This is a genomic window from Rhodococcus artemisiae, assembly GCF_036327795.1.
Taxonomy (GTDB): domain Bacteria; phylum Actinomycetota; class Actinomycetes; order Mycobacteriales; family Mycobacteriaceae; genus Rhodococcus; species Rhodococcus artemisiae.
On the sequence record NZ_JAUTXY010000008.1, the window covers coordinates 1 to 110,942 of the forward strand.

The 110,942-nt window shown below is 65.6% G+C and carries 124 protein-coding genes and 2 pseudogenes (1 of these 126 running past the window's edge); 70 read left to right on the plus strand and 56 right to left on the minus strand.

Going from position 1 to position 110,942, the window contains the following annotated elements:
• The first annotated feature begins 136 nt into the window (after positions 1-136).
• Positions 137-1,117, plus strand: coding sequence for an NAD(P)-dependent alcohol dehydrogenase (locus Q7514_RS17345; protein WP_330134743.1), 981 nt, complete (start codon positions 137-139; stop codon positions 1,115-1,117).
• 26 nt (positions 1,118-1,143) lie between these two features.
• Here Q7514_RS17345 and Q7514_RS17350 read toward each other — a convergent pair whose 3' ends face one another.
• Positions 1,144-1,926 carry a SigB/SigF/SigG family RNA polymerase sigma factor gene (locus Q7514_RS17350; RefSeq protein ID WP_330134536.1) on the minus strand — a complete coding sequence of 261 codons (783 nt, stop codon included), beginning with the start codon at positions 1,924-1,926 and terminating at the stop codon, positions 1,144-1,146.
• Positions 1,923-2,357, minus strand: coding sequence for an ATP-binding protein (locus Q7514_RS17355; protein ID WP_330134537.1), 435 nt, complete (start codon positions 2,355-2,357; stop codon positions 1,923-1,925). The genes Q7514_RS17350 and Q7514_RS17355 overlap by 4 nt, the downstream gene beginning before the upstream one ends.
• A 328-nt stretch (positions 2,358-2,685) precedes the next feature.
• Here Q7514_RS17355 and Q7514_RS17360 point away from each other — a divergent pair, with 328 nt between their 5' ends.
• Positions 2,686-3,111, plus strand: a complete 426-nt coding sequence (locus Q7514_RS17360) for an STAS domain-containing protein (protein WP_330134538.1) — start codon at positions 2,686-2,688, stop codon at positions 3,109-3,111.
• Positions 3,112-3,256: 145 nt separating this feature from the next.
• On the opposite strand, the gene Q7514_RS17365 is transcribed toward Q7514_RS17360, so the two are convergent.
• The 3 genes from Q7514_RS17365 to Q7514_RS17375 are packed head-to-tail and all read right to left on the minus strand — an operon-like array spanning position 3,257 to position 5,148.
• On the minus strand, positions 3,257-4,495 hold the full coding sequence (locus Q7514_RS17365) for a glycosyltransferase (RefSeq protein WP_330134539.1): 1,239 nt from the start codon (positions 4,493-4,495) through the stop codon (positions 3,257-3,259).
• Positions 4,496-4,542: 47 nt separating this feature from the next.
• A complete protein-coding gene (locus Q7514_RS17370; protein ID WP_330134540.1) occupies positions 4,543-4,899 on the minus strand; it encodes a hypothetical protein in 357 nt (118 codons plus the stop codon).
• Between the two features lie 9 nt (positions 4,900-4,908).
• Positions 4,909-5,148, minus strand: a complete 240-nt coding sequence (locus Q7514_RS17375) for a hypothetical protein (protein ID WP_330134541.1) — start codon at positions 5,146-5,148, stop codon at positions 4,909-4,911.
• Positions 5,149-5,419: 271 nt separating this feature from the next.
• On the opposite strand from Q7514_RS17375, the gene Q7514_RS17380 reads away from it, so the two are divergent.
• Positions 5,420-5,665 (plus strand): DUF6480 family protein, encoded by a 246-nt coding sequence (locus tag Q7514_RS17380; protein ID WP_330134542.1) that lies wholly within the window; start codon positions 5,420-5,422, stop codon positions 5,663-5,665.
• Between the two features lie 84 nt (positions 5,666-5,749).
• Complete coding sequence (gene mbp1, locus Q7514_RS17385; protein WP_330134543.1) at positions 5,750-5,986, plus strand: microaggregate-binding protein 1; 237 nt, start codon at positions 5,750-5,752, stop codon at positions 5,984-5,986.
• A 36-nt stretch (positions 5,987-6,022) separates the two neighbouring features.
• On the opposite strand, the gene Q7514_RS17390 is transcribed toward mbp1, so the two are convergent.
• The 3 genes from Q7514_RS17390 to Q7514_RS17400 form a co-directional block, all read right to left on the minus strand.
• Positions 6,023-6,700, minus strand: coding sequence for a PAS and ANTAR domain-containing protein (locus tag Q7514_RS17390; protein WP_330134544.1), 678 nt, complete (start codon positions 6,698-6,700; stop codon positions 6,023-6,025).
• Positions 6,701-6,777: 77 nt separating this feature from the next.
• Entirely contained in the window at positions 6,778-8,187 is a 1,410-nt protein-coding gene (locus Q7514_RS17395; protein WP_330134545.1) for an alpha,alpha-trehalose-phosphate synthase (UDP-forming), read from the minus strand.
• 24 nt (positions 8,188-8,211) lie between these two features.
• Positions 8,212-8,781, minus strand: coding sequence for a type 1 glutamine amidotransferase domain-containing protein (locus tag Q7514_RS17400; RefSeq protein WP_330134546.1), 570 nt, complete (start codon positions 8,779-8,781; stop codon positions 8,212-8,214).
• Positions 8,782-8,946: 165 nt separating this feature from the next.
• Here Q7514_RS17400 and Q7514_RS17405 point away from each other — a divergent pair, with 165 nt between their 5' ends.
• On the plus strand, positions 8,947-10,128 hold the full coding sequence (locus tag Q7514_RS17405; RefSeq protein ID WP_330134547.1) for a zinc-dependent alcohol dehydrogenase: 1,182 nt from the start codon (positions 8,947-8,949) through the stop codon (positions 10,126-10,128).
• Between the two features lie 26 nt (positions 10,129-10,154).
• On the opposite strand, the gene Q7514_RS17410 is transcribed toward Q7514_RS17405, so the two are convergent.
• Positions 10,155-10,712: a DUF2231 domain-containing protein gene (locus Q7514_RS17410; protein ID WP_330134548.1), complete on the minus strand. Its 558-nt coding sequence runs from the start codon at positions 10,710-10,712 to the stop codon at positions 10,155-10,157.
• A 168-nt stretch (positions 10,713-10,880) separates the two neighbouring features.
• Here Q7514_RS17410 and Q7514_RS17415 point away from each other — a divergent pair, with 168 nt between their 5' ends.
• Entirely contained in the window at positions 10,881-12,674 is a 1,794-nt protein-coding gene (locus Q7514_RS17415) for a thiamine pyrophosphate-requiring protein (RefSeq protein WP_330134549.1), read from the plus strand.
• A gap of 127 nt (positions 12,675-12,801) precedes the next feature.
• Here the strand turns inward: Q7514_RS17415 and Q7514_RS17420 are convergent, their stop codons facing one another.
• Positions 12,802-13,455, minus strand: a complete 654-nt coding sequence (locus Q7514_RS17420; protein WP_330134550.1) for a superoxide dismutase family protein — start codon at positions 13,453-13,455, stop codon at positions 12,802-12,804.
• Positions 13,456-13,545: 90 nt separating this feature from the next.
• Positions 13,546-13,815, minus strand: a complete 270-nt coding sequence (locus tag Q7514_RS17425) for a DUF7218 family protein (RefSeq protein WP_132471793.1) — start codon at positions 13,813-13,815, stop codon at positions 13,546-13,548.
• Between the two features lie 115 nt (positions 13,816-13,930).
• Here Q7514_RS17425 and Q7514_RS17430 point away from each other — a divergent pair, with 115 nt between their 5' ends.
• The 3 genes from Q7514_RS17430 to Q7514_RS17440 all read left to right on the plus strand — a co-directional run bounded on the left by Q7514_RS17430 (position 13,931) and on the right by Q7514_RS17440 (position 16,534).
• Entirely contained in the window at positions 13,931-14,461 is a 531-nt protein-coding gene (locus Q7514_RS17430; protein WP_330134551.1) for a hypothetical protein, read from the plus strand.
• Positions 14,461-14,940, plus strand: a complete 480-nt coding sequence (locus Q7514_RS17435; RefSeq protein ID WP_330134552.1) for a DUF421 domain-containing protein — start codon at positions 14,461-14,463, stop codon at positions 14,938-14,940. The genes Q7514_RS17430 and Q7514_RS17435 overlap by 1 nt, the downstream gene beginning before the upstream one ends.
• Before the next feature lie 76 nt (positions 14,941-15,016).
• A complete protein-coding gene (locus Q7514_RS17440) occupies positions 15,017-16,534 on the plus strand; it encodes a catalase (RefSeq protein WP_330134553.1) in 1,518 nt (505 codons plus the stop codon).
• Between the two features lie 9 nt (positions 16,535-16,543).
• Here Q7514_RS17440 and Q7514_RS17445 read toward each other — a convergent pair whose 3' ends face one another.
• On the minus strand, positions 16,544-17,035 hold the full coding sequence (locus Q7514_RS17445) for a DUF4383 domain-containing protein (protein WP_330134554.1): 492 nt from the start codon (positions 17,033-17,035) through the stop codon (positions 16,544-16,546).
• Between the two features lie 549 nt (positions 17,036-17,584).
• Between Q7514_RS17445 and phoU the strand changes: the two genes are divergently transcribed.
• Positions 17,585-18,271, plus strand: a complete 687-nt coding sequence (gene phoU, locus Q7514_RS17450; RefSeq protein ID WP_330134555.1) for a phosphate signaling complex protein PhoU — start codon at positions 17,585-17,587, stop codon at positions 18,269-18,271.
• Between the two features lie 141 nt (positions 18,272-18,412).
• Here the strand turns inward: phoU and surE are convergent, their stop codons facing one another.
• On the minus strand, positions 18,413-19,186 hold the full coding sequence (gene surE, locus Q7514_RS17455) for a 5'/3'-nucleotidase SurE (protein WP_330134556.1): 774 nt from the start codon (positions 19,184-19,186) through the stop codon (positions 18,413-18,415).
• Positions 19,187-19,269: 83 nt separating this feature from the next.
• Here surE and Q7514_RS17460 point away from each other — a divergent pair, with 83 nt between their 5' ends.
• Positions 19,270-20,160 (plus strand): RNA-guided endonuclease InsQ/TnpB family protein, encoded by an 891-nt coding sequence (locus tag Q7514_RS17460; RefSeq protein ID WP_330134557.1) that lies wholly within the window; start codon positions 19,270-19,272, stop codon positions 20,158-20,160.
• Here Q7514_RS17460 and Q7514_RS17465 read toward each other — a convergent pair whose 3' ends face one another.
• Complete coding sequence (locus Q7514_RS17465; protein ID WP_330134558.1) at positions 20,161-21,051, minus strand: 1-phosphofructokinase family hexose kinase; 891 nt, start codon at positions 21,049-21,051, stop codon at positions 20,161-20,163.
• 217 nt (positions 21,052-21,268) lie between these two features.
• Between Q7514_RS17465 and Q7514_RS17470 the strand changes: the two are divergent.
• The 3 genes and pseudogenes from Q7514_RS17470 to Q7514_RS17480 all read left to right on the plus strand — a co-directional run bounded on the left by Q7514_RS17470 (position 21,269) and on the right by Q7514_RS17480 (position 23,906).
• Positions 21,269-22,880: pseudogene (locus Q7514_RS17470) on the plus strand (phytoene desaturase family protein).
• A 113-nt stretch (positions 22,881-22,993) separates the two neighbouring features.
• Entirely contained in the window at positions 22,994-23,704 is a 711-nt protein-coding gene (locus Q7514_RS17475) for a HemK2/MTQ2 family protein methyltransferase (RefSeq protein ID WP_330134559.1), read from the plus strand.
• Positions 23,697-23,906: a CDGSH iron-sulfur domain-containing protein gene (locus Q7514_RS17480; protein WP_330134560.1), complete on the plus strand. Its 210-nt coding sequence runs from the start codon at positions 23,697-23,699 to the stop codon at positions 23,904-23,906. Before Q7514_RS17475 ends, Q7514_RS17480 begins: the two co-directional genes overlap by 8 nt.
• 75 nt (positions 23,907-23,981) lie before the next feature.
• On the opposite strand, the gene Q7514_RS17485 is transcribed toward Q7514_RS17480, so the two are convergent.
• The gene (locus Q7514_RS17485; protein WP_330134561.1) at positions 23,982-24,137 is read right to left on the minus strand and encodes a DUF6131 family protein; all 156 of its coding nucleotides are present in this window, start codon (positions 24,135-24,137) and stop codon (positions 23,982-23,984) included.
• Positions 24,138-24,291: 154 nt separating this feature from the next.
• On the opposite strand from Q7514_RS17485, the gene Q7514_RS17490 reads away from it, so the two are divergent.
• The 3 genes from Q7514_RS17490 (at position 24,292) to Q7514_RS17500 (ending at position 25,678) form a co-directional block, all read left to right on the plus strand.
• A complete protein-coding gene (locus Q7514_RS17490; protein WP_330134562.1) occupies positions 24,292-24,717 on the plus strand; it encodes a DUF5709 domain-containing protein in 426 nt (141 codons plus the stop codon).
• A 128-nt stretch (positions 24,718-24,845) separates the two neighbouring features.
• A complete protein-coding gene (locus tag Q7514_RS17495; protein ID WP_330134563.1) occupies positions 24,846-25,385 on the plus strand; it encodes a Dps family protein in 540 nt (179 codons plus the stop codon).
• 83 nt (positions 25,386-25,468) lie between these two features.
• Positions 25,469-25,678 carry a hypothetical protein gene (locus tag Q7514_RS17500; RefSeq protein ID WP_330134564.1) on the plus strand — a complete coding sequence of 70 codons (210 nt, stop codon included), beginning with the start codon at positions 25,469-25,471 and terminating at the stop codon, positions 25,676-25,678.
• A gap of 51 nt (positions 25,679-25,729) precedes the next feature.
• Here Q7514_RS17500 and Q7514_RS17505 read toward each other — a convergent pair whose 3' ends face one another.
• From Q7514_RS17505 to Q7514_RS17515, 3 genes are all read right to left on the minus strand, one after another.
• Positions 25,730-26,746, minus strand: a complete 1,017-nt coding sequence (locus Q7514_RS17505; RefSeq protein ID WP_330134565.1) for an iron-containing redox enzyme family protein — start codon at positions 26,744-26,746, stop codon at positions 25,730-25,732.
• Positions 26,743-27,825: an FUSC family protein gene (locus tag Q7514_RS17510; protein ID WP_330134566.1), complete on the minus strand. Its 1,083-nt coding sequence runs from the start codon at positions 27,823-27,825 to the stop codon at positions 26,743-26,745. Before Q7514_RS17510 ends, Q7514_RS17505 begins: the two co-directional genes overlap by 4 nt.
• 111 nt (positions 27,826-27,936) lie before the next feature.
• Positions 27,937-28,551: a flavodoxin family protein gene (locus Q7514_RS17515; RefSeq protein WP_330134567.1), complete on the minus strand. Its 615-nt coding sequence runs from the start codon at positions 28,549-28,551 to the stop codon at positions 27,937-27,939.
• Positions 28,552-28,656: 105 nt separating this feature from the next.
• Here Q7514_RS17515 and Q7514_RS17520 point away from each other — a divergent pair, with 105 nt between their 5' ends.
• The 3 genes from Q7514_RS17520 to Q7514_RS17530 all read left to right on the plus strand — a co-directional run bounded on the left by Q7514_RS17520 (position 28,657) and on the right by Q7514_RS17530 (position 30,490).
• A complete protein-coding gene (locus tag Q7514_RS17520; RefSeq protein WP_330134568.1) occupies positions 28,657-29,634 on the plus strand; it encodes a helix-turn-helix transcriptional regulator in 978 nt (325 codons plus the stop codon).
• Complete coding sequence (locus tag Q7514_RS17525) at positions 29,631-30,194, plus strand: dihydrofolate reductase family protein (RefSeq protein ID WP_330134569.1); 564 nt, start codon at positions 29,631-29,633, stop codon at positions 30,192-30,194. Before Q7514_RS17520 ends, Q7514_RS17525 begins: the two co-directional genes overlap by 4 nt.
• 74 nt (positions 30,195-30,268) lie before the next feature.
• Positions 30,269-30,490, plus strand: coding sequence for a hypothetical protein (locus Q7514_RS17530; protein ID WP_330134570.1), 222 nt, complete (start codon positions 30,269-30,271; stop codon positions 30,488-30,490).
• Positions 30,491-30,493: 3 nt separating this feature from the next.
• On the opposite strand, the gene Q7514_RS17535 is transcribed toward Q7514_RS17530, so the two are convergent.
• The 3 genes from Q7514_RS17535 to Q7514_RS17545 are packed head-to-tail and all read right to left on the minus strand — an operon-like array spanning position 30,494 to position 32,485.
• A complete protein-coding gene (locus tag Q7514_RS17535) occupies positions 30,494-31,351 on the minus strand; it encodes a polyphosphate kinase 2 family protein (protein WP_330134571.1) in 858 nt (285 codons plus the stop codon).
• Between the two features lie 29 nt (positions 31,352-31,380).
• On the minus strand, positions 31,381-31,737 hold the full coding sequence (locus tag Q7514_RS17540) for a DUF4873 domain-containing protein (RefSeq protein ID WP_330134572.1): 357 nt from the start codon (positions 31,735-31,737) through the stop codon (positions 31,381-31,383).
• Between the two features lie 40 nt (positions 31,738-31,777).
• Complete coding sequence (locus Q7514_RS17545; protein WP_330134573.1) at positions 31,778-32,485, minus strand: TetR/AcrR family transcriptional regulator; 708 nt, start codon at positions 32,483-32,485, stop codon at positions 31,778-31,780.
• A gap of 203 nt (positions 32,486-32,688) precedes the next feature.
• Here Q7514_RS17545 and Q7514_RS17550 point away from each other — a divergent pair, with 203 nt between their 5' ends.
• The 6 genes from Q7514_RS17550 (at position 32,689) to Q7514_RS17575 (ending at position 37,940) form a co-directional block, all read left to right on the plus strand.
• Positions 32,689-33,942 (plus strand): DUF445 domain-containing protein, encoded by a 1,254-nt coding sequence (locus Q7514_RS17550; protein ID WP_330134744.1) that lies wholly within the window; start codon positions 32,689-32,691, stop codon positions 33,940-33,942.
• Between the two features lie 61 nt (positions 33,943-34,003).
• Positions 34,004-34,546, plus strand: a complete 543-nt coding sequence (locus Q7514_RS17555) for a helix-turn-helix domain-containing protein (protein ID WP_330134574.1) — start codon at positions 34,004-34,006, stop codon at positions 34,544-34,546.
• A gap of 1 nt (position 34,547) precedes the next feature.
• Entirely contained in the window at positions 34,548-35,384 is an 837-nt protein-coding gene (locus Q7514_RS17560) for a heparin-binding hemagglutinin (RefSeq protein WP_330134575.1), read from the plus strand.
• 89 nt (positions 35,385-35,473) lie between these two features.
• Positions 35,474-35,764 carry a DUF2516 family protein gene (locus tag Q7514_RS17565; protein ID WP_330134576.1) on the plus strand — a complete coding sequence of 97 codons (291 nt, stop codon included), beginning with the start codon at positions 35,474-35,476 and terminating at the stop codon, positions 35,762-35,764.
• A 108-nt stretch (positions 35,765-35,872) separates the two neighbouring features.
• Entirely contained in the window at positions 35,873-36,817 is a 945-nt protein-coding gene (locus tag Q7514_RS17570) for an AurF N-oxygenase family protein (protein ID WP_330134577.1), read from the plus strand.
• 79 nt (positions 36,818-36,896) lie between these two features.
• A complete protein-coding gene (locus Q7514_RS17575) occupies positions 36,897-37,940 on the plus strand; it encodes an alpha/beta fold hydrolase (protein WP_408016121.1) in 1,044 nt (347 codons plus the stop codon).
• On the opposite strand, the gene purU is transcribed toward Q7514_RS17575, so the two are convergent.
• From purU to Q7514_RS17590, 3 genes are read right to left on the minus strand one after another with little or no spacing between them, the layout of a single operon-like run.
• On the minus strand, positions 37,937-38,824 hold the full coding sequence (purU, locus tag Q7514_RS17580; protein ID WP_330134578.1) for a formyltetrahydrofolate deformylase: 888 nt from the start codon (positions 38,822-38,824) through the stop codon (positions 37,937-37,939). The genes Q7514_RS17575 and purU overlap by 4 nt on opposite strands.
• On the minus strand, positions 38,821-39,699 hold the full coding sequence (locus tag Q7514_RS17585) for a class I SAM-dependent methyltransferase (RefSeq protein WP_330134579.1): 879 nt from the start codon (positions 39,697-39,699) through the stop codon (positions 38,821-38,823). Before Q7514_RS17585 ends, purU begins: the two co-directional genes overlap by 4 nt.
• A 9-nt stretch (positions 39,700-39,708) precedes the next feature.
• Positions 39,709-40,236 carry a GNAT family N-acetyltransferase gene (locus Q7514_RS17590; protein ID WP_330134580.1) on the minus strand — a complete coding sequence of 176 codons (528 nt, stop codon included), beginning with the start codon at positions 40,234-40,236 and terminating at the stop codon, positions 39,709-39,711.
• Positions 40,237-40,301: 65 nt separating this feature from the next.
• On the opposite strand from Q7514_RS17590, the gene deoC reads away from it, so the two are divergent.
• Positions 40,302-40,967 carry a deoxyribose-phosphate aldolase gene (gene deoC / locus Q7514_RS17595; RefSeq protein ID WP_330134581.1) on the plus strand — a complete coding sequence of 222 codons (666 nt, stop codon included), beginning with the start codon at positions 40,302-40,304 and terminating at the stop codon, positions 40,965-40,967.
• 33 nt (positions 40,968-41,000) lie between these two features.
• Here the strand turns inward: deoC and Q7514_RS17600 are convergent, their stop codons facing one another.
• From Q7514_RS17600 to Q7514_RS17665, 14 genes are all read right to left on the minus strand, one after another.
• Positions 41,001-42,515, minus strand: coding sequence for an ABC transporter substrate-binding protein (locus tag Q7514_RS17600; protein ID WP_330134746.1), 1,515 nt, complete (start codon positions 42,513-42,515; stop codon positions 41,001-41,003).
• Between the two features lie 344 nt (positions 42,516-42,859).
• Positions 42,860-43,459, minus strand: a complete 600-nt coding sequence (locus tag Q7514_RS17605) for a TetR/AcrR family transcriptional regulator (protein ID WP_330134747.1) — start codon at positions 43,457-43,459, stop codon at positions 42,860-42,862.
• Between the two features lie 63 nt (positions 43,460-43,522).
• A complete protein-coding gene (locus Q7514_RS17610; RefSeq protein WP_330134582.1) occupies positions 43,523-43,957 on the minus strand; it encodes a nitroreductase family deazaflavin-dependent oxidoreductase in 435 nt (144 codons plus the stop codon).
• Between the two features lie 7 nt (positions 43,958-43,964).
• Positions 43,965-45,221: a cytochrome P450 gene (locus tag Q7514_RS17615; RefSeq protein WP_330134583.1), complete on the minus strand. Its 1,257-nt coding sequence runs from the start codon at positions 45,219-45,221 to the stop codon at positions 43,965-43,967.
• Entirely contained in the window at positions 45,218-46,003 is a 786-nt protein-coding gene (locus Q7514_RS17620; RefSeq protein WP_330134584.1) for an SDR family NAD(P)-dependent oxidoreductase, read from the minus strand. Before Q7514_RS17620 ends, Q7514_RS17615 begins: the two co-directional genes overlap by 4 nt.
• A gap of 28 nt (positions 46,004-46,031) precedes the next feature.
• Positions 46,032-47,255, minus strand: coding sequence for an amidohydrolase family protein (locus Q7514_RS17625; RefSeq protein ID WP_330134585.1), 1,224 nt, complete (start codon positions 47,253-47,255; stop codon positions 46,032-46,034).
• Complete coding sequence (locus Q7514_RS17630; RefSeq protein WP_330134586.1) at positions 47,252-48,721, minus strand: aldehyde dehydrogenase family protein; 1,470 nt, start codon at positions 48,719-48,721, stop codon at positions 47,252-47,254. Before Q7514_RS17630 ends, Q7514_RS17625 begins: the two co-directional genes overlap by 4 nt.
• 84 nt (positions 48,722-48,805) lie before the next feature.
• Positions 48,806-50,029, minus strand: a complete 1,224-nt coding sequence (locus Q7514_RS17635; RefSeq protein WP_330134587.1) for a thiolase C-terminal domain-containing protein — start codon at positions 50,027-50,029, stop codon at positions 48,806-48,808.
• The gene (locus tag Q7514_RS17640) at positions 50,026-50,460 is read right to left on the minus strand and encodes a Zn-ribbon domain-containing OB-fold protein (protein WP_330134588.1); all 435 of its coding nucleotides are present in this window, start codon (positions 50,458-50,460) and stop codon (positions 50,026-50,028) included. Before Q7514_RS17640 ends, Q7514_RS17635 begins: the two co-directional genes overlap by 4 nt.
• Entirely contained in the window at positions 50,457-51,689 is a 1,233-nt protein-coding gene (locus tag Q7514_RS17645; protein ID WP_330134589.1) for a CaiB/BaiF CoA transferase family protein, read from the minus strand. Before Q7514_RS17645 ends, Q7514_RS17640 begins: the two co-directional genes overlap by 4 nt.
• Positions 51,686-51,910 (minus strand): ferredoxin, encoded by a 225-nt coding sequence (locus tag Q7514_RS17650; protein WP_330134590.1) that lies wholly within the window; start codon positions 51,908-51,910, stop codon positions 51,686-51,688. Before Q7514_RS17650 ends, Q7514_RS17645 begins: the two co-directional genes overlap by 4 nt.
• Complete coding sequence (locus Q7514_RS17655; protein ID WP_330134591.1) at positions 51,903-53,495, minus strand: AMP-binding protein; 1,593 nt, start codon at positions 53,493-53,495, stop codon at positions 51,903-51,905. Before Q7514_RS17655 ends, Q7514_RS17650 begins: the two co-directional genes overlap by 8 nt.
• Before the next feature lie 159 nt (positions 53,496-53,654).
• On the minus strand, positions 53,655-54,734 hold the full coding sequence (locus Q7514_RS17660; RefSeq protein WP_330134592.1) for a phosphotransferase: 1,080 nt from the start codon (positions 54,732-54,734) through the stop codon (positions 53,655-53,657).
• Between the two features lie 120 nt (positions 54,735-54,854).
• Positions 54,855-55,607 (minus strand): LmeA family phospholipid-binding protein, encoded by a 753-nt coding sequence (locus tag Q7514_RS17665; RefSeq protein WP_330134593.1) that lies wholly within the window; start codon positions 55,605-55,607, stop codon positions 54,855-54,857.
• A gap of 103 nt (positions 55,608-55,710) precedes the next feature.
• Between Q7514_RS17665 and Q7514_RS17670 the strand changes: the two genes are divergently transcribed.
• On the plus strand, positions 55,711-56,328 hold the full coding sequence (locus Q7514_RS17670) for a type IV toxin-antitoxin system AbiEi family antitoxin domain-containing protein (protein ID WP_330134594.1): 618 nt from the start codon (positions 55,711-55,713) through the stop codon (positions 56,326-56,328).
• On the opposite strand, the gene Q7514_RS17675 is transcribed toward Q7514_RS17670, so the two are convergent.
• The 3 genes from Q7514_RS17675 to Q7514_RS17685 form a co-directional block, all read right to left on the minus strand.
• Complete coding sequence (locus tag Q7514_RS17675; RefSeq protein ID WP_330134595.1) at positions 56,274-57,152, minus strand: class I SAM-dependent methyltransferase; 879 nt, start codon at positions 57,150-57,152, stop codon at positions 56,274-56,276. The two genes, Q7514_RS17670 and Q7514_RS17675, sit on opposite strands and share 55 nt — an antisense overlap.
• A 4-nt stretch (positions 57,153-57,156) precedes the next feature.
• Positions 57,157-57,657, minus strand: a complete 501-nt coding sequence (locus Q7514_RS17680; protein ID WP_330134596.1) for a DUF2505 domain-containing protein — start codon at positions 57,655-57,657, stop codon at positions 57,157-57,159.
• Positions 57,658-57,722: 65 nt separating this feature from the next.
• Positions 57,723-58,232 carry a DUF2505 domain-containing protein gene (locus Q7514_RS17685; RefSeq protein WP_330134597.1) on the minus strand — a complete coding sequence of 170 codons (510 nt, stop codon included), beginning with the start codon at positions 58,230-58,232 and terminating at the stop codon, positions 57,723-57,725.
• Between the two features lie 23 nt (positions 58,233-58,255).
• Here Q7514_RS17685 and Q7514_RS17690 point away from each other — a divergent pair, with 23 nt between their 5' ends.
• Positions 58,256-59,350: a UDP-N-acetylmuramate dehydrogenase gene (locus Q7514_RS17690; protein WP_330134598.1), complete on the plus strand. Its 1,095-nt coding sequence runs from the start codon at positions 58,256-58,258 to the stop codon at positions 59,348-59,350.
• A gap of 3 nt (positions 59,351-59,353) precedes the next feature.
• On the opposite strand, the gene Q7514_RS17695 is transcribed toward Q7514_RS17690, so the two are convergent.
• Positions 59,354-60,388: a DUF2804 domain-containing protein gene (locus Q7514_RS17695; RefSeq protein WP_330134599.1), complete on the minus strand. Its 1,035-nt coding sequence runs from the start codon at positions 60,386-60,388 to the stop codon at positions 59,354-59,356.
• Between the two features lie 31 nt (positions 60,389-60,419).
• Positions 60,420-61,169, minus strand: a complete 750-nt coding sequence (locus tag Q7514_RS17700; protein WP_330134600.1) for an SDR family oxidoreductase — start codon at positions 61,167-61,169, stop codon at positions 60,420-60,422.
• A gap of 113 nt (positions 61,170-61,282) precedes the next feature.
• Between Q7514_RS17700 and Q7514_RS17705 the strand changes: the two genes are divergently transcribed.
• Both Q7514_RS17705 and Q7514_RS17710 read left to right on the plus strand, forming a co-directional pair.
• Positions 61,283-61,933: a TetR/AcrR family transcriptional regulator gene (locus Q7514_RS17705; RefSeq protein WP_330134601.1), complete on the plus strand. Its 651-nt coding sequence runs from the start codon at positions 61,283-61,285 to the stop codon at positions 61,931-61,933.
• Between the two features lie 401 nt (positions 61,934-62,334).
• Positions 62,335-63,633, plus strand: coding sequence for an ROK family transcriptional regulator (locus Q7514_RS17710; RefSeq protein ID WP_408016122.1), 1,299 nt, complete (start codon positions 62,335-62,337; stop codon positions 63,631-63,633).
• Positions 63,634-63,690: 57 nt separating this feature from the next.
• Here Q7514_RS17710 and Q7514_RS17715 read toward each other — a convergent pair whose 3' ends face one another.
• From Q7514_RS17715 to Q7514_RS17730, 4 genes are all read right to left on the minus strand, one after another.
• Positions 63,691-64,419 carry an LppP/LprE family lipoprotein gene (locus tag Q7514_RS17715; protein ID WP_330134602.1) on the minus strand — a complete coding sequence of 243 codons (729 nt, stop codon included), beginning with the start codon at positions 64,417-64,419 and terminating at the stop codon, positions 63,691-63,693.
• Between the two features lie 86 nt (positions 64,420-64,505).
• Complete coding sequence (locus Q7514_RS17720; RefSeq protein ID WP_330134603.1) at positions 64,506-65,537, minus strand: tocopherol cyclase family protein; 1,032 nt, start codon at positions 65,535-65,537, stop codon at positions 64,506-64,508.
• Positions 65,538-65,541: 4 nt separating this feature from the next.
• Positions 65,542-66,006: an SRPBCC family protein gene (locus Q7514_RS17725; RefSeq protein ID WP_330134604.1), complete on the minus strand. Its 465-nt coding sequence runs from the start codon at positions 66,004-66,006 to the stop codon at positions 65,542-65,544.
• Between the two features lie 31 nt (positions 66,007-66,037).
• Positions 66,038-66,811, minus strand: coding sequence for a PIG-L deacetylase family protein (locus tag Q7514_RS17730; RefSeq protein ID WP_330134749.1), 774 nt, complete (start codon positions 66,809-66,811; stop codon positions 66,038-66,040).
• Between the two features lie 59 nt (positions 66,812-66,870).
• On the opposite strand from Q7514_RS17730, the gene Q7514_RS17735 reads away from it, so the two are divergent.
• From Q7514_RS17735 to Q7514_RS17755, 5 genes and pseudogenes are all read left to right on the plus strand, one after another.
• On the plus strand, positions 66,871-68,064 hold the full coding sequence (locus Q7514_RS17735; protein WP_330134605.1) for an MFS transporter: 1,194 nt from the start codon (positions 66,871-66,873) through the stop codon (positions 68,062-68,064).
• 5 nt (positions 68,065-68,069) lie between these two features.
• Positions 68,070-68,897: an alpha/beta fold hydrolase gene (locus Q7514_RS17740; protein WP_330134606.1), complete on the plus strand. Its 828-nt coding sequence runs from the start codon at positions 68,070-68,072 to the stop codon at positions 68,895-68,897.
• Positions 68,898-68,977: 80 nt separating this feature from the next.
• On the plus strand, positions 68,978-70,312 hold the full coding sequence (gene mshA, locus Q7514_RS17745; protein ID WP_330134607.1) for a D-inositol-3-phosphate glycosyltransferase: 1,335 nt from the start codon (positions 68,978-68,980) through the stop codon (positions 70,310-70,312).
• A complete protein-coding gene (locus Q7514_RS17750; protein ID WP_330134608.1) occupies positions 70,309-70,833 on the plus strand; it encodes a type III secretion system chaperone family protein in 525 nt (174 codons plus the stop codon). Before mshA ends, Q7514_RS17750 begins: the two co-directional genes overlap by 4 nt.
• A gap of 418 nt (positions 70,834-71,251) precedes the next feature.
• Positions 71,252-71,578, plus strand: a pseudogene (locus Q7514_RS17755) (transglycosylase family protein); the annotation flags it as partial.
• Positions 71,579-71,701: 123 nt separating this feature from the next.
• Here the strand turns inward: Q7514_RS17755 and Q7514_RS17760 are convergent.
• Complete coding sequence (locus Q7514_RS17760) at positions 71,702-73,489, minus strand: hydroxysqualene dehydroxylase (RefSeq protein WP_330134609.1); 1,788 nt, start codon at positions 73,487-73,489, stop codon at positions 71,702-71,704.
• Between the two features lie 146 nt (positions 73,490-73,635).
• Between Q7514_RS17760 and Q7514_RS17765 the strand changes: the two genes are divergently transcribed.
• The 3 genes from Q7514_RS17765 (at position 73,636) to Q7514_RS17775 (ending at position 76,481) form a co-directional block, all read left to right on the plus strand.
• A complete protein-coding gene (locus tag Q7514_RS17765) occupies positions 73,636-74,391 on the plus strand; it encodes a phosphoglyceromutase (protein WP_330134750.1) in 756 nt (251 codons plus the stop codon).
• A 162-nt stretch (positions 74,392-74,553) separates the two neighbouring features.
• Positions 74,554-75,726 (plus strand): sensor histidine kinase, encoded by a 1,173-nt coding sequence (locus Q7514_RS17770; protein WP_330134610.1) that lies wholly within the window; start codon positions 74,554-74,556, stop codon positions 75,724-75,726.
• A 65-nt stretch (positions 75,727-75,791) separates the two neighbouring features.
• Entirely contained in the window at positions 75,792-76,481 is a 690-nt protein-coding gene (locus tag Q7514_RS17775; RefSeq protein WP_054715125.1) for a response regulator transcription factor, read from the plus strand.
• 76 nt (positions 76,482-76,557) lie between these two features.
• On the opposite strand, the gene Q7514_RS17780 is transcribed toward Q7514_RS17775, so the two are convergent.
• Positions 76,558-77,358 carry a hypothetical protein gene (locus Q7514_RS17780; RefSeq protein ID WP_330134751.1) on the minus strand — a complete coding sequence of 267 codons (801 nt, stop codon included), beginning with the start codon at positions 77,356-77,358 and terminating at the stop codon, positions 76,558-76,560.
• Positions 77,359-77,403: 45 nt separating this feature from the next.
• Between Q7514_RS17780 and Q7514_RS17785 the strand changes: the two genes are divergently transcribed.
• The 3 genes from Q7514_RS17785 to Q7514_RS17795 are packed head-to-tail and all read left to right on the plus strand — an operon-like array spanning position 77,404 to position 80,679.
• Entirely contained in the window at positions 77,404-78,357 is a 954-nt protein-coding gene (locus tag Q7514_RS17785; protein WP_132471757.1) for a Ppx/GppA phosphatase family protein, read from the plus strand.
• On the plus strand, positions 78,354-79,637 hold the full coding sequence (locus Q7514_RS17790; protein WP_330134611.1) for a hypothetical protein: 1,284 nt from the start codon (positions 78,354-78,356) through the stop codon (positions 79,635-79,637). Before Q7514_RS17785 ends, Q7514_RS17790 begins: the two co-directional genes overlap by 4 nt.
• Before the next feature lie 10 nt (positions 79,638-79,647).
• On the plus strand, positions 79,648-80,679 hold the full coding sequence (locus Q7514_RS17795) for a sugar phosphate isomerase/epimerase family protein (RefSeq protein WP_330134612.1): 1,032 nt from the start codon (positions 79,648-79,650) through the stop codon (positions 80,677-80,679).
• Here Q7514_RS17795 and Q7514_RS17800 read toward each other — a convergent pair.
• Positions 80,638-81,054, minus strand: coding sequence for a hypothetical protein (locus Q7514_RS17800; RefSeq protein WP_330134613.1), 417 nt, complete (start codon positions 81,052-81,054; stop codon positions 80,638-80,640). The genes Q7514_RS17795 and Q7514_RS17800 overlap by 42 nt on opposite strands.
• Positions 81,055-81,143: 89 nt before the next feature.
• Between Q7514_RS17800 and Q7514_RS17805 the strand changes: the two genes are divergently transcribed.
• The 7 genes from Q7514_RS17805 (at position 81,144) to Q7514_RS17835 (ending at position 86,588) form a co-directional block, all read left to right on the plus strand.
• Complete coding sequence (locus Q7514_RS17805; protein ID WP_330134614.1) at positions 81,144-81,827, plus strand: MerR family transcriptional regulator; 684 nt, start codon at positions 81,144-81,146, stop codon at positions 81,825-81,827.
• Entirely contained in the window at positions 81,824-82,663 is an 840-nt protein-coding gene (locus tag Q7514_RS17810; RefSeq protein ID WP_330134615.1) for a thioesterase family protein, read from the plus strand. The genes Q7514_RS17805 and Q7514_RS17810 overlap by 4 nt, the downstream gene beginning before the upstream one ends.
• A 79-nt stretch (positions 82,664-82,742) precedes the next feature.
• Positions 82,743-83,561 (plus strand): pyrroline-5-carboxylate reductase, encoded by an 819-nt coding sequence (gene proC, locus Q7514_RS17815; RefSeq protein ID WP_330134616.1) that lies wholly within the window; start codon positions 82,743-82,745, stop codon positions 83,559-83,561.
• A 172-nt stretch (positions 83,562-83,733) separates the two neighbouring features.
• Positions 83,734-83,970, plus strand: coding sequence for a helix-turn-helix domain-containing protein (locus Q7514_RS17820; protein WP_054719598.1), 237 nt, complete (start codon positions 83,734-83,736; stop codon positions 83,968-83,970).
• Between the two features lie 202 nt (positions 83,971-84,172).
• The gene (locus Q7514_RS17825) at positions 84,173-84,274 is read left to right on the plus strand and encodes a 30S ribosomal protein bS22 (RefSeq protein ID WP_003402602.1); all 102 of its coding nucleotides are present in this window, start codon (positions 84,173-84,175) and stop codon (positions 84,272-84,274) included.
• A gap of 284 nt (positions 84,275-84,558) precedes the next feature.
• Complete coding sequence (locus Q7514_RS17830) at positions 84,559-85,584, plus strand: NAD-dependent epimerase/dehydratase family protein (RefSeq protein ID WP_408016123.1); 1,026 nt, start codon at positions 84,559-84,561, stop codon at positions 85,582-85,584.
• Complete coding sequence (locus Q7514_RS17835) at positions 85,581-86,588, plus strand: lysophospholipid acyltransferase family protein (protein WP_330134618.1); 1,008 nt, start codon at positions 85,581-85,583, stop codon at positions 86,586-86,588. The genes Q7514_RS17830 and Q7514_RS17835 overlap by 4 nt, the downstream gene beginning before the upstream one ends.
• 11 nt (positions 86,589-86,599) lie before the next feature.
• On the opposite strand, the gene Q7514_RS17840 is transcribed toward Q7514_RS17835, so the two are convergent.
• A complete protein-coding gene (locus tag Q7514_RS17840) occupies positions 86,600-87,604 on the minus strand; it encodes an HAD family hydrolase (protein ID WP_408016124.1) in 1,005 nt (334 codons plus the stop codon).
• 164 nt (positions 87,605-87,768) lie between these two features.
• Here Q7514_RS17840 and Q7514_RS17845 point away from each other — a divergent pair, with 164 nt between their 5' ends.
• From Q7514_RS17845 to Q7514_RS17885, 9 genes are all read left to right on the plus strand, one after another.
• Positions 87,769-88,059 carry a glutaredoxin family protein gene (locus Q7514_RS17845; RefSeq protein WP_330134619.1) on the plus strand — a complete coding sequence of 97 codons (291 nt, stop codon included), beginning with the start codon at positions 87,769-87,771 and terminating at the stop codon, positions 88,057-88,059.
• A gap of 156 nt (positions 88,060-88,215) precedes the next feature.
• Positions 88,216-89,106, plus strand: a complete 891-nt coding sequence (locus Q7514_RS17850) for a redox-sensing transcriptional repressor Rex (protein ID WP_330134620.1) — start codon at positions 88,216-88,218, stop codon at positions 89,104-89,106.
• Positions 89,103-90,527 (plus strand): glutamyl-tRNA reductase, encoded by a 1,425-nt coding sequence (locus tag Q7514_RS17855; RefSeq protein ID WP_330134621.1) that lies wholly within the window; start codon positions 89,103-89,105, stop codon positions 90,525-90,527. Before Q7514_RS17850 ends, Q7514_RS17855 begins: the two co-directional genes overlap by 4 nt.
• Entirely contained in the window at positions 90,524-91,513 is a 990-nt protein-coding gene (gene hemC / locus Q7514_RS17860; RefSeq protein WP_330134622.1) for a hydroxymethylbilane synthase, read from the plus strand. The genes Q7514_RS17855 and hemC overlap by 4 nt, the downstream gene beginning before the upstream one ends.
• 60 nt (positions 91,514-91,573) lie before the next feature.
• Entirely contained in the window at positions 91,574-93,139 is a 1,566-nt protein-coding gene (locus Q7514_RS17865; RefSeq protein WP_330134623.1) for a bifunctional uroporphyrinogen-III C-methyltransferase/uroporphyrinogen-III synthase, read from the plus strand.
• 78 nt (positions 93,140-93,217) lie between these two features.
• Positions 93,218-94,195 carry a porphobilinogen synthase gene (gene hemB / locus Q7514_RS17870; protein WP_330134753.1) on the plus strand — a complete coding sequence of 326 codons (978 nt, stop codon included), beginning with the start codon at positions 93,218-93,220 and terminating at the stop codon, positions 94,193-94,195.
• The gene (locus Q7514_RS17875) at positions 94,192-94,725 is read left to right on the plus strand and encodes a hypothetical protein (protein WP_330134624.1); all 534 of its coding nucleotides are present in this window, start codon (positions 94,192-94,194) and stop codon (positions 94,723-94,725) included. The genes hemB and Q7514_RS17875 overlap by 4 nt, the downstream gene beginning before the upstream one ends.
• Positions 94,726-94,782: 57 nt before the next feature.
• Positions 94,783-94,953 (plus strand): winged helix-turn-helix transcriptional regulator, encoded by a 171-nt coding sequence (locus Q7514_RS17880; RefSeq protein WP_330134625.1) that lies wholly within the window; start codon positions 94,783-94,785, stop codon positions 94,951-94,953.
• Positions 94,954-95,319: 366 nt separating this feature from the next.
• On the plus strand, positions 95,320-95,802 hold the full coding sequence (locus Q7514_RS17885; protein WP_330134626.1) for a hypothetical protein: 483 nt from the start codon (positions 95,320-95,322) through the stop codon (positions 95,800-95,802).
• Between the two features lie 15 nt (positions 95,803-95,817).
• Here Q7514_RS17885 and Q7514_RS17890 read toward each other — a convergent pair whose 3' ends face one another.
• Positions 95,818-97,746, minus strand: coding sequence for an acyl-CoA dehydrogenase family protein (locus tag Q7514_RS17890; protein ID WP_330134627.1), 1,929 nt, complete (start codon positions 97,744-97,746; stop codon positions 95,818-95,820).
• A gap of 148 nt (positions 97,747-97,894) precedes the next feature.
• Here Q7514_RS17890 and hemL point away from each other — a divergent pair, with 148 nt between their 5' ends.
• The 7 genes from hemL (at position 97,895) to Q7514_RS17925 (ending at position 105,464) form a co-directional block, all read left to right on the plus strand.
• Positions 97,895-99,220 (plus strand): glutamate-1-semialdehyde 2,1-aminomutase, encoded by a 1,326-nt coding sequence (hemL, locus tag Q7514_RS17895; RefSeq protein WP_330134628.1) that lies wholly within the window; start codon positions 97,895-97,897, stop codon positions 99,218-99,220.
• A gap of 85 nt (positions 99,221-99,305) precedes the next feature.
• Positions 99,306-99,956: a histidine phosphatase family protein gene (locus Q7514_RS17900; protein ID WP_330134629.1), complete on the plus strand. Its 651-nt coding sequence runs from the start codon at positions 99,306-99,308 to the stop codon at positions 99,954-99,956.
• Positions 99,953-100,558, plus strand: a complete 606-nt coding sequence (locus Q7514_RS17905; RefSeq protein WP_330134630.1) for a TlpA disulfide reductase family protein — start codon at positions 99,953-99,955, stop codon at positions 100,556-100,558. Before Q7514_RS17900 ends, Q7514_RS17905 begins: the two co-directional genes overlap by 4 nt.
• Positions 100,559-100,560: 2 nt before the next feature.
• The gene (locus Q7514_RS17910) at positions 100,561-101,382 is read left to right on the plus strand and encodes a cytochrome c biogenesis CcdA family protein (RefSeq protein ID WP_330134631.1); all 822 of its coding nucleotides are present in this window, start codon (positions 100,561-100,563) and stop codon (positions 101,380-101,382) included.
• A 375-nt stretch (positions 101,383-101,757) separates the two neighbouring features.
• On the plus strand, positions 101,758-103,434 hold the full coding sequence (gene resB / locus Q7514_RS17915) for a cytochrome c biogenesis protein ResB (RefSeq protein ID WP_330134632.1): 1,677 nt from the start codon (positions 101,758-101,760) through the stop codon (positions 103,432-103,434).
• Positions 103,431-104,402, plus strand: coding sequence for a c-type cytochrome biogenesis protein CcsB (gene ccsB, locus Q7514_RS17920; protein WP_330134633.1), 972 nt, complete (start codon positions 103,431-103,433; stop codon positions 104,400-104,402). Before resB ends, ccsB begins: the two co-directional genes overlap by 4 nt.
• A gap of 51 nt (positions 104,403-104,453) precedes the next feature.
• Positions 104,454-105,464 carry a MinD/ParA family ATP-binding protein gene (locus tag Q7514_RS17925; protein ID WP_330134634.1) on the plus strand — a complete coding sequence of 337 codons (1,011 nt, stop codon included), beginning with the start codon at positions 104,454-104,456 and terminating at the stop codon, positions 105,462-105,464.
• Here the strand turns inward: Q7514_RS17925 and Q7514_RS17930 are convergent.
• Both Q7514_RS17930 and Q7514_RS17935 read right to left on the minus strand, forming a co-directional pair.
• Complete coding sequence (locus Q7514_RS17930; protein ID WP_132471744.1) at positions 105,446-105,655, minus strand: hypothetical protein; 210 nt, start codon at positions 105,653-105,655, stop codon at positions 105,446-105,448. The genes Q7514_RS17925 and Q7514_RS17930 overlap by 19 nt on opposite strands.
• 197 nt (positions 105,656-105,852) lie before the next feature.
• Positions 105,853-106,062 carry a BldC family transcriptional regulator gene (locus Q7514_RS17935; RefSeq protein ID WP_006552323.1) on the minus strand — a complete coding sequence of 70 codons (210 nt, stop codon included), beginning with the start codon at positions 106,060-106,062 and terminating at the stop codon, positions 105,853-105,855.
• Positions 106,063-106,263: 201 nt separating this feature from the next.
• Between Q7514_RS17935 and Q7514_RS17940 the strand changes: the two genes are divergently transcribed.
• From Q7514_RS17940 to Q7514_RS17960, 5 genes are all read left to right on the plus strand, one after another.
• A complete protein-coding gene (locus Q7514_RS17940; RefSeq protein WP_408016125.1) occupies positions 106,264-106,626 on the plus strand; it encodes a DUF4229 domain-containing protein in 363 nt (120 codons plus the stop codon).
• The gene (cds1, locus tag Q7514_RS17945; protein WP_330134635.1) at positions 106,623-107,735 is read left to right on the plus strand and encodes an L-cysteine desulfhydrase Cds1; all 1,113 of its coding nucleotides are present in this window, start codon (positions 106,623-106,625) and stop codon (positions 107,733-107,735) included. The genes Q7514_RS17940 and cds1 overlap by 4 nt, the downstream gene beginning before the upstream one ends.
• Positions 107,736-107,801: 66 nt before the next feature.
• Positions 107,802-108,020 carry a helix-turn-helix domain-containing protein gene (locus tag Q7514_RS17950; RefSeq protein ID WP_330134636.1) on the plus strand — a complete coding sequence of 73 codons (219 nt, stop codon included), beginning with the start codon at positions 107,802-107,804 and terminating at the stop codon, positions 108,018-108,020.
• Positions 108,021-108,024: 4 nt separating this feature from the next.
• Entirely contained in the window at positions 108,025-108,606 is a 582-nt protein-coding gene (locus Q7514_RS17955) for a Clp protease N-terminal domain-containing protein (RefSeq protein WP_330134637.1), read from the plus strand.
• A gap of 42 nt (positions 108,607-108,648) precedes the next feature.
• A complete protein-coding gene (locus tag Q7514_RS17960; RefSeq protein ID WP_054713593.1) occupies positions 108,649-109,038 on the plus strand; it encodes a phage holin family protein in 390 nt (129 codons plus the stop codon).
• Between the two features lie 64 nt (positions 109,039-109,102).
• On the opposite strand, the gene Q7514_RS17965 is transcribed toward Q7514_RS17960, so the two are convergent.
• Positions 109,103-109,972, minus strand: coding sequence for a 1,4-dihydroxy-2-naphthoate polyprenyltransferase (locus tag Q7514_RS17965; RefSeq protein WP_330134638.1), 870 nt, complete (start codon positions 109,970-109,972; stop codon positions 109,103-109,105).
• A 56-nt stretch (positions 109,973-110,028) separates the two neighbouring features.
• Positions 110,029-110,942 carry the 3' portion of an o-succinylbenzoate--CoA ligase gene (menE, locus tag Q7514_RS17970; RefSeq protein ID WP_330134639.1) on the minus strand. 235 nt of this gene lie beyond the right edge of the window, so 914 of the gene's 1,149 nt are visible here — the last part of the coding sequence; its start codon lies off the right edge, out of view; it ends in the stop codon at positions 110,029-110,031.

The window sequence follows — 110,942 nt, forward strand, 5'->3', positions numbered from 1 at the left end:
CCTGCGGAGGGACTGTAAATCCTGCCGCCTAGCGGAAGGTATGTCCCTGTGAAACAGGAACCCACCGAAAGCGCCGAGCGGGCGCTGGTAGGAATCTCGGGTTGTTCACGGCCGGGAGGACGTCAAGAAGACCACGATCGAGCGCCGCCCATTGGGTCCGCGCGACGTGCTGATCGAGATCGAATTCGCGGGTATCTGCCACTCGGACATCCACGTGGCCCGCAATGAGTGGGGCGGTACGAAATACCCGGTCGTTCCCGGTCACGAGATCGTCGGACGCGTCACCGCCATCGGCACCGACGTCACGAAGCACGTCGTCGGCGACCGGGTCGGTGTGGGATGTTTCGTCGATTCATGCGGTGAGTGCGGTCCGTGTGGTGCCGGATTCGAACAGCACTGCGTCAACAGGGTCACCGCGACGTACAACGCCGTCGGCAGTGACGGCCAGGTCACCCAGGGCGGCTATTCGACGCACATCGTCGTCACCGAACACTTCGTGCTGAAGATTCCCGGCGGGCTCGATCCTGCCGCGGCGACACCCTTGCTGTGCGCAGGCATCACCTTGTACTCGCCGTTGAAGCGTTGGAAGGCCGGCCCCGGAACCCGGGTCGCGATCATCGGAATGGGCGGGCTCGGCCACGTCGGCGTCAAGATCGCCGCTGCACTCGGCGCGGAGGTGACCGTGCTCGGTCATTCCTTGGCGAAGAAGGAGGACGGCCTGCGCTTCGGCGCCGTCGATTACCGCGCGACCACTGACCAGGAGACCTTCAGGGAACTTCGCGGCAAGTTCGACCTGATCCTCAACACCGTGTCGGTCAACCTCGACCTGGACCGGTACCTGTCATTGCTGTCATTGCAGGGTGTCCTGGTCGAGCTGGGGTTGCCCGAGAATCCGCTGTCCCTGCGAGCGTTCTCGCTCGGCAACAACGACCGGGCGATAGCGGGATCGAACGTCGGCGGGATTGCGTCGACCCAGGAGATGCTCGACTTCTGCGCAGCGAACGGCATCGCCGCAGAGATCGAGCTGATCTCCGCCGATCGCATCAACGAGGCCTACGAGCGCGTGGTGGCGAGCGACGTGAGGTACCGATTCGTCATCGACGCCGCGACCTTCTGAACCGGAACCGAGGGAACGGGATCGGGTCAGAAGTTGTCGCCGAGCTGTTCCCGCAGCTGCGCAAGAGTCTTCGCCAGCAGGCGCGAGACGTGCATCTGCGACACCCCGACCCGCTCGGCGATCTGCGTCTGGGTCATGTTGCCGAAGAACCGCAACAGGACGATGGAACGTTCGCGTTCCGGTAGAGCCTCGAGCAACGGACGCAGTGCCTCATTGTTCTCGACCTCGTCGAGGGCCGCGTCGTATTCGCCCAGTGTCTCGGCCAGGGTCAGTCCGTCGTCGGTCTGTGGCGACGACCGATCCACGGAAATCGTGGTGTAGGCATTCCCCGCGACCAATCCCTGCAGCACTTCTTCCTGGTCGATACCCAGTTCCTGCGCGAGCTCGCTCGCCGAGGGCGCGCGCCCGAGACGCTGCGACAGGTCGGCCGTTGCATGGCTCAACGACAGGTGCAGTTCCTTCATACGACGGGGAACCCGCACCGCCCACGCGGTGTCGCGGAAGTGCCGGCGCACCTCACCCATGATGGTGGGTACCGCGAACGAGACGAAGTCGGCCCCGCGCTCCGGATCGAATCTGTCGACCGCGTTGACCAACCCGAGACGCGCGACCTGGACCAGGTCTTCGAACGCCTCGCCGCGCCCGTCGAAGCGACGCGCGATGTGTTCCGCGAGAGGGAGACAACGTTCGACGACGTGCTCGCGGATCACGGAGCGTTCCGCATCCTTTTCGTCGAGAACAGCGATCCTTTTCAGATCGTCGAAGACGTCGGCGTACTCGTCGTTCGTCCTCCTGTTGTTCTCTTTCACCGAGCGGCGCTACCTTCGGAGATCACAAGGTCGATGGTGCTCACAGTGCCGCCGTGGTCGTCGAAGCCCGACGACACCGACACCGAATCGGTGAGCGAATTGAGCACATGCCACCCGAACGAGCGGGGCTGCCGGGTGGGAGCATCCGTGCGCGTGGGTGCCGTCAAGCTGATCTTCACTCCCGATGGGGAGACTTGGAAGCTACACAGAAGCGTGGACAGATCTGTGGAATTCACGATCAGCCGGGTTGCTGCCTCGTCGACTGCGAGTTTGATGTCCTCGACGGTGTCGAGATCGAAGTCGTGCTGCAACGCGATCGCTGCGGCGACCGCGCGCAGCACCGAAAGCTGGTCGGCATCGGCCCTGACCCTCAGCTCGACTGTGGGGGGAGCATCTTCGTGTGCCGAATCTACCGACGCGGAATTCGCCATGAGTGCCTGTTCTCCGTGACTGCGTGTAGCGGTGCTGAATGTCCTGCTTCCTGTTTCCAGGGGGAGACTACCCAGTCGGAGAGGTTTCAACCCATCGGTCCCTTCGTACTCACCTTTGCTTGCGGACGGAGATATCTCCATTGCTTGCGGACGGAGATGTCTCCATCCGGTTGAGCAGCCGTCGGGTCTGCACTAGTGTTGAAGTCGGTTGAGCACACAGCCTGGAAGTCGAAGGTGCCGCTGGATGGGCGGTATTCCGGTGGGCGATCTTGTGCCGCCGTTGCCGCGCCTGTAGCGCCTTTCAAATTCTCAGATGTTGGGAAGTGCAATGACTGCTACAGAGAGCCTTGCCGTACGGGCCCTACCCCTGCGTGCCGGCCCGCACGGTGCCGCGACCCGCTGGGTCGGCGGCGCACAATTCTGCGCGCAGCAGATCAGCTCGGGTTTGGTTCGTGTCGGAGCCAACGGAGAGATCGACCTCCGTAACGCCGCTGCGCTCAGTGAGTATTCCTGTCGGCAGCTGCGGTCTTCGCCACGGGTGATCCTCGACCTGTCCGAAGTAGGATTCTTCGGGACGCCGGGTCTGACAGTGTTCGACGAGCTCGATGAGGTGAGTCGCCAGAGCAGTGCACGGTGGGCGCTCGTCTGCGGAAGACCGGTCGAGCGACTATTGCGCGTTGCAGACCCCGAACAGCGCATTCCCAAGCACTTCTCCTTGGAGAGTGCGATGCGATCGCTGAGCCACGCGGCGTGATGCCATTCGAAGGACGCGGCAGACTGTAGTGGTCAGTATGTCGCGAAGCCGTTGCCGTGCAAGATGAATGCTTGCACGGCAACGGCATTTGCGTCGATGTTCACGCTATGCGGCAGCAGTGTCGGTGTTGCAGAACGAGAGCGGATCATTGCGTTCTCACTCGACTCGTTCTCACTCGACTGGGGGCTTCCTCGCGTGGCAGCGGGATGCACCGCTCGTACGCGCGGATGGTGTCCGCAGCGGCACGATCCCACGAGTATCGTGCGACGGCGCGGTCGCGTCCCGCGATCCCGTAGGTGTCGCGTGTAGTCGGATCGCCGAGCAGCTGCCGTGCTGCCTTCGCGAGGGCTTCGGGGGATCGAGGTGGTACGAGATCGCCGGTAACGCCGTCGACCACGATGTCGAGCACGCCGCCCACCGCGGATGCGATCACCGGTCGTCCACACGCCATGGCCTCGAGAGGGACGACGCCGAACGGCTCGTACCAGGGGTTGCTCACGACGATATCTGCTGATCGCAACAGAGCGGGCACCTGCGAGTGGGCGATCCTGCCGGGCATCCGTACTCGGTCGTATACGCCGCACCGCCGTGCGACGTCGGCGAGCCGTGATGCTTCCGGACCGTCGGACGTTCCGCCGTCCGGTGGGCCCCCGGCCACCACGAGTTCGGTGTCGGGAAGTGCGCTCAGGGCTTCGACCGTGACATCGAAACCCATTCGAGGAACGAGCTTTCCGATGGCAACGATGCGATACTTCGCTCGCCGGGGGAGGAGTGTGGGGCCCACAGGTTCGAACCGGTTCACATCGACGCCGCAGGGCACGACCGATGTGCGAGCGCGAGGTAGGCCCATGCGAGCGAGCTCGGACACTTCGTCGGTGCAGGCTGCTACCACCCTGGTGGCGCCGCGGGCGACGAGCTCCTCCAGGCGGATCCGGTCCGATCGGGTGGCATCCGTCGAGCTCTGATGTCGACGCTCGACCGCTCCCAACGTATGGAAGGTCTGCACAGTCGGAATTCCCAGCTGTCGTGCTGCCAATTGGGTCGCGATTCCCGACATCCAGAAATGGGCGTGTGCGATGTCCGGGCGTTCGCGTGACCATTCGCTGCGGAGGAAGGAGCCGAACACTCCTGTGAAGGTGAGCAGTTCATCCTCCGGCAGTTGCTCGGGCGGGCCGGCCGGGACGTGCACCACCTCGTAATTCGCCGCGGTGCGCACTCGTTCGGGAAGGTCGGGGCCGTCGCAACGTGTGTAGACGACAACGCGGTGGCCTGCACGAGTGAGGGCTGCGGAGAGCTCAGCGATGTGCACGCTCCGTGCACCGGCGTGGCAATCACCGAGAGCGCCCAGCGGACTCGCGCCTTCGGACACCATCGCGATGTGCATCGGCTTCCTTCCTGGGTAACGAGCAGCGGCTTCTTCGGAGAAACGGACTACGTCGCGGCCGTCGCCGAAATACCGGCGTACATCACCATCAGAACGAAGAGGGCCCAGCCGGTTCCGTGCCAGATAGGCCACCGGCCACCCTCTTTCCACACCAGATAGGTGCGGATGAACGCCCCGAGTCCTCCCAGGAGGAATACGAGCACTGGTCCGAACATGAGAATCTGGCGGGCGGGATCGGTGCAGACGGCGAACTCTGCGTCCGCACAACTGTCACCGGACGTTGCCGACCACACGATCACCCCGGCCATGATCAGCAGTGCGATCGCAATAACGATTGCTGCATACCGGACGGCGCTACGGAACGCCTTGGGGTCGCGCCAGCGTTTCTCCACATCTTGGGTCATGGCTGGTGGTCAGCTCTCGACACGATCGGTGAGCTGGTCTTGGCCGACTTGACGCGCGCAGTGGGCACAGCAGAACATCACGCCGTTCGCCTCGACACCGTGACCGAGAATCCTGCAGTGGCAGTGGGCGCACTCCGGTGCCATCGCATCGACTGCGCACTCGAAACTGTCGTATGTGCCTGTGATGCTCTCGCGAGTGACGGTGAAGGTCTTGTCGTAGTCGTTTCCGCATGTATCGCACGTGGGCATGCCGAAGCTCCTTTCGTGTGAACTGCCGTGCCTATCGGGTGCCCCGCCTCGTGGCTGCGCAAACGTGCGGCTCGCGGGGCAAACGTGCGGCTCGCGGGGCAAACGTGCGGTTCGCGAGGCAGATTCGGAGCGGGCCGGGAATCGTCCCGGCCGATCGGGTTTCGACGGCGGGCGAATGGGCATCCGGTACAGGTCCGCCCGATAGGAGTGTTGCGGTCGCCGAGTTCGGGTATTCGACCGACACGATGCGGAAACGACCCGAGGAGGGCACATGAGCGTCTCTGATCCGGAGCCTCACGGCAACACCGATCCGAGTCCTGACAGGACACCGGATCTGGATGCCGGTGGTGGGGTGCGCCCTGGATCGACACCGCCCGAGTCATCGGGTACCTCGGGTCTGTCTGCGCCGGAGCCGCGTACGAGTTTCAGATTCCCTCCCACCGGGTGGATGACGATCGGCGCAGTCGTGGTGATCGTTCTGATCTTCGTGGCTGTGGCCATCGGTCTGCTGCTCTGAGGAACAGCACACCGAGCCTCTGTCGAAGAGGTGGACGGGCGACCCGCCCGAAACATGTGAACCCACAGAGAAGGGATTGTCGGAATGACAGATGAGAAGAGCGGCCCCAGCGAAGGCATCAAGGGTGCCGTCGAAGGGGTGAAGGGTAAGGCCAAGGAAGCCGCGGGAGCGTTGGTCGGAAACGACGACCTCACCCGCGAGGGGCGTGCCCAACAGGACAAGGCCGAGAGCCAGCGGGAAGTTGCGAAGAAGGAAGCCGAGGCCGAGAAGGCTCGCAGTGAAGCCGAAGTGGACGAAGCACGTCAGCGTTCACAGCAGTAGCCACCGCATTCGATGTCGGGCGGCCCGAGGCCTGGATCAGGCCTCGGGCACTCGCTCGTGCAGGGTCATCAGCAGGTGGTCGAATTCCCTGCGCGAGACAGGTTGGGCGCCGGCACCGGCTGTGGTCTCTGCGACGAGTTGTTCCGAGAGCGCCCGCACCTTGACGTTGGACTCCTGGGAACGCCAGGTGAGGATCTCGAAGGCGTGTTGTGCGGAAATCGCGTAGACCGCTATCAGGATGCCTTTGGCCTGTTCGATCACGGCGCGTGCTCCGGTGAGAGCGGAAACGGCTTCGTCCACGCCTTCCCGGATGTCCCTCTCGATTGCTTCGGACAGGTCGAGATAGAACCCGCTTGTGCCCAGCACCGCCCCGTTTTCGTCGACCAGGCGGTCGCCGATCACCGCCACACTCTTGATGTTGCCGGCGGTATCGATGATGCGATGTCTACTGCTGAACGGTTCTCCCGTGGTGCGGACCGCTTCGAGCAGTTCTGCGAGTTTCTTCTTGTCGTCCGGGTGCTTGTGTTGCAGCAGCAAAGCGGTGGTGGGTTGTACCGTGCCCGGCGCGTAGCCGTGCATGGCCGCCACTGCGTCGGACCACTCCCACGTGTCGTCGGCAAGCAGATAGCGGAAACTTCCGACATGCGGCGACGGGTTGCCCTCGAGGTGGTGGGCGGCGGCAGCCGCGTCGGGGCAAGTGGCACGATCCTTCATAGGTCGGATTATGCGCCACTCCCCGACACGTGGGTTCACCGGAAGGGCTGTGGCTCGAACGACGCGGCATGCACGGACTACGCTGTGCGCAGATCGTCGAGGAAACTGCGTGTCCACCGGTCGATGTCGTGCGTCATGACCTGGTCGTGCATCGAACGCATCCGTCGGGTCAAGCCCGGATCGCCGAATCGGACGGCGCTGAGTATCGCGTTCTTCACGGCCTCGAGATCGTGTGGATTCACCAGCAGTGCGCGACGCAATTCTGCGGCGGCCCCGGCAAATTCACTGAGAACAAGCGCGCCCGTGCCGTCGCCGTGGCAGGCCACGTACTCTTTCGCGACCAGGTTCATTCCGTCGCGCAACGGTGTCACGAGCATGACGTCGGCGCCGGTGTACATCGCGACGAGCTCGTCGCGTGCGACCGGACGATGCAGGTAGTGCACGACAGGTCCGCGCAGGCGACCGAACTCGCCGTTGATTCGGCCCACTACTCGTTCGACGACGTCCCGCAACGAGGCATAGGCTGCGAGGCGCTCGCGGCTGGGGGTCGCGAGCTGTACCATCACGGTCTTGTCGGGATCGAGTACTCCCTCCTGGAACAACTCCCGAAGCGCTTCGATACGCAGCTCGATGCCCTTGGTGTAGTCGAGCCGATCCACGCCGAGCAGGAAGACCTCGGGGTCACCCAGCTCGGCCCTGATCTGCTCGGCGCGTAATACGGTGCTCGCCTCGGCGGAAGAGTCGCGCAGGCGAACTGCGTCGACGGAGATCGGGTAGGCGCCCACACGCACACGCCGAGTGCCGAACTCGATCAGGCCACCCTCGGCTCGATGCGTACTGGGCAAGCCGAGGAGTCGTCGGGCGAGGTACCGGAAGTTCTCGGCGCCACCCGGAAGGTGGAACCCGACGAGATCGGCGCCGAGCAGACCCTCGATGGTCGCCCTTCGCCACGGCAGCTGCAGAAACAGTTCCGGCGGTGGGAACGGAATGTGCAGGAAGAATCCTATTCTGACGTCCGGTCGCAACTCGCGGAGCATTTGCGGTACGAGTTGGAGTTGGTAGTCGTGGACCCATACGGTGGCACCCGGCGCGGCGGCCAGAGATGCCGCTTCCGCGAAGCGGCGGTTTACCTGTTGGTAGGCGTGCCACCACTCCCGCCGGAAGGTAGGTGCCACGACCGCGTCGTGGTAGAGCGGCCAGATTGTCGAGTTGGCGAAGCCTTCGTAGTATTCGGCGACCTCGTGTTCATCCAATTGCACCGGGTGAAGGGTCAGTCCGTCCTCGACGAACGGATCGAGGGCGGCACCAGCGGTGCCGGTCCACCCCACCCACGAGCCGTCCACGGATCGGAGAACGGGTTCGAGGGCTGTGACGAGCCCACCGGGACTGCGCTGCCATCTCGCGGGTCCGTTGTCGGGCTGCTCGACGAGATCGATGGGAAGACGGTTCGCCACCACGACGAAATCGCGCGGCCCTGCTCCTTGCATCCTTCCTGCTCCAGCCGCTCGCATTCACTCCGCTCGCCGCGTGTCCGCGAACACGTCGACCACTGCCGAACAGAACGCGGGTAGGTCGTCCGGGTTGCGGCTCGAGACCAGGTTCTGGTCGATGACCACTTCCTTGTCCACCACCGTGCCACCGGCATTCCGGATGTCGGTGCGGACGCTCGGATACGAGGTCAGGGTCCGATCGCGCACGACGTCGGCTTCGACGAGCGTCCACGGTCCGTGACAGATGACGCCGACGGGCCGTCCCGACGTGACGAATTCTCTGACGAATGCGACGGCCTTCTCGTCCTGACGGAGATGGTCGGGATTGGTTGTCCCACCCGGCAGGAGAAGACCGTCGTAGTCATCCACAGATGCGTCTGCCACTACCTGGTCGACCGAGTATTTGCCCGCGGCATGCACGTCCTGCTGCATCGCCTGGATCTCTCCGCTCTCCAGCGACAGCAACCGCACGGTGGCACCCTCCTGCTCCACCGCACGCCGGGGCTCGACGAGCTCCACCTCTTCGACACCATCGGTTGCAAGGATGGCAATGGTTCGGCCCGACAGACGTCCACTGTGTGCTGTGCTCATGATGATCAACCCTTCTTCGGAGTGACGCTGACCCCCGCATACCCGTCACGGGTGATTTCATGCCGCGGTGCGTTCTGCTGCCCACTCCGTTCGCCTGCGGAGACCCGTTTGCCTATCGAGACGGCGGGTACGCCGATGTGCACGTCTCGACGAGTGGAGGAAGCAATGAAAGCTGTGACATGGCAGGGGCGACGTAGGATCAGTGTCGACACCGTCCCCGACCCACGAATCGAAGCGCCGACCGACGCTGTCATCAAGGTCACCACCACCAATCTGTGCGGCTCGGATCTGCACTTGTACGAAGTCCTCGGTGCCTTCATGACGCCCGGGGACATCCTCGGCCACGAACCCATGGGCATCGTCGAGGAAGTGGGGTCTGCCGTCACGAACCTCACCCGCGGCGACCGCGTGGTCATCCCGTTCCAGATCTCGTGTGGACAGTGCTTTATGTGTGATCGTGGACTGCAGACCCAGTGCGAGACCACCCAGGTACGTGAGCAGGGAAGCGGCGCTGCGCTGTTCGGATACTCGCAGCTGTACGGCAGTGTGCCCGGCGGACAGGCCCAGTATCTGCGTGTTCCCCATGCAGATTCCACCCACATCAAGGTCCCGCAGGGGCCCGCCGACGAACGATTCGTGTACCTGTCGGACGTCCTCCCGACCGCGTGGCAAGCGGTCGAATACGCCGAGATCCCGGACGGGGGCACGGTCACGGTTCTCGGGCTCGGCCCGATCGGCGACATGGCCGGCCGCATCGCCGGCCATCGTGGAGCGCGGGTCATCGCGGTCGACCTGGTTCCGGAGCGACTCGCGCGGGCCTCGGCGCGAGGAATGGAGGTCATCGATCTCGAGGACGCCGGCTCCGATCTCGCCGACATCATCCGCGAGCGCACCGACGGGCGCGGCACCGATTCGGTGATCGACGCCGTCGGTATGGAAGCACACGGCTCGCCCGTTGCCGAACTCGCTCAGACCGCCACCGGTTTCCTGCCCTCAGCGCTTGCGAAGCGCTTGATGGAGAAGGCGGGAATCGATCGGCTGAGCGCCTTGTATTCAGCGATCGACATAGTGCGGCGCGGAGGCACAATCTCCTTGAGCGGCGTGTATGGCGGAATGAGCGACCCGTTGCCGATGCTGACCCTGTTCGACAAGCAGATACGGCTGCGTATGGGCCAGGCCAACGTGCTGCGGTGGGTGCCCGAGATCCTGCCGCTTCTCACGGACGACGATCCCCTCGGGGTGGATACGTTCGCGACACACCGGCTGCCGTTGTCGGACGCCCCGCATGCGTACGACATCTTCCAGCGAAAGCAGGACGGCGCGGTGAAGATCGTCTTCACTCCTTGACGTTCGGGTGGAGGCCGCAGGAGGAGTCACGCAAGCACGGGATCGAACGCCGACCCGGCCGACGGCACCCGATTTCGGTTGCCCTCCACCCGCGCACCCATCGCGAACGCCAGGTGTCCGCCGAGGGTGCCGCCGAAACCGATCAGTGCGGTTGCGACCGTGCTCGCTGCTACCGCAGCGGGACGGGTGCCTCGCCGTCGTCCCAGGTAGGACAGACCCATCAGGGCGATGCCGGTTCCGTTGACCGCAGCGTGGACCAGCCCGACCCGTCGTTGCTGTGTGTCGCATTCGGCGAAGTCGGCCCAGCCGGTGAGCGCGGACGGCAGAGCTGCGACCAACCCGACCCCGATCAGCTGCCGGGCGGTCTCCGGTTTGCGGAAGACGAAGTCGAACAGCGGCGCACACGACCAGGCACCGATCGGGATCGCAACCAGCGCGGGGTGCAGTGGATGGCCCGGAGCCACGTCACCGCGCAACAGGTCACCCGGTACGCCTGCGGTAATACGTCGGACAACATCTCGGACGGCCGTCGACGGTCGATCGAGTGCTGTCGCGGATTCCAGTGTCGAGAACAATCCCGTCATGGGTCGCGAGTACCTCGGATCGAAGGTTCGAAACACTCGACAATGGCGATTGTTCGTCCGATCCTGTTTCGGTCACTGTAAGCCGGGTAGCTGGAGAGTGCAGTCGCTGCATGTGCTGTGTTCCGCTGACAATCTCGCGCACGCGTCTCATGCGCTGAGGAGGATTCGATGGCCGGTCAGAATGTCGCAGACTACCTGCTCGAACGTTTGCGTACGTGGGGAGTCGAGCACGTATTCGGATACGCAGGAGACGGGATCAACGGCATTCTCGCCGCCTGGGAGCGGGCTGGGAACAGTCCGCGATTCGTTCAGGCTCGGCACGAGGAGATGTGTGCGTTCGAAGCCGTCGGGTACGCGAAATTCTCGGGACGACTCGGGGTGTGTATCGCCACCTCCGGACCCGGCGCGATCCATCTTCTCAACGGCCTCTACGACGCCAAACTCGACCACGTACCCGTGGTCGCAATCGTCGGGCAGACCGACCGCTCCGCCATGGGCGGCTCGTACCAGCAGGAGGTGGACCTGCTCAGCCTGTACAAGGATGTCGCCAGCGATTACGTACAAGTGGTCACGGTCCCCGAGCAATTGCCCAACGCCCTCGACCGGGCCATCCGGACAGCGATGACCCGGCACGCTCCCACCGCGCTCATCATTCCGGCGGACGTGCAGGAACTCGACTACTCCCCACCGACGCACGAGTTCAAGATGGTGCCCTCGAGTGTGGGTTTCGATATCCCGACGCTCGCCCCCGACGACGCCGCGGTGGTGCGGGCCGCGGAGATCCTCAACTCCGGCAGCAAGGTCGCTCTCCTGGTAGGGCAGGGTGCGCGCGGCGCGCATGAAGAGATCGCACACGTCGCCGATCTGCTCGGCGCCGGTGCAGCCAAAGCGCTGTTGGGCAAGGATGTGCTCTCCGATGAACTGGGGTGGGTCACCGGAGCGATCGGGCTGCTCGGCACGCGCCCGAGCTACGAGATGATGGCCGGTTGCGACACCCTTCTGACCATCGGCTCGTCCTTCCCCTACGCCCAGTTCCTACCCGAATACGACCAGGCCCGCGGTGTACAGATCGACATCGACGGTCACATGATCGGGATGCGCTATCCGAACGAGGTCAATCTGGTCGCAGATGCGAAAACAGCCCTGCAGGCGTTGATTCCGCATTTGTCCCGGAAGGAGGACCGATCCTGGCGGGAGGAGATCGAGGCGAACGTGGCGCGTTGGTGGGAGACCATGGAGATGCAAGCGCACGTGGACGCCGATCCCGTCAACCCGCTGCGGTTGTTCGCCGAACTGTCGCCTCGGCTACCCGATGACGCGATCGTCACCGCAGATTCAGGCTCGGCGGCCAACTGGTACGCGCGCCAATTGCGGTTCCGCGGTCGGATGCGAGGCTCCCTCTCGGGGACATTGGCGACCATGGGGCCCGGCGTCCCCTACGTAATCGGAGCGAAGTTCGCTCACCCGGATCGCCCCGTGATCGCGTTCGCCGGCGACGGCGCGATGCAGATGAACGGGCTCGCCGAACTGATCACTATCGAGCACTATTGGCAGGAATGGGATGATCCCCGGCTCATCGTCGCGATTCTGCACAACAACGACCTGAACCAGGTGACCTGGGAGATGCGAGCGATGTCCGGTTCACCCAAATTCGTGCCTTCGCAAACGATTCCGGATGTCGACTACGCCGCGTTCGCGGAACGTCTCGGCTTGCGCGCCGAAACGGTCACCGAACCCGGCCAACTCGCCGGCGCGTGGGACAAGGCGCTCGCAGCGGATCGGCCCACCGTGCTGGACGTGCACACCGACCCGAACATGCCGCCGATCCCGCCGCACGCGACCTGGGAACAGTTCAAGTCGGCCACGTCTGCGGTCCTGCACGGGGACGAGGATGCCTGGGGGTTCATCAAGACCGGTGTCAAGACCAAGGCGCAGGAATTTCTCCCGCATAACGAGAACTGACCGAGGATTCGACCTTGTTCGCGTGGAACATACGTTGACCTGTGCCGACGCAGGGATCGAACGCAGGATCGAGATGCGCCGGCTTCAGTCGATGCCCTCGTCGGCATCGCCGGTGGAACTACGATTTCTAGAAATCGGTGTCGATGCACGCCAGGCGCTCACCTGCCATTCCGGCTTCACCCGGTCCTGTCATGGTGTGCTGTGCGTGGAGCACCACAGAGTTGGCCTCATCCTCGCGGAACTCCCAGTCGACGGTCGTCGATGCTTGGGCAGCACCGGTCTCGTCGGTCGTGACGTCGAGCCAGATCTCGTTCTGTGGGTTCGCGTAGGCCGGGTCCGTCGACGGTGCGTCCGGGGTGGCTGCGGGGTCGAGGTCGTTCTGGTAGTGAGGCCCGGAGTCCGATGGTTGCGGCCCGCACGGCAGCGTGTGCACGTGCACACCGAAGTCGCGGCCCGGTGCCAGACCCGTCGCATCGAGGGTGATCGTCGTGCGGCCGTCCTGGTCCTCGGAGTCGACCGTCACCACCGAGCCCACTGGCACGGCGGCTTCGTCGTAGGTGAAGGCATTGTCGTCGTCACCGACGGGCTCCCCGGGTACCTGGAAGGCGCCGGCCATCCCGGGCGCCGGGGTGGGTATGTCGTCGGTGGTCGTTTCGGCAGTGGTGAGAGGCGGTGTTTCGACGGTGGCGTCGTCGGTAGTCGCTTCGTCGTCGCTGCAACCGGAGGCGACGAGAGCGGCCAGTGACACCGCCGCGATCATGGTGGTGTGTCGTGTGTTCATGAATGTTGCGTACCCGCGGCGCACAGGACCGAACCCAAGATTTCATCAGGACGTGTGCATTCCGGAACGGTCCCCGTCGGCCCCCCTCCGTCAGTGATTCCTCAGAGCGTCGATGAGTTCGTCCTTCGTCATCTTCGAGTATCCGGTGACACCGATTTCCTTGGCCCGTTCCTTCAACTCGGGCACCGTCCGTTCCTCATAATCGGTGGCCTTGCCGCCCTTGTGTCCGACCGACGAGCGTCCTTCGTTCGCCGCGGCATTGGAGATACGTGCGGCCTTCTCCTTCGAGTCACCTTCGTCGCGCAGTTCCTCGTACAACTCCTGATCCTTCAGATGCGGATCAGAGCCCTTCTTCGGCATGACAGTCCTCCTCGTCGGTCACCTCCACGGTTACCCGGCGGCTTCACCGTGAAACCCGAGTCGGCATTTCGCACGAATCCCGGCGCGTGCGTCCTGATCGTGGGAGATTCGGACGGTGGGCACTGCCGACCGAATCCCCGACTCGGTACTGGACGATGTCGGGACTTTTGCACGTTCGCCGACTGTCGCCTGGATTCGACGAGGTGCGGTCGTGCTCCTTGCCGTGATCGTCCTGGTCGGTCTCACCGGCCGATTAGGTGTGTACAGCGCGACCACCCACGCATCCGGCGGTGAATACGAACTTCACCTCGAATATCCGCGGATCGCGCGACCCGGACTGGACGTCCCTTGGAATCTGACGGTCCGGAAGCCCGGCGGGTTCACGGAGCCGGTGGTGATCGCCGTGGACTCCGACTATTTCGATATGTTCGAGAGTCAAGGTTGGACGCCCGAGCCGTCGGCGGAAACCTCTGACGCCGCCCGCACCTACATGACCCTCGACCCACCGCCCGGCGATACCCTCACTCTCAGTTTCGACGCGTATATCCAGCCGTCGAGCCAGACCGGAGCATCGGGCTCGGTATCCGTATACGAGAACGGAATCGATGTGGTCACTGTGGATTTCATGACCTGGGTGGCGCCCTGATGGAAATCGTCATCCGAGCGGCTGTTCTCTTCCTGTTCCTTTGGGTGATCACCCGGATCGTCGGTCGGTCGACGGTCGGTGAGCTGAGTACCTTCCAGCTGATCCTCTACATCGCGATGGGTGACCTCATCCAGCAAGGGGTCACGCAGCAGGACTACTCCGTCACTGCGGCAGTACTGGCGATCGGAGTGTTCGCTCTGCTCACCATGGGGTTGACCTGGATCAATTCCCGTTTCCCCCGCATGCGGGGTGTCACGCACGGAGTTCCGGTCATCGTCGTCCGCGACGGAGTCCCCGACCTGCACCGACTGCGTACCGAACGGATGTCGCTCGACGACCTGATGAGCAGTGCACGTCAGAAAGGTATCCGCCGGTTCGACGAGATCGAACTCGCTGTCCTCGAGACCAATGGACGCGTATCGTTCTTCACGCGGGCCGACGGAGGGGCCGACGAGCCGGCACATCCGGACATCATTTGACCGTGGCCCGGTGGTCGTTTGGCCGTGGCGCGCATGGGTACCCGTTGTCAGACACTGTCTGCTGAAGGAGGCCACGATGACGGATCCGAACTTCACGACCGACGACGCCGGTATTCCGGTTACGAGTGACGAGCATTCGCTCACCATCGGTACCGATGGACCCGTCCTGCTCCAGGACCACTACCTGATCGAGAAGATGGCCCAGTTCAACCGCGAGCGCGTCGCGGAGCGACAACCCCACGCGAAAGGTGGCGGTGCCTACGGGCGATTCGAGGTCACCGAGGACGTCTCCGCCTACACGAAGGCAGATCTGTTCCAGCCCGGTAAGAAGACGGACCTGTTGATCAGGTTCTCGTCCGTTGCGGGGGAACGCGGGAGCCCCGACACGTGGCGCGACCCGCGCGGTTTCGCGATCAAGTTCTACACCGACCAGGGCAACTACGACATGGTCGGCAACAACACCCCGATCTTCTTCATGCGTGACCCCATGAAGTTTCAGGACTTCATCCGGTCCCAGAAGCGCCGCGCCGACAACAATCTGCGCGACCACGACATGCAATGGGACTTCTGGACGCTCTCTCCTGAGTCGGCGCACCAGGTCACCTGGCTCATGGGTGACCGCGGTATTCCGCGCACGTGGCGCCATATGAACGGCTATTCGAGCCACACCTACATGTGGGTGAACGCCGAGGGCAAGAAATTCTGGGTGAAGTACCACTTCAAGACCGACCAGGGAATCGAGTTCTTCACCCAGCACGAGGCCGACCAGATGGCATCGATGGACACGGACTATCACACGCGTGACCTGTGGGAACACATCGAAGCGGGCGAGTACCCGAGTTGGACCTTGAACATGCAGATCATGCCGTTCGAGGATGCGGACAACTACCGCTTCAACCCGTTCGACCTGACGAAGGTGTGGCCACACGGTGACTACCCATTGATCCCGGTCGGCACGATGACGCTCGATCGCAATCCCACCGATTACCACTGCGAGATCGAGCAGGCCGCGTTCGAGCCGAGCAACCTCGTTCCCGGCATCGGCCCGAGTCCGGACAAGATGCTCCTCGGTCGGTTGTTCTCGTATCCCGATGCCCATCGGTATCGTATCGGCGCCAACTACAAGGAACTGCCGGTCAACAAACCGCATGTCCCCGTCCGGTCCTATTCGAAGGACGGAAACATGCGGCACCACAACCCCGGTGATCCGGTCTACGTTCCGAATTCCAAGGGCGGACCCCACGCGGACCCGTCACAGGTCGGAGAGACTGCCACCTGGCAGAGCGCGGGCGACATGGTGCGCGCACCCTACGCACTGCACAGCGAGGACGACGACTGGGGCCAGGCCGGAACGATGGTTCGGGAAGTTCTCGACGATGAGGCCCGGGATCGGTTGGTGGACAACGTAGTCGGACATCTTCTCAATGGTGTCACCGAACATGTTCTCGAGCGGGCGTTCGAATACTGGCGCAACATCGACAAGCCGCTCGGTGACCGGATCGTCAGCGGTGTCTCCGAGAAGAAATCGGAGAAGGACCCGAAGTCGGGGCAACAGGCGAACCCCGCGCGGAGCAGCGCGCAGAAGAAGGCCTGACCCGGTCTGTTACCGCCGTCGGGGACGAGGCCACCTCCTGCGGGGCACACTCCCAGGCAGGAGGGGCCGAGTGCGACCTCCGGGGTAGACCGCCAAGAGCACCATAACGGCGCCGAGGGCGCCGTGCAGCCAATTGTCGGCGTTGTTCACGGGCAGAACATTTGTGGCGCTGTGGTGTTCGATGATGATCCCGTACGCGACCAGACCCAGATAGACGCCTCCTCCCAGGAGGAGGTAGATGCGGGACCAGGTCAGTCGGCGGGCCGCCAGCAGACCGACTGCGCCGAACACGAGGTGCACGACGTTGTGCACAGCGGAAACTTGGAACAGACCGAGCAGATGGGCCTGCGAGTCGGCGCCCACACGCATGATCGTGCTGTAGTTGGACGTCAGTCCGGGAACGAATCCGAGCGCACCGATCATCACGAAGACCAGGGCAACGGCGAACGCGTAGCCCTGTACCCGTGACCGAGCCGCGAAGGCGGGATCGCTGTTGCTCATCGGACGCCTCGATGATCGATGCACTGAACCAGTGCGTATCGGCTTGCTGACCGTGTATCGGCCTGCGGACCGATAGGTGTACGCGCTCGGCGTACCGCGGAACGCGCGATCACTCTCGTCTACCCACACCGATCGATGTGAAAACCGGACCTCGACACTGGGAGTCCATTTCAGAGTTCCGGCGAAAGCGCTCGGGGGTCGTCAGGCGAGCAGGCTGCGGGTACGTGAGTGGACGGTGCTACCGTCGTCTGTTGATCTTGCGGCGAGCCACTACGAACGCCACCATTGCGACGAGGGCGGCAATAGCAATGAGTTCCATGCATCCGCGCGTACCCGATTTTTCTTCGGATGAACGCAGAGCGGACAGAGTTCACTCACGGCGAGGAACAGAGTCCATCCGGTGCAGCCGGACGGTTCGGTCCGGCATGAACGGGGTAACCGGTCCAGGTGCGGCTCGGGGTGTTTCGACATCGGAGGACCTGCCGGGCTCACGCACGGCCTACCGATCCGGAGTCGCCGTGGCGTCCGATGTCATAGGAGGGTGGGTCAGTGCGCAGTCGCTTCGCTGAGAATGTCGATCGTCTCGCCGCGGATCTGGCGGCGATGTGTACCGGTGTGGAATCGATGATGGCGGATGCGTCGCGCGCGTTGATGTCGGCAGACACTCACCTCGCGGAGCAGGTGATCGCGACCCAGGAGGAATGTGACTCCGCCGCCCGGCAATGGGAGCAGACCGCCTTCGCCCTGCTCGCGTTGCAGGCTCCGGTCGCGTCCGATCTGCGGCTGATGATCGGCGGCATGCACATCGCCGCGGACCTCGAACGAATGGGCGCGTTGACGACCCACGTTGCGGAGGCCGTCCTCCGACGTCATCCCGCGCACGTGGTCCCCTCGGAGGCACATGGCATCCTCGCCGACATGGGCCGGGTCGCTGTCGCGGTTGCCGGCGAGACCCATCGTGTGCTGGCGCAGCGAGATCCGGTGCGGGCCGCAGCGCTCGAGCGGGCGGATAGCGAGATGGATGCGTTGCACCGTGCCCTGTTCGAGCGCATCACTTCCGACCGCTGGGAACACGGCGTCATGGAAGCAGTGGACGTGACGCTGCTCGGCCGCTTCTACGAGCGGTTCTGCGATCATGCTGTGGCGATCGGTCACCACGTGGTCTTCCTCGAGACCGGTCTTGCCGGTGATGCCGAGGAAGGCTCCGCAGGGGAGCCGCTCCAGCGCCCTCGATAGCGGGGATGGCAGTCGGGTCGGAGACCGGCACGATCACCGGCACGAAAGACAAGGATTACAACCTCATCTGGTTCACCGAAGCCTCGCTGAGCAACGCGCTGCGCATGGAGCGGTAAGGTGCCGCGGTGACCCGCGACCGGATCATGTCGAGAAGGTCAACGCACTGAGATCGATCCCGGAAACTTCGAACGGCATCGTCAACATCGTCGCGGTGGCCCAGCCATGATGCAGCAGTGCGGCGTCGCTCTCTCTGGTTTCGTCGATGACGACGCTCCGGAAGGTCACCGGTACACTGCGGGTCTCGAGACCGTCCTCCTCCATTTCGCCGATTTCTGCTTGCACGGCTCCGAATTCCGCAAGGGGAGCAGTCCGTAGTCCACGCAGTTCTGTGAGAGAAATATCCGGAATATTCACATTGAGTACCTGCCCCGGAGGAGCATGCACGGCCGCCCAGCGCACTGCACGAGAAGCGACCGATTCCGCTGTGTCCCAGAGGGATGGCGCTGTTCCGTTCAACGACAGTGCGACAGCGCGAGCTCCGTGACTCGCGGCGGTCAGCGCGGCGCCCACCGTGCCCGAGTGCAGGATGGCATGGCCGGTGTTGGGGCCGAGATTGATGCCTGAAAGCACGATGTCCGGCGGCCGGCCGAATACGCCTTCCGCGGCGAGGAATGAAATCAGCGCGGGGGAGCACTCGACAGAGAAGACCTCGAGTTCCGGGAGGTCAGGAAACGTGCGCCGCGACATCGACAACGTGCCGTCTTCCTGGAGCGCGGACAACGAGGCACTTGCGCCACTGTGCTCGAGGTGTGGCGCAGCCACGCTCACGTCGAGCCCGGCGTCGACTGCAACCCGTGCCAGCGACGCGAGGCCGGGACTGTCGATGCCGTCGTCGTTGACGATGAGCGCTTTCACCGGGACCTCGCCTGGATGCCCCGTCGTTCACGGCGGGCAGGAATGGCGTTCGACATGTCGGACCCTTCTGTTGTCATGAGGAGATGAGGACCGCGTACAAGGACATCGACGCCGCACTGTCCGAGTGGAAGAAAACCGAGGAGCTTGCGTTCCTCGGCGAGGTGTCCTCGGTGCCGCTTCAGCAGACGCTGCGCCACCAGCACACCGCGTTCCAGTCGTTCTTCAAGGGCACCGCCGAGTACCCACGGTTCAAGAACCGGCATTCTCGCCAGTCCGCGCATTACACTCGCTCGGCGTTCCGCATCAAACCGGACGGGCTGTGGCTGGCGAAGACCACCGCGCCGATGAAGGTGGCGTGGTCCTGGCCCGGCATCGACCTTGCCAGGCTCGACCCGACGATGGTGGTTGTCTCCCGCGAGGCGGACGGGTGGTGGTTCGTGACGTTCGCCGTCGACACGACCGATCCCGCTTTGTTGCCGGATACTGGCGAGTCGGTCGGTGTGGACCTCGGGATCAAGGACTTCGCGGTCCTGTCGACCGGGGAGAAGATCGGGAATCCGAGGCACATGGCCCGGCACGAACGCGGCCTGCGCCGCCACCAGAAGCGTCTGGCGCGGATGCAGAAGGGCTCGAACAACCGCGCCAAGCAACGCTCGAGGGTGGCACGCACGCACTCCCGTGTCCGCGATGCCCGCCGTGACTTCCTCCACAAGACCAGCACGGATCTCGTGGCACGGTTCGGCACCATCGCCGTCGAAGACCTTGCCCCGCGCAACATGGTCCGCAACCGTCGGTTGGCGAATCGGGACGTCAATGCCGCGCAGAACACCCTCGTCGTCGCCGGGCTCGCGGAGACACCAAACGCCTGCGGAGGCGATGTCAGACGGCACGGGTTTTCCCGTCCGCACTCGCCGGTGAAACAGGAACTCCCGGATGTGAGTCCGAGAATCCCCGTTTTTCAGGGCGGGGAGTAGTCAATTCCGTACTCCTTGCATCCGGCGCACCTGGATCTTCTCCGTCATGCGCGTGACTGCCAAACTGTGCCCGGTCGCCAGACCTCGACGGGTCACATTGACAGCGCCGGCCGCGGCTCCCAGCCGCAATGCTTCGAGGAGGGACTTTCCGGTCGAGAAGGCTGCCGCGAATCCGGCGGTCATGGAGTCGCCGGCACCGTGATGGTCGACGATCTGGACCGGTGGCGTCTCGACCTCCCACACCTCGCCCTCGCACAGCGCGATGGCAGGGTCTCCCGCGCGGGAGACGATCACCGTCTCCGCGCCTTCCTCGTGCAGGCGGTGCATGGTGGTGACGAGCTCGTCGATATCGTCCGACTGCGCTCTGCCGTCTTCGATGAGATCTTCGTGGCTGACCTTGAGCACCGTGACACCACCGCTCAGCGCGGCTGTGAGGGCGGATCCCGACAGATCCGCTACGACCGGAATCGCCAGCGCGGTCAGATCGGCGCACAACCGCCGATAGACCTCGGTCGGAACGGCGTGATCGCAATGTGGCCCGCCCAGTATCGCGATATCGGCGGCCAGTGCAGTAGCAAGCGATGTGCTGAACAGGTCATCCGTCTCGTGACGTGTGAGAGCAGGTGGAGGAACTTCCACCACCACGGTGCGTGCTCCGCCTCGGCGGTCGTGGACGTACGAACCGTTCTCGCATGCGGTCTCCACAGGGTGGACGGTCACGTTTTCGCGGGTCATGAGGTCGACGAGGATGCGGCCCGCTTCGCCGCCGAACGGCCCACAGAGGTGGACATCCATGCCCAGGATCGCTGCCATCCGACCGATCCAGAATCCCTGCCCACCCGCATGGATGTGCAACTCGTGTCCGTCATGAGGAGCCTCCTCGATAGTCACCGTCAACAACGGTGAGGGGGCGAACACGAAAGCACATGGGGATGCTTCGCGTGTGTCGGAATCGGCCGTACTGTCGGTGAAGGACACCATGGGTGGTTGGTACCCACACCGGCGTGGCGCCACACCCGTCTCCCGTAGCGTAAGGCGCAGGCGAAGGACGTCGCGTACGGCTCGGACGGCGGTCCGTGCACTCCGAGACACTCGAGGAGGGGACGGCATGAACTCCGAAAACGGCGCTCCCCGCCACACAGGGCTGGGCACGGTGGATGCGGTTGTCGTGGGTGCCGGTCCCAACGGACTGACGGCGGCCGCGGTGCTCGCCGATGCGGGCTGGGACGTGGTCGTCCTCGAGGAACAACAGATGCCCGGTGGTGCGGTCCGAAGCGTGGAACTGTTTCCCGGATTCACTGCTGATCTGTTCAGTGCGTTCCATCCGCTCGCGGCCGTGTCGCCCGCGTTCCGCTCTCTGGATCTCGGATCGTACGGTCTGCGCTGGAGTCGTTCCGCCGCGGCGTTCGGTCACCCCTCGGGGCCGGAAGACGACGATGCCGTGGTGGTGCGACCGGATCCGGACGACACCGCATCCGACCTCGAACGCCGCTGCGCCGGCGACGGGAATGCATGGCTGACGTTGGTCGAACAGTGGACGCGGATCCGTGAGCCGTTCCTTCAGGCACTCCTTCGTCCGTTTCCGCCGGTGCGCGGCGCGGCATCCCTGATTCGCGAATTGGGCTCCGGGGAGTCGCTGCGCTTCGCGAGGCTGCTCGCGTTGCCGGTGTTGCGGATGTCCGAGGAACTATTCGGCGGGGCGTCCGCGCGACTGCTGATGCTCGGCAACGCCATGCATACGGATGTGCCACCGGATGCTCCCGGAAGCGGCGCCATGGGCTACATCCTGACAATGCTCGCGCAGGATGTGGGTTTTCCGGCGCCGACAGGCGGTGCGGGTGCGCTGACCGAAGCGCTCGTGCAGCGCGGGGAGAGTGCGGGTGCTCGCGTCCTGTGCAGACAGAATGTCACCCACATCGAGGTCGAGAAGGGGCGCGCGACGGCCGTCCGGACAGCCACCGGCGAACGAATTCGAGTTCGTCGCGCGGTGCTCGCGGACGTGTCTGCGCCTGCTCTCTACGGGCAGTTGCTTCCCGCCGACGTCGTCGGAGGCCGGATACGCTCGGATCTTCGCGGATTCCAATGGGACACGCCCGTGGTGAAGGTGAACTACGCACTCGATCGTCCCATTCCCTGGCGCTCGCAGTCGTTGGCAGGAGCAGGGACGGTTCACGTCGGTGCCGATACGCGTGCGGTGGGCAGCGGATCTCGAGACGGGTGTGGTGCCCGAGTTGCCGTTCATGCTGGTCGGGCAGATGACAACTGCCGACCCGTCCCGGTCGCCGGTCGGCACCGAAAGCTGCTGGGCCTACACGCATCTTCCCCGGGGCATCGTCGATGACATTTCGGCCGACCAGCTCGCCGGGCGGGTGGATGCGCAACTCGAGGCGTACGCACCGGGATTCCACGACTCGATTCTCGGACGCACGGTGCAGCGCCCGCGCGAGCTGGAAGCTGCAGACGCGAACTTGGTCGGAGGCGCCGTGAACGGCGGTACGGCACAGATCCACCAGCAGTTGTTCCTGCGTCCCCTGCCCGGATTCGGAGGTCCGCGTACGCCGGTGGACGGGGTGTTCCTCGCGAGTGCAGGCGCCCATCCGGGTGGGGGCGTCCACGGAATGTGCGGATGGAATGCCGCTCACGCGGCGCTCGGGGACTCGAAGCCCTCAGGCACGGTGCGACGTAGGCTCCACGGGCTGACACGGCGGATCCTGACCTGATGTGACGTGACCCTGATGTGACTCGCCGCGGAATCCCGGGTGCCGTCATGCGGTTTGATCGCGTCGGAACGGGGGTAATCGCCAGCACGTTCAGGATTCGAGGTGATGGCGTCGTGACAGCTCCACTGCTGTTCATCCGTAAGCAGCCGGCCCGAGTATGGCGGTTGCCCGGAGTGTACCGGCCGCAAGAAGATTCGTTCCTACTTGCGCAGGCCATGGCAGAATCGTGGGGTACAGATGATGCTCGAGTGTTGGATTTCTGCACTGGCACAGGATTTCTCGCGGTGACCGCAGCAGATCTGGGTGCCGCGTCGGTGACGGCCGTCGACATCTCGTCGCGCGCTGTGCTCACAGCACGACTCAACGTTCGCGCGCGCGGCCTGAGTGTGCGCGTAGTGCGCGGTGACCTGGGCGCCGCAGCGAGGTCGGGGCCGTTCGATGTCGTCTTGTCCAATCCGCCCTATGTTCCACACGAGAATGGAGACTCCGATCCGCGATGGGATGCCGGCCCGGACGGGCGGCGCATCCTCGATCCGCTGTGCGACGAACTGCCGACGTTGTTGTCGTCGAAGGGGTTCGCGCTGATCGTCCAGTCCGAATTCAGCGGGGTGGATGCCACTCTCGACCGGCTGCAATGCGGAGGACTGAAGGCAGCAGTGGTCGCTCGGCAGAGTATCCCGTTCGGGCCCGTGCTACGGAGCAGAGTCCGATACCTTCGGGAGGTGCGTCTCGCCGACGAGGAAGCGGCGCAGGAAGAGGTGGTGGTGATCCGTGCAGAAAGAACCCGGACGGGAGGCGAGGCAGACGGTGTGGCCGATGCATGATCGCGACGACCGCGATGTGCGTGTGGTGCGGCTCGTGAAGGGTGGGCCTGCGCTCGTCGAGGGGCCGATCCGTATTGTCGCGGAGGACGGCAGCGAAACCGAATCCGACCGTTTCGTCGTGGCGGTGTGCCGGTGTCGACGAAGTGCCCTGTATCCGTTGTGCGACACCAGTCATCGCAGACCCGGCCACCCTCGCGGGTGACCAGGTGTGCGGTGACCAGGTGTGCGGTGACCAGGTGTGCGTAGATGTCAATGCCAAGTTGTCAATACCAGGATCTCAATACCAATGAGAACGGCCACCGATCGCGCGACCCGTAGCACCCAGGATTGCAAGTACGGCGCCGACGACGAGAAGTATCACCCCGATCGTGGTGAGGATCGAGATTCCCGTCAGTAATCCGACCACCAACAGAACCAAGCCCAGAATGATCATCACGTCACCTCGCTGTGTTCTCCGCCGCCGGACGGCTTCGGAATCTTGTTCCCATGTACCCGCACGGCTCGTCCGCGAAACCGGATCCCGTTTCGCGATTCCCCGAAGCGTCAAACGATGGCGGAAGCTCTTGCCGAGTGGCATCGTCGGTGACATGCCTACATCGGAGAACCCCGGGGCGAGTGTCCCTGGCGAATACAGCGTTGATGACGAGGACCAATTGCAGCCCGAGGATACGCTCCTCGATCGTGGCGAGGACGACGTTCTGGACGAGGGCTACTCACCACCGGAGCGACCGCTCGCGATGGAACCCCACGACAGCCTCGAGTCGCGTCTCGAAGAAGAAGTCCCGGATACTGCGACCGACGGGCCGGACGAAGACCGTGCGGATTATCCGTCCCGAGAAGACGAAGTCGGAGACGAGCGATCCGGTCGGCTCGTGGCGCCGGACGAGGGAACGGGGGAGGACGTCGATTCCGACCTCATCGGCAGTGACGTGGGGATAGACGGCGGCGCCGCGTCCGCGGAGGAGGCGGCGGTGCACCGGCTGGACGAGGAGGACATCGGCCCGGACGCCTGACCCCGTCGCTGGGGTCTGTGCGTGGTTCTCTGCTTTGCGCTGTGTGCTCCACGGGAGTTAGGAGGTTTCGGCGCGGTGCGCTGCCGGGTATGCAGTCGTCACACCCGACAGGATCAAGGAGACGAAACATGGCGAAGTACACGGTGCCCGGATTGAGCGACAAGGACGGCGCGGGAGTGGCTCGCGTACTGCAGGAACGGCTCAGTGCCTACAACGACTTGCACCTGACGTTGAAACACATCCACTGGAACGTCGTGGGGCCGAATTTCATCGGCGTACACGAGATGATCGATCCGCAAGTAGAACTCGTCCGTGGCTACGCCGACGAGGTGGCGGAGCGTATCGCGGCACTCGGTGAATCTCCGCTCGGCACGCCTGGCGCCATCGAGAAATATCGGACCTGGGACGACTATTCGGTCGCCCGCGACACGGCCCAGGCGCATCTTGCGGCACTCGATCTGGTCTATGACGGCCTCATCACCGACAATCGCAAGGCGATATCGAAGGTCGGGAAGATCGACGCGATCACCGAGGACCTTCTCATCGGGCAGACCGGCCAACTCGAAAAGTTCCAATGGTTCGTCCGGGCACACCTCGAGAACGCATCCGGAACGCTGGCCAACGCCGACGCCCACACCGAGAAGAAGGCGGCGAAATCGGCTCGCTGATCTGTGACGGGGATATGAAGAGACCGAATTCCGTTTGTAGGAAGAGGTTTTGACCCCAGGTGCTGGGTGGGTAAATCCAGCGTATGACGAATTCACCTCACAGCGACCGGCCCACCCCGAGCAGCCGTCTTGCCGGGTGGGCCGGATACGCGTGTGTTCTCGTCGGGATCGCGGTCATCGCGCTGGTACTCGTCGCTGCGGGTGGCGGATTCGAAGGCTGGGTGACAGTGGGGATCATTGCAGGCGTCGTCGTGTCGCAGGCGTCGTCGTGTCCATTCTGGGAGGGGTGCTGATCACCATCAACTTCCGACGTCGCAGACTCCAGCGTCATTGCGTCGCGTCGGTCATACGGCCGGAACAGCCGGAGCCTCGAGCGACGACCGGCCCTCCGCCCACGCGGTCAGCAGATGATGTGCGAGGCGTCCCTCCAGAAATTCGGTGGCGTTTGCGCCGAACGCGATCTCCGCACCGCACCCCGGATCCTTCGCGAGCAGATCACCGACCACATCGAAGCGCAGGACCAGTTCATGTACGGCGTCCGCTTCGACGTGCTCCGAATAGAAGGTGACGCATGCAGGCGGGGCCTCGAGACGCTCCAGTGCGGAGACCATCCGTCGGGAACTCGGTGTCGAGGTGACCTCGGTTGCTGCGAACATGCCGACCAGCATCGGGGTCCGTACCCTGTGCAGACCGCACAGTGACATGAAGTTCACGGTTGCGAGGCTCTCCGCAGGCACACACTCGAGATAGCCGAGATAGTCGTCGCTCAGACCGGCCGCAACCAACAGATCCGCGAACAGCCGAGAGTGCACTCGTTCGGCGCGACCGCCGCCGTACTCGTCGAACTCGACCGCGACGAGTGCGGCTTTCGAGAGTCCCGTGAGTCGTGGAATCGCCCACGCGTTCGGGTCCGCTTCCTTGAGGTGGTAGATGGAACGGTGCACGAAGAATTCGCGGACATGCTCCCACGTTCCGTAGGCAGCCAGCTGGTGCGACAGACCCCATGCGTCGTGAGGCTCGTGGCACAAAGCGTCGAGGACCGCGTTCGGGTCGTCACATACGGGGACATCGTGACGCAACGCGCCGAGGAAGAGCTGTTCGAGTTGTGCGCGCACGCCGAGTGGACCGGGCATCCATTCCCATTCGGCGTCGACGCCGTCGAATCCGCGGTAGTGCATTTCGTACAGCACCGTAAGCGCGAGCTGTACGTCTTCGCCGTACGGTTCGCCGGTTACGTGGATCGGCCACGGGCCGATGCCGACGGGCGTGCGCAACCGCGAGATGACCTCGCCGGATATCGGGCCCCGCGGTCTGGGCAGAGGCGCTGAATGCACTTCGCAGGTGCGGATGTGTGAAGTCATGGATGGCGAGTACCCGTTTCGGCCTGTGCGGAACCGTCGCGCGCATGTTCCTCGTACGTATCGAGGGCTGCGACTGTGTTCCACAGGCCCTGGGCTGCCACGGTCATGACTGACCACGCTCCGGGTAACGGCTGCTCGCGTCGAACTGTGTCCTCGAACGACGCGAGGCGCGAGCGCGCATCGGGGAGAGCGCTGTCCACGACATGGAGGTAGGGCTTTCGATGGTGGGCGGGATCCCACGTGAGTTGGTCGAACGCGGTCGAGAAAGTCTCGAGCAACTCTGCTCCGTCCTGATGGAGTTGTTCGCGGCCGGGAACAGCGGAACCTTCCACCGAAGCATCGGAGGCGACGATCGTCGCGACTGCGACCTCGATCATCGAGACATGTAGCAGGGACCGGTCGAGGATCGTTGCGACCGGCTGGTATACCTGTGAGCCACCGACTCTGGCCCAGCTCGCGCGGCGGATGTTACCTCGCAGGCTTACCCTGCCCTCGTGGAGTGCAGCCCGGGCGCCGGTCGACTTGTAGAGCTCCCATACCCATTGCTGCTTCCGGTCGTCGTCGTGCCGGCCGTCTCGCAGCCCGTCTGCAAGGTCGGCAAGCAGGGAGGACAGCTCCTGCGCACGGTGCAGGATGAGGTCGCGGGCGGGGGACAGTCGGTCGGGAGGCAGGACCAAGGCGTTGACCAAAACGCCGACGAGCACTCCCAGCGTGACATCGAGGACACGATGGAACACCACGACGGCATCGGTGGCCGTGCCGTACAGCAGGACGAGCAGCGCAGTGATGGCAACCCAGATTCCGTCCGGTGCCAGCCATCGGCTGCGCCCCAGGGCAGTGCCGGCCGCGACTGCAGCGGCCAGTGCCGCGAGTTCGGGCAGCGTACTCGCGGCCAACGCCGCTACGAACACGCCGAGCACGACGACCGTAACCTGTCGAACAGCGGCGGCCACCGAGCTGCGGACCGTGGTGCCGATGATGAACAGGGCAGCGTAGGGGGCTAGGAAGGCTTCCGGACTGTTCAGACCCCGATCGGCCAGCAGCCACGCGATCAGTACTGCGACAGTACATTTGACCACCGATACGACGCTGGGGCGTAGCGGGATCCTACGCAGCCGAACGCCTCGACCTTCGGCACGAAGTCGGCGAGGCACCTCGAATTGCACGCTTGCAGCTCCTTGCTCGTGCTGTCATGACTCCCCAGTGAGATACGGCTGTGCTCGAAGTGCGCGGGCCAGGTGCGCGGCTGTGCGGGCAACGGTGGCGTTGGTGGAGGCGACGGCATCGGGTATACCGTCGAGATCGTTGTAGTCTCCCGGAGTCATGGCCTCGCCGTTCCAGTAGGTACAACCCTGCGCGGGAATGGTGTATCCGCAGTCGTTGAGCGCCTGGAACAGGCAGGCAACAATGGCGTGAGCTCCATCTTCGTTGCCGACGACCGCGGCGATCGCCACCTTGTCGAACAGGACGGGGCGTCCGCGGTCGTCGGTTTCGGACAGCTCGGCATCGAGTCGTTCGAGCGCGCGTTTGGCGACACTGGACATCTGACCGAGCCAGGTCGGGGTCGAGATCAGGAGGATGTCGGCGTCCAGGATGCGCTCGCGGATCTGTGGCCACTGGTCGCCGTCACCCATATCGGATTCGACTCCGGGCCGGATGTCGAAGTCGACCAGACGTATCTTGTCGCCGGCCACGTCGTGCTTGCGAAGTTCGGTGAGGACCTGCTCGGCGATCAGGTCGCTGCTCGATGGAGCCGGTGACGGTTTGAGCGAGCAGGTCAAGGCGAGTGCGGTCAGGGATGTCATGTGTGGTCGGGTACCCGCCTCGGGTGCTCTCAACCCGGTGGAACGAGACGGAGCTGAGCAAGAACGGTCAAGCACGCTTCGCGTTCACTGCGCGACACTGGGTTCATGACCGGATCCGGGCGCGACCGACTGCGCGAACTGCTCGATGCCGTTCTCGACGAGGACCACGCGAACCTCGACGACATGGCACGCGGTGCATTCGCGTCGCAGTGGCATTTCAGTCGTCAATTCTCGCTCGGCACAGGGGAATCCCCGGTCGCACTGCGACGCAGGGTGATGCTCGAGAGGGCGGCGTGGCAGTTGCGAGACGGCCGAGGTGTCACGGAGACCGCCTTCGCCGCGGGGTACAACTCGGTGGAAGGATTCAGCCGCGCGTTCTCCCGGGCGTACGGCTATCCACCGAGCGCGACCGGGGGCCGCGCCCTCGCGCCATCCGGATACTCGCACTGGCTACCCGCTCCCAACGGAGTCCACTTCCATCCGCCCATGCACCTGTGGGTGGAGGATGGAGCCGGCGGGTACGGCCGTAGCAGCGCGGCCGGTCAGGTGACCGCACAGATGGTCCACCACGATCTCGACGACACCTGGGCACTGCTGAATGTCGCATGCGATCTGGCCGCGGACGACTACGAGCGTGTGAGACTCCCCGGGCTCGTGGTGCTCGCGTGGGACGGCCCCGAAGAGTCGATCGCACAGGTACTCGGCAACCTCGTGTGGTCGAAACAGATCTGGCTCGCGTCGATGATCGGCGCCGACGAACCCGTGCGTTCGGGCAACGATGCGGCATCGCTGTGCAAGCAGTTCGACGTGATCGCGCCGCAATGGGCGGAAGCCGTACGCGACATCGATCGACGCAACGCCTGGGGCGATCGCCTGATCGACGCACTGTGCGACCCGCCCGAGAGCTTCGTACTCGGCGGTGTCGTCTCTCACGTACTCACATTCTCGGCGCACCGGCGACAGCTCGTGCGTCATATGTTGCGCGCCGCCGGCCGCAGCATCGACAACGGGGACCCGCTCGAATGGCAACGCGGCGCCTCATCGCACATGCTCGGAGACGAGCCGGAAGGAAACTCGACATGACCCGGATGATCTTCTTCACCGCAAGCACACTCGACGGTTTCATCGCGACGGAGGACCACAGCCTGGACTGGTTGCTGTCGCGCGACATCGATCACGACGGACCCGGCGGCGGAGCAGGATTCATGTCGCGCGTCGGTGCGGCCGCGATGGGTGCCTCGACATACCAGTGGGTCCTGGACTACGCGGGGGTCGACAAGTGGGAGTACGAATTCCCCTGCTGGGTCTTCACACACCGCGACGGGATGCCCGTTGCGCAGGGCCCTGACGGACCCGGCGATATCCGGTTCACACAGGACGACGTGCGCGCGGTCTACGACGAGATGGCGGCCGCTGCAGGTGATCGCGACCTGTGGATGATCGGCGGGGGAGACCTCGCCGGGCAGTTCGCCGACGCGGGCCTGCTCGATGAGATGATCGTGTCGTTCGCTCCGGTGACGATCGGTGCGGGCAAGCCGCTACTGCCGCGACACGTGGAGTTGGAACTCACCGACCTGGCACGCAACGGGGAGTTCGCGATCGCAACCTATTCCGTGAAACCGTCGGTGACGCCCCACCGCTGAGCTTGTGACCGGCATCACCTGGGGGTACCGTCGGGATCAACCGAAACGCAGTCCTCGGGGAAGGAGTCAAGGCTATGAAGCTCAACCTCTTCGTCGCGTGGTCGGCATTCGCACTCGCGCTCATCGGAGTGATCACGATTGCATTCACCCTGGTCGCAGCCGGATCCGGGCACGGCGGGTTCGCGCTTGCCAGCGGGGTCGCCGCAGCCGTGGCCGTAGTGCTTGCGGTCGGCATGGTGGCGGGTACCGTCAGGCGCGATCACCATCGTCATATCGAGACGCCGCACCTGTTCTGACGGTCAGGATTCCGCCAGCCGTTTCTTCTCGGCCTCGATATCGAAATTCGCCTCCGGCCAGTCGAGGTCGAGACGTTCGAAGGCGTCGATGAGCAGTTCCATCACCGCGAGACGGCTGTACCACTTGCGGTCGCACGGCACCACGTACCACGGTGCGTGGTCCGTGTTCGTCTTGTCGAGCATGTCCTGATACGCCTGCTGGTATTCGGGCCACAGGGCGCGCTCGTCGACGTCGCTCGGGTTGTACTTCCAGTGCTTGTCACGGCGCTCGAGTCGCTCGGCGAGACGTTCCTTCTGTTCGTCGAGGGAGACGAACATCGCGACCTTGACGATGGTCGTGCCGCTGTCGGCGATGTCGCGTTCGAACCGGTTGATCTCGTCGTAGCGGCGACGCCAGACGGACTCGGGGACGAGTTGGCGTACGCGGGCGACAAGGACGTCTTCGTAGTGGGATCGATCGAACACGCCGAGCTGGCCGTCGCGCGGCAGTGCCTTGTGGATGCGCCACAGGTAGTGGTGGCGTTTCTCTTCCGGTGTCGGCACACCGAACGCCGTGTGATCGACACCCTGCGGATCCACGTGTCCGATCACATTGCGGACCATACCGCCCTTACCGGCGGTGTCCATGCCCTGAAGTACGAGCAGCACGGAACGTTCGTCGCCGAGGCGGCCGTTCGCGAAGAGCATTTCCTGCAGGTCGGAGAGCACGGAGCCGCGTTCCTCGATCAGCTTCGTCCCGAACTCCTTGTCGCCGTCGAAGCCCGGTGTGCCATTGGTGTCGAGGTCGACGACCTGGTTGCGTGGTCCTGCGCGAAGGGCCTCCACTGCGGGGGTGTGCCATCCGTCGCCGTTGTTACCCATGGCGACGAGCGTGCCACACAGACGCCTCTTCAGTCCGTTTCTCGGGTCTGTGTCCGGTAGGGCGGTGGGGAGGTGCCGTCGATCATGTGGCTTCCCCACAGATCGACCTCGGTGATGCGCCCTGTGGCGGAGGCTGTAGTTCCGTCGCTCAGCGGGATCCGGAGCGTCACTTCGGTGCCCGCACTCAACGGCGTTTCGGGTGGGAGGTCGGCGTCGAGCCGGCGTAGGCGGCCTCGCCACAGGTGTCGCCCGACGATCGGATCGAAGTGTCCGGACAGTTCGACGTCGACGGTGGCGTGTTGTGCTCCGACCGCGACCTCCGCCGGCCCCCGATAGCCTTCGGGATCCTCGTCTTCGTCGTGGTGCGATGGCATCGAATCGGACATACCCCGAGGTTACACGTAACTAGAAGTTACGTGAATCGTGTCAGGATTCGTCGTCGGGGAGCAAGGGGTGCGGCCGCGACTTGAAACGCCCGGGCGACCCCGAGACCTGGGCGATCCCGGTGATCCCTCCCCACACCATCATCGTCAGGTAGTCGACGAGGTCTTCCTCGGTCATGGACTTGTTCGAGATCCACCAGTGCGTCGCCAGCTGGATTGCGCCGACGATGCCGTATGCCCACGGCACCGATCCGCCCGAATCCATCTCGAGCAGTCGCAGCCGCTCGCCGAGTACTGCCGCCACGAGTTCTGCGATCATCCGCTCGGAGTCGGCGACGACGTCGCGGCTCGCCGACGAGCTGTTCGACATGATGTAGAGGTAGACCTCGGGATCCTCGGCAACGGTCTCGACGTACGTCCTGATCGCGACCCGGGTGAGGTCGTACTCGTCGAGGTCCTCGGACACCGCCGCGTAGATACGCGGCGCGAGAACGGTCTCGACGTACCGCATCATGGTCGCCGTCGTCAGATCGTTCTTGTCGGTGAAGTACCGGTACAACACCGTCTTGGACACGCCGATCTCGGCAGCGATCTCGTCCATCCCGATCTCGTGTCCACGGGTGCGGATGGCCTTGATGGTGCCCTCGACGAGTTCTTCGCGGCGGGCGATCTTGTGCTCGTGCCAACGACGCTTGCGGCCGTCCTGCTTCGTGGGCTGGGTATCGGTCGCATCGGGGGGAGAAGTAGGCATGTGTTTCGGTACATCCATTCGGTCTCGATCGTCCGCTCAGTCTACGGGCGCCTGCTCTTCGATCGATCCGCTGGTGTACCTGGCGTGTCTGTGCGGAGTCTGTGTCTGTGCGGAGTCTGTGTCTGTGCGGAGTCTGGGGCGCCTTCCGCGCGCGGGGCGCGGTGGCGGCGATCGAATTTCGGCACAATGGTCCGGTGCAGTACATGACTTTCGAGGACGACACCAAGCGCCGGGATCTGCGCCGGATGAAGGCGGTCGCGACCGGCTTTCTGATTGTGGCCGCCGTGGTGTACCTGTTCTGCCGGTGGCAGGAGACCCGGGGCGCCGGTGCATGGGTCGGATACGTTCGCGCTGCGTCCGAGGCGGGCATGGTCGGTGCCCTCGCCGACTGGTTCGCCGTGACTGCACTCTTCCGTCATCCGCTGGGGATTCCGGTGCCTCACACCGCGATCATCAAGCGGAAGAAGGACCAGCTCGGCGCGAGTCTGAGTTCCTTCGTCGGAACCAACTTCCTCGCACCCGACGTGGTCTCGGCGAAGGTCGAATCCGCACAGATTCCGCTGAGGCTGGGTGGCTGGATGGCGCAGCCGCAGCACGCAGAGCGGGTTGCGAAGGAAACCTCGACGATCCTGCGCGGGGTGGTGGGCATCCTCCGCGAGGAGGACATCGCCCAGATCATCGACCAGACCATCGTGAAGCGGATCGCCGAGCCCGAGTGGGGACCGCCCCTCGGACGCATTCTCGGTGAGCTCCTCGCCGAGGGGCGGCAGCGTCCACTGATCGACATGCTCGCCGAACGAGCGCACCAGTGGGCGCTGGGAAGTCAGGAGACCATCGACCGCATCATCACGAAGGATTCGCCGGCGTGGTCCCCGAAGTTCGTCGACCTGATGCTGGGCGAGAAGATCCATCGGGAGCTGGTCGACTTCACCTGGAAGGTCCGTTCCAACCCTGAACACGAGGTACGGCTCGCGGCCGAGAAATTCCTCGTCGACTACGCCCGGGATCTGCAGTACGACCCGGTGACCATCGCGAAGGCCGAGAAACTCAAGGCCGAGATCATGGGGCGCGAAGAGATCACGCAACTGGCGTCTGCGACCTGGAAGGTCGCCAAACGCATGATCCTCGAGTCGGTCGACGACCCCGACAGCACGCTGCGCAGGAAGGTGGCCGAGAACGTCGAGCGCTTCGGTGTCCGGCTGCGCGAGGACACCGAGCTGCGCGGCAAGGTCGACGGATGGCTGCTCGCCGGAGTCCGGTTCATCGCCGCGAACTATGCGGACGAGATCACATCGGTGATCCGGGAGACCGTCGAACGCTGGGATGCAGAAGAGGCGAGTCGCAAGATCGAACTCGCTGTGGGGCGCGATCTGCAGTTCATCCGCATCAACGGCACCGTCGTGGGTTCGTTGGCCGGGCTGACGATCTACACGATCTCCGAGCTGTTGTTCGCATGATCTCCGTCACGTGCTAGCAGAGTGCTTGCTGTAGCTAGCACCTCTCCGTAGGCTGGGTGGCATGTCCACGAATCGAGATTCGGCCCAGAAGGCCGGCGACGACCAGGACGGGAACGCGGAGTCCGCGGAGGCTGCAGGACCCACCGATATCGCTGCACGGGTGGTGGGTAACGCTGCCCAGGACATCGGAAGCTTCATTCGCTCCCAACGTGAAGCCGCCCAGGTATCGCTGCGGCAGCTGTCGCAGCTGGCAGGGGTGAGCAACCCGTACCTCAGTCAGATCGAGCGTGGGCTGCGCAAACCGTCCGCGGAAGTGCTTGCACAGATCGCGAAAGGACTGCGGCTGTCCGCCGAAGTTCTCTACGTGCGAGCCGGAATCCTCGAGGAGCGACCTCACAGCGCGGTACGCGACGCGTTGCTTGCCGACACCACATTGTCGGAGCGGCAGAAACAGGTCCTGCTCGACATCTACGACTCGTTCTGTCGCGAGAACGAGGCAGTACCGGCGGAACCGGCGCCTGCAAACGTCGGCGACCGCAACGTCGCCGACCGCGTGGTTCCAGCAGATCGCGTGAATCCCACAGACCTCGACGAGGAGAACTGACATGACTGATCCCAACGTTGCACTCCGAACATCCCTCTACGCCGCAGTCGGTGCCGGCGACGCCGTCGTCCAGGCCGTCGCCGATGTGGTCGCCCAGGTGCGGGAGCGCGCCGAGAACACCCAGGTCGACGTGAACGACCGCGTCGAGACGGCGCGCGAGCGCATCGCCTCGGTCCCGGCCGATCTGACCGAGACCATCGAGTCGCTGCGGGCCCGCCTGGGCGAGCTGCCCGCAGAGCTTCCCGAAGAGCTCGCGGACCTGCGCGAACGCTTCAGCGCCGAGGAACTGCGCAAGGTCGCCGAGGCCTACCTGAAGGTCGCGTCCGACCTCTACACCGCATTCGCCGAGCGCGGCGAAGAGACCATCGAGCGGCTGCGCCAGCAGACTGCTGTCGAAGAGCGTCTCGGCCGCGCCGAGGCTGCCTTCGGTGACGTCGTCGACCTCACCGAAGATGCCCTGGGCACCGTCGCTCGGCAGACGCGCACGGTCGGTGAGCAGGCCGCCAAGTTCGCCGGGCTCACTGCGGACCGCATCTCCGAGACGGCCACCGAGGTCGGCGAGGCGATCGCCGACGCCGGCGACGACGCTGCCCTTCGAGTCCTCGAGCTCGGCGATCAGGCCGAGGAGGCGAGTGGTGAGGCGGCAACTCGCGTCGAATCCGTCAAGGACGATGTGGACGAGGCTGCGGAGACCGTGACGGAGAAGGTCGAGCAGGCTGCTTCGAAGCCTGTCGCGAAGTCGGCCCCGGCCAAGGCTCCCGCGAAGAAGGCCCCGGCCAAGACCGTTGCGAAGGCTCCCGCCAAGAAGGCTGCGCCCCGCAAGAGCACCGGCGCCTGACTGCAACGACCCGGCCCCGGACCGGGTCGGTCACGATCGGCTCCCGCGCATGAAGTTGCGCGGGAGCCGATTCTCGTAGACTGGGTGCTGTGCCGAATATCGATTCTCTTGCCGGTCTGATCATGCTCGCCCTACAGGTCATTGCACTTGTCGGAGCCGGCTTCGCGTTGTTCCATGCAGTTCGTCAACCCGCCGAGGCGTTTCCGGCGGTAGACAAGCTCACCAAACCCGTATGGCTGGGAATTCTCGCGGCCGCGCTGATCGTCCTGTTGCTCTTCGGGGCAGTCGGGATTCTCGGCATCATCGCGGTGGTTGCGGTTTGCGTGTACCTGGTGGACGTGCGCCCGCGTGTGGAGGAGGTCCAAAAGCCGCGCTGGTAGTGCCTGGCAGCACCGATCGGCGATCGTCTCGGCCGGCTTACTTGACAAGTGTGATCCAGATAATGACACTTCGAGTAACGGATATTAGTCGAGGCGAGGTGGTTCGCGATGTCCATCACTCGAACCAACGGGTCGATCGAGAGTGCGCCCGGTCGGGTTCGCGGGTCGTCCGCAACCGACGGAAAGCAGGGCACAGCACAACGACTTCTCGACTCGTCGGCACGTAAGTCGTTCGATCCTGCTTTCGAAATCGACTGGGACGCCCCGATCCCGGACGACAAATACGGCATGACTCCCGAATGGTCGAGTCTGTACGGCACGGACCTGTGGGAACGGATGCCGGAGCAGCAGCGGATCACGCTCACCACGCATGAAGCGGCGAGTATCGCCGGGACGGGCATCTGGTTCGAGATGATCCTGATGCAGATGCTCATCCGGGATCTCTACCAGCAAGATCCTTCCAGCGCCTACGTCCAGTTCGGTCTCACCGAGATCGCCGACGAATGCCGTCACTCCATCATGTTCGCGCGCTCGGCGAAGCGACTCGGCGTGCCGTCGTACCGGCCGAAGAGGTGGATCCGCGTGAGCGGACGAGGGTTCAAGGCCGTCGCATCGGGTGCGCTCGCGTTCGGCGCCACGCTGTTCGCAGAAGAGATTCTGGACATGATGCAGCGCGATTTCATGCGCGACGAGCGCGTCCAGCCGCTCACCCGCACCGTCAGCCACATTCACGTCGTCGAAGAGTCACGGCACATTCGGTACGCGCGCGAGGAAACCGAACGCAGGATGCGTAAGGCCACGCGGGCACAGCGCGCGTACGTCCGCATGCATCTGGGTGTGTCCGGCTACTTGATCGTGACCAACCTGATCAACGACCAGGTGTATGCGGCCGCGGGCCTCGACATCGCCGAAGCCAAGGCCGCGGCGCGCGCAAATACGCACTACCACGACAAGCTGCGGCAGGGCACGCGACGGACGGTCGAGTTCCTCGACTCGGTGGGTCTGATCGGCGGTCCGTCGGCGCACCTGCTCCGCAAGGCACACGTCCTGTAAGCCGCGTGCACACCCGACACCGACTCGACACCACACCGATAATCGCCAGGTCCACCGGCGCCCACTCAGGAGAACACACGTGAAGAAGCCCACCCGTCGTCAGGCCATGCTGCTCGCTATAGGAGCATGCGCGCTCGCCGGTGCCGCGGCAGGCATGGTTGCGGCACGTCGCCCCCGCTCCACGGTGGTGCGAACGACGGATGTGGCTCCCCACGCCTTGCTCACCACTCCGAGCCTGGAAGCCGAGGAGATCGAGGTCCGGACAGGCGACGGCGCCAGGCTCCGCGTGCTCGCCTACGGCGATCCGGATGCACAGCCCCTCGTGTTCAGCCACGGGTGGACGTGCAACGGGATGTACTGGACCCCGCAGATCAACGCGTTCGCCGACCGGTACCGGGTGGTCGTGTACGACCAGCGCGGACACGGCGCCAGCGAAGCGGGAACGCGCCGACTCGGCCCGGACGTCCTCGCCGACGACCTCGCAGCGGTCCTCGATGCGGTGGTCCCGGCCGGACGCAAAGCGGTGCTTGCCGGGCACAGCATGGGCGGGATGAGCATCATCGCGTGGGCCGAGCGATTCCCCGAGCAGGTCTCGGAGAAGGCCGCGGGTGTGCTCCTGGCCAGCACCGGGATGGACAACCTCGTCGCGGACGCCGCGTTGATCGCACTGCCCGAACGCTTCCCTCGGGTACCGGTGAAGATGGTGCGTCCGTTGATGGGTGCGCGGGTGCCGCTCGTGGAATCGAAGTTCACCACGCGGGCTCTCAGATACGTGGCACTTTCACCATCGGCGAGCGTGGCCGAGGTCGACTTCTGCGAGAAGATCGTGCTCGGGTGCCCACCGCACACGCGTGGCGGCTGGGGCTTCGCGCTGAGCACCCTCGACATCCACGAGGGCCTCGAGAACCTCGACGTCCCCACGACCGTGCTGGTCGGCACTGCCGACCGGCTCACACCTCCGGTGCATGCGCGACGGCTCGCGGCCGGCCTCGAGAAGGCCGGAAATCTCGAGCGGCTGGTCGTTCTGGACGGTGTCGGCCATATGAGCTCCGTCGAGGCCATCGATGCGTTCGACGACGAAGTGCTGCATCTCGTGGAGCGCGCCGGAGTCACCGTCTCCTAGTTGAAGATCACGGTCTTCCGGCCGTGCACGAGTACCCGATCCTCGAGGTGCCAGCGCAGACCGCGTGAAAGGACGAGCTTCTCCACGTCGCGCCCCTGCCGCACCATATCGGCCACGCTGTCGTGGTGGCTCACCCGGATGACGTCCTGCTCGATGATCGGACCCGCGTCGAGTTCTGCCGTCACGTAGTGGCACGTCGCGCCGATGAGCTTGACGCCGCGGGTGAAGGCCTGATGGTACGGCCGGGCCCCCACGAACGACGGCAGGAAGCTGTGGTGGATGTTGATGGCGCGTCCGGCCCAGTGGGCGCACAGGTCGGCAGGCAGGACCTGCATGAATCGTGCGAGGACGACGGCGTGCGGATTATGCGCGTCGACGATCTTGCGAACCTGTTCGAAGGCCGGGCCGCGCTCGGCGGGATCGGACGGGAACGAGACGTAGTGGTAGTCGATACCGTGGCGGCGCGCGACCTTCGCGAGGTCGCGGTGGTTGCCGACGACAGCGCACACCTCGGCCTGGAGCTCCCCGGCCGCGACCCGGCCGAGCAGGTCGTGCAGACAGTGTGCTTCCTTGCTGACGAGCAGCACCACGCGCTTGCGCTGGCCGGTGTCGGACAGCGTCCACTCGGTGTCCGGGCCGATCCCGTCCGCCACCACGGCGAACTGCTCCCGCAGCTCGTCGATGCCGAACGGGATGGACGAGGCCCGCACCGCCTGGCGGGTGAAGAACCAGCCGTTGTCCTGATCGGCGTGGTAGGCGGCCTCGACGATCGACCCTCCGACCTCCGCGAGGAAGGTGGAGATCTTCGCGACGATCCCGGTGCTGTCGGGGCAGCCCAGGGTCAACACGTAACGGCGGTCGTCGGTCGAGGTGGAACGAGTCATGCTCGCGATTGTGTCAGGTGTGCCGAAGCGGCGGTCGGGGGACGTCGGACGGTAGCGGTGCCCACGAGTGTGGTGAAGTCGATCGTGTGGATCCCACGCGTCGTCACCTCGTCGGCGATGCCGCGGCGGACCGCCGCGATCTCCTCGTCGTCGAGACCGTTCAGCGCCGCCCGGTAGCCGGTGCCGGTGACGAGATTCCAGCACAGTTCGTCGGTAGCGGGCAGCAGGTTCGACAGGACGCGCACGTCGACGGAGTGGGTTCCGGCGTCGGCCATCCACGCCTCGAACGTGCGGGGGGTGTCGATCTCGCCGAGGGGAGTCCGTGCACGCAGCGACCCCCGTTCGGCGAGGTCGAGGTTGAAACGTGATGCGACGTCGAACACGACCTGGGCGTACTCCGCCATGGCTCCCTCCCGCCACACCGTCACGCCCACCCGGCCGCCGTGGCGGACGAGACCGACGAGGCGCGCGAATGCGCGATGCATGTCGGGAAGGAAGAACACGCCGTAGGAGATCGCGAGCGCGTCGTACCCCTCGGCGGGAATGTCCGACGGCGCCTCCCACGTCGTCACGTCCGCACACACGAAGTCGACGTTCTGCAACGCCTGTGCCTCGGCGATCAGCCGGGCCTTCTCGAGGAGGTCGGAGGAGATGTCGACGCCGTGCACGCGACCGGACGGGCCCACCGCGGCTGCAGCAGGGAGTGCGGACGCACCCGCGCCGCAGCACGCGTCCAGCACCGTGTCGCCGGGGCCGAGCCCGAGCTGGAACGCCAAGGTCCGCCCGGCAGGACCCCACACCGTCTCGGTGAGGAGATCGAACGTGTCGCTCGCGTCGTCGAACGTGCGGGCCGTGTCCGCCGTATCGTCGCCCATGCGGTGAATCTAGCCGAGCTCGTAGAACGGTGGGGCGTACCGGAACATCCCCTTCGTGTCCGCGTCGTAGCAGCTCAGCGTGCGGGCCTGGAAATGCGGTGTAGCCCACGCCTCGACATCGGGCATGATCCCCAGCTCGGCCGCCGGGACGAAGCCGAACCGAGGGTAGTAGTCGAGATGACCGAGCAGGACCACGACGCTTTCATCGAGTGCATCGGCCGCGCCGAGAACCGCGTGCATCAACGCGGCGCCGGCGCCTGTGCCCTGCTGGTCGGGGCGGACCCCGATCGGGCCGAGCGCGAGCGCAGCGGAACCGTCGATGCTCGCGCGTGTCACGCACACGTGCCCGATGACGGTTCCGGTGGAGTCCTCCGCGACGAGTGACAATTGCGGTATCCAAGCGGGACCGGCGCGCAGTGCCACGACCAGGCCGGGTTCGACGGGCTCGTGACCGGCCGGTGTGGACGCCCGGAACGCGTCGTGATGGATCGTCGTGATGGTGTCGGCGTCGGACGGGAGTTCTCTGCGGATCAGCACGCTCGCAGTGTGCGCCGACGTCGTCGAGCCGGGCAAACGATTTTCACGTGTGGAAGGCTGGCGGCATGCCGGATTCCACGTTCTCCCGCTCACATGTTGCCTCGATGATCGACCACACCCTGCTCAAGCCCGAAGCGTCCGCGGCAGATGTGCAGGCACTCGTCGACGAAGCCCGGGATCTCGGTGTGTACGCGGTGTGTGTCTCACCGTCGATGTTGCCGGTGCGAGCGGACGGTGTGGTCGTCGCGACGGTGGTGGGCTTCCCGTCGGGTAAGCATCATTCGCTCATCAAGGGGGCAGAGGCGCGCCTCGCCGTCGAGCAGGGTGCCCGCGAGGTGGACATGGTCATCGACGTCGGAGCTGCGGTCGCGGGCGAGTACAACGCCGTGCTCGCCGACATCCTCACCGTCCGCGAGGCGATCGGGTTCGACGCGGTGCTCAAGGTGATCATCGAGTCGGCTGCGCTGTCGGACGAAGCGATCGTCGAGGTGTGCAGAGTGGCGGAGAAGGCCGGCGCGAACTTCGTCAAGACCTCCACCGGGTTTCATCCGGCCGGCGGTGCCTCGGAGCACGCGGTGCGGATCATGACGGAGACGGTCGGTGGCAGGCTCGGGGTCAAGGCGAGCGGCGGCATCCGCACCGCGGAGGCCGCGGTGCGGATGCTCGAAGCCGGAGCGACGCGGCTCGGACTGTCGGGGAGTCGCGCAGTGCTGGACGGGCTCCCGGGGTGACTCACCGTGTCGAAGGCACGTGGTGATCTCGGATCAGCCGATCCAGATCTCTTCCACCAGAGGTGAACCGAGAGTGTAGAGCTCGACGCCGTGGACGTCCTCGCCGTAGATGACCGCGGGTGTCGCCTTCGTGTAGAAGACGCCGACCGTCAGATCCGCGAGTCGATCCTCGACTGCGTTGTAGGCTTCGATACGTTCGTCCTGTGACGCGGACTCGCGCCCGCGGTCGAGTGCCTCGTCGAGTTCCGGGTCGTCGACGCCCATGAAGTTGCCGGGCGAGGTGGAGTGGAAGGCCGACCAGAGGCCGTAGTCGGGATCCTGGATGATCGCCGACGTGATCGACATGTCGAAGTCGCGTGCAGCGGTGCGCGCATGGGCGTTGGCGATATCGTGGATCTCGACCTTCACGTCGACGTTGTCGTAGGTGCTGAGCTGGGCTTGGACGGCTTCCGCGAGCGTCTTGCTCTCACTGGACGGATAGGACATGAACGTGAACGACACGGGTTTGCCCTCGGCGGCGAGCTCGTCGAACAGCTTCTGCGCTTCCTCGGCGTTCGTGTCGGGGAAGGGCTTGTCCTGGTAGTAGGGGGATTCCTCGGCGAACAGGGTTTCCGGCACCTCACCCTCGCCGTTGTAGACGATGAGGTTCAGATTGTCGGTGTCCAGCGCGAGCTGGACGGCCTGTCGGGCGCGGATGTCGTCGAACGGCGCCCGACGATTGTTCATCGCGATGATCTGGCCTCCGCCGGTGGGGACGACCTCGGTGTTCAGTCCCTGCGATTCGGCGGCGATGATGTTGTTGGCGCTGGACTCGGCGGCGAGATCTGCTGCGCCGGTAGTCATTGCGTTCATACGCTGGGTGGCCTCGTGCGCAGTGCGGATGGTGAGGGTGTCGAGATAGGGCTTGGGTGCGTCCCAGTAGTCGGGGTTCTTCTCCATCTCGATCTCACCCTGGCGTGTCCAGCGCACCACCTCGAACGGTCCGGCCCCCGCCGGGTCCTCGTCGAATGCAGTGGCTCCCTTCTCCAGTGCGGTGGGGGAGGCGATCCAGTTCAGCGACGTCGCAGCGATACCCTGTGCGAATTGGAGGTTCGGTGCGGCCAGGGTAACGCGGAGCGTCTCGGCGTCGACCACCTCGGTGTTCGCGATCGAACTGGCGACGCGGATCGCGGTGGAACCGGTCGCCGGATCCTTCAGGCGGTCCCAATTGTATTTCACGGCCGCGGCATCGAGGGGTGTGCCGTCGGTGAAGGTCAGGCCGGGCTGCACCTTCAGATCGAAAGTGGTCCCGCCGTCCGTGGTGGAGAAATCGGTGGCCATCTTGTATTCGATCTCGAAGTCTTCGGTGCTGTTGATCATGAGGGTGCCGTAGAGCGCATTCCCCAAGGGCGCCATGTGGGCCCACGTGTTCGACAGCTTTGCGGGATCGAGTGTCGGTGGTTCTGCGATCTCCAGGATCGTGGCGGAGCCGCCGGCGACGGGCTCGCCGTCGTCAGCGGAGGAACCCGAGTCGGAGGAGTCGGGACCGCCGCATGCGGCGACGAACATGAACAACGTGAGGGACAGTAATGCGGCCGGTAGCTTCCGTATTCGTCTGCGGCGGATCATCGACGACCTCTCGATCAGGTTGTGGGTTGGTAGATTTCGGCGAGCGCTGCTCGATGATTCTCGTGACGACACGGCAGTCGGCTGTGGACGTGCGCGACGAGACGGTCCGAGCGAAAGAGGTTGTCTCCGAATCGTGCACGGCAAAGAAGCTTTCCGTCATTCTCCACCTCGAGGGCTGCTCGCCGTGGGAATGACCTGCACCATATCTACAGTTGTGGTTGTGTGGCAAGAATCGAATTCGATTGAGCCTCAGCTCTATCGGTAGGACAGGTGGAGAGGGCGGATCAGCGCACCGTGCCACCGAGAGCGCGGAGGCAGAAATGCCACAGCTGCTCCTGGACCTCCGCGACGGTGCCTGCCGCGTACGCATAGTGGTGGTACACCGAGCGAGTGAGCTCGACGATGAACCATGCGTCCTGCTCCGTGTCGGTGGACGTCACCAGACCGGCATCCGCAGCTGCCCGGATCTCGGTGTGGATGAGCTCGACCAGGGGGCGGTCGGCCTCGGCGAGCTCCTTCGGGAATACACGATGCAACCGCCAATGGGTGGCGACGATGAACTGGGCCAGGGTGTAGCGTTCCGGGTCCCTCGACCGCCCACCCAACGAAGCAGTGATGTAGAACCGCAGTCGCTGCAGTGGGTCTGTGAGACCGTCGGCAGCGACGGTCATCTGTCGGCATGCGTCGCTGAGCCCGTCGCTGATGACGGCGAGGAGCAACTCGTCCTTGCTCGCGAAGTAGCGGTAGAAAGTCTGGAGGGCCACCCCGGCTTCCTTTGCGAGTTCCTGGGTGGTGAACGCGTCGCCTTTCGCCTCGACGAGGCGGTGTGCCGCGTCGAGAATCGCACGGATCTGATTCTCGACGCGCGAACGTGACCGTTGCACGGCCACCGATCGTTCGACCGCTCGTTCCTCAGCCCGGGACATGGTGTCTGATTCTAGACGTCGTCACGTAGGTGACAGGACCACGACCGGGATCTCCCGGTCGGTTCGGGACTGGTAGAGGTCGTAGTTCGGCCACGCTTCCGTGACGATCTTCCAGAGTCGGGGTTTCTCCTCGGGGGTGGCGGTCCGCGCCACCACCGACATCGTCCTGTCCTGTACCTGCACCTCGGCGTGTGGATCGGCCTGCAGGTTCACGTACCAGAGGGGGTGCTGCGGTGCCCCGCCCTTCGAAGCGACGACGAGGTAGTCGTCTCCGTCGCGGGCGAAGATCAGCGCGGACGTCTTCGGCTTGCCCGAACGCCGGCCTGTGACGGTGAGGAGGAGCGTCGGTACACCGTTCCAGATGTATCCTTCCTTTCCGCCGCTTTCGCGATAGACGCGGATGTGTTCGTCGCCTCGGAGGCTGATGTCCGTCTGTGTGTACTCGGTTTCTGCCATGGTCACCTCACTTCGTATCGAAGAGGACGGGAATCGCGGTGGCTCCGCGCTCGTACATCCCGACGAGTCGCGGCGGTTCGGCGGCCGGGTCGAGCCGAAGCCCGGGGAGCCGGTCGAGCAGAGCGTTGATTCCTACGGTCATCTCACCGCGTGCGACGTGCATACCCAGGCAGATATGGGCGCCCTGGCCGAATGCCAGCGTCGACTTCGTGGGCCGGGTGATGTCGTATTCGTCGGGTCGTTCCCATCGCTCGGGATCACGGTTCGCGGCAGCGACGCACAGGTGAACGACCGAACCCTTCGGAATGTCCTGACCGTAGAACTCGATGTCCTCGGTGACCCACCGCGAGAACATCGGGTCGGTGGGCATCCAGCGCAGGGTCTCCTCGATCGCCGCGCGCAACAGGGACCGGTCCTCGCGGACCTTGTCGAGCACATCCGGACGCTGAAGCAGTGCGGTGAGCGTGGTTCCCATCTGCTTCCAGGTGGTGCCCGATCCCGCGGCGAGCAGCAACAGTGAGAAGGTGTAGATCTCCTCATCCGAAAGGCGCTGTGTGGTACCGGATTCGTCGGTCCGCTCGGCCTGCACCAGAACACTGATCAAGTCGTCCTGCGGTTCTTCTCGCCGTGCCGCGACGATCGGAGCGAGGATGTCGATGATCTTCTGCTTGTCGCGGCTCAAGGCCTCACGAATGTCGAGCGCCTGCTCGATCGGCACACCGAAACTTCCCGTGATGGTGAGAACCGGTATGGCAGCGCAGAAGTCGACGTTGAGTTCGGCATGTCCGTCGTCGACGAACCCGTCGATCAGGAGTTGGACCGCTTCCTCGATCCAGTTCTGGATCCACCACTGTGCGTTCGACGGAAGGAATGACGGCTGGACCAGACTGCGGTACTGCCGGTGCTGCACTCCGCCCATCGACAACATGCTGTTGTGGACGAGCGAACCCGACTCGGGGTCGATGTCCACGGCTTCGGGAGACGACGCGAACACCCTCGGATTCCGGAAGGCTTCGTTGCAGGCCTCGAAACTGAACACTGAGAAGTGCTCGCGGTCGGGGTACGGGAGTCCCTGGAACATCAGCGGCTCCGATATTCCGGTGAGCTCGTGCACCGTGCCCGGGTGCACCGGCTTCTCGCTGCGGAGCCGATGCCAGATCGGATACGGATCCTCGGAGAACTTCCCGCCGGTGGCCTCGTTGTACGACCCTTGCAGGTCGAACAACTCGCGTACCCGGTCTCGGTCGAGCGATGTGGTTTTCATCGTGCGACGTACCCTCCATCGACGGGTAGGACGACACCGGTGACGTTCTTCGACATGTCGGATGCCAGATACAGAATCGCCTCCGCGCAGTCCTCGGCGGTGATGAACCGCCCGAGGGGATGCTGGGTGGCGATACGGTCGGTGACCTCGGGGCGTGCACCCATTTCCGGATCCAGTCCGCCCGCGGTCATGAATCCGGTCAGCGGCATCCCGGCGGGGGCGATGGCGTTGACCCGAATACCGTGAGGTGCGCCCTCGATCGCCACCGCGCGCGTCAACTGGTGTACGGCGCCCTTGGTAGCGCCGTACACCGAGCCGCCCCACGCGACGAGTCCGGCGACCGACCCGGTATTGACGATCGAACCGCCCGAACCCTGCTTCTTGAACTGCAGGACGGCATGCTTGCTCCCGAAGAAGACACCGCCCAGATTCACCGACACGAGGCGCTCGAAGTCCTCGCGGGTGTGCTCTTCGAAGGTTGCGCCCAGTCGTGGCGTGGGGATTCCGACATTGTTGACGAGGATGTCGAGGCGGCCGTACTGCTCGACCGCTGCGTTCACCATCGCTTCGATCCGGTCTTCGACCGACACATCCGTTGCGACGGCAGTCGCGGCGCCACCGGCAGCCTCGACGAGGCGGACGGTCTCCTTCGCCTGATCCACATCTATGTCGGCGCACACGACCTGTGCACCTTCTTCGGCGAGGCGCAGGGCGGTCGCGCGGCCCACTCCTGAGCCCGCGCCCGTCACGATGGCGGTTTTGTCCTCGAGCAATCGATTCATGACATATTCCTGTTCGGCCGCAGCAACGTCAGACACCGGCCAGGACCGGGGGCTGTGCCGGAGTGAAGCGGTACAGGCGCTCGGCGTTTCCGCGCAGAATCTTGTACTGCTGTTCGGTCGTCAGGTGCTCGATCTGCTTCTTGACCACCGAGATGCAGTTGGGCCAGGTGGAATCCGAGTGCGGGTAGTCGGTCTCGCACATGATGTTGTCCTCGCCGATCTCGGCGATGCTGGCGATCCCGTGGTGGTCCTCGATGAAGCAACCGAAGATGTGCTTGCGGAACACTTCCCGAACATCCAGTTCACCCAGATCCAGGTCGTTGTTGCCGTGGTCGCTCCACTGCGCACCACGCTGGATCCAGTAGCGCTGCTTGTCGAGCACCTGCTCGGCACGTTCGAGGAAGTACGGCACCCAGCCGATCTCACCCTCGGACAATGCAATCTTGAGGTTGGGGTAGCGCTGGAACATGCTGCTGAACAGCCACGTCAGCATCGCTCCCGACGTCCGTGTCGCGCCCCATGCCAAGTTGGCCAGGAACGGCGAATCCTTCGAGATCCGCGGCACCGTCGACGACGAGCCGACGTGCATCGAGACCACCATCTCGAGATCGTTCGCTGCGGCCATGACCGGATCCCAGTAGCGATCCTTGTCGTGAATGGTCGGCAGGCCGAGCGGTTCGGGGTTCTCCGAGAAGGCGAACGTCGTCGCACCCTTGGCCGCGCAGCGTTCCATCTCCTTGGCCGCGAGGATGGGATCCCACAGCGGGATGAGGATCAGCGGAATGAAGCGGCCCGGAGCGGCGCCCGCCCACTCTTCGAGATGCCAGTCGTTGTAGGCCTGCAGACAGGTGAATCCGAATTCGCGGTCGCTGGCCTCCATGAACATCTGGCCACAGAAGCGAGTGACTGTCGGGAACGACAGTGACGCGAGAATGCCCGCCTGGTTCATGTCCTCCACCCGGGCGAGCGGGTCGTAGCATCCGGGGCGCATCTCGTCGTAGTTGAGGGGTTCGGGGCTGAACTCCTCCTTGGACTTGCCGGCGACGGCGCTCAGACCGCTGCTCGGGAACTTCTTGCCGTCGTAGACCCAGACGTCCATTCCGGTCTTGTCGTCCTTGATCATGTGGGGTGCACGATCACGATCCTTCTTCGCGACGCGATCGACCCACAGGTTGGGCGGTTCGAGGATGTGGTCGTCGACCGAGACGAGCCAGTCCAGGTTGAGGTTCGTGGTGCCGTTCGATGTGGTCATTGCGCGAGCTCTCCAATCGACATGTGCTTGACTTCCTGGAATTCGCGGATGCCCTCGGGGCCACGTTCGCGTCCGAGTCCGCTCTGCTTGTAGCCCCCGCTGGGTGCGAGTGCGCTGAATACGGTGGTGTTGACATTGACGGCGCCCGCACGGATCCGGCGTGCCACCGCGACGGCGGTGGCGGTGTCGGCGCCGTAGACCTGACCGGACAGCCCGTAGACGCTGTCGTTGGCGATCCGCACCGCATCGTCGACGTCGCGGTAGCCGATCACCCCGAGAACGGGTCCGAAGATCTCCTCCTGCGCTGCCGGGTTGGAGTTGTTCGGCAGATCGAGGACGGTCGGCTCGAAGTAGTAACCCCGGTCGAGGCCTTCCGGTCGCTTGCCGCCGGCCCGGACCTTGGCGCCCTGCTCCTCCGCGAGTTGCACGAACCGCTCGCACTTGGATCGCTGTGCCGCGCTGATCACCGGACCCATCAGCGCGCTCGGATCGGTGGGGGACCCGACCTTGATCGAGTTGTACGCGGCAGCAACGCGTTCGAGTACCTCTTCCTTGTGCTCCTCCGGGACGAGCATGCGTGTCGCCGCGACGCAGGCCTGCCCTGCGGTGCGTGCCACGACGCCCATCGCGCCGATGCCGACCCGTGCGAGGGCGTCGGGCAGGTAGATCTGTGCGGATTTGCCGCCGAGTTCGAGAGAGAGTCGTTTCACCGTCGGCGCCGCCTGCGCGATGATGTTGCGTCCGGCCACGGTGGATCCGGTGAACGAGACCATATCGACCGCGGGATGGGTCGTCAGCAGTTGCGCACCCTCGGTGCCTTCCTCTGCCACCACACTCAGCACGCCGGGCGGCAGGCCTGCCGCGTCGGCTGCGTGCCCGAAGATCAGCGACGAGAGCGGAGTGAGCGGACTCGGTCGCAGGATCACCGAGTTGCCTGCCATGAGTGCGGGAATCAGCTTCTGCAGCGCCATGATCAGTGCCGCGTTGTACGGAGTGATCGCGGTGACCACCCCGACCGGTTCGTGCCGGAGGATGCTGAGTGCGACCCGCCCCCGTGTCAGGTCGTCGACCGGAACCGGGGTGGCCTCCTCGTGTCGCATCGACAGGTAGAGGTCGATCGTCTGCCGGGCGATGGATATTCCCGTGCGGCACTGGGTTTCGTCGGCGAACCGTGCGGGCTGTCCGGCCTCGGCGACCAGGGTGTCGACCAGCGTCTCGTGGTTCGCCTCGAGGTGGTCGATCAGTGTGTGCAGCACCTGGGCCCGGTCGCGGGGTGTGCGCTGCGCCCACACTCCGTCGTCGAAGGCGGACCGGGCGGCGAGGATCGCGCGCTCGACTTCGGCGACAGGTGTCGCGCTGACATCGGCCACGTGGGTTTCGTCGGCCGGATTCTCGACTGCGATGACCTGGTCGCCGGTGACCCATTGACCGGCCACATAGGTACGACGTTCGGTGAGGATACTCAAGTCGTCCCCCTTTTCCCTGTTAGTAGTAGAACATAGTTCTCGTTGGGGCAACAGCAAGATTGTGATTTTCTGGAAGATGTTGTGTCAGAAACGTTCGGCGGAGTACACCACGGCACCGCCGTAGTGCGGTGACGAATGGCAGGCGACAGCGGTTGTCATGCCTTCGAGCGCCCGAACACCTGCACGTCCGGAGAGTTGGAGGTAGCACTCGAGCATTTGCGGGACGCCGTGCATCCGGCCGTTGCCGAGCGCGCCGCCTCCGGACAGTGCGGGAATCGCACCGGGCCGGTCGCTGTCGATACCGCCTTCCTCGACGAATCGGTGGGCCTCGCCCGGTGGGCACAGGCCCAGGGATTCGAGCCAGAACCACACGAACGGGGAGAAGCCGTCGTAGACCTGGGGGAGGTCGATCTCTCCCATGCCGATCCCCGAGGATTCCTCCAGGCGGCGCACCAACTCGGTGCCGGCGCCGAGGATGTCGTCGAGCGGCCAGTGGAGGGGCAGTCGCCGTCGCGCGGGTATCCCGTTCGCGTATCCGGCGATGTACACCGGCGGGTGGGGGAGATCCTTCGCACGCTCGGCGCTCGTGAGCACGAATGCGGCGGCACCGTCGACCGGGATGTCGCAGTCGTATCTGCATACCGGATCGAACAGTGTTGGCGCGGAGAGATATTCGTCCCGGTCGAGCGGGCGGTCGTGCCAGTACGACCACGGGATCCGCGCACCGTTCTTCCGAGCCTCGGTCACCACCGCGGCCATGGACTCCGGTTTGGCGTCGTATCGCTGCAGATACTCGTTGTAGGGCAGGGCGATCATGGCCAGTGGTCCGAAGAAACCCTGCGGCGCTGTCCACTGTTGTGGACCGTGGACCTCCTGCATCGGATTGCCGTGATAGCTCCCCGTGGGATTGTGCAGCGCGCGGTGCACGATGACGTACTCGGCGGCACCGCTGGCAATTGCGTTGACGGCCATCGACACCGAGCCGGTCAGCTGGCCGATCCCGTCGAACCCCGCGACATAGCGTGGGGTGCCGCCGAGGCGCCCCGCCAGCCACGCGGACGACACCGTGCTGACACCGTCCTCTGCGACACGACCGCTCGCACTCGGCATCAGGCTCGAACTGACATAGCCGTCGATCTGTGCAAGCTCGAGTCCGGCATCTGCGACGGCTGCGCGGGCTGCGTCCACGGTCAGGGCGCCGAGTGTGCGACCGGCAGTGCGTCGAATGTCGCTCTGCGCGTAGCCGACGATCGCGACCTTGTTGCGAGCGAAGCCGCTGCTGTCGCTGTTACGCGAGAAGTCGCTCATGACGCGACCTCGAAGGCCGGCACCGATACCTCGGAGGTCAGCTGCTCGAACGCAGCGACGACCGGTGTCCCGATCCGGAGTTCGACGTCGGGACCGTCGAGCAACCGGCCGATCAAGCGGAGTTCGGGCTGCTCGGCGAGTTCGACGTCGACCAGCACGAACGGGAGGAGGTCGTCGAACCCGGGGAGGAACGATTGCCGCACGGTCGTCCACGACCGCACGGTGCCGCGCCCAATGACCGGAACGAACTCGAAACCTGGATCGGTGGATCCGCAAGTCGGGCACACACTGTCGGGCGGGTGGGCGAAGTTGCGGCACTGCCCGCAGCGTGCCAACTCGAGTCGGTGTTCCGCTGCGGCAGCCCAGTACGGAGCCGAGATGGAGTCGGGCACCGGCAGAGGCCGGTGGGTCTTCGCTTCGTGTGCCCTCACGGGATCACACCCTTGTCGGCGAGCGAGCCGATCCCTTCCCAGTCGTACCCGAGTTCGAGCAGCACGGCCTCGGTGTGCTCACCGTGTTCGGGCGCCCGTCGCAGGGCGGGAGGCTCCTGACCCAATTGCACCGGCACCGCGGGCAACCGGTAGCTGTGCCCGTCATCGAGACGAACTTCGCCGATGTACCTGTTTGCCGCTACCTGCGGATCGTCGATCACATCGTGCACCGACTGCACCGGGGCCCAGGGCGCGTCGAGTTCATGGAGAATCTGCTTCCACTCGTCCAACGTGTGCTTCGCGAAGATTCCGTCGAGCTCCTCGACGCACGCAGCACTGTTCTCTCGACGAGCGACCATATCCACGAATCGGGGGTCGTCGATGAGGTCGTCACGCCCGATGAGCCGGGCGAACGCCGGCCAATAGCGATCCCCCTGGAGGAACATCAACTGGATGTGCCGAAGGTCGCGGGTCCGGTATGTCCCCGTGAGCGGATTGACCTGCGGGCCACGGCCCGTCACCGAGGTCACGTCGCCGCCGTTGAGTGCGACGAGTAGGTCCGACGACAGCATCCACATAGCGGTGGCGAGTAGCGACACGTCGACTACGGTGCCCGTGTCGGTCTTCTCCCGTTCGTGTAGCGCAGTCGAGATTCCGAATGCCAGAGCCATCGCGCCGTTGCGGTCGCCCATCGCGCCACGCTGGCTGATGGGGTAGTCGCGTTCGGGGGGAGTGAGTGTGTGGCCGACTCCGCCCCGCGCCCAGAATGCGGAGCTGTCGTATCCGGGCTTGTCGGAATCGGGGCCGCGGGCACCGAACCCGTGTCCGCGCGCGTAGATCAGGCGCGGATAGCGCAGGCGCAGCGTCTCGGCGTCCAGTCCGAGTCTCGCGAGTGCGCCCGGGCGGAGGCTGGTGATGAACACGTCCGCAGAGGAGAGAAGCTCGTGCAGCACAGTGATGCCCTCGTCGGTCCGGACATCGAGGGCGATCGAGCGTTTGCCGCGGTTGGCCAGGGCCATCGAGAGGTTGGGGCCGCCACGGTCGGCGCCGATGCCCTGGGTAGCGAGGCCGCGGTACGGATCGCCGTCGGGCGGCTCGATGCGGACGACGTCGGCACCCCAGTCGGCGAGCAGGGCTGCGGCAACGGGTACGAACACCCATTGCGCAAGCTCGACCACGCGGACGCCGTCGAAAGCACGCGGCGCGGTGTTCGTTTCCTGCTCAATCATTGTTTCCCGCTCCCTACCGTGCGACGTGTGACGGTGATGGCGCCGGTGGGGCAACCGGACGCGGCGACCTCGACATCCGATACATCCGTCACGATCGGTGTGGTCACCTCGGCCGCGGCGTCGCTACCCATGGCGAAGGTGCCTGCGGCATAGGACACACAGACGCCCGACCCCATACAGATCTCACGATCGAGTTCGACCACGTACTGCTCTTCAGGCATGTGTCGTCTCCGGTACATCTTGTGGTGCAGCGTTCGCGACCAGCTTCCGAATTCGGTTCTTCTGGACCTTTCCCGACGCGGTACGTGGGAAGTCGTCCACCTGGTGCAGTTCTTCCGGCCACTTCTGCCGCGCCACGCCGGCGGCCGCAAAGTGCGCTTTGACTTCGCCTAGGGTCGGCATCGCCTGTCCGTCCTTGAGTCGCAGGACCGCTGCCACACGCTCGCCGAGGCGGGTGTCCGGTGCCGCGACGACGATGGCCTCGGCGATCTGATCCATGGTGAGCAGTGTGTCCTCGACCGCTGCTGCGCCGATGTTCTCGCCTCCGCGAATGATGAGGTCGGACATGCGGTCGGTGATGGTCAGATAACCGTCGTCGTCGATCGCTCCGACATCGCCGGTGTGGTACCAGCCCTCGTCGTCGAATGCGCGCGCGGTCAGAGATGTATCGGTGTAGCCGAGGCACAGATCGGGGCCGCGGCTGACGATCTCACCGTCCTCGGTCAGCCGGATCTCGACGCCCGGGCGTGGGCAACCGTCGGTGAGAAGCCGTTTGGCTTCCGGTGCGGTGATGGAGGATCCGGTGATGGAGGGGTGTTCGGTGCTCCCGTACGAACGGGTGACGACGAGACCGAGATCGGTCAGCCGGCGAGGAACGGACGCCGGCACGGTGGAACCGCCGAGCCCGATCGGGCCGAAGAAGCGCAGATGGTCGGGCCCGAAATCGGGATGGTCGAGCAGGCTGGTGACGAAATACGGTGGGCCACCACCGATCGCGACGCCGTCGGAGTCCATGAGCGAGATGACCCGGGTGGGGTTCCACTCGTCGCACATGTCGGCGGGAATCGCGTCGAGGACCGGGAACAGGACCGCGCCCAGCATCCCGATGAAATGGCCTACCGGCAGGGCGGTGAGCTGACGCCCTCGACCGGGTTCGTAGTTCGACATCAGTTGTCGCGTCTCGCAGATGAGCGTCTGGTGGGTGTGGATGACGCCCTTGGGGTTTCGGGTGGTTCCCGAGGTGTACGCGATGAGCGCGGGAGCGGCAGCGTCCACCTCGACGACGCCGTGCAACGGCTCGTCGGCGAGCAGATCGTCGAAATCACGTCCTACCACGCCGACGATCGGCACATGTGCGCTGGTGTCCGGCGTGTGCGTCATGCGGCCGAACTGTGCGGCCGTGATGAACACGCGCGGCTCGGAATCGTCGAGAATGAAGCCGAGTTCCTTCGGACCGTAGAAATGTACGATCGGAACCGTCACTGCACCCAGGAGGGCGGATGCCCAGAAGGTTGCGGCTGCTTCCATCCAGTTCGGCAATTGCATTGCAATGACATCACCGGGGCCGACACCTCTGGCTTTCAGGCCTGCGGCGAGTCTGCGTGCGACAACTTCGACCTCGGCGAAGGTCCCCTCGTACGGGCGAACAGCGGAATGCACGTGAAATCCCATGGCGGGGTGCTTCTTCAGTCCGTCTGCGAGTATTTCTCCGAGCGTTTCGCCGGTCCACCACCCCTGTTCTTCGTAGTAGCTGCGCAGGGATGGGGGGACTTCGCGGACAATCGAGCTCAGTCGATTCGTAACCAACGTTTTCACAACACCTTTCGCAGATGCACAGTCGATATCAGCGCGCGGCGAAGAGGGGGCTGTTGCCGCTGGTGCGCAATAGATGCATGTCGAGGTAGAACGTGATTCTCGTCCAGCCTGCCACGATTCCCGTCCGGATTCAATACCCGGATCAGAATGTCAGCAGGGGGTCGAGAACAACTCGGTGGAGAGGGCGTCGTGGTCGGCAACCGCGGTGCTCAGGCGGTGCAGCAGGATCTCGATCAGTCGGGGCTCCACCTTGACGGTGATGCCCCAGAGGTAGAGGCCGCGCACCATTCCTCGTCGAAGTGCGCGTCGGCCGGAGTCGAACGGTGGTGGCTCGATGCCTTGGGAGGCAAGGCAATCGAGGTAGTGTGCGAGAAGGTCGTCCTCGGTGCGGCGTCGTTCCTCGGGGGTCAAGGCGGTCGCGATGTGGGTGCCGACGTCCATGTACCACATGCCGCGTTGGACGAGTTGCCAGTCGACGAGGCTCGGTCGACTCTGCCCGTCGAGGTAGATGTTCCCGACGTGCGCGTCTCCGTGGATCACGCACCAGTCGGAGGTTTCGTATTCGGATGCGAGGGCGTCGACCAGGCCCAGGTAGGCGGAGAGTAGTCGGGGTGCATCCTTCATCTCGTCGGGAACGCGTATGCCGTTCGGTCCGTGGAAGTTCCGGTCGATACGTGCGGTGATCTCCTCGGTGCCCATTGCTCGGATTGCGCCGGTGAGTCGCGGTGCCAGCCACTGCTGGTGTCCCCAATTCTGCTTGCCCCACGTGGCGGCGTGCAATTTGGCGAACTCTCCGAGGCTTTCTGCCACCTGGTCGGCGGTGTAGCTGCTGGCGGCATCGAGGAAGATACTGTTCTGGCTGACGATGTCCTCGGTGATCACGACGCCATGGCGGGTGTCCGGATCGAAGTCCGCGTAGTGGCTTCGCAGGGTGCGCGCTCCGATGTGGTCGCGGAGGTCGCGGTAGAAGCAGGCCTCCGGTTCGCCGGCGGCGCGGGTCGTTCGCCCTTCCTCGTTGAAATAGCCCTTGACGCAGAGGTCGGGGGACAGGCCCTCGGGTATCCCGCTTGTGCACTCGATAGTGAAACGGGCGTTGGTGGAGACCCGGTCGACTATCGGTCCGAGAGTTGCCGATGTGACCTCGATGCCCGGGAATCGGGGCTGGAGTGCCGATGTGAGCCATTGGGGCGACAGCGCCTCATCGAGGGTGTCCGGAACCGCGACGGTCATGAGGCGCACCTCGGTCCAAACAGCCTGGAAAAAGTAGAATGTGATTTCGCCATGGCAAGAATGTAGTACTTCTTATGGCGAGAGTCACACTCTTTTTTGAAAGCCCTGCTCCGGAGGGTGTCAGGCGAGCAGGCCGCAGCTTCCCTGCTGCTCGGGTTGCTGCTGACCCTCCGGCGCCTCCGGCATCACGAAGTGCCCGCCCTCGAGCGCCAGCTGCACGCCGGAATCGGAGACGTTCACCTCGGTGGCCTGCATGCCCAACGGATACTGCTGCAGACCGGAGGTGAGGATCTGCACCACGCCGTCGACGAGTGCCGTGGGCAACCCGATCCCGAAGAGTGACGCATCGGTGGTCTCCACCGTCACGATGCCGTTGTCGACCACCGGCCGCGCGGTGAACTCGGCGAGACCCTGCCCGCCGACGGTGAAGGTCAGGGTGCCCGTGGACTCGTCGGCGGTGACATCGGTGACGAGCGCGCCTACCGACTGGCTCTGCACCGTCTCGAGGATCCCGCTCGTGGGCCACTCGATCTCGGCGCGCGAGCTACCGATCGTCCCGGCGCCTTCCGCGGAATCGCGCAGATCGACGTCCTGGACCTCCGCGTGTACCTGCATCTGCTGCGCGGGACCGAACGCGGTGTCGTCGCTGTCGAAACTCACCGACGGCACTTGGCGGTCGAGGAGTTGCAGGAGCACCGGCTTCCAGCTCAGGTCCACGTCGACCCCGGTGCCGAGCTCGCTCTCGAACGACTGGGCGAGGCATGTCGTTGCGCGATTGCGCACGTAGACCTCGGCGCCCACCAGGACCGCGACAAGTGCGGCGATGACGATGACGGCGATCGTGGTGAGGCGACTGCGCTTCGGTTGCGTCATGTGGCCGATTGTTCCGGACGAGTCTGAAAATCCCATGAGCAGACACGTACCAACTGAATGAATAATGTGAGCTTTGACACATTCTTTGGGTACTGTGGGCGCCATGACTGGGTGGACGGATTCAGAGTACGGCGCATCCGGGCGGGCGGATGCAGACGAGCTGCTTCGGCGCCTGGCGGTGACGCAGGCCGGCTTCTTCACCGCCCGCCAAGCCGTGGGCCACGGCATCACGACCGAGCAGTTCTCCGCACGTATCGAGGCCGGGCAATGGCTACGGGTGGAGTGTGAACTGTTCCGCCTCTGCGACAGCCCGCCGACCAAGTTCGACGAGTTCGCGCAATGGTGCGCGTGGTACGAGGGTACCGCGGTGGTCTCGCACCAGAGCGCTGCGGACCTCCACGGAATGGGGCACCTCCAGCCCCGATTCCTGCACCTGTCGACGGTCGATCAGCGGACGGTTCCGAGCAACCGTCTGGCCTTGCATCATCGCGAACTCGCCGCCGCCGACTGTGAACTGGTGGGGTGTTTCCGGGTCACCACGCCCGCTCGTACCGCGGTGGATCTCGCCGCGGGCGGGGTATCACAGGAGGTTCTCGACGAACTCGTGGGAGACGCGATCGCTCTCGGCCGGGCAGATGCAGATGAGTTGCACGCCGCCGTCGCGGGTCAGCCCACCGCCGTCGCCGATCGCATCGAACTGGCGTTGCTCTCGGCGAGCTGACGGGCGGTCTCGGTTCCGCGCGGTGCCACGGTGTTCCATGGCACGGTCAGAATGCAGTCGCGCATCCGGCGGCGCTGCTCCTGCACCTCGAACCCCTGACTTCGGAGTAGATCCAGGGTCGCGCGCCACCGGAGCCGGGGGCCGAATGCGGAGTGCGGTGCGCAGGTCGCCCACGCCCGGTCTGCGGCCCTCAACAGTTCGTGGATCGGCTCACCCGGCACATTGCGGTGGATCAAAGCTTTGGGGAGCCGCTCCGCGAGGTCGGACGGACGATCGACGTGGAACGGGCTGAACGCCAGGGTCAGAGTGCGCGGACCGTGTTCGTCGAGCAGCACCCATGCGCAGCGGCGACCCAGCTCGTCGCACGTGCCGTCGAGGATCAACCCGCCCGGAGTCAGCCCCGAACGCAGACGCTCCCACGCCGGTGCAACCGCCTCTTCCGGATACTGGCGCAGAACATTGAACGCACGGATCAGTGTCGGCCGCAGGCCCGCCAGTTCGAAGCCGCCACGGGCGAACTCCACACCGCCCCGTCCCGGAACCACCCGATCGGGGTCGATCTCGAGGCCGACCACCCGCAGATCGGGTCGGACCGTGCGCAGACGCGCAGCCCACTCGAGAGTGGTGACGGGCATCGCGCCGTAGCCGAGGTCGACGGCCAGTGGTTTCGGGGTCTGCGTCAGCATGCGTGTCGCGACGGGCTCGTGCACCGTCCAACGGTCGCTGCGCCGCAACCGGTTGATGCCGGTGGTGCCGCGAGTGACGACGCCTTCAGGGTTTCGGCCTTCGGGGTTTCGTCGGACTGCTGTGTTCTGTGATCGCACGGTCCTACTGCCGCGCGAGCCAGTCGGCGGTGATCGCCGCCTCGGTGCGGAACACCTCCACGAGGTTGCTGAGGATCATCTCTTCGAGCTTGCCGCCGATGAACGGCAGATTGACCTTCGCTTCCGACGAGGTCCGCAGCGTGCATCCGGGGGTGCTCTCGAACAGCGACATGGTGCCGGAGAGGCTTCCCGGACCCGCGGGGATCGATGCTTCGTAGCGACCCGTCGTCGTGACGTCGAACGGACCGTACGACTCCGTCCGGGTGATGATCATGTCCTTCTTGATCACCGACTGCGCGATCTCCGGCAACTCCGTCCGGGGTATCACGTGGTGGAGGACGAGCTCGATACCGCTGTCGGTGACGGTGAATTCCTCGACGTGGTTCTCCGAGTACTTCCGCATCTCCGACATGCGGGCCTCCCAATGATCGGGATCGGACAGCGCCGAATAGACCCGCTCCGGGGAATACGGAAAGCGGGCAGAGTAATCGCTACGCCGTGCCACGGCAGGCCAGCGTACCGGCCGGCGCGCGGTGCGGAAAATCGTCCCGTGCGCAGACCGGTGATACTTCAGGACGGGGTCGCGCGGCCCAGCCAGTCCGCGGTGAAGGTCTTCTCCGCGTCGAACAGCCCGATGAGCTCGTCGACGATCATGCCCTCGATCTTCGCTCCCAGGAACGGAATCTTGACCTCGACCGTGCCGTCGACGAGCACCATCGACCCGGCGCCGTCGGGGATGAGCGTGAGCGTCCCCTCGACTTTTCCGGGCATCCCTTCGACGCCCGCGGAGAAGCGGCCCTGCGCCCGATCGCCGTCCAGACCGCCCCACGCCTCGTGGCGTCGGATGACGAGATCGCCCGGTCGGATGTTCGTCACCATGGCCGGGAGGTGCTCGGCGGGAATCGCCTGGCGGAGGTCGAGTTCGATCGTGCCGTCGCCGGTCGTCGCGCTCTCGACAGCAGCGCCCGGGCCGCCGGCCTCTGCGAGGCGGCTGTCCCAGTACTGCGGGTCGACGAATGCCGCATGCACTGCCGCAGGCGGAAACGAGTAGTGCGTCGAGTGGTCGATAGGGCTGCCCATATCCGGCACGCTACCGTTTGCAGGTGCTTGATCCACGTATCAGGGCCCGGCTCGTCGACGCGGGAGCCGCCGTCACCGAATCCGTGCCGCTGTCGACGCTGACGACACTGCGGCTCGGCGGCCCCGCCCACTACCTCGCCGACTGCAACACGACCGAGACGTTGATCGAGGTGATGCGGTGCCTCGACGCCGAGAACGTCCCAGTCCTCGTTCTCGCGGGCGGGTCGAATCTCGTGATCGGCGACGACGGATTCGCCGGTGTGGTCGTCAAGATCTCGAACTCGCGTGTCGACGTCGGCGGCGGGGCAGTCCGCGCCGAGGCCGGAGCCGGATGGGACGACGTCGTGGCACGCACCGTTGCGGCCGGAGTCGGAGGCCTCGAATGCCTCTCCGGCATCCCGGGCTCCGCCGGCGCGACCCCTGTGCAGAATGTCGGGGCGTACGGCGTGGAGGTCGGGTCGGTGCTACGGCGCGTGCGACTGCTGGACCGAAGCAGCGGCATCGACGAGTGGGTCGGCCCGGAGGCGCTCGGACTCGGATACCGAACCAGCGTCCTCAAACACTCCGACGACGCGGTCGTCCTCGAGATCGAACTCGATGTACGTCCCGACGGATTCAGCGCCCCTCTCGGCTATCGCGAACTCGCGACCTCGCTCGGTGCCGAGGAAGGGGAACGACTTCCCACTGCACAGGTGCGCGACCAGGTGCTCGCGCTGCGCCGGAGCAAGGGCATGGTGCTCGACCCCGACGACCACGACACGTGGAGTGCAGGTTCGTTCTTCACCAACCCTGTGGTGCCCGACGACCGGTTGCCGGGTGTTCTCGCGGCGATCACAGAGCACGTCGGCATGGATGTCCGCATTCCCCGGTACGCCGCGGTCGGCGGCACGAAACTGTCGGCGGGATGGCTCATCGAACGTGCAGGGTTCGTCAAGGGTTTCCCGGGCGACGACGCAGCCGCACGCCTGTCGACGAAGCACACCCTGGCGCTGACCAATCGGGGGTCGGCGACCACCGCGGATCTCGTCGCACTCGCCCGCGAGGTGCGCGACGGGGTCGAGGACGTGTTCGGCGTGCGGCTGCACCCCGAGCCCGTGACGGTCAACTGCGTGATCTGACCGTCACCAGCGGTTGCGGACCGCTTCGGCGAATCCGAGGAGGTTCTCGACCTCGATTCGGGTACCGTCGTCGAGCAACACGAACCCGGTGTAGCGGCCGAACACCTGGTGTTGTGTCGAGCGGATGACCACGGCATTGACGTCTGCGGCACGATCGAGGATGGGGTCGAACTCCATCTCGAAGCGGTCGTCGTTGCTCGTGAACCGCCACGGCGCGCCGTCGTAGGTGTCGGCGGGGCGATGAAAATGCACGCGGTCGAGCTTGTGCGCGACCCCGTCGTGGAACACCATGTTCTCGCTCGCCGCGGTGGTGTCGCCGAAGCCGTAGCCGATGCTGAAACCGAACGGAACGGCATCGACGAGCCCGGAGGCAGAACCCCAGTACCAGGTGTTGTCGTACGTCCACACCCCGCGCCCCCAGTCGAAGACCCCGAATGCGCTGGTCGCGTCGAACTCGTGGGTCGCGCGGTCGACCCTGATCGAACCCCACGCGGGCAGGCAGTTGATCTTCTGGTTGTAGTAGAACGCCTTCGGTGCGTGCGGGAACGGCGTGGCGATCGCCATGCGATCCATCGGTGGCTGCGACAACAACAACTCACCCGACAGCCCGCGACCACCGCCGAACCCCGGGTGGTCGACGATCAGGCGCCGCGCCCGCCCCTCGTTCCGGTACTCGATCCGCATCGCGCCGCGGTGGATCACGACGTCGCCGACGTCGGCGCTGCTCGGCAGGTGCATCCGTCCGAGTGGGAATGGGACCAGCTTGTTCTCGGTCACCTCCGTGCGGCCCGCGAGATCGAGCCAGCTGATGCCGAGCAGACCGATGTATCCGTTGTCGGCGACCGTCAACGCGATGCCGTACGGGCCCGCCTCGCCGTCCGACAGGACGCAGTAGTAGTCCCACTCCTTGATCCGCAGCCTCGACGCCGCGACACGGGTCCGCTCGTATACGCGGATTTCGCTCGCAGCCCAACCGGCTTCTGCGAGCGTGCCGTTCTCGTCGAGCAGGGGACCGGGCGAGAGGCGTTGTTGCTGCATACCTCGCGAGACTACTGCCGCAGGACGACTGTCAGCCGGTGGTGCGGTTGAACCGCCCCGCACTTGCCTGATCGCGGGGCTTGACGATGATCTGGTCGAGGTTCACGTGCGACGGACGCGACGCGACGAACCCGATGATCTCCGCGATGTCCTGCGCGACGAGCGGGGTGATGCCCTCGTACACCTTGTCGGCGCGGTCCTGATCGCCCTCGAAGCGGACCAGCGAGAACTCCGTCTCGACTGCGCCGGGAGCGATCTCTGTGAGGCGGACGGGTCTGCCGAGAAGTTCCCCGCGCAGTGTGCGGTGCAGCACTGCCTGCGCATGCTTGGCCGTCGTGTATCCGGATCCGTTGTCGTACGCCTCGAACGCGGCGACCGAAGTGATCGTGACGATCAGTCCGTCGCCCGAATCGATCAGCTTGGGAAGCAGCGCTTTGGTGACGCGCAAGGTGCCGATGACGTTGGTTTCCCACATCCACCGCCAGTCGTCCTCGACGGCGTCGAGCACCGTGGCGAGGCCCTTCGCGCCACCGGCGTTGTTGACCAGTACGTCCACACGCGGCAGAACCGTCGTGAACGCATCCACGGAATCCTCGTCGGTGACGTCCAGTTCGAGGGCTGTTCCGCCGATCTCGTCGGCCAGCGCCTGCAACCGGTCGAGGCGTCGTGCACCGACCACCACGTGGTAGCCCTGAGCCGCGAGGGTCCGTGCGGCGGCTTCTCCGATGCCGGAGGACGCTCCGGTGACGACGGCAATACGGGAATCGGTAGAAATGGTCATACGCCGAATCGTAGTGCCGACGGCGCTGACGTGCCCGACCGATTCTCCGGCTGCACCTGCCCCCGATGCGCTTGCCGTGCGGATCGCCGTAACCGGCGCTAGCGTCGGTTTTCATGACGATGAGCCGCGGGCGGTACAACTCGGGAGAGCGAACCCGCATCCGTCTGATCGAAGCCGCCGAGAAACTGTTCGCGCGGCGCGGATACGACGGTGTCACCCTCGCCGACATTCGGAAGGCGGCCGGTCAGCACAATTCGTCGGTCATCGGTTACTACTTCGGCACGAAGGACGGATTGCTCGGCGCGGTGGCCGACCATCGCTTCCCCGCGGTCGACGCGGAGCGCGGCGCGCTCGTTCGGCGATTCGTTCAGGACGGCCATGGACTGTCGACCCGCGAGGCCCTGTGGGCCGTCGCGGAGCCGCTGGCGAACACGGTCTGTCGGAACAACCACTATGTAGCGATGCTCTACCGGCTGCTCGATGAAGGCAGGCTCGCCGAGCATGTGGCTGCCGCGATGTCGACGTCGAACGGTTACCTCGTCGACCGCACATTGAGAACGTCGGCCGGGCACCTCCCGCCTGATGTGGTCGACCAGCGTCTCGATCTCGTGTACGAAAGCATCGTCCGAGCGCTGTCGCGGTGCGATGCGATGCGCAGACCTCCGGCGCATGCCGAGCTGTCGGCCTTGGTCGACGCGTGGGAAGCTGCGCTCGTGGCGCCGTTGTCGGAGGAGACGGAGGCGGCCCGAGCTGCACGCACGTAGGCCTTCGATGCGGGGAATGCGCGGGGAGACGAGTGGTGGCGATCAGGCATGATCGTCGCGCCGTCACAGGACTATTTCCCTTCCGGTTGTGGAGAATCCGAACCGTGACATAGCCTTCGTGGCATGTCGCCTGGTCGAGTCGCCGCCCCGCGCGTCACATACGTGACCGCCGCTCTGGGATCCCGGCTGCCTCTGGCTCGCGAACTCTGTTGTCGTTGCTGCGGTAGGTAGATCCGCGCCGACCCCGGTTTCCACTCCGGAATCCTTCACTCACGTGCCCAGTGCACGTCGAGGTCGGGCGCGCCGATGTCCGTATCGTGCCAACTCCGGGTCGATTCACTCGCGTTCGAGCATCACGCTCGCGTCGAGGCGCCCGGGACCGAGTCGCAAGGAACCCACACGTGTCAGCTCCCACCCTGTCCCGCTCAGCGTCACCCCGCCCAGCTTTGTCCCGTACCGATCTCTCCCGCCCCGCATCGCTCGCTCTGGCCTCCCGACGGGGTCAGGCGCAGGCGCGGATCGTAGCCCCCGACCTGCGCATCGCCGACGGCGCCGCGGGATCGGTGTTCCGTGTCGCGGCCGATCGCGGCCCCATCTCCCGCGATGTGATCGCCAAGGCCACCGGCCTGAGCATCGCCACAGTGAACAGGCAGGTGTCCGCGCTCCTCGCTGCCCGACTACTGCGCGAACGTGCCGACCTCACCGAGTCCGGCGCCATCGGCCGTCCGCGGATTCCGGTGGAGGTCGACCACGAACCGTTTCTCACCGTCGGAATCCACATCGGCGCCGTGACCACCGGGATAGTCGCCGCCGACCTGCGCGGCAGGATCATCGGTGCGGTCGAGATACCCACGCCCAGCGGAGATCAGGACCTCGCACTCGCGTCGATCGCAGCCAGTGCCAAGGCTTTCGTCTCGCGGTGGCACCGCCGTACTGCGCTGTGGGCCGGTGTCGCGATCGGCGGGCGCGTCGACTCCGCGACCGGAATCGTCGACCATCCGCGGCTCGGCTGGTCGCAGGCCCGTGTCGGCGAGGCCGTGGGCCTCGGCCTGCGTCTGCCGGTGTCGGTGGCGGCGCACGTCGAGGCGATGGCCGCCGCAGAACTCCTGCTGACCCCGAACAAGACTGCCGGCGACACAGCAGGTGCCGGTCTCTACATCTACGCGCGCGAAACAGCCGGTATTGCCATCACATTCGACGGCAAGGTCCATACGCCGACGACCGGGCCCGGGTCGATCTCCCACCTGCCCACCGGTTCGTCGGCACGGTGCACGTGCGGTGGTACCGGATGCCTCGAAGCGACGATCAGCGACCAGGCGGTGCTCGAACGTGCCCGCAACGAAGGGGTGCTCACGGGCGGCGACCAGTCGATCCGGGCGTTGTACGGAGTTGCACGCGAAGGGTCGGAAGCGGCACGTGCCATTCTCGTCGACCGCGCTTCTACGCTCGGACGGACCGTCGCGATCCTGCGCGATCTGTTCAACCCCGACCGCGTGGTTCTCGGTGGACAGGCCTTCACCGAGTACCCCGAAGGAATTGCGTACGTGGCGAAAGCGTTCGAGCGCGCATCTTCCCTGCCGCACAAGGACGTTCACATCACCGGGTTCGGCAACAGGGTGCAGGCCCACGCTGCGGGAGTGGTCTCGCTGAGTTCGTTGTACTCCGATCCGCTCGGTGTCATGCGACGAGTCGCGGCATGAGACAGCCTGTGGCATGAGGCAGTCCGGTGCTCTGATCGGCCGACAGTGCGGCCACCGCTACCGCGGGCCGTAGGAATCGAGCATCTCCTGCGGCAGCGGCTGCCCCATCACCACCTGCGATCCGTCCCAGGTGTAGTCGATGACGGCCGGTCCACCGGACGGACAGCAATTCGCGTCCTCCGGGGCGAGCCAGCGGTACTGCACCGACACCGTCGGCCCGCCGGCGCCCACCACTTCGGTGTACGAGTAGGAATCAGAGGTTGCGGTGCCGAGGTAGGTGCCGTCACGGAAGAACACCACGTGCGACGGTGAACTTGCCGTCCCACCCGGTGTTTCCGCCATCAGCCACAGCAACTCCCCGCAGGAACCCGTGACGTCCGAGTAGGCGCCCGCGATCCATGGGTTCCCGCCCGGCGCCGTATTGCCGAGCGAGGCAAGCGCGTCCGTGACCATGGGCGAGGTCGGGTCGATGCAGGGACCGGTGGTCTCTTGCGGTGCCGACGCTTCCGGAACCGGTGAGGCAAGGGGGGTGTCGGGGATAGGTGAGACCTGGGGTTGGGCTGTGCCCTCGGCAGGTGCCGGCGCCGGGACGATCTCGGTCGCTCCCGGTGCCGGTGTTCGCTCGGCGGGGTCGGGTTTCTGCAATTGGTCGGCGTCGGCCGGAGTCGTGATCGGCGCGGCAGGCGTCGTGGGGGTGGTCGTGGTGTCGCTGCCACCGCATGCGGTGAGCAGGGCTGCGGCGGCAACGAGAGCGATCGATGCTCCGATTCGGCGGTTCGTCAACATCTCACCTTCCTTCACGACACGGTGCGGTGGGTTCATGGAGATCGTCGTCGACGAACATGTATCCGTTAGCGACAGTTACGGATTCGTTACGGCGGGGAGGGGGATGCGTCTGTTGCGTCCGGTTTCGACCCTCGGCGACGGAGTTCGGTCTCCGCCCGTTCGAGGCCTCCGTGTTCGAGTGCGGCGAGCGGGGATTCGTCCTCCCACACCACGGTGCCCCGCTCCCGGACTGTCACTCGCAGCGTTCCGGCCAGATGCTCGATCGAACCGGCCACATTGCGGCGCTCCGCGGGAAGCGGTACTGGCAACACGTGTGCACGTCCGAGCGGGGAATTCCCCTCGATCTCGACGCTCCACCGCAGGTTTCCGCCGCGCAGTGACCACGATTCGTCGGTGACGTGGGCGCGGATCGGGGACACCACCGGATTGCCGAGCCGGATGACGCGCCCACCGGGCAGTGCCACCACGACCGCCGTCACGGTGGTGCGAAGCGGGCCGGTGTGGATCTCGCCGCCGGCGAAGGCGACGCACGCCGACGGATCCTCGAATCCCTGTGCCTGCCCCCACCACCAGGAGTCGGGAAAACCGCCGCGTCCCCAGTTCTTCTCGCCGTACACCTGGGCGCCGTCGAGCTCCCACACCGCATCGCCCAGCACGGCGCGACCCTCCGCATGCCCGCCGAGCAGCCACGGATGCCAATACTGATTCAATGCGGGCACCGACTGGAACACGCTCGAACCACCGAATCGGCGCCGCGGCCACGGCAGGGTCGGGGTGATGCGGACGTCGAGCTGTGCGTCGTGCCCGAGATCCATCTGCACGCGGTCCGCGCCGCCGCTGAATGCGGTCCCGGCGAGGGCACCCAACCTGCTCGGATGTGCGGTGCCCTCCGGATGCGCCCCGGTACGGAGGAATCCGCCGGGATGCGCTGCCAGCCCGAGTGTCGCCCAGTTCCCGTCGGGCGCCCGGTTGATCCCGCACAGCGCGATGACCACCCGACCTGTCTCGGGCTGGGTGAACCTCCAGAAGTAGCCCTCCATTGCCACGTCGTGCGCGGTGAGCAGATCACCGAACGGCAGCGTCGCACCGCCTTCGCGGTACCGCCTGAGCAGCGACATCCGTCTAACCCAGTCGTTCCGCGACCGCAGCGATGTCCTCGAGGTCCTGGCGCATCGATTTCGCCGTCGCGCGTTTCGCGAGTGGTCCGGTGACCGTCATCAGCAGTTGCGCTGCGGCACCGAGGGGTCCGGAATCGCCGGAGAACTCCATCGTCAGATCCGTCCCCGTAGCGGTGGGTGTCAGCTCGATGACCGTCCGGTAGCGCGCGCGGCCGGATTCGGCCGTGATGACGGTGCGTTGCTCGGGCACCGACTCCGTCACCTGCAGCTCCTCGGTCGCGGATTTGCCGAACATCACCCGTGTCTCGCGCCACCGGGTCCCGACCCGGTACTCGCCACCACCCTCGACACGTTCGACGGCGGTGACGCCGCGGAGGGTGTCCGGAGCGGAGTCGAGGTCGGTCAGCACCGCCCACACCGCGCTCGGTGGCGCAGCGATCGAGCGGGTGACGGTGATTCGTTGTTCCACAGATTCTCGCCTTTCGTAGGGTGGATCCCTTTCACAACCGCAGCGACGTCTCCTGGAGGCCCGGTGCTGCGCCGCGCCGCCGGAACCACTCGATTCCGAACGCGGCCCGCAACTGGTCTTCGGTCATACCGAGCATCGGACCGAAATCGCCGATCTGAGACTCGTGGGCACGCATGGCTGCGACTTTCGCGGCAATGGTGCCTGTGACGTCGACTTCGGTGGTCAGTTCGGATTCGGGTAGGCCGAACGTGTCGAGGTCCGGTGGCTGCGCCTCACCCGTGACCTCGGGATTCGCCGCGAGCAGTCGCCGTAGGTGATCGCGGTTCATGGCGGATTCGTACACCGCGTCGTGGCCGGTCGCCTCCGCAGCCCGCACTCCGACGTTGTGGACCTGTATGTGATCGGGGTGCCCGTAGCCGCCGTGGGCGTCGTAGATGGTGACCGAGTCCGCGCGTTCGAACTCGATGATCGCGGCCAACCGGGTGGCCGCCTCGTCCACGTCGACATTCGCGAACGCCTCGGGATTGGTGTTCTCAGGGGTCCCCGCCATCCCGGAATCCGGATATCCGAGCGGCACGAGCCGCGCTACCCCGAGGGCCTCCGCGGATCGTTCGAGCTCCCGCATCCGACGATCCGCGAGCGATTCACCCGCCGCCAGCAGCCCGGAAGGGTGTTCGCCGGCGGCACCGTCCGTTGCCACGACGAGGACCACGCGATGTCCCGCGTCGGCAGCGAGCCGCATGACGCCACCCGTCGTGAAGACCTCGTCGTCGGGGTGCGCGTGGAAGCAGACCAGAACGCCCATACGCTGCATGCTGGCACGGTACGGCCGTGCGTGGTACCGAGAGAGGAAATTCCACCGAGGTGTCCCAGCGACCCGGCGGTTCCTACCGCACTCTGTTCACCGCCCAGGGCACCGTCGCGTTCTGCGCGGCGGGGTTCGTCGCGCGCCTGCCGATCGCCATGATCGGGATCGGCATCGTCACGATGTTCTCGCAGCTACGCGGCGACTACGCGCTCGGCGGTGCGCTGTCCGCGGTGTTCGCGCTGTCGTACGCCGTCCTGACGCCCCTGGTGTCGCGGGCCGTCGACCGGCTCGGCCAGTACCGCGTGCTGCCCGCGGCCGCCGCGATCAGTGCGGCCGCGACCCTCACGATGCTCCTGGGTGTGCGGTTCGAGTGGCCGGTACCGCTGCTGTTCCTGTGTGCGATACCGGCCGGCCTGATGCCGACGATCGGGGCGATGGTGCGTTCCCGCTGGACCCAGCTGTACGCCGGAACCCCTCAGTTGCGCACCGCGTTCGCTCTCGAGGCCGTGATCGACGAGCTGTGCTTCATCGTCGGCCCGGTCCTGTCCGTCGGACTCAGCATTGCGCTTTTTCCCGAGGCCGGCCCCCTGCTGGGCGCGGTCCTGCTGCTCGTGGGCACCCTCGTTCTCGCCGGGTTGCGCGGAACGGAGCCGCCCGTGAGGTCCCGCACGCCCGAGATGCCCAGTGTCAACCTCCTGAGGCTGCCGGTGCTCGTCGCGCTGATCGTCGTCATGTTTGCGATGGGTGTGATCTTCGGGGTCATCGACGTCGTCGGGGTCGCGTTCACTGCGGAACACGGTGTTCCAGGCGCAGCGACAGTGGTGGTGGCGTTGTTCGCTTTCGCTTCGGCGATCAGCGGCATCGTCTTCGGTGCGCGGGTGACGACATCGTCGCTGACCCGTCAGTTACTGATCGCGACGGCATTGGTCGCGCTTCTGCTGTGGCCTTTGTTGCTTGCCGGGTCGGTGCCGATGCTCGCGGCGCTGTACCTGCTCGCGGGCTCGGCGATCTCGCCCACGATGATCGTCGCGACCTCGCTCACGCAGCAGATCGTGCCGTCCGGTCGGCTCACCGAGGCGATCACCTGGACCGTCGCGGGTCTCGGTGTGGGCGTGGCCGCGGGGTCGGCCCTCGTGGGCCAGGTCATCGACCGGATCGACGCGGGCGCGGGATACGGGGTGGGTGTCGCGGCAGGCCTGATCGCAGTGACATGCGCGGCCGGGATCCACCTGCGCGCGCGGCTACAGTGACCGCCATGACAGTGCGAGAAGTCCTCAGCAACGATGGCACCCCGATCGTGTACCGCACGTTCGGGCAGGAATCCGCCCGCCCGCTCGTGCTCCTGCACGGCTGGGCGCAGTCGTCGCGATGCTGGGGCGAGGAAGTCCTGGGCGGTCTCGCACGCAGCTTCCGGGTGATCGCGGTGGACCTGCGCGGGCACGGATACAGCGGAGTCCCGCGCGACGGCTATGACAACTCCGAGAATTGGGCGGCCGACGTGCACGCGGTGCTCGAAGCCGAACGCGCCGAGAACGCGGTGCTGCTGGGGTGGTCCTACGGCGGCCTGGTGATCTGTGATTACCTCGCGGTGCACGGCTCGGCTGATGTGACCGGTGTCGTGCTCGTCGGCGCGATCACGAGTATCGGACGTGGCGAGAAGGGCGGGAAGGCCGGGCCGGCGATGCGCGCAGCGATCCCTGCGGCGATGTCCGAGAAACCCAAGGAGGCGATCGCGGCGCTCGGCTCGTTCGGCACTGCGCTGACCGGTCCGCCGGAGGGCAAGGGAGTGGTGTCGCAGGCACTGTTCGGAGCATCCCTGAGCACCGCTCCGCACGTGCGTGCCGCGTTGTTCGATCGGGCCGCGGGCAACGATGGGCTGCTTCGCAGCCTCGACATCCCGGTGTTGCTGCTGCACGGGACCGCGGATTCCGTGGTCGACATCGCAGCGGCGCGGCACGCCGAGTCGCTGCTGCCGAACTCGACGACGTCGTATTGGGAGGGTGTCGATCACGGTCCGTTCGTCGAGGATCCTGCGCGGTTCGTGGCCGAGGTGACCGAGTTCGTCGAGTCGGTCGACGGATAGGCGGCTGCGGCTGGGTGGCTGTGGTGTGGGCGGGGGAGGTCGATTCCTCGCGAGAAGGGGACGCAAGGCAGTATGGAGGGGTGACGTCCCAGCCCAGCCGCCCGCACCGCGTGGCCGTGATATCGGTCCACACCTCACCGCTGGCGCAGCCCGGCACGGGTGACGCCGGCGGCATGAATGTGTACGTCCTGCAGACCGCGATCCAGCTGGCACGTCGCGGCGTGGAAGTGGAGATCTTCACGCGTGCGACGTCGTCTGCCGATCCGGCCGTGCAGCATGCCGCTCCCGGCGTTCTGGTGCGCAACATCGAGGCAGGACCGTTCGAAGGCCTGGACAAACACGACCTGCCCACGCAGCTGTGCGCCTTCGCGGCGGGCGTGCTGCGTGAGGAGGCCCGGCATCCCCAGGGCTACTACGATCTGGTGCATTCGCACTATTGGCTGTCGGGACAGGTCGGGTGGCTCGCTCGCGACCGGTGGGGGGTGCCGCTGGTCCACACCGCGCACACGCTGGCCGCAGTGAAGAACGCCTCGCTCGCAGCAGGCGACAAACCCGAACCTGCCGCACGGCAGATCGGGGAACAACAGGTGGTCGCGGAGTCGGACCGGATGGTCGCGAACACCACCGACGAAGCTGCCGCGCTCGAACGCATCTACGGCGCTGATCCGTCTCGGATCGACGTCGTCGCGCCGGGCGCGGACCTGTCGCGTTACCGCCCGGGTGACCGGGATGCGGCGCGGGCCCAGCTGGGGCTCGATCCTCGCGAGACGATCGTGACGTTCGTCGGCCGGATCCAGCCGCTCAAGGCTCCCGATGTGCTGCTGCGTGCAGCGGCCCAGGCGATTGCCGATGCGCCCGACGTTCCGTTGCGTGTGCTCGTCGTCGGTGGTCCGTCGGGGAGCGGTCTCGAACGACCGGATTCGCTGATCGAACTCACCCGTGAACTCGGGATCGCCGCACAGGTGACGTTCATGCCCCCGCAGCCGTCCGACCGCCTCGCACAGGTGTATCGGGCCTCTGATCTTGTTGCTGTGCCGAGCTATTCGGAGTCCTTCGGGCTCGTGGCGATCGAAGCGCAGGCATGCGGTACGCCGGTGATTGCCGCCGACGTCGGCGGACTCGGTGTCGCGGTGCGGGGCGGCGAGACCGGTGTGCTCGTCGAAGGGCATCGCATCGATGATTGGGCGGCTGCATTGGGATCGCTCGTTTCCGACCCGGGCAGGCTGGCCGCATACGCGGAGGCCGCGCCGAAGCACGCCGAGAACTTCTCGTGGGAGCACACCGCGGACGGTCTGCTCGAGAGCTATCGGCGGGCGGGGATGCGCCGGAACCGCGCGTTCGGTTCGACGGAGCATTCGCTGCGCAGGCAGCGTGGATTGTGGAAGTTGCGTCGTACGAGCGGAGTGAAGGCGTGAGCGAACGGCTGAGCGAACTGATCGACGCGGCACTGCGCGAGCGGGAGTTGGAGTTCTCGCGTAAGGAGGGCGGCCACTTCGTGGTCGAACTACCCGGCGAGAACAAGCTGAAGACCACCACACTGCTGACGGTGGGCACGCACGGTCTTCGTGTCGAGGCGTTCGTGTGCCGCAAGCCCGACGAGAACTTCGAGGGCGTCTACAAGTACCTGTTGCGGCGTAATCGCCGGTTGTACGGAGTGGCGTACACGCTCGACAAGGTAGGCGACATCTATCTCGTCGGCCGGATCTCGGAGCATTCCGTCACCGCAGAGGAACTCGACGCTGTGCTCGGCCAGGTTCTCGAAGCCGCTGACTACGATTTCAATATCATTCTGGGAATCGGGTTCATCACGTCCATCAAGCGTGAATGGGAGTGGCGCGTGTCACGAGGTGAATCGCTGCGTAATCTCGAGCCGTTCCGGCACCTCATCGAGCAGGAAACCGGAATCGATTTCGCACCGAACGACGACGACCGATAACGTCACACTTCGGATTCGGTGCGATTCGGACGCATTTGATTCGTCCGGTTTGTGAGGCCTGCACCAGGTTATTTTGTGACCATCCCCACATCACGTGCGTGTAATTCATTGTTCCGAAGTTCTTATTTCGATCCTGCCACCTGGTGAAACCCCTGTTGATCAAGGGATTTTCTGCACGAATGTGCCAATAAATCGGTCCGTGACCTTTTCGTGATTGGCATTTAGCGTTGTTACCGACCGACAACGAACAGGTCGTTACACCGGACCCGCAGCCGCTGAATCTGCCCCGCGGAAAATCCGGATGAAACCACACCCGAGGGGCAGTGCGAGACAAATCGAGTCGTCGACAATCGGCGATCGACATTCGGTCGACATTCTGGCCCGGGTCCCGCAAAGCAGCCGAGAGGATTCATAAGACATGGCACAGTTCAACATCAAGCGCACCCTGGGCACCGTCGCAACCGCGGCCGCCCTCATCGTCACCCCCTTCGCTCTGGGAACCGGCACCGCGAGCGCAGCGTCCGGCAACTGGGATGCCGTCGCGCAGTGCGAGAGCGGCGGAAACTGGGCCATCAACACCGGTAACGGCTACTACGGTGGTCTCCAGTTCAGCCAGAGCACCTGGGAGGCGTACGGCGGAACCGGCGTCGCCAGCAACGCGTCCAAGGCCGAGCAGATCCGCGTCGCCGAGAACGTTCTCGCCGGCCAGGGTGCCGGTGCGTGGCCGGTCTGCGGTCAGTACCTCTGATCCGGCCGCTTCCGCGGATTCGTGACATGTCCCGCGTGCACACCGTGCACGCGGGACATGCGCGTTCGTCCGTGCGAGTCGGTTTTCGCCGGTGCGGCGTTGGTCGCGGCACCTCGACCCTCACGCCAGCAGATGCGGCAGGCCGGAACGATAGCGATCGGCGTCGATCTGCCTCAGTGGCTGCAACTCGGGCGGCTCGTGCAGCGTGAACATCGCCGGCGGCGGCGAGGGGGAGTCGGCGGCCTCGAGCAAGGCGCCCACAGCGGCGCGGGCGGACTCGTTCGCCGACTCCATTGTCGCCAGATCGATGTCGGTCCGCACGTAGTCGCCGGCCAGGAACAGATTCGGGATCGAGGTGCGGGCATCGGGCCGATCGGCATGTGAGCCCACCGTGTTGATCAGGAGCGGAGTGTCGTTGGTGTTGCGGCCTGTCGCGGCATTCCAGCGCACTCCGGGATCGATGAACCATGACACGAGATCCTCCTCGCGGAGATTCTGCTCGCCGGTGTCGTCGAGACATGCCTTCATCTGGGCCCACGTCTCGCGCGAGATCTCCTCGGCCGTGCATTCCTTCGCGGGCTTGCCGTAGAGGATTCCGGGAGTGTCCCAATCGGAGATGTCGACCGAGAGGCAGTCGACGGCACTGCCGTCGCCGTAGCGGTCGGCGAACGATCCGCGCCAGAACTGCGCCTGGCTGATCGACGTGAGCGCCCACGGCGTTCCGAGATATGCGACGTGCCCGGCGGCGATCGGGGTGGGCTTGCGCATGAAGTATTGGATGCCGACCATCCAATCGGTGACCAGGTTGTGCATGAGGCCCAAACGTGGTTCGGCGTCGAGCATCTCGCGCGACCACAGCGGGGCAGCGCGTTCGACGGGCATCGCGGCGACGAACCAGTCGGCCTCGACCTGCGCGCGGTCACCGGACGAATCGACGACGCGGACGCCGCTGATCTTCCCGCCCGACATGTCGAACGATTCAGCAGCCCAGCCCATCTCGAATCGGACCCCGCGGTCCCGAAGCAGCTGGGCCCACGGATCGATCCACGCTTCGTTGGTCGGTGCCGACAACAGACGATCGAGGTGCCCGTAGGCGGGCACGATGCCCATCGCATTCCAGACGAAAGCCTGGCCCATGATGCCGATCGTGCGGGTGGAAACCCTGTCGGGGCGGGCGGCCACAAGTTGCCGGGTCAACGCCGATACCAGAATATCGTGATATCCCTTCGACTTTCCGTCGGATTCCAGAGTCTGCGACCACGTCTGATGTTCCCACTCGCCGTCCCGGCGCTCGATGCTGCTGGTCAGGAACATCGTGAGCTTCCGGAGGAAGACCGACAGCTCGTGCGGCGGGATGGCTCCGCCGAGTGAGAATGCGGCGGCGAGCGAACGCTGTAGCGACTCGGCGTCGTACACGTCGAGCCGATCGATCGAGCTCGGTGCCGTCAGATCCGGTCCGCCGGGGACCGACATGCGGAACGCGGGCCCGGCAACGAGGTTGTCGAAAACCCCATTAGGATTGTGCGGGAACGGTATTCGACGCATCGTATCGGGAATGTGCTGATAGAATCCGGGGAAGAAGCGGAATCCGTGCTCGCCCGGAAGGTCGAGCCGGCCGCCCGCCGCGGTGTCCGGTGACGGCATGCTGCGGGCTTTGCCGCCGAGTGCTGTCGGCTCGTACACCGTCACGTCGAATCCGCGCTCGATGAGCTCGTGCGCCGCGGTGAGGCCTGCCATTCCGCCCCCGAGTACCGCCACGCTACGGCCGTTCGAACGTAGTGCGGGGGATCGGGGCACCGGATGTGAGCGTGGCCCGGCGTGCGCGATGCCGGGGACGGCGGCGGTTGCGCCGAGGGCAGCGGTTGCGCCGAAGGCGCCGAATGCGGTCAGGACGGCACGTCGGGTCATGTGGAATTCGGTCAATTGATCCCCCCGGTTTGCGATGGTCGCTTCGTGTTGCCCGGCGGCGCCCGGCAAGTATGGCAACGCGTGTTGTCAGATATAGCGGACATTTGACGCGCCCGTGGGGGAATCGGCCACACGATCGTGTCAGGATTGAAGCCATGAGTATCGGAACACTTGTTCTGCTCCGCCACGGCGAGAGCGAATGGAACGCGATGAACCTGTTCACCGGCTGGGTAGACGTGCACCTCACCGACAAGGGTGTCGCAGAGGGTAAGCGCGCAGGCGCCCTGCTCGCAGAGCAGAATGTTCTTCCCGATGTCCTCTACACCTCGCTGCTGCGTCGTGCGATCAGCACCGCGAACTACGCTCTCGACGCCGCGGACCGGCACTGGATCCCGGTCGTGCGCGACTGGCGACTCAACGAGCGCCACTACGGTGCCCTGCAAGGGAAGAACAAGGCCGAGATCAAGGACGAGTTCGGCGACGAGCAGTTCATGCTCTGGCGTCGTAGCTACGACACCCCTCCGCCCCCGATCGAGGCGGGGTCGAAGTACAGCCAGGATCAGGATCCGCGCTATGCGGACGTCGACGAGGTGCCGCTGACCGAATGCCTCCAGGACGTCGTGACCCGCTTGATCCCGTACTGGGAAGAGACCATCTCGAAAGACCTGCTGGCGGGTAGGACCGTGCTGGTCACCGCACACGGAAACTCGTTGCGGGCACTGGTCAAGCACCTCGACGGCATCTCCGACGAGGACATCGCCGGGCTGAACATTCCGACGGGCATCCCGCTGCGTTACGACCTCGACGAGAATCTGCGTCCGCTGAACCCCGGCGGAACCTACCTCGACCCGGAGGCTGCTGCGGCAGGCGCTGCTGCCGTCGCGAACCAGGGCGCCAAGTAGAGCGCAATCGGACAAACCGAACCCCGTGCGACTCGTCGTCGCGCGGGGTTCGGCAAATTTCAGGTGAACACCTGGCCAACCGTCGAAAAATGGCCCGTGACGTGCAGAGAGTGTTGGCTACCCGCTGTCGCTCCACGGTGGGGTGTCATTACGATTCGAATCGTGAATGTTCTGCAGCTCGTCCTGGTGGCCGTGGTCGCCGCAATCCTGGGCGCACTGCTCGCCGCCTCGCTGATGTGGTCGCGTCGTCGTCGCGACCGCAACGACGACGACGAACTCACAATGGCAACCGTGCTGGACCGTGTCGTGTACGGCGCTTCCACCGGCATTGCCGTCGTCGACAAGTTTCACGACGTCATCCTCTACAACCCGCGCGCGGAGGAGTTGGGTCTGGTCAGCCGGCGGCTTCTCGACGAACGCGCATGGATCGCTGCCTGCAGGGTCCTCGAGGGCGGGACCACCGTCGAACTCGACCTCAGCCGGAAGAACCCGCACGGCCGCGACCGTGTCGCGGTGCGTTGCCTCGCCAAGAAGTTGCTCGACGACGATCCACGCTTCGTGGTTCTGTACGCCTACGACGATTCCGAACAGGTCCGGATGGAAGCCACCCGTCGAGACTTCGTCGCCAACGTCAGCCACGAACTCAAGACACCGGTCGGCGCGATGGCGCTGCTGGCAGAGGCCCTGCTCGAATCCGTCGACGATCCCGAGAGCGTGCGGCACTTCGGGCAGCGGGTCCAGAGCGAAGCGACCCGGCTCGGCAACATGGTCACGGAGTTGATCGCGTTGTCACGGTTGCAGGGCGCCGAGAAGCTCCCGGACCTCGAGGAAGTCGATGTCGACACGGTGATCGAGGATGCTCTCGACCGCACCCGGCTCACCGCCGAGAACGCGAACATCGAGATCAACACCGACCGCCCGACCGGATACCAGATGCTCGGCGACCATCCCCTGTTGGTGACGGCGTTGACCAACCTCATAGAGAACGCGATCGCCTACTCCCCACCGGGCAGCCCGGTGACGGTGAGCAGGTCTCTGCGCGACGGGTGTGTCGCGATCGCGGTCACCGATCGAGGAATCGGAATCGAGCGCCAGTACCAGGAGCGTGTGTTCGAGCGCTTCTTCCGCGTCGACAAGGCGCGGTCGCGGGCAACGGGAGGTACCGGTCTGGGGCTTGCGATCGTCAAGCACGTCGCCGCGAATCACCACGGCGACATCGTGCTGTGGAGCAAACCGGGAACCGGCTCGACGTTCACCCTGCTCATCCCCGCTCATTTCGAGAAGCCCGACAACGAGCCCGCCGCAACGCGGCACGATACGGCGGTCGGACAATGAGTCCGGCCGTAACCGCACCCGGAATCGGGTGGAACAGAACCGAGAAAGCAACGGAGGACGCAACGGTGACGCGTGTGCTGATCGTGGAGGACGAGGAGTCGCTGGCAGATCCGCTCGCATTCCTGCTGCGCAAGGAAGGGTTCGAGACCACGATCGCGGGCGACGGGCCCACGGCGTTGGCAGAGTTCGACCGGGGCGGGGCAGACATCGTCCTCCTCGACCTGATGTTGCCGGGCATGAGCGGCACCGACGTGTGCAAGCAGTTGCGCAGCCGTTCGGGTGTGCCGGTCATCATGGTGACCGCCCGCGACAGCGAAATCGACAAGGTCGTGGGACTGGAACTCGGTGCCGACGACTATGTGACCAAGCCGTACTCGGCCCGGGAGCTCATCGCCCGGATCCGTGCGGTGCTGCGGCGGGGCGCCGATCCCGACATCGAGATCGGGCAGGACGACGCGGTGCTTGCGGCCGGTCCGGTGCGCATGGACGTCGACCGCCACGTCGTGCAGGTCAACGGTGAGGACGTCGCCCTACCGCTGAAGGAATTCGATCTGCTCGAATACCTGCTGCGTAATTCGGGACGCGTCCTGACTCGTGGGCAGCTCATCGACCGAGTGTGGGGAGCGGACTACGTGGGCGACACGAAAACCCTCGACGTCCACGTCAAGCGGCTTCGTTCGAAGATCGAGACCGACCCCGCGAAGCCACAGCATCTCGTGACGGTGCGCGGCCTGGGCTACAAGCTGGAGGGCTGATACAAGCCGGAGGGCTGACGCCCGAGGCGCCCGGTGCGTGGTTTCGGTAGCAGCAGCTACCGAAACCACGCACCTGTCAGTGGTGGTGCTCGGCGACCGCGGTAGCGGGATGGATCGCGATCAGTCCGAGGCCTTCGCGACGCTTGCACAGGCGGGCGAGTTCGTCGTAGGCCGGTTTCCCGATGAGCTCTCGGAGCTCGGGGGCGTAGGACTGCCATACCGGCTTCGTGCCGACATGCGCATCAGGGGAGCCGGAGCAGTACCAGTCCAGATCGTGGCCGCCCTCACCCCAGCCTCGCCGGTCGAATTCAGTGATCGCGGTGCGCAGGATCTCGGTACCGTCCGGTCGTTCCACCCAGTCCTGGGTCCGGCGGATCGGGAGCTGCCAGCACACGTCCGGCTTCATCTCGAGCGGCTCGATGCCGCGACGCAGCGCCATCTTGTGGAGCGCGCAGCCCACACCGCCTTCGAAGCCCGGCCGGTTCAGGAAGATGCACGCGCCCTTGTAGCGGCGCGTGCGCAGCGCGGGTTCGTCCTCGAGTTCGTCCTCCTCGAGGAACCCCTTCTTGCCGAGTCCCTTCTCCATGAATTGCCAGTCGTCGGGAGTGAGATGCTTCACTGCCCTGGTCAGCTTCTTCCGGTCGTCGCTGTCGGTCAGGAAGGCTCCGTGCGAGCAGCACCCGTCGTCGGGTCGCTCGGCAATGATGCCTTGGCACGAGGGCGTCCCGAACACGCAAGTCCACCGGGAGAGCAGCCAAGTCATGTCTGCAGCGATGATGTGTTCGTCGTTGTCGGGGTCGGTGAACTCGACCCACTCGCGTGGAAAGTCGAGGGGAACTTCTGGGGCCGGAACGATCTTGGGCTGAGCTCCGGACATACCTGCTGTCACAACCCCCGACGGTAGACCCAGTACCGTATTCATGTGCGCCTAGGGGTACTCGACGTCGGAAGCAACACCGTTCATCTGCTGGTGGTGGACGCCCATCGTGGCGGCCACCCCACACCCATGAGCTCGACCAAGGCAACGCTGCGGTTGTCCGAGAACATCGACGACGACGGGAACCTCACCGTCTCCGGTGCCGATCGACTGGTGGAGACGGCAGGGGAGTTCGCCAGCATCGCCGCGACCTCCGGGTGCGGTGAGCTCATGGCCTTCGCAACCTCGGCTGTCCGCGACGCGGGGAACTCGGAGGAAGTCCTCGCCCGGGTCCGGAACGAGGCAGGGGTCAACCTCGACGTCCTGTCAGGAGTCGACGAGGCGAGGTTGACGTTCCTGGCGGTGCGCCGCTGGTACGGGTGGAGTGCCGGCCGCATCCTCAATGTCGACATCGGTGGTGGCTCGCTCGAGCTGACCTTCGGCGGTGACGAGGACCCAGACCTGGCGTACTCACTGCAGCTCGGTGCCGGGCGTCTGACCCGTGACTGGTTCCGGGAGGACCCTCCAGGAAAGCGCCGTATCGCGGCATTGCGCGACTGGCTCGATGCCGAGCTCGCGGAGCCGACGAAGCATCTGCGTCATGCCGGCGACCCGGACCTTTCCGTTGCGACTTCCAAGACTTTCCGCACACTGGCACGATTGACAGGCGCAGCACCGTCGTCGGCGGGCATCCGTGTACGACGGACGTTGACCGCCAGCGGCCTGCGGCAGCTGATCGCGTTCATCTCGCGAATGACGACGTCGGACCGTGCTGAGCTCGAGGGCGTGAGCTCGGACCGGTCCCAGCAGCTCGTCGCGGGTGCGCTGGTGGCCGAAGCGAGCATGCGGGCGCTCGGGGTGGAGACCCTGGAGATCTGCCCGTGGGCGTTGCGTGAGGGTTTGATTCTTCGGAAGCTCGACACTGAGATGGGCGGCGAACTGGTGGTGGCATCCAAGTGACCGACGGCAAGAGCACGGATACCGGACAGATTTCGGTAGCGGAACTGCTCGCGCGGAACGGCAAGAAGGTGGGTTCGCGCAGCGGTGGCCGCCGCCGTCGTGGCACCACCGGCGGGATCTCCGTGGCGGAACTGACCGGCGAGATCCCGATCACTCGGGTGCCCGCGGAGTCGGAGTCGGAGCCGGATCCCCGGAGCGGCTCGGCTGTCGACGATCGCAGTCCGCAGACACCCGCGGTGGCGACCCCGAGGACTCCGAAAGTGGAGCCTGCCGTTCCTGAGACCCCACAGGTCGAGCCGGTCGTACCCGAGACCCCGAAGGTCGCGACACCGACCCTGCCGACGCCGGCACCGCCGTCCGCCAACGAACTGACGACGATCACGCCGAAGGCGGCCGGCCCGAAAGCGGTCGACACGGACGCGACGACGGTGACCCCTGCTGTCGTCGAGTCTGCCACCGACAAGTCGGCCGGCGGTAAGCGCGCTGTCGGAAAGTCCTCTACCGGCAAGACTGCTTTCGGCAAAGCCACCGTGGAGAACCGTCAGACCACGGTCTCGGACGGTGCGAAGGTCGAATCGCCGACCGAGATCATCCGCCCGGAGGCGCTGCCGCGTCGAGCGAGGGCACACCTGGACAACGTGGCCGGGCCCGTGCCGGCGGCCTCGCCGGCGTCACCGTCCCCGCGGGCATCGGATGTTCCGGAGCCACGATTGCTCTCGGGCCCCGCGAGCGATCTTCAGGGGACCGGCGCCGACGACGATAACGGTGACACCGACACCATCGGCGTCACGAAGGACGAGGACGGCGGTAAGGCGTCCTCGAAGAGCAAGTCCTCGTCGAAGGGCAAGGTCGCGGCGAGCAAGGATGCCACCAAGGCGTCCTCGAAGAGCAAGACCGGCTCCAGCGGAAACGTCGCGTCGAGAGACGAGGCCGGGTCGTCCGATGCGGCGTCGAAGAGCAGCTCCGGCAAGGGCAAACCCGACACCACCACGGACGACAGCGTCGACGGGTCCGGGGGCAGCGCCAAGCAGTGGATGCTGCTCATCGGAGAGAGCGTCGCTGCGATCGTCGTCGGCGGTCTTTTGTTCAAGGGTTTCGAGAAGCTGTGGGACATGATGCCGTGGGTGGCGTTCGGTCTTGCATTGCTGGTCATCGTCGGCCTCGTGGCGCTGGTGCGGGTTCTGCGCCGCACAGACGACATCACCAGTCAGCTCATCGCTGTCGGGGTGGGTGCGTTCGTGGCGTTCGGTCCACTGCTGTTCCTACTACCCAACGGTTGAGGTTGCGGGCATGGTGACAGCGCGGCGTATCCCGGTGGGGTTGTCGACGGCCTCGGTGTATCCGGAGAACACCGAGGCAGCTTTCCGGTTCGCCGCCGACCTCGACTACGACGGGGTCGAACTCATGGTGTGGGCCGACCCGGTGAGCCAGGATCCCGGGGCGGTACAGCGGCTCGTGCGTAAGTACGGGATTCCCGTGCTCGCGGTGCACGTACCGTGCCTGCTCATCTCGCAGCGGGTCTGGGGCGCCGATCCGGTGGCGAAGCTCGGACGGTCGGTCGAGGCAGCGGAGATCCTCGGTGCGTCGACCGTAGTGGTGCACCCGCCCTTCCGTTGGCAGCGTCGATACGCCGAGGGGTTCGTCGAGCAGGTGAAGACTCTCGAGCAGGGCAGTCACGTGTCGGTCTCGGTCGAGAACATGTATCCGATGCGTGCGGACGTGCTGTTTCGCGACCGTGGCGCACACCGCCTGCGGCGCCGCGGCGGCCCCGGGCCCGCAGTGTCGGCCTACAGCCCGTCACTCGATCCCACCGACACCGGCTTCGATCACTACACGCTCGACCTGTCGCACACCGCGACTGCGGGGATGGATGCGCTCGCACTCGCCGAAAGGATGGGGCAGGGCCTCAACCACCTGCACCTCGCAGACGGTCGCGGGTCGTCGGTGGATGAACACATGATCCCGGGAGCAGGGGACCAGCCGTGCGCCGAGGTGTGCCGGCGACTCGCCGCCAGCGACTTCGCGGGCCAGGTGGTGCTCGAAGTGAGTACGCAGAGCGCGCGGACCCGGTCCGAACGGTCGGTGATGCTCGGTCGGGCACTCTCGTTCGCACGAAAGCACCTCGATCGCCCCGCGCAGAGCGCGATCACCACACGCCCCGAGCATCCGCGCGCAGCGGGCGTCGCCCGAATACCCGGTGCGGATGTGCCCGTCCCGGGCGGTGCTGATGTGCCCGTCCCGGGCGGTGCTGATGTGCCCGTCCCGGGCGGCGAAGATGTGTCAGAGAGCGCTGATTCCGGCAGCGAGCACCGCGACGCCTGAGATCACGACGCCGACGGTCAGTGATGCGGCGCCGAGCCACACCGATGCCATCATCCGTCCCGGTCGCGCGGGATTCGCACCCAGTACCGACAGGAAGAACCCGGCCGGAATGAGGATCGCGGAAGTCAGCACGGCGATGGAGCCGGCGGCCGCCCATCCCGGTGATGCGCCGGCTACGTGGGTGGTGACGGCGACGACGAGTCCGAGCGTCACGAGCACTCCGGCGTGTGCGTGCCCGGCGCGGAAGAAGGACTTCTGAAGATCGTTGGTGGGCACGCCGCCGTTCGCGACGCGCAATAGGAAAGTGCCCCCGAAGGCAATACCTGAGACGGTCAGCAGTGTCGCTCCGAGAACGATGACGAGCACGGGATGCATGGGATGCCTCTGTCCCTAGATTGGATAGTGAAGGTATCCAATACTGGATAGTTGTAGTATCTGATGTCAAGAGGGAATCGGAGGTGAGCATGCGGATCTCGGAATTGGCGGCACGCGCCGGTGTGCCGCTGGCCACCGTGAAGTACTACCTGCGTGAAGGACTGCTGATGCCGGGTCGCGCAACGAGCGCGACGCAGGCACAGTACGACGACACGCACATGAGGCGACTCGGTTTGGTCCGCGCGCTCGCAGGTCAGGGGCTTCCGCTCGACAAGATCAAGGCGGTCGTCGCGCTCGCCGAGAATCCGGACGAGGATCTGTTCGTCGCCCTCGGTAAGGCAGTGATGGCGCTCCCGCCCTATGTCGACAACCCGCCCGACGCCGACTACCCGCGCACTCGCGCGCTGCTCGCGCGGCTCGGGCAGATATACGACCCGCGATTCACCGCGGTCGCCCAGCTCGAACATGCGCTCGCGGCGCTCGAATCGGCCGGCCTGACCATGTCTGAACGGCGCATCGACGTCTACGGCGAGCACATCCGCGAGATCGCGGACCTCGACGTGGACCTCCTTCCGACGACCTCGCGGCAGGAGACCGTCGAGGCCGCCGTCCTCGGCACCGCGCTGTACGAACCGGTACTTGCCGCGATGCGTCGCCTCGCGCACCAGCACCGCGCCGCCCGGATCTTCTCGGCAGCAGCCGACTCCGACCACCCGGACTCCGACCACCCGGACCACACCGAAGCCGATCGACAACCGCAGGAGACCCAGTGACCACCGACCATCCGTTCCGTGACCTGACCACACTCACGGCTACCGGCGAGGGCGCCTGGTCGGCGCACATCGCGCCCACCTGGACCATCGGACCCAAGGTGCACGGTGGATGCATGCTCGCAGTAAGTGCCTCCGCAGCCCGCCGCGCCGGGATCGAGGCCGGAGCCGATCCCGCGGTCCAGCCTCTCGCGGTGAGCGCGTCCTTCGTGTCCGCGCCGGACCCGGGCGACGTCGAGATCACCACCGTGGTCCGAAAGCTGGGCAAGCAGGTCTCCGTGGTGGAGACCGAACTCGGGCAGGACGGCCGAGTCGCGGTGCGTGCGAGCGTCACGCTGGGCCTGCCCGACGGCGGCGAGCCGCGCTACGCCGTACCGCACCCGGCCACAGAGTTGGCCGCCCGGCCGCCCGAGGACGCGGTGGTCGTCACTCCTGCTCACCCGATGGGTCAGATCGTGAACCTGTGCGGCTCCGTCGACATGCGCGTCGACGAGTCGACCGCGGGATTCCTGCGCGGCGACCGTGAAGGTGATCCACGTATCGCCATGTGGACGAAGCTGCGTCCCGCCGACGAGGCGGACCTCGACACGGTGGCGCTGTTCGCACTCATGGCGGGAGACATCTCGGCGCCCGTGACGATGAACCGCGGCATGTTCGGGTGGGCGCCCACCGTGCAGCTGACCGCCTACCTACGCGCGCTCCCTGAACCGGGCTGGCTGCGCCTGACGAACGAGAGCATCGTGCTCGGACAGGCCTGGTTCGAATCGGATCACACCGTGGTCGATACGACGGGGGCCGTCGTGGTGCAGTCCCGTCAGCTCGCGATGATCCCGCGCTGACGAGCCGCTCGGCCGCCGACCCCAACGACCACGGGACTGCGATGCGTGCCACAGCGAGACCCGTGGCACGCTGTCACCCATGACGAGAATTGCGGTGATCGGTGGCGGCAGGATCGGTGAGGCACTGATCTCGGGGCTGCTGCAGAACGGCTACGCGACCAAGGACCTCGTGGTGGTCGAGAAGCTGCCCGAGCGAGCAGACGAACTGGCGCGCGCATATGCGATCCGCGTCACCGACGGCACGGCCGATGCGGCCGAGGGCGCCGACGTGATCGTCGTGGCCGTCAAACCGGGCGATGTCGATGCGGTGATCGCAGACGTGACCTCGGCCGACCTCGACAGCGACACCGAGCAGATCGTCGTCTCGCTCGTTGCCGGCGTCACGACCGCCCACTACGAGAACAAGCTCCCTGCGGGATCTCCTGTCGTCCGCGTGATGCCCAACACCCCGATGCTCGTCGGGCAGGGCGCGAGCGTGCTTGCCGCGGGACGTCACGCGAAAGGCGAGCACCTGGACCTCGTACGCGAGATGCTCGGATCGGTAGGCACCGTGTCGGTGGTGCCCGAATCGCAGATGGATGCGGTCACCGCGGTCTCTGGCTCAGGTCCCGCCTACTTCTTCCTCGTCGCCGAGGCGATGATCGACGCCGGTGTTGCGCTCGGGCTGAGCCGCGCCGTAGCCACGGATCTCGTGGTACAGACCATGACCGGCTCGGCGGCGATGCTTGCGCATTCGGGGGAGAACGCGGCGGACCTGCGTGCTGCCGTGACGTCGCCCGGGGGCACCACGGCCGCAGCGATCAAAGAATTCGAGCGAGGCGGCATCCGCACCGCGTTCTACGACGCGCTGGACGCCGCACGACAGCGATCGGTGCAGCTCGGCGCCCGTACCGAATAGCCGAACTTCCCGGCGCCGGGCCTCGCAACACGCCGTAACCGTGTGACAGAAGTGAAATTGGTGGCCGCCATCGTCGCACAGGAACCATTCGTCACGCTAAGCTCGAATGAGCACGTGCGTGTCTGTTCCGCCGGAGGGGAAGCCGGCGGCGCGGACGTGCCGGAGGTGTGTAATGGTTTCAGGAAATACACCGTCGAAGGGTCAACCCCAAGACGGACAGTCGGTCCTCGCAGGTACCCAATTCCTGACGGTCGCCGAAGTGGCGTCGTTGATGAGGGTGTCGAAGATGACCGTGTACAGGCTCGTACACAGCGGTGAGCTGCCGGCTGTGCGCGTGGGGCGCTCGTTCCGCGTGCACGCAAAAGCGGTTCACGACTATCTCGAGACATCGTATTTCGACGTCGGATAATCCGACTCGGAGGCTGTCGAAGCACGGAGCGGACCTCGATTTCATCCGGTCGTTCCTGCACCGGTACGATTGCTATTCGTCGTACCGGTCAGCCGGTGTCGTGAGGCACTGACCTCGTCACCACGAGGCCCAGCGTCCGACAGAAGAAGGCGTACGTCACCGGCGTGCGCAGGAACGCTATTAGAACGTGAGGGATGCCCACATGGGGTCTGTGATCAAGAAGCGCCGCAAGCGCATGTCGAAGAAGAAGCACCGCAAGCTGCTCCGCCGCACTCGTGTGCAGCGTAGGAAACTCGGCAAGTAAGTCACTGTCGATATCGGCACCCGAGCTGCCGCCGGCAGCAGTCGCCGTCGGCGGCAGTACTGCCGAACGAATGCCCGTCACCCATGGTGGCGGGCATTCGTTGTTTCCTGCACGGTGAGCAACTCGACGTTTACCCAGGTGTCATGCGATGTTGCCGATGTCACCGTATTGTTGTAGCGCATACCGTCCAGTGGCGAGGTGGGGCCGACGACGGAGATGTTCTGCGAGCAGGGGGTGCTGTGACTTCACACGGGCGACAGACCGAGCCGCCAGGTGTCGTACTGGTGACGGGTGCGAGCCGATTTCTCGGTGGCTTCCTCGTCACCCGGCTGGCGCAGAACCCGGACATCGAACGCGTCATCGCCGTCGATACCCAGTCACCCACCAAAGACATGCATCGCCGCATGGGACGCGCCGAGTTCGTCCTCGCCGACATCAGGAACCCGCTGATCGGCAAAGTCATCAGAAACATGAATGTCGACACAGTCGTGCACGCCTCGGCGGTCACCAAGGCGCCCAAGTCCGGCGCACGCGCCGCGATGAAGGACATGAACGTCATCGGCGCGATGCAGCTGTTCGCGGTGTGTCAGAAAGCGCCGTCGGTGCGCAAGGTGGTGCTGCGGTCGTCGTCGGTCGTCTACGGCTCGAGCGCCAAGGACCCCGCGAAGTTCACAGAGGAGATGAGCGCGCGGCGTCGACCCACCGGTGCGTTCGCCCGCGACATGATCGAGATCGAGGGCTACCTGCGAGGCCTCGCGCGGCGGCGCAGCGACATCGACACCACGATTCTGCGGCTCGCACCCACGGTTGGTAACCGACTTCCGGGATCGGTCTCGAACTATCTCACCTCGCCGCTGGTCCCCAATGTCCTCGGCCGCGACGCACGGCTGCAATTGCTGCACGAGGAGGATGCGCTCGGCGCCCTCGAATGCGCGACGCTCGGCGGGCCGCCCGGTACCTACAACGTGGCGGGCGACGGCATCGTGATGATGACGCAGGCCGTGCGCCGGGCCGGTGGCCTGAGCGTGCCGATGCCCTACGGTTTGTTCCGCAATGTGGGCCATGCCCTCGTGGGATCGGTCATGAAGTCGTTCACGAAGGAAGAACTCGACTATTTCCACTTCGGATGCGGTCTCGACACGAGACGCATGCGCGAAGAACTCGGATTCGAACCGCGCTGGACCACCAAGGAAGCCCTCGACGACTTCGCACGAGGAATCGGGATGTCCCGCCTCGTGAAGTCCGAATGGGTCGACAAAGCCGAATCGATGCTGCTTTCCGCCCTCGGGGAGCGAACGGAGGTGCGATGACTCAGGTTGCCAAGGTCATACCGCTGCATGGAGGAAGCCGCCGCACCGCTCCGGGTCGGCCCGCGGAGTCCTTCGCGGCGCATCCGTCGCAGGGCCGCCCGACCGAGCGTGCCACGCCGCTGCCATCGCAGCAGACGGCCGTGGACGGTTTCCTCGACGAGCTGCGCACCGCCCTGATCGGGCACGTCACGGGTGGCGCCGAGTTCATCAGGCGCCGGATGACCGGAGACTACGAGGTCGACGACTTCGGCTTCGACCCGCATTTCAACGACAACATCCTCATGCCCGCGCTGCGTCCGCTGTTCGACAAGTGGTTCCGCGTCGAAGTCCGGGGGATCGAGAACATTCCGGCCGACGGTCGTGCACTCATAGTTGCGAATCACGCGGGTACCTTGCCCGTCGACGCCCTGATGACCTCGGTTGCAGTGCACGACCGTGCGCACCGGCCGCTGCGGATGCTCGCGGCCGATCTGGCCTTCGACATGCCGGTCGTCGGCACCGTGGCGCGTAAGGCAGGACACACCCTCGCGTGCCACCCCGACGCCGAACGACTTCTCGGGGAAGACCAGGTCGTCGCCGTGTTCCCGGAGGGGTACAAGGGGCTCGGCAAGCCGTTCAAGGAGCGGTACAAGCTGCAGCGTTTCGGGCGCGGCGGTTTCGTCTCCGCAGCCCTGAAGACACACGCGCCGATCATCCCGTGCTCGATCGTGGGGTCCGAGGAGATCTATCCGAACATCGCCGACCTCACCTCGCTTGCGCGGTTGCTCGGCCTGCCCTACTTCCCGATCACGCCGCTCTTTCCTGCGCTCGGACCGCTCGGTGCGGTGCCGCTGCCGTCCAAGTGGTACATCGAATTCGGCACACCCATCGCCACCGACGTCCACGACGAGGCATCGGCCGACGATCCGATGGTGTTGTTCGAGGTCACCGACCATGTCCGTGAAGTGATCCAGCAGACCCTCTACAAGCTGCTCACTCGCCGCCGGAATGTTTTCCTCGGCTGAGAACGTGTAGGTCAGGCGGCCTTGTCGCGGCGTCGTCCGAGCACGATAGCGACCGCGCCGCCGGCGGCGCCGAGGCCGAGCGCTGTCGGCACACCGACCTTCGCCGCCTTGCGTGCCGTGCGGAAGTCCCGTACTTCCCAGCCCCGAGTGCGTGCGACCTGCCGCAGGTCGGGATCGGGATTTATCGCGACCGCCGTTCCCACCAGTGACAACATCGGCACGTCGTTGTGGCTGTCGGAATACGCGGTGCACCGCTTGAGGTTGAGGCCCTCGCGGATCGCGAGAGCGCGCACCGCGTGGGCCTTGCCGAGTCCGTGCAGGATGTCGCCGACGAGACGGCCGGTGAACACACCGTTCTCCGACTCCGCGACGGTGCCCAAGGCGCCGGTCAGGCCGAGGCGTTTGGCGATGACGTCGGCGAGTTCGACCGGGGTTGCCGTGACGAGCCACACCTGCTGACCTGCGTCGAGGTGCATCTGCGCGAGCATGCGGGTACCGGGCCAGATCTTGTCGGCGATGATGTCGTCGTAGACCTCTTCTCCGAGTCGACGGAGTTCCGCAGTGGATCTGCCCTGCACGAAGGAGAGGGCCTTGTCGCGGCCGCTTGCGACGTCGTCGCTGTTCTCCTTGCCGGTGATCCGGAACTTCACCTGTTGCCACGCGAACTCGAAGAGGTCGGTCTTGCGGAAGTAGTTCCGCGCGACGAGTCCGCGGGCGAAGTGGATGATCGACGCTCCCTGCACCATCGTGTTGTCGACGTCGAAGAACGCGGCTGCTGTCAGGTCGGTCGCGCCGCGGGTACCGGTGTCGGTGCCGGGCTCGATTCCCGCTTCGGGTTCACTCCGTGCACCGTGCAGGGCGAGAGCCGCGTCGGCGCTCGCCTCACCTGCGAGGTTGGCGCGGACCTCTTCTTCGCTCGGCCCGAATTTGCGCGACAACAGTCGCCGGCCGGGCCGAATGATGCGCGCCCACGCCTCACCCATACCCCGCCCGTATGGCAACGAACGTTCAGGCACCCGCACCTCCCGTGTCGTGACGGTCGTGCCGACCCAGCGTCACACCCCGGTGCACGACCCGCCCGCAAGCGTAGCCCGTGGTGGACGCGTTATCAGGCTTCGACGTTCGGCCGATCCGTGGGTGTGACCTTCGTCTCCGGGGTCGATGCCGCAGAGTGGACGTCATGACCGATCAACCCTCCGGCTCGGCCGGGACCCCTGCATCCGCTCGCGAGGTGACGCTTCTGGTTCGTGCCGGGTGCGGTAGTTGCGGACCTGCGCGCACGGTTCTCGAAGCGGTGTGTGCGGACTTCGGTTTGCAGGTCACCTGCATCGATGTGGATGAAGCTGCCGCCACCGACCCTGAATTGCGGGCCGAGTTCGGGGACCGTCTGCCCGTGGTGCTCCTCGACGGTAAGGAGCACAGCTACTGGGAGGTCGACGAGCCGCGATTGCGCGCAGATCTCGCCCAGTGACGCGATGCCACTCGGCCGTGATGCAGGTGGGAAGCACATTCGGGGGCTCTCGAGCAACTTTGTGCATGGCTTCACAAGCAGTTACCGTGGTGAGGACGAAATCCCGGATCACCGTGAGGCCGGACGTGTCCACCGGCCGGACGAGGAGCCACGAACGTGACGCAACCGCACCCACCGCAGGGCGAAGACGCCCGCGGCACCGCCGGGACCGGCGAGGGTGCCACTCCCGATTCCGAGCGGGTTGCTCCGAGTTCTCAATACCGGGATATTCCCCAGGCTACTGTGACGCGTCTCGCGAACTATCTGCGGGTCCTCGGTAGCCTCTCCGAGACCGGCACACTCATCGTCTCGAGTGAGGAATTGGCGAGTGCGGCCGGGGTCGGATCGGCGAAGCTCCGTAAGGACCTCTCCTTCCTCGGGCCGAACGGAGTGCGCGGCGTCGGCTACGACGTGCTCCGCCTCCAGGCGCGCATCGAGAATGCGCTCGGGCTCGATCGCGGCCACCGTGTCGTTCTCGTCGGAGTGGGTAATCTCGGTCGCGCTCTCGCCTGCTACCCCGGATTCGATCGCCGCGGCTTCACCCTCTCAGGTCTGTTCGACGCCGACCCGGCTCTGGTCGGGTCGACCGTGGGCGATCTCGTGGTCCGGGGAGTCGACCGGCTGGAATCCGACGCTCGTGAATTAGGCGCCACCATCGGCGTCGTGGCCACACCCGAGGATGCCGCGCAGGACGTCTGCGACGTGCTCGTGCGGTCCGGTGTTCGCAGTGTCCTGAGCTTCGCTCCGATCGAGCTGGACGTGCCCGAACACGTCGAGGTGCGCCGCGTCGACCTGGCGGTCGAGATGCAGGTGCTCTCGTTCAACAGCGCTCGAAACGACGAACTTCTCCGGGCAGCCGGGGGAGCACACGCGGCGGGTATCCCGCCCACCCGCGGCCCGCTCGGGTCTGCGGTGTCCACGCCGAGTCCGGCTCGGCGATCCAGAACAGGTAAGGCGGGCCCGTTGGGTTCGGCCGTGACCAGAAACGGATCGGTGATTGCGCCGTGAGTGTTCTCCTCGTTGGCATTTCGCATCGGAGCGCCCCGGTGTCGGTTCTCGAGAAGGTGGCCGTCGCGGACACCGACCGGCCCAAGCTGACCGACAAGATGATGGCGTCGGATCACATCTCCGAGGCGATGATCGTCTCGACCTGCAACCGGGTCGAGATCTATGCCGTCGTCGATGCCTTCCACGGGGCGCTCGCCGATGTCAGTGAATTGCTGTCGGAACACGCCGGCCTGACCCTTGCGGATCTGCACAAGCATGCCTATGTGCGCTACAGCGAAGCCGCGGCGGAGCATCTCTTCTCGGTGGCCAGCGGCCTCGATTCCATGGTCGTCGGTGAGCAGCAGATCCTCGGACAGATCCGCACCGCATATGCGACCGCCGACGCGCAGCAGGCTGCGGGGCGTGCACTGCACGAACTCGCCCAGCAGGCATTGCGCGTCGGCAAGCGTGTGCACTCGGAGACCGGGATCGACTCGGCCGGTGCATCCGTCGTTTCGGTTGCGCTCGACAAGGCCGGTGCGCTGTTCGGTGGCGGGGGTTTGGGTGGACGGACCGCCGCGGTGATCGGTGCAGGTGCGATGGGCGGTCTGGCTGTGGCACACCTGACGCGGTCGGGCATCGCCAAGATCATCCTCACGAACCGCACCCGCGACCGTGCCGAGCGCCTCGCCGCGACTGCCCGCGGAAACGGCGTCGACGCGGAGGTCGTCGATTTCGGTGATCTGGCCGCAGCGCTGGCGCAGGCCGATGTCGCTGTCACCTGCACCGGAGCTGTCGGTACGGTCGTCACGCTCGCCGACGCACACCGGGCGCTCGCACAGTCCGGCCGTGGCGAACGCCCGCTGGCGATCTGCGATCTCGGACTTCCCCGTGACGTCGAACCCGCTGTGTCGGGACTTCCCGGCGTGACCGTCTTCGACATGGAGGCATTGCAGCGCGACCCCGCCGCCGGTGCTGCCTCCGACGACGCCGAGGCGGCCCGCGCGATCGTGGCATCGGAGCTTGCCGGGTACCTCACCACCCAACGGCTCGCGGAGGTGACGCCCACAGTCACCGCACTGCGCCAGCGTGCAGCGGAGGTCGTCGAGGGCGAACTGATGCGCCTCGATTCTCGGCTTCCCGATCTGGGAGACGGACAGCGCGATGAGGTCGCGCGCACGGTGCGCCGTGTCGTCGACAAGTTGCTGCACGCACCGACCGTGCGGGTGAAGCAGCTGGCGTCGACACCGGGCGGCGACCAGTACGCCGAGGCACTGCGGGAGTTGTTCGAACTGCGACCGGGGGCAGTCGAAGCTGTTGCGACCCCCACGAAAGAACTGGGGTCACTGACCGACCCGACCACGTCGGTGGATCTGTCCGCCGCACTTGATCCGGTCATCACGACGGAGCTTCGTGCTCCACGAAAGGACGGCAAGGTATGAGCGCCGAAGCCACCCGGATCGACGCACCGCGCGAGCAGCGCACATTGCGCATCGGTACCCGGGGCAGCGTGCTCGCCACCACCCAGGCAGGCACTGTTCGCGACGCCCTGATCGCCGCCGGGCATGCGGCAGAACTCGTGGTCATCACGACCAAGGGCGACATCACGCCCGGGCCTGTGCAGCGCATCGGTGTCGGTGTGTTCACCGCAGAACTCCGCGAGGCCTTGCTGGCCGGTGAAGTCGACGTGGCGGTGCATTCGTACAAGGATCTGCCCACGAAGCAGGATCCGCGCATGGTCGTCGCAGCAGTTCCTCCTCGCGAGGATCCGCGCGATGCGCTCGTCGCTCGCGACGGGTTGGTGCTCGGGGAACTGCCCGCAGGATCGAAGGTAGGAACGTCGGCTCCGCGGCGCCGTGCACAGCTGGCTGCGATGGGCCTCGGTTTGCAGCTCGAGCCGCTGCGCGGCAACATCGACACCCGCATCGGCAAGGTCGATTCGGGTGAGCTCGACGCAATCGTCATCGCGCGGGCGGGCCTGTCGCGCATCGGGCGGCTCGATCGGGTCACCGAAGCACTCGAACCGGTACAGATGCTGCCGGCGCCGTCCCAGGGCGCGCTTGCAGTCGAGTGCCGCGCCGAGGACGCTGCCCTGATCGAGATACTCGCCCAACTCGATGATCCGGCGAGTCGCGCCGCCGTTGTCGCGGAGCGTGCGCTGCTCGCCGAACTCGAAGCAGGGTGCACCGCGCCGGTCGGTGCGATCGCAGAGGTCGTCGAGTCGCTCGACGACGACGGCCGTGTCTTCGAGGAACTGTCCGTACGCGGGTGTGCGGCCGCGCACGACGGATCGGACGTACTCCGCGCGAGCATCGTCGGTTCGCTCGACCGCGCAGAGGAACTCGGAAGGGCACTCGCCCGAGAACTGCTCGACCTCGGTGCGAAAGAACTGATCGTCGACGACGAACAGTGGGCCGCCGATGATTGACGTTTCCATTCAGCCCCGAATTTCCCTTACCGCAGATTTGATTGCACTGGAGAACAACCGATGAGCCGAGTCCGAAAGAACACTCCCGGACGGATCCTGTTCGTGGGGTCGGGTCCGGGCGACCCGGCGTTGCTCACCGTTCGAGCGCGCGACGTCCTGACGGGTGCCACGATCGCCTTCACCGACCCCGATGTCGACAGGGATGTCGTCGCTCTCGTCGGTACCGACCTCGGCACCGACCCGGAGACGGGCGAGCCGATCGCCGATGTGCGTCCCGCGCTGGGCGAGCCCGCGGAGGTGGCCAAGACCTTGGTCGCCGAAGCGAAGAACGGCCACGATGTGGTGCGCCTCGTTGCGGGCGACCCGCTGACCACCGATTCTGTGATCGCCGAGGTCAATGCCGTGGCGCGCACCCAGGTGGTGTTCGAGGTGCTGCCCGGCCTGCCCGCCGGTTCCGCGGTTCCCAGCTACGCGGGCATGGCCCTCGGTTCGTCCCACACCGAGGCCGACGTCCGCGGCGAGGTCGACTGGGCTGCGCTGGCCGCCGCTCCCGGCCCGCTGGTCCTGCACGCGACGTCCGGGCATCTCGCCGAGACCGCGAGTGCACTCGTCGAGCACGGTGTAGCTCCGCAGACTCCCGCCGCCATCACGGTGCGCGGCACGACCCGTCAGCAGCGCACCGTGGAGGCCACGCTGGCGACCCTCAACGACGCCGGCTCAGAATTCGTCGGACCGCTGGTCGTGACGGTCGGCAAGGTCGTGTCGCAGCGCAACAAGATGTCGTGGTGGGAGTCGCGTGCCCTCTACGGCTGGACCGTGCTGGTTCCTCGGACGAAGGAGCAGGCCGGTGAGATGAGCGATCGGCTCGTCTCGCACGGCGCCATCCCGATGGAGGTGCCGACCATCTCCGTCGAGCCTCCGCGCAGCCCCGCCCAGATGGAGCGTGCCGTCAAGGGACTGGTCGACGGTCGCTACCAGTGGGTGGTGTTCACCTCGACGAACGCGGTGCGTGCCGTGTGGGAGAAGTTCGAGGAGTTCGGACTCGACGCCCGTGCGTTCTCCGGTGTGAAGATCGCGTGTGTCGGCCAGGCGACTGCCGAGAAGGTGCGCTCGTTCGGAATCACCCCCGAACTCGTCCCGACCGGCGAACAGTCGTCGGAGGGCCTGCTCGCCGAGTTCGCGCCGTACGACGATGTGTTCGACCCGGTCAACCGGGTGCTGTTGCCCCGCGCGGACATCGCGACCGAGACGCTCGCCGAGGGCTTGCGTGAGCGTGGCTGGGAGATCGACGACGTCACTGCCTACCGCACCGTCCGGGCCGCGCCGCCGCCGGCGGAGACCCGCGAGATGATCAAGACCGGTGGTTTCGATGCGGTGTGTTTCACCTCGTCGTCCACGGTCCGCAATCTCGTCGGTATCGCCGGGAAGCCGCACGCGCGTACCATCGTCGCGTGCATCGGTCCGAAGACCGCGGAGACCGCGATCGAGTTCGGACTGCGGGTGGATGTGCGACCCGAGACCGCTCAGGTCGGCCCTCTGGTCGAGGCGCTCGCCGAGCACGCCGCGCGACTGCGGGCCGAAGGCGCTCTGCCCCCGCCGCGGAAGAAGTCCCGCGCCCGCCGCTGACCCACTCGTGCGCGGTTCCGGTAGTAACCGCTACCGGAACCGCGCATGACTCCCCGAACTGATGAGGGTCCTGACGACATGTTCCCCGATATCCGTCCCCGCCGATTGCGTACGACCGCGGCGATGCGTCGCCTGGTCGGGGAGACCTCGCTCGAGCCCCGGCATCTCGTGCTTCCGATGTTCGTCGCCGACGGCCGCACCGAGCCTTGGGAGATCCCGTCGATGCCGGGCGTGTACCAGCACACCGACGAGTCGCTGCTCACTGCCGCGACCGCTGCCGTCGAGGCCGGCGTCGGTGGCCTCATGTTGTTCGGTGTGCCGCGACCCGAAGACAAGGATGCGCGGGGTACGGGTGCAACGGATCCCGACGGGGTGCTCAACCGTTCCCTCGCTGCCCTGCGCAGTGAGCTCGGTGACTCCACAGTGATCATGGCCGATACGTGTCTCGACGAGTTCACCGACCACGGGCACTGCGGGGTGCTCACTGCGTCGGGTGTGGTCGACAACGACGCAACCCTCGAGCGGTACACGGAAATGGCAGTCGCGCAGGCGGAATCGGGTGCCCATGTGCTCGGGCCCAGCGGCATGATGGACGGGCAGGTCGCCTCGATCCGGGCGGCGCTCGACGCGGCCGGTCACGTCGACGTCTCGCAACTCGCCTACACGGCGAAATACTCGTCCGCGTTCTACGGGCCCTTCCGCGAAGCGGTCGGCTCGTCGCTCGAGGGCGATCGCCGCACCTACCAGCAGGACCCGGCGAATCGACGCGAGGCGCTGCACGAACTCGACCTCGATCTGGCGGAGGGGGCCGACATGGTGATGGTCAAACCGGCCATGTCGTATCTGGACATCCTGCGGGAGGTGGCGGATCGGTCGCCGGTTCCCGTTGCTGCATATCAGATTTCGGGAGAGTACTCGATGATCACGGCCGCGGCCGCGAACGGCTGGATCGATCGTGATGCCGCGATCGCCGAATCGCTGCTCGGAATCAGGCGCGCGGGTGCCGACATCGTGCTGACCTACTGGGCTGCCGAAGTGGCGGGTACGTTGTCGTGAGCTTCCCACTGCCACCGACGCCCGACCGGTCCACCCCTGCCGACAGGCCGATCCCGCAGGACATCGTCACCGCCTACCAATTGTGGTGCGGAGTTCTGGTTCTCACCGTGGTCACCCTGCTGTTCGGAGCCTACGACCTCTGGAACGGGCGGACCGACCTCGTCGACATGATGACCGAGATGACGGCCGACACGGGGACACAGGAACTCTCGCGCTCGGACCTCGATGCCGCGATCCCGCTGGTCGTGATCCTCACCGTGGTCTTCGGGCTGGCCATCGTCGGTCTGCTCTATCTCGTCGTCCGGAAGATGTGCAAGGGGAGGAACTGGGCGCGGATGGCATTGACCCTGATCGGCGTGTTCATGACCCTCTCGACGCTACCGACGGTATTCGGTGTGGGTGTCGGCGGTGGATCCGGACTCGCCCTCGGCGTCATCTCCATCGTCCAGGCCGTGCTCACGGTGGGTGCGATCGTGCTGATGCATCGGCGCGAGTCCAATGCGTATTTTCTACGGCTACCGGAGAACTGAGCACTCGGTCGCATCAGCGACGAGCAGCTCCACAGGATCACCGACACCGACACCGCGGTGGGCGGTCGGTCGCCGGCTCCTCTGTCCGAGAACGAGCAGGCCGTCCATACAGCCCTCGTCGAGGACGGGCGCATGAGCTCGGCGGACATCGCGGCACGCACCGGCATGACCCCGCGCCGAGCCCGGGAGGGAATTGCGCGACTGCTCGGGTCGCGAGGGTCGCGCTGAGGACCGATGCCAGCGGACTGCATTGTGGATGGCCGATCAGCGCGTGGTATGTCATACGCGTACCTGCGACCTCGATCGAGCGGATCGGACCGCGGTTGCGCGATTACCGCAGACTCGCACGATGCTTTCGAGGGGACCTCCTGACTGACGCACCACCTGCGCCACACGGGTTTGCGCACCGGGACATGCGGAGTACGGTGATCAATCGTCGTGGGCCCGAGCGGCCGTACCCGTCGAGTGTGAGGACGTCATGCAGGTGGAACCCCGGCCCTACGGCCGTCGTCGCGAACTTGTGCTGATCGGTCTGATCGGCGTACTCGGTGTTGTGACAACGCTGCTCATCGTCATTCCCGGGGCACTCGCCGCTTGACCGGCCGGGCCGAACCACGAGGCGCGTCCGAGCCGCTGTTCCACGAGCCGGGCGCGAGGTGGCGCACGGTCGCGTTCGGGCCCGTGTTCTGCGCGGTGGCACTGATCGTCGAACTCGCGACAGGCCCCGTCGTGCACTGGTTCGCGCTGCCGGCGCTTGCGATCGTCCTCGCGGGATTCGCCTATCTCATGGTGACGGCGGCGCGTCGCCACGTCAGTGTCGACCTCACTCGCACGGTGTTGCGTCAGGGCACCGAGGAACTCGACGTCAGTGACATCGAGGCGGTACTGCCGCCCGCAATGGATTCGTGGGACGAACCGCAGCGCTGGGAGACAGCCCGCGTACTCGGAGAACTCGCCAACACTCCGCGCGGTCGTACCGCCATCGGGTTGCGGCTGCGAGGCGGGACGTTCGTGCGGGCGTGGGCCAAGGACGCCGACCGTCTCCGCGAACTCCTCGGAGAGCTGGTCGGCGCCTGAGAGTCCTGATCACGCTCAGGAGTCAGCAGCTCCCTCACGGTCGAGCATCGCCGATCCGAGCAGATATTCGGGCACACCGAGACCCTCGACGAGAGTCATCACGTGCGGTCGCAATGTGCGGCAGCGTTCGTTGATCCCGCGCAGCACCGCCTTGGAGCGTTCGACCGACAGGTGCCGGTGCTCCATGAACCACGCCTTGTCCTCGTCGATGACCGTCAGCGCGAACAGATCGCACAGGTCCGAGAGCAGATCGCACGCGGTTTCATCCTTGCAGTCGTCGATGGCCGCCACGAACGCCTCCAGGACGACACGGTCTATGTGGGCCCGGGCGGCGTGCAGCACGTGGTCCTGCACGAAGTTGAACGCGTCGAACGGATTGTCCTCGCGCTTGGTGGCGGCTTGCAGGCGCCGCGCCGCTGTGGAGAGGAGGTACTGCTCGCGATCCTCGAACATCGTGAGCTGCGTGCCCCGGTTGAAGAGGCTGCCGTCCTCCTCGTTGTCCTGGCGCGTATCGAGGATCGTCTGGATGATCTGCTGCGCCGCGGTGCGTTTCTTCACGACATCGGAGATCGTGTCGGCGGCGAACCGCATCCACTCCACGGGGCTCATCCCGCGGACCTCGTCGGCATACGCCGTGAGCAACTCCTTCGCGACGAGCTGCGTGAGTACGTGGTTGTCGCCCTCGAACGTGGTGAACACGTCGACGTCGGCGCGCAGTGCGGTCAACCGATTCTCGGCCATGTATCCGGCGCCGCCGCATGCCTCGCGCGCTTCCTGGATGGCGCGGGCTGCATGCCAGGTGTTGGCCACCTTGAGGCCGGCCGCGCGGCCCTCGAGCTCACGCTGTTCCTGTGGATCCACCTCGCTCGTCGGTACCGACTGGATGCGGTTCATCGTCGAGATCAGCTCGTTCTGAGCGAAACCCAGCGCGTAGGACTTCGCGATGTGCGGCAGCAGTCGTCGCTGGTGGACAAGGTAATCCATCAGGAGCACCTCGTCGTCGCGACCCGGCGCGTCGAACTGACGACGCAGCAGCGCATACCGCGTCGCGATCGACAGCGCGACACGGGCCGCGGCGCCGGCCGACCCGCCGACGGTGACCCGTCCTCGGACGAGGGTGCCGACCATGGTGAAGAAGCGGCGGCTGCCACTCTCGATGTCGGAGGTGTAGGTGCCGTCCGCGTCGACGTCCGCGTACCGGTTGAGCAGGTTCTCGCGCGGGACCCGCACGTTGTCGAAGACGATCCGGCCGTTGTCGACGCCCGGCAGTCCGCCCTTGTAGCCGCAGTCGGAGGTCGTCACACCGGGAAGGTCGTTGCCGTCGTCGTCGCGGAAGGGGACCACGAAACAGTGCACGCCGTACGATTCACCCTTCGTCACGAGCTGGGCGAACACTGCGGCGACCTTGGCGTGCTGCGCGGCGCCACCGATGTAGTCCTTGCGTGCCGACGCCGTCGGGGAGTGGATGACGAACTCATCTGTGTCCGGGTCGAATGTCGCGGTGGTCTCGAGGGCCTGCACATCGCTGCCATGACCGGTCTCCGTCATGGCGAAACAGCCGAGCAGATCCAGATTGATCAGGGGCGTGATCCACTTCTCGTGGTGACGCTGCGTGCCGAGATTCTCGATGGCACCGCCGAACAATCCCCACTGCACACCGGCCTTGACCATCAGTGACAGGTCGGACATCGCCAGCATTTCGATCGATGCAACGGCGCCACCGGCATCTCCGGTGCCCCCGGACCCGACGGAGAAGCCCGACTCGGCGTAACCGTGCTCTGCGAGCAGCCGCATCTGCTTCAGTGTGATCGCGCGGGCCTGTTCGAGGTCTGGGGTGTAGTGCGGTGCGAATGCCGGGTCGGCCATGTTCGTCCGGGCGCGCTCGCGTGCGCTGTGCCATGCGCCGTCGAGGGCCTTGCTCAGATGTTCACCTGTAGTCGCCATGCCTGTGACCCTATGGCCGCAACGCCGTCCAGTGGAGGCTTCGCGATCACACGGCACGCCCGAATCTCGCGTGAGATCCGTATCACAGCGCTTATCGCACACCGATCGACTTTTTGGCAAATCGGGGGAAACTGGGACACTGGACGTCGTGACTGCGACTCCCGCTGCTTCCTCTGTCCGCGACGCCGAATCGACGGCACTGTTCACCCGGGCATCGAAGGTGACTCCCGGCGGGGTCAATTCTCCCGTCCGCGCGTTCGGTTCGGTAGGCGGGACGCCTCGTTTCATTACCTCGGGATCCGGTTACACGCTCACCGACGTCGACGGAAATTCCTACGTCGACCTGGTGTGTTCGTGGGGTCCGTTGATCCTCGGACATGCGCATCCCGCTGTCGTCGAGGCCGTGCGCACCACTGCGTCATCGGGTCTGTCGTTCGGCGCACCGAGCGCCGGTGAGGTCGAACTGGCCGAGGAGATCGTCGCTCGTATCGCGCCGGTCGAGCAGGTCCGGTTGGTCAACTCCGGTACCGAGGCCACCATGAGTGCGGTGCGTCTCGCGCGCGGATTCACCGGACGCACGAAGATCATCAAGTTCGCGGGCTGTTATCACGGTCACGTCGACGCCTTGCTCGCCGACGCCGGTTCCGGGCTCGCGACATTCGGGCTGCCCACTTCGCCCGGTGTGACCGGGGCGCAGGCCGAGGACACCCTCGTCGTGCCGTACAACGATCTCGACGCCGTGCGCGCTGCCTTCGACGCGCACCCGGGCGCGATTGCCGCGGTGATCACGGAAGCCGCCGCAGGAAACATGGGCACCGTCCCGCCCGTCCCCGGATTCAACGAGGGACTGCGTGCATTGACCCGTGAGCACGGCGCCCTGCTGATCATGGACGAGGTCATGACCGGGTTCCGTGCGAGTGCCACGGGCTGGCACGGCATCGACGGTGTCGCGGGCGACCTCATCACCTTCGGAAAGGTCATGAGCGGTGGCCTGCCCGCCGCTGCGTTCGGCGGTCGCGCTGACGTCATGGCACATCTTGCGCCGGCCGGCGCGGTCTACCAGGCCGGGACGTTGTCAGGTAATCCCGTCGCCGTTGCGGCCGGTCTCGCGAGCCTGCGCGCAGCCGACACCGACGTGTACGCGGCACTCGAGCGCAACTCCGCCACACTCGGCCGTCTTCTCGGCGACGCACTGACCGCCGCGGGCGTTCCGAACAGGATCCAGAACGCCGGGACGATGCTCAGTGTGTTCTTCACCGAGGACCCCGTCACCGATTACGACGAGGCAAAGGCCGCACAGACCTGGCGATTCCCCGCGTTCTTCCATGCCCTGCTCGAACACGGTGTGTATGCACCTCCGAGCGCATTCGAGACGTGGTTCGTCTCGTCGGTTCTGGACGACAACGCGTTCTCCCGGATCGCCGACGCACTCCCGCACGCGGCGAAGGCAGCCGCGGCCGCCACTGCGCCGTGACCAGCGAGGGCAGTGACCTGCGAGGGCCCTGACCAGCGAGCGAATCCGACACCCATCCGCTTTCATCGACCTGAGGAACACGCACGTGACCGAAGCCGCCCCGTCCGAGACCCGCACCATCGTGCACGTGCTGCGGCACGGTGAGGTGCACAACCCGTCCGGCATCCTCTACGGTCGCCTGCCCGGCTACCGTCTGTCGGTCACCGGCGAAGCGCAGGCCCGGGCCGTTGCGGCCTCCCTCGCCGACCACGACATCGCGCACGTTGTCGCCTCGCCGCTCGAGCGTGCCCAGCAGACCGCGTCGCCGATCGCGCAGAAGCACGGTCTCGAGATCCGCACCGACGAGAACCTCATCGAGGCGGGCAACGATTTCGAAGGGCTCAAGGTCGCTGTCGGCGACGGTGCACTCGGCCGCCCGCGTCACTGGTGGAAGCTGCGCGACCCGTTCACTCCGTCCTGGGGCGAGCCGTACCTGCAGATCGCGCATCGCATGCTGGCCGCGGTCAATACTGCGCGTGTCGCTGCTGCCGGTCGCGAGGCCGTGTGCGTGAGCCATCAACTGCCGGTGTGGACGCTGCGCCGGTTCCTCGAAGGCGAACGCCTGTGGCACGACCCGCGTCACCGGCAGTGCAGCCTCGCTTCCCTCACGTCTCTCGTCTACGAGGGCGACACCCTCGTCGACCTCGTCTACTCCGAGCCGGCGGGCGCATCCGACCCGAACGTCCACGGCGCATGAGAAAGGCACTTCACGCGATTGCCGGGTTGTTGTGCGGTGTCGCGCTTCTGTCTTCCTGCGCGACGGGCACTGATGCGGTCGCGACCGGCGGTACGTTCGACTTCGTCTCACCCGGCGGCCAGACCCGCATCTTCTACGATCCGCCTGCGGACCGCGGCACCCTCGGCACATTGACGGGGGAGGACCTCATGAACGAGGGCGAGATGATCTCCCTCGACGACTTCGCGGGTGAGGTCGTGGTCCTCAACGTGTGGGGTCAGTGGTGCGCGCCGTGTCGAAGCGAAGCGGACGACCTCGAGCAGGTCTACCAGGAGACCAAAGATCTCGGGGTTGCTTTCCTGGGCATCAACGTGCGCGACAACCAGCGCGACAAAGCGCAGGATTTCATGACCGACCAGCAGATCGGCTATCCGTCGATCTACGACCCGGCGATGCGCTCGTTGCTCGCCCTCGGCCGCAACTACCCGACCTCCGTGGTGCCGACCACCATCGTCCTCGATCGTGAGCATCGGGTCGCGGCGGTCTATCTGACCGAGCTCCTCGCGAGTGACCTGCAACCGGTTGTCGAGCGTATCGCCGCAGAACCGACCGAGGACCAATAGGCATGACAGTCCTCGCATCCGGTATCGGCGATACCTTCCAGAACGTCGCGGCGTCCGGGCCGCTTCTGCTGGCCGTCGGCGTGTGTCTCCTCGCGGGGCTGGTGTCGTTTGCTTCGCCGTGCGTGGTTCCGCTCGTGCCCGGCTATCTGTCGTATCTCGCGGGTGTGGTCGGTGCCGAGACACCGGCGGTGACTGCAGCACAGGCCGGCTCACGCACCACCACGGTTCGTGACGACGGCCGACTGCGGGTCGCGGGAGCGGCAGGGCTGTTCGTCGCGGGATTCACCGTCGTGTTCGTCCTGGCCACGGCTTCGGTGTTCGGAGCGATCTCCCTGCTGTCGGTCAACCGTGAACTGCTGATGCGGATCGGTGGTGTCGTCACCATCGTCATGGGCATGGTGTTCATCGGCCTGATCCCCGCACTGCAGCGCGACACCCGCACCGCGCCGAAGCAGATCTCGTCTCTTGCCGGTGCCCCGCTGCTCGGTGCGGTCTTCGCGCTCGGATGGACCCCGTGTCTCGGACCCACACTTGCGGGGGTGATCTCGCTCGCCGCCGGTACCGAAGGCGCCACGGCTGCCCGTGGAGTCACGCTCATCGTGGCGTACTGCATCGGACTCGGACTGCCCTTCGTCGTCCTCGCGTTCGGCTCGGCCCGGGCGTTGCGGGGAGTCGGATGGCTGAGGAACCATACCCGCACCATCCAGTTGTTCGGCGGCATCATGCTGATGGCAGTCGGCATAGCCCTCGTCACCGGCGCATGGGACCTGTTCGTGTCCTGGGTGCGTGACACGTTCATCTCGGAAGTGACATTGCCCATTTGACGTCTCTCCTGCCTGCAAAAAGCAGGAGATTCCCCGTTCAGACAGCACCAACACCCGAAGGAGGCGGACCCCAGTGACCTACGTCGTCGACACCGGTGTGGCCACGCTCCGCCACAGCCGGCATCACTCCGGCAGCGTTCCGATCCCGACACGCGGTATACCCGCACGCCCAGCATCGGACAACTCGTTCCGCGAGCGCGCCCGGCTGCAACCGGTAGTTGCAGCGCACCACCTCGGTCCCTGTGCGCGGCACCGTAGCCGGATCCACCGACAGGTTTACTCGGCCCGATTCGGTTGCTCCACGCAGCCTCACCCCTTTGGAAGGAGGTCGGCGCTTCCTCTCGTGCACGAGGGCGTATCCGCGCCGAACAATAGATGACGGCCACCGACACGCAGACCTCCGCACCTCGGCCGGGCGCTCCGAAGCAGAGCCCGATCGGGCGCGCCGCGGCGTTCGTACGCAACACGTGGCGCGGACTGACATCGATGCGCACGGCGTTGGTGCTGTTGTTCCTCCTGGCACTCGCAGCAATTCCAGGTGCCTTGCTGCCGCAACGCAGTCTCAACGTCGGAAAGGTCGACGAGTACATCGCTGCCCGTCCGACGCTCGGGCCGTTCATGGACCGGCTCGAGCTGTTCGACGTGTTCGGCAGCTTCTGGTTCACCGCGATCTACGCCCTGCTGTTCATCTCGCTCATCGGCTGCATCTTGCCGCGCTGCGCCGAGTACTACCGCGCTCTGCGTGCCCGACCGGTCAATGCACCGCGCAACCTCTCCCGTCTGCCGCATCATGTCGAGACCACGTTCGACGACGAACCTGATGCGGTCATCGACCGGATCAGCGGAGAGCTGCGAGGATGGCGCGTCGAGCGTCGGGAGGGAACCACGAAGGGCCGGGACGGCGAGCTGACGCTCTCGGCCGAGAAGGGATACCTGCGCGAGGCGGGCAACCTCGTCTTCCACATCTCGTTGGTCGCATTGCTCGCCACCGTCGCCCTGGGCAAGCTCTTCGGTTACGAAGGCCAGCGCATCCTGGTCGCGAACGGCGAAGAGTTCTGCACCACGTCGCCCGCCTCGTTCGACTCGTTCATTGCGGGCATCGAACTCGACGGCACAGGACTGCGACCGATCTGCGTGCGGGTGCACGACTTCACGGCCGACTATCTCGACAACGGTCAGGCCGAGATGTTCACCTCCAACATCGAGTACCAGTACGGCGACGATGTCACGGCGAACATCTGGAGCGACGCGCAGCTGAAGGTCAACCACCCGCTGCGGGTCGGTGGCGACCGCGTCTACCTGCAGGGCCACGGATACGCGCCGACCTTCACAGTCACCTGGCCCAACGGAGAGACACGCACCGAGACGATGCAGTGGGCACCCGAGGACGCCACGACGTTCCTGAGCAGCGGCGCGATGCGATTCGATCCGCCCGGCGGGATGTACCCCGACGCCGACGAACGACGAAAGAACCAGATCGCACTCGAAGGGCTCTTCGCGCCCACCGCGGCGTTCCACGGCACGTTGTTGTCGTCGGCGTTCCCGGCAATGGTGGATCCCGCCGTCGCCATCGACATCTACAAGGGCGACTCCGGTCTCGACACCGGGAGCCCGCAGTCGCTGTTCTCGCTCAACACCGAACTGATCAACCAGGGCCGACTGGTCAAGCAGGAGCGCGTCAACCTGAAGCCGGGTGAGAGCGTCACGCTGGAAGACGGCACCGAGGTGCGATTCGACGGCGCCGTCGACTTCGTCAACCTGCAGGTCTCGCACGATCCGTTCCAGTCGTGGGTGCTGGTGTCTGCGGTCGCGATGATGGCGGGGCTGCTGCTGTCCCTGCTGATCAAACGGCGAAGGGTATGGGTGCGCGTCTATCGGGCGGGTACAGTATCGGACGGTGAACGACGAACTGTAGTAGAACTCGGTGGCCTCGCTCGCACCGATCAGGCCGGGTGGGGCGACGAATTCGATCGGTTGGTCTCCCGGCTTCTCGGTGAGAACCCAGCAGGCGATCGTGTGCTCGACGATGGAGCACAGGAGGAGAAGGCATGACGTTGAACGACACCCTCGCGAAGTACAGCGACTGGAGCTTCGAAGCGGCGTTCGCCGTGGTAGTGCTGGCCATGCTCCTGCTCGTGATCGAGTACGCGACCTACCGCTCCAAACTGGTCGCCGAACGCGAACTCGTTGCTGCCGGTGGTGTCGGATCGTCGCTTGCCGAGACCGTCCCGGGGCGCGTGGAGAACACCGCCGGAAGGACCCTGTCGGAGCGGTTCGGCAACATGGGACGCGCCCTCGTCGTGGTGGCCGCGGCGTTGATGATCGCCTCGATCGTGCTGCGCGGCCTGGCCACCGAACGATTCCCCCTCGGGAACATGTACGAGTTCGTGGCCATGGCGTGCGCCGCGGCGATCGTGTTCAGCCTGGTGATGTTGCGCAAGCCCGCGTACCGCATCCTGTGGGTGTACGTGCTCGCCCCTGTGGCGGTGTTGATGTTCGTGGCTGCCACCGTGCTCTACGCCGACGCCGCACCCGTTGTGCCCGCCCTGCGCTCGTTCTGGCTGCCGATCCACGTCACGATCATCAGCGTGGGCAGCGGCATCTTCCTGCTCGCCGGGGCCGCGAGCGTGCTGTTCCTGCTGCGGATCCATCAGCCCGAGGGTTCCGAGAGGGGCGTGCTCGGTGCTATCGCAGCACGACTGCCCGACGCTCAGGTGCTCGACCGCCTCGCTTACCGGACCACGATCGTCGGCTTCCCACTGTTCGGCATCGGCATCATTCTCGGCGCCATCTGGGCAGAGGCGGCATGGGGTCGATTCTGGGGATGGGACCCGAAGGAAACCGTCTCGTTCATCACCTGGGTGATCTATGCCGCCTACCTCCACGCCCGCGCGACGTCGGGCTGGCGCAACACACGCGCCGCGTGGATCAATGTCGCGGGCTTCGTCGCGATGCTGTTCAACCTGTTCATCATCAACATGGTGGTGTCCGGCCTCCACTCGTACGCCGGCCTGAACTGATCCTGCTATCGTCCTCGGCGGTGTGAGGAACTGCGATCGGGGGGAACGCGGATGACGGAAGGATCCGGGCGGCCATCGGAGGCGAGCCTGTCGGGCCGTGACACCGCGGGCTTGTCAGCTCAGGATCTCGACTCGTCGCTTCTGGTCCGCAGAGCCACACGGGCGCCTGAACGGGGATGGCGTCGCGCGCTCTTCCAGGCGACCGGCGGGCGGATCGACGTGGGCGACAGCGCGCGCGATCAGCGTCGCGGGGAACTCGTCGACCAGGTCTCACAACCACTGCGCGGGTGCTATCGCATCGCGCTGCTCAGCCTCAAGGGCGGTGTCGGCAAGACGACAACGACGGTGACCCTCGGTTCGACGTTCGCGGCGCTGAGGGGCGACCGCGTGGTCGCGGTGGATGCGAATCCCGACCGCGGCACGCTGAGCCAGAAGGTCCCGACGGAAACGTCGGCCACTGTGCGGACGCTTCTGCGAGACGAAGAGCGCATCGAGCGATACAGCGATGCGCGGGCTTACACATCTCAGAACGTGCACCGACTCGAGGTGCTCGCCTCCGACAGCGATCCTGCGGTGTCGGAAGCGTTCAGCGCGCGGGACTACGAACGGACCCTCGCGCTGCTCGAGCGCTACTACAGCATTGTCCTCACCGATTGCGGCACCGGACTGATGCACTCGGCGATGCGCGCGATCCTCGAGAACACGGATGCGCTGGTGGTGATCAGTTCGGGTTCGGTGGACGGTGCGCGGAGTGCGTCGGCGACCCTCGACTGGCTCGACGCGCACGGCCACCGCGAGCTGGTGAGTAGCTCGGTCGCGGTGGTCAACTCTGTTCGTCCGATGTCGGGCAAGGTCGACCTCGACCGCGTGGTGGGGCATTTCGAGCAGCGATGCCGCGCCGTGCACCTGATGCCATTCGACCCTCACCTCGAGGAGGGGGCCGAAGTGGACCTCGATCAGTTGCATCCTCGCACCCGTCGCGTCTTACTCCGGCTCGCCGCCGATGTGGCGTCGGATTTCGGGCGCCCGGCAGGGGCGGGATATCAGTCGATTCCGTCCTGACCCGGACCGTCGGTCCGGCCGGATTCGTCGGTGTGTCGCCGGCGAACCTCTCGATCGACCTTCCAGAGGAACTCGGGATCGTCGTCGGGGCCGAGACCCCGGGTCGGGGTACGGCTCGGGTCGGGTCCGAATGCCTTCCACAGCAGGAATGCGAGCGTCACCGCACCGATGAGTGCCAATAAATAGAGCATGATGCACCTCCTGGCCGTGGCGGACGTCGCGCGAGCTCCGACGTCGTACTGTCCGATTTCTACCAGTCTATGCGGCCTGGCCGAGTGTGACACCGGCGCGGGTGCATCGGAGTGAAATTCGCGATCGCACGTTTCGTCCGAATGGTCCGGAGAATCGGGCAGGGCCCCCGGCCTCGGGTTCGAGGCCGGGGGTCGCCTCAGCGAGTGGCTTCGGTGGTGAGAGAGCGGAGCAGCGCGAGGACCTCGGATTCGCGGAATCGGCGGTGCCCGCCCGGTGTACGCAGGGAACCGAGTCGACCGGCATGTGCCCAGCGGGTCACGGTCTTGGGGTCCACATGGAAGAGGGCGGCGACCTGGCCGGGGGTGAGCAGGGATTCCTTGGCGCCATTGAAGGTGGGTGCGCTCATTGCGAATGTCCTCCCGGGTGATTTGTCTTGATCGGGTTGTTCGATCGGGTTGTCCCACGCCATGTTGACACCGAGACCCCTGGTTGCTCGAACGGTCAGTGTTTGGTAAAGCGGAAGTAATGGACAAAACGGACGGATGTCCGGTATCGGCACGCCACTTCCGGAGGCGGCGGGATCGATACCGCCGGTTACTCTGGTGGAGTGACCGACGAACACCGCACCGAGTCAGCGAATACCCCGGACGAGCCGGGTCGAAACACACCGAATGGTACGAATTCGGGCACCGGCTCGCTCGTGCGTGATGTCGCGTTGTACTCGCTTGCGAGGTTGGTTCTCGTCGTCGTCCTTGCAGCCGCGATCCTGTACATTCCGCGGGCATTCGGCGTGGAGATCCCGCTGCTCGTCGCGGCACTGTTCGCGGTCCTCATCGCATTGCCGCTGTCTCTGGTCCTCTTCGCTCCTCTGCGTCGACGGGTGAACGAGCGCATCGCCGCGGTCGACGAGCGGCGTCGCAGTACACGCGCCGACCTCGAGAGCCGGCTGCGCGGAGAAGGCCGGACGTGACGGATGTCGGTCCGGGGGTCGTCGATCGCAGTGCGTCTCGTGACTGGGTGGACAACGCGGTCCGATTGATCGAGGCCGATGCGCAGCGCAGTGCCGACACTCATCTCCTGAGATACCCGTTGCCGGTGGGGTGGGGGATCGATCTGTATCTCAAGGACGAATCGACGCACGTCACCGGGAGTCTCAAGCATCGGCTCGCTCGGTCGCTGTTCCTGTACGGTCTGTGCAACGGAGCGATCGGTGAGAACACGCCCGTGATCGAGGCCTCATCCGGTTCGACGGCGGTGAGCGAGGCGTATTTCGCGCAACTACTGGGCCTCGACTTCGTCGCGGTGGTGCCACGACGGACTTCGCCCGCCAAGGTCGCGTTGATCGAGGCGCAAGGCGGGCGGTGCCACTATGTCGACCGTCCCCCGGAGATCTACACCGAGGCCGAACGTCTTGCCGACGAACTCGGTGGTTGTTATCTCGATCAGTTCACCAATGCCGAACGCGCCACAGATTGGCGCGGCAACAACAACATCGCGGAATCGATCTTCGAGCAGATGCGACTCGAACGGAACCCGGTGCCCGACTGGATCGTCGTGGGCGCCGGCACCGGCGGAACCAGTGCGACGATCGGTCGTTACATCCGGTACCGCCGACACAGCACCCGGCTCGCGGTCGTCGATCCGGAGAACTCGGCGTTCTTCGGGGCGTACGAGACCGGCGTCGCCGACTATGCGACGGGGATGCCGTCGCGGATCGAGGGAATCGGCCGACCGCGCGTCGAACCTTCGTTCGTGCCGCAGGTCGTGGACCGGATGGTCCGGGTGCCCGATGCTGCGTCGATTGCCGCCATGCGCCACGGTAGTGCTGTGCTGGGCAGGCGTGTCGGCGGATCGACCGGAACCAACCTCTGGGGCGCGTTCGGTCTGATCGGAGAGATGCTGGCCACCGGTCGAACGGGCAGTGTGGTGACGTTGCTGTGCGACGGCGGGGAGCGGTACGCCGATACGTACTACTCCGACGACTGGCTTGCTGCGGCAGGGCTCGACGCGTCGGGGTGGAGAGCGACGCTGGAGAAGTTCGCCGCGACCGGTCGCTGGGAGCCGCGCGAAGGCGGCTGACCACGCGCTCGGGCAGCCTGTCAAGATTGGTTGACAGCTTTCACGGTGTCAACCTATATTGACACTATGAACGACGAAACCACCACGCTCGCCGCATCTGCTGCGAGTCCCGATCCCGCAGAAGGGCTGCGCGCTGTCGTTGCCCTGCGGCGACTGCTCGAACGGCTCGAATCCATCCAGGTCGAGAGCGCGCGTCGGCAGGGCTGGTCATGGCAGGCAATCGCAGACTCGCTCGAGGTGAGCCGACAGGCCGTCCATCAGAAGTACAACCGGAAGCGCAGGTAGATCCATGTTCGAACGTTTCTCCGACAGTGCTCGCTCCGCCGTCGTCGCCGCACAGACCGAAGCTCTCCGTCTGCACGCCGATCGGATCACCCCCGCACATGTGCTCCTCGGCGTGCTCATCACCGCAGATGAGCGTCTCCGTGTGTCACTTGCGGATCTCGGCCTGACCATCGACGGGGTCCGCACGCATCTGGCCGCGATGAACCAGGACCGGCCGCTGGGGCCGGACGACGCCGCAGCCCTCGAAGCGATCGGCATCGACCTCGATGCTGTACGTGCCCGGCTCGAGGAAACTTTCGGTGAGGGCGTGCTCGACAGTCCGCCAGAGAATTCGGACAAGGGGCGGCGCGGCCGATTCTCGGATCTGTTCGGCGGGCACATCCCGTTCGACCGCAATGCCAAGAAGACTCTCGAACTGTCGCTGCGCGAGGCGATCGCACATCACGACCGCTCGATCGGATCCGAACACATCATTCTGGGAGTGATCCGGAGCGACGACACGGAGACCACCTCACTGATCGAGGCCTACGTGACTCGCGACCGCCTCCGGCAGGTGCTGATGGAGCAACTCGACTCTGCCGCTTGATCCACGCCCGCCTCTCGGGAGCGCGTATGTCACAGTGACTGCATGATTTCACTGATCCTGCGGTTGATCATCAACGCGATCGGATTGTGGCTCGCGGCCCGACTCGTCACCGGCGTCGACATCGTCGGTGTCGACGGAGGTGAGTTCACTGTCGAGACAGCGATCAAGCTGCTGATCCTCGCCGCGATCTTCACCGTCGTCAACGCCCTGGTGAAGCCGCTGGTGAAGCTGCTGTCACTCCCGTTGGTGATCCTGAGCCTCGGACTGTTCCTGCTCGTGATCAACGCCCTGATGCTGTGGCTGACGTCGTGGGTGGCCGAGTTCTTCGACGGCGGCCTGACGATCTCGGGGTTCTGGGCGGCGTTCTGGGGTGGTCTCATCATCGCCATCGTCAACTTCGTTCTCGGATTGGTCGTTCCCGACCGGGACTGACGACCCGGTCCGACGCGGAGGCCTCAGCCGAAGGCGAGCGCGAGACCCGTCGCGCCCCGAGTGCTCAGCCGAAGGCGAGCGCGAGACCCGTCGCGACTGACCACACCAGCATCGCGAGCGCGGTGTCGCGCAACGCCGGCAGGAGCTCGAGCCCGAGCCCACCTGAACGCACCGGTGCGTGCGCGCGCACCGCGAGCGGTGCGGCAAGCAACCCGGCCAATGCCCACGGTGTTGCCGCCACCAGCGCGAGCGACATGACGAACGGCGTCGTGAGCAATCCGAGATGGAGTGTGCGGGTGCGTGGGTCGCCCAACCGGACGGCCAGCGTGCGCTTGCCGCTCTCGGTGTCGGTCGGGATGTCGCGCAGGTTGTTCGTCACCATCACCGCGCTCGAGAAGCAGCCCATCGCCACTGCACCCGCCAATCCGGAGAGGGTGAGTTGCTCGGCCTGCACGAACAGTGTGCCGAGCACTGCGACCAGACCGAAGAACACGAACACGGCCACTTCGCCGAGGCCGCTGTAGCCGTACGGCGTGCGACCTCCGGTGTAATACCACGCGCCCACGATGCACACGAGGCCCACCAGGATCAACCACCACGCGCTGGTCAAGGCAAGTGCAAGACCCGCCACTGCGGCGACCCCGAAACATGCGAAGGCGGCGCGCTTGACGGCCGCGGGGGACGCCGCGCCCGACCCGACCAGTCGCATCGGTCCGACGCGCTCGTCGTCGGTGCCGCGAATCCCGTCGGAGTAGTCGTTGGCGAGGTTCACCCCGATGTTGAGGGCGAGCGACACCACCAGGGCGAGCAGCGCTTTCCACCACACGGCCTCACCGAGTGCCGCAGCGGCACCTGTACCCACGATGACGGGAGAGATCGCGTTGGGGAGGGTGCGGGGGCGCGCCCCTTCGAGCCATTGACCAGCGGTTGCCATTCGTCGATCTTCGCACCTCGGCGTGCGGCCGCCCGGGGTGGGACCCGGTCTGTCGCTCAGGAAAATCTGGTGACGAGAGCGCGACGATCGATCTTGCCCGGCCCACGTAGCGGCAGCGCGTCAACGAGGTGCAACTCGCGGGGAGCTGCGGTCGCGTCCAGGGTCGAGGAGGTCCACACGCGTAGCTCGTCGAGGGTGGGGGAGGTGCCGTTCTCCGGAACGACCACCGCCGCGACCTGCTGGCCGAGCCGGTCGTCGGGCAGTCCGATCACCGCGACCTCCCGGACCGCGGGGTGCTCGATGAGGACGGCCTCGACAACCTGGGGCACCACGGTGAGCCCGCCGGACGAGATGGCCTCGTCGAGTCGGCCGAGTATGCGGACAACTCCGTCTTCGACCAGTCCTGCGTCGTCGGTTCGGAACCAGCCCGGTTCGGCGAACGCCGGATGGTCGGGGAGTCCGCGGTAGCCGGATGCGAGCACCGACCCGCCGAGCCACACGCGAGTATCCGCATCGATACGGACATCGACGCCGGTCAGTGATACACCGTCGTAGATGCAACCGCCGCACGTCTCACTCATCCCATAGGTGCGCACGACGTTCACGCCGGCGTCGCGGGCCCGACGCAGCACCGGTTCCGGGGTGGCGGCACCGCCGAGCAGGATTGCGTCGAGTTCCGCCAGCGCAGCGAGCGCGTCCGGATGGTCGAGGGTCTTGATGAGCTGGGTCGGCACCATCGACGAATAGCGTCGCGGTCCGCGCATCGCCGCGACCGCCGCAGGCAGGGCGGCGGGGTCGAACCCTTCCGACACATCCATGATCACGGGCTCGGTGCCCGACAGGCTGCTCCGCAGCAGCACCTGCAGCCCCGCGATGTGGTGCGCCGGCAGCGCGAGGAGCCATGAGCCGGTGCCGCCGATCCGTTCGTGTGTGGCGTCTCCGCTGGCGCGTAATGCGGGCGCGGTGAGCT

Coding starts and splice junctions, on each gene's coding strand:
- Q7514_RS17355 (WP_330134537.1), bottom strand. CDS start 2,357: ATGGCGAATTCCGCGTCGGTAGATTCGGCACACGAAGATGCTCCCCCC.
- Q7514_RS17360 (WP_330134538.1), top strand. CDS start 2,686: ATGACTGCTACAGAGAGCCTTGCCGTACGGGCCCTACCCCTGCGTGCC.
- Q7514_RS17365 (WP_330134539.1), bottom strand. CDS start 4,495: ATGCACATCGCGATGGTGTCCGAAGGCGCGAGTCCGCTGGGCGCTCTC.
- Q7514_RS17370 (WP_330134540.1), bottom strand. CDS start 4,899: ATGACCCAAGATGTGGAGAAACGCTGGCGCGACCCCAAGGCGTTCCGT.
- Q7514_RS17375 (WP_330134541.1), bottom strand. CDS start 5,148: ATGCCCACGTGCGATACATGCGGAAACGACTACGACAAGACCTTCACC.
- Q7514_RS17380 (WP_330134542.1), top strand. CDS start 5,420: ATGAGCGTCTCTGATCCGGAGCCTCACGGCAACACCGATCCGAGTCCT.
- mbp1 (WP_330134543.1), top strand. CDS start 5,750: ATGACAGATGAGAAGAGCGGCCCCAGCGAAGGCATCAAGGGTGCCGTC.
- Q7514_RS17390 (WP_330134544.1), bottom strand. CDS start 6,700: ATGAAGGATCGTGCCACTTGCCCCGACGCGGCTGCCGCCGCCCACCAC.
- Q7514_RS17395 (WP_330134545.1), bottom strand. CDS start 8,187: ATGCAAGGAGCAGGGCCGCGCGATTTCGTCGTGGTGGCGAACCGTCTT.
- Q7514_RS17400 (WP_330134546.1), bottom strand. CDS start 8,781: ATGAGCACAGCACACAGTGGACGTCTGTCGGGCCGAACCATTGCCATC.
- Q7514_RS17405 (WP_330134547.1), top strand. CDS start 8,947: ATGAAAGCTGTGACATGGCAGGGGCGACGTAGGATCAGTGTCGACACC.
- Q7514_RS17410 (WP_330134548.1), bottom strand. CDS start 10,712: ATGACGGGATTGTTCTCGACACTGGAATCCGCGACAGCACTCGATCGA.
- Q7514_RS17415 (WP_330134549.1), top strand. CDS start 10,881: ATGGCCGGTCAGAATGTCGCAGACTACCTGCTCGAACGTTTGCGTACG.
- Q7514_RS17420 (WP_330134550.1), bottom strand. CDS start 13,455: ATGAACACACGACACACCACCATGATCGCGGCGGTGTCACTGGCCGCT.
- Q7514_RS17425 (WP_132471793.1), bottom strand. CDS start 13,815: ATGCCGAAGAAGGGCTCTGATCCGCATCTGAAGGATCAGGAGTTGTAC.
- Q7514_RS17435 (WP_330134552.1), top strand. CDS start 14,461: ATGGAAATCGTCATCCGAGCGGCTGTTCTCTTCCTGTTCCTTTGGGTG.
- Q7514_RS17440 (WP_330134553.1), top strand. CDS start 15,017: ATGACGGATCCGAACTTCACGACCGACGACGCCGGTATTCCGGTTACG.
- Q7514_RS17445 (WP_330134554.1), bottom strand. CDS start 17,035: ATGAGCAACAGCGATCCCGCCTTCGCGGCTCGGTCACGGGTACAGGGC.
- Q7514_RS17460 (WP_330134557.1), top strand. CDS start 19,270: ATGAGGACCGCGTACAAGGACATCGACGCCGCACTGTCCGAGTGGAAG.
- Q7514_RS17480 (WP_330134560.1), top strand. CDS start 23,697: ATGCATGATCGCGACGACCGCGATGTGCGTGTGGTGCGGCTCGTGAAG.
- Q7514_RS17485 (WP_330134561.1), bottom strand. CDS start 24,137: ATGATCATTCTGGGCTTGGTTCTGTTGGTGGTCGGATTACTGACGGGA.
- Q7514_RS17490 (WP_330134562.1), top strand. CDS start 24,292: ATGCCTACATCGGAGAACCCCGGGGCGAGTGTCCCTGGCGAATACAGC.
- Q7514_RS17495 (WP_330134563.1), top strand. CDS start 24,846: ATGGCGAAGTACACGGTGCCCGGATTGAGCGACAAGGACGGCGCGGGA.
- Q7514_RS17500 (WP_330134564.1), top strand. CDS start 25,469: ATGACGAATTCACCTCACAGCGACCGGCCCACCCCGAGCAGCCGTCTT.
- Q7514_RS17505 (WP_330134565.1), bottom strand. CDS start 26,746: ATGACTTCACACATCCGCACCTGCGAAGTGCATTCAGCGCCTCTGCCC.
- Q7514_RS17515 (WP_330134567.1), bottom strand. CDS start 28,551: ATGACATCCCTGACCGCACTCGCCTTGACCTGCTCGCTCAAACCGTCA.
- Q7514_RS17520 (WP_330134568.1), top strand. CDS start 28,657: ATGACCGGATCCGGGCGCGACCGACTGCGCGAACTGCTCGATGCCGTT.
- Q7514_RS17525 (WP_330134569.1), top strand. CDS start 29,631: ATGACCCGGATGATCTTCTTCACCGCAAGCACACTCGACGGTTTCATC.
- Q7514_RS17530 (WP_330134570.1), top strand. CDS start 30,269: ATGAAGCTCAACCTCTTCGTCGCGTGGTCGGCATTCGCACTCGCGCTC.
- Q7514_RS17535 (WP_330134571.1), bottom strand. CDS start 31,351: ATGGGTAACAACGGCGACGGATGGCACACCCCCGCAGTGGAGGCCCTT.
- Q7514_RS17540 (WP_330134572.1), bottom strand. CDS start 31,737: ATGTCCGATTCGATGCCATCGCACCACGACGAAGACGAGGATCCCGAA.
- Q7514_RS17545 (WP_330134573.1), bottom strand. CDS start 32,485: ATGCCTACTTCTCCCCCCGATGCGACCGATACCCAGCCCACGAAGCAG.
- Q7514_RS17550 (WP_330134744.1), top strand. CDS start 32,689: ATGACTTTCGAGGACGACACCAAGCGCCGGGATCTGCGCCGGATGAAG.
- Q7514_RS17555 (WP_330134574.1), top strand. CDS start 34,004: ATGTCCACGAATCGAGATTCGGCCCAGAAGGCCGGCGACGACCAGGAC.
- Q7514_RS17560 (WP_330134575.1), top strand. CDS start 34,548: ATGACTGATCCCAACGTTGCACTCCGAACATCCCTCTACGCCGCAGTC.
- Q7514_RS17570 (WP_330134577.1), top strand. CDS start 35,873: ATGTCCATCACTCGAACCAACGGGTCGATCGAGAGTGCGCCCGGTCGG.
- purU (WP_330134578.1), bottom strand. CDS start 38,824: ATGACTCGTTCCACCTCGACCGACGACCGCCGTTACGTGTTGACCCTG.
- Q7514_RS17585 (WP_330134579.1), bottom strand. CDS start 39,699: ATGGGCGACGATACGGCGGACACGGCCCGCACGTTCGACGACGCGAGC.
- deoC (WP_330134581.1), top strand. CDS start 40,302: ATGCCGGATTCCACGTTCTCCCGCTCACATGTTGCCTCGATGATCGAC.
- Q7514_RS17600 (WP_330134746.1), bottom strand. CDS start 42,515: ATGTTCGTCGCCGCATGCGGCGGTCCCGACTCCTCCGACTCGGGTTCC.
- Q7514_RS17610 (WP_330134582.1), bottom strand. CDS start 43,957: ATGGCAGAAACCGAGTACACACAGACGGACATCAGCCTCCGAGGCGAC.
- Q7514_RS17615 (WP_330134583.1), bottom strand. CDS start 45,221: ATGAAAACCACATCGCTCGACCGAGACCGGGTACGCGAGTTGTTCGAC.
- Q7514_RS17620 (WP_330134584.1), bottom strand. CDS start 46,003: ATGAATCGATTGCTCGAGGACAAAACCGCCATCGTGACGGGCGCGGGC.
- Q7514_RS17625 (WP_330134585.1), bottom strand. CDS start 47,255: ATGACCACATCGAACGGCACCACGAACCTCAACCTGGACTGGCTCGTC.
- Q7514_RS17635 (WP_330134587.1), bottom strand. CDS start 50,029: ATGAGCGACTTCTCGCGTAACAGCGACAGCAGCGGCTTCGCTCGCAAC.
- Q7514_RS17645 (WP_330134589.1), bottom strand. CDS start 51,689: ATGATTGAGCAGGAAACGAACACCGCGCCGCGTGCTTTCGACGGCGTC.
- Q7514_RS17650 (WP_330134590.1), bottom strand. CDS start 51,910: ATGCCTGAAGAGCAGTACGTGGTCGAACTCGATCGTGAGATCTGTATG.
- Q7514_RS17660 (WP_330134592.1), bottom strand. CDS start 54,734: ATGACCGTCGCGGTTCCGGACACCCTCGATGAGGCGCTGTCGCCCCAA.
- Q7514_RS17665 (WP_330134593.1), bottom strand. CDS start 55,607: ATGACGCAACCGAAGCGCAGTCGCCTCACCACGATCGCCGTCATCGTC.
- Q7514_RS17670 (WP_330134594.1), top strand. CDS start 55,711: ATGACTGGGTGGACGGATTCAGAGTACGGCGCATCCGGGCGGGCGGAT.
- Q7514_RS17685 (WP_330134597.1), bottom strand. CDS start 58,232: ATGGGCAGCCCTATCGACCACTCGACGCACTACTCGTTTCCGCCTGCG.
- Q7514_RS17695 (WP_330134599.1), bottom strand. CDS start 60,388: ATGCAGCAACAACGCCTCTCGCCCGGTCCCCTGCTCGACGAGAACGGC.
- Q7514_RS17700 (WP_330134600.1), bottom strand. CDS start 61,169: ATGACCATTTCTACCGATTCCCGTATTGCCGTCGTCACCGGAGCGTCC.
- Q7514_RS17705 (WP_330134601.1), top strand. CDS start 61,283: ATGACGATGAGCCGCGGGCGGTACAACTCGGGAGAGCGAACCCGCATC.
- Q7514_RS17715 (WP_330134602.1), bottom strand. CDS start 64,419: ATGTTGACGAACCGCCGAATCGGAGCATCGATCGCTCTCGTTGCCGCC.
- Q7514_RS17720 (WP_330134603.1), bottom strand. CDS start 65,537: ATGTCGCTGCTCAGGCGGTACCGCGAAGGCGGTGCGACGCTGCCGTTC.
- Q7514_RS17730 (WP_330134749.1), bottom strand. CDS start 66,811: ATGGGCGTTCTGGTCTGCTTCCACGCGCACCCCGACGACGAGGTCTTC.
- Q7514_RS17740 (WP_330134606.1), top strand. CDS start 68,070: ATGACAGTGCGAGAAGTCCTCAGCAACGATGGCACCCCGATCGTGTAC.
- Q7514_RS17760 (WP_330134609.1), bottom strand. CDS start 73,489: ATGACCCGACGTGCCGTCCTGACCGCATTCGGCGCCTTCGGCGCAACC.
- Q7514_RS17780 (WP_330134751.1), bottom strand. CDS start 77,358: ATGTCCGGAGCTCAGCCCAAGATCGTTCCGGCCCCAGAAGTTCCCCTC.
- Q7514_RS17795 (WP_330134612.1), top strand. CDS start 79,648: ATGGTGACAGCGCGGCGTATCCCGGTGGGGTTGTCGACGGCCTCGGTG.
- Q7514_RS17800 (WP_330134613.1), bottom strand. CDS start 81,054: ATGCATCCCGTGCTCGTCATCGTTCTCGGAGCGACACTGCTGACCGTC.
- Q7514_RS17805 (WP_330134614.1), top strand. CDS start 81,144: ATGCGGATCTCGGAATTGGCGGCACGCGCCGGTGTGCCGCTGGCCACC.
- proC (WP_330134616.1), top strand. CDS start 82,743: ATGACGAGAATTGCGGTGATCGGTGGCGGCAGGATCGGTGAGGCACTG.
- Q7514_RS17820 (WP_054719598.1), top strand. CDS start 83,734: ATGGTTTCAGGAAATACACCGTCGAAGGGTCAACCCCAAGACGGACAG.
- Q7514_RS17825 (WP_003402602.1), top strand. CDS start 84,173: ATGGGGTCTGTGATCAAGAAGCGCCGCAAGCGCATGTCGAAGAAGAAG.
- Q7514_RS17835 (WP_330134618.1), top strand. CDS start 85,581: ATGACTCAGGTTGCCAAGGTCATACCGCTGCATGGAGGAAGCCGCCGC.
- Q7514_RS17845 (WP_330134619.1), top strand. CDS start 87,769: ATGACCGATCAACCCTCCGGCTCGGCCGGGACCCCTGCATCCGCTCGC.
- hemC (WP_330134622.1), top strand. CDS start 90,524: ATGAGCGCCGAAGCCACCCGGATCGACGCACCGCGCGAGCAGCGCACA.
- Q7514_RS17865 (WP_330134623.1), top strand. CDS start 91,574: ATGAGCCGAGTCCGAAAGAACACTCCCGGACGGATCCTGTTCGTGGGG.
- hemB (WP_330134753.1), top strand. CDS start 93,218: ATGTTCCCCGATATCCGTCCCCGCCGATTGCGTACGACCGCGGCGATG.
- Q7514_RS17890 (WP_330134627.1), bottom strand. CDS start 97,746: ATGGCGACTACAGGTGAACATCTGAGCAAGGCCCTCGACGGCGCATGG.
- Q7514_RS17905 (WP_330134630.1), top strand. CDS start 99,953: ATGAGAAAGGCACTTCACGCGATTGCCGGGTTGTTGTGCGGTGTCGCG.
- Q7514_RS17910 (WP_330134631.1), top strand. CDS start 100,561: ATGACAGTCCTCGCATCCGGTATCGGCGATACCTTCCAGAACGTCGCG.
- resB (WP_330134632.1), top strand. CDS start 101,758: ATGACGGCCACCGACACGCAGACCTCCGCACCTCGGCCGGGCGCTCCG.
- ccsB (WP_330134633.1), top strand. CDS start 103,431: ATGACGTTGAACGACACCCTCGCGAAGTACAGCGACTGGAGCTTCGAA.
- Q7514_RS17925 (WP_330134634.1), top strand. CDS start 104,454: ATGACGGAAGGATCCGGGCGGCCATCGGAGGCGAGCCTGTCGGGCCGT.
- Q7514_RS17930 (WP_132471744.1), bottom strand. CDS start 105,655: ATGCTCTATTTATTGGCACTCATCGGTGCGGTGACGCTCGCATTCCTG.
- Q7514_RS17935 (WP_006552323.1), bottom strand. CDS start 106,062: ATGAGCGCACCCACCTTCAATGGCGCCAAGGAATCCCTGCTCACCCCC.
- Q7514_RS17950 (WP_330134636.1), top strand. CDS start 107,802: ATGAACGACGAAACCACCACGCTCGCCGCATCTGCTGCGAGTCCCGAT.
- Q7514_RS17955 (WP_330134637.1), top strand. CDS start 108,025: ATGTTCGAACGTTTCTCCGACAGTGCTCGCTCCGCCGTCGTCGCCGCA.
- Q7514_RS17960 (WP_054713593.1), top strand. CDS start 108,649: ATGATTTCACTGATCCTGCGGTTGATCATCAACGCGATCGGATTGTGG.
- Q7514_RS17965 (WP_330134638.1), bottom strand. CDS start 109,972: ATGGCAACCGCTGGTCAATGGCTCGAAGGGGCGCGCCCCCGCACCCTC.